Annotated in this window: 119 protein-coding genes, 10 pseudogenes and 3 riboswitches (1 of these 132 running past the window's edge); of the genes and pseudogenes, 35 read left to right on the forward strand and 94 right to left on the reverse strand. The window is 44.7% G+C overall.

Translation table 11 applies throughout. From position 1 onward, the window contains the following. Positions 1 to 52 precede the first annotated feature (52 nt). Both BV455_RS00955 and BV455_RS00960 read left to right on the forward strand, forming a co-directional pair. Positions 53 to 1159: a sensor histidine kinase gene (locus BV455_RS00955; protein ID WP_017437351.1), complete on the forward strand. Its 1107-nt coding sequence runs from the start codon at positions 53 to 55 to the stop codon at positions 1157 to 1159. 45 nt (positions 1160 to 1204) lie between these two features. Beyond that, positions 1205 to 1567: a hypothetical protein gene (locus BV455_RS00960; protein ID WP_017437350.1), complete on the forward strand. Its 363-nt coding sequence runs from the start codon at positions 1205 to 1207 to the stop codon at positions 1565 to 1567. Positions 1568 to 1589: 22 nt separating this feature from the next. Here BV455_RS00960 and BV455_RS00965 read toward each other — a convergent pair whose 3' ends face one another. Both BV455_RS00965 and BV455_RS00970 read right to left on the reverse strand, forming a co-directional pair. Continuing rightward, entirely contained in the window at positions 1590 to 1730 is a 141-nt protein-coding gene (locus tag BV455_RS00965; protein WP_218687624.1) for a hypothetical protein, read from the reverse strand. A 72-nt stretch (positions 1731 to 1802) separates the two neighbouring features. Continuing rightward, complete coding sequence (locus BV455_RS00970; RefSeq protein ID WP_026078653.1) at positions 1803 to 3740, reverse strand: hypothetical protein; 1938 nt, start codon at positions 3738 to 3740, stop codon at positions 1803 to 1805. 606 nt (positions 3741 to 4346) lie between these two features. On the opposite strand from BV455_RS00970, the gene BV455_RS00975 reads away from it, so the two are divergent. The 3 genes from BV455_RS00975 to BV455_RS00985 all read left to right on the forward strand — a co-directional run bounded on the left by BV455_RS00975 (position 4347) and on the right by BV455_RS00985 (position 7384). Continuing rightward, on the forward strand, positions 4347 to 5735 hold the full coding sequence (locus tag BV455_RS00975; RefSeq protein ID WP_081162559.1) for a peptide MFS transporter: 1389 nt from the start codon (positions 4347 to 4349) through the stop codon (positions 5733 to 5735). Between the two features lie 50 nt (positions 5736 to 5785). Further along, positions 5786 to 5929, forward strand: a complete 144-nt coding sequence (locus BV455_RS00980) for a hypothetical protein (RefSeq protein WP_223845284.1) — start codon at positions 5786 to 5788, stop codon at positions 5927 to 5929. Positions 5930 to 6025: 96 nt separating this feature from the next. Further along, a complete protein-coding gene (locus BV455_RS00985) occupies positions 6026 to 7384 on the forward strand; it encodes a S8 family peptidase (protein ID WP_081162556.1) in 1359 nt (452 codons plus the stop codon). 18 nt (positions 7385 to 7402) lie between these two features. Here the strand turns inward: BV455_RS00985 and BV455_RS00990 are convergent. Next, a pseudogene (locus BV455_RS00990) lies at positions 7403 to 7986 on the reverse strand (YitT family protein). Positions 7987 to 8168: 182 nt separating this feature from the next. Next, a riboswitch (Lysine riboswitch) is annotated at positions 8169 to 8358 on the forward strand. A gap of 149 nt (positions 8359 to 8507) precedes the next feature. Between BV455_RS00990 and BV455_RS00995 the strand changes: the two are divergent. Next, positions 8508 to 9980, forward strand: coding sequence for an amino acid permease (locus tag BV455_RS00995; protein WP_218688003.1), 1473 nt, complete (start codon positions 8508 to 8510; stop codon positions 9978 to 9980). A gap of 25 nt (positions 9981 to 10005) precedes the next feature. Here BV455_RS00995 and BV455_RS01000 read toward each other — a convergent pair whose 3' ends face one another. The 3 genes from BV455_RS01000 to BV455_RS01010 all read right to left on the reverse strand — a co-directional run bounded on the left by BV455_RS01000 (position 10006) and on the right by BV455_RS01010 (position 10626). Then, positions 10006 to 10173 carry a twin-arginine translocase TatA/TatE family subunit gene (locus BV455_RS01000; protein WP_017437465.1) on the reverse strand — a complete coding sequence of 56 codons (168 nt, stop codon included), beginning with the start codon at positions 10171 to 10173 and terminating at the stop codon, positions 10006 to 10008. Between the two features lie 82 nt (positions 10174 to 10255). Next, positions 10256 to 10435 (reverse strand): H-type small acid-soluble spore protein, encoded by a 180-nt coding sequence (locus tag BV455_RS01005; RefSeq protein WP_042409601.1) that lies wholly within the window; start codon positions 10433 to 10435, stop codon positions 10256 to 10258. Continuing rightward, positions 10435 to 10626 carry a hypothetical protein gene (locus tag BV455_RS01010; RefSeq protein WP_218687625.1) on the reverse strand — a complete coding sequence of 64 codons (192 nt, stop codon included), beginning with the start codon at positions 10624 to 10626 and terminating at the stop codon, positions 10435 to 10437. Before BV455_RS01010 ends, BV455_RS01005 begins: the two co-directional genes overlap by 1 nt. Before the next feature lie 100 nt (positions 10627 to 10726). Here BV455_RS01010 and BV455_RS01015 point away from each other — a divergent pair, with 100 nt between their 5' ends. Next, positions 10727 to 11722, forward strand: coding sequence for an acyltransferase family protein (locus tag BV455_RS01015; protein WP_017437468.1), 996 nt, complete (start codon positions 10727 to 10729; stop codon positions 11720 to 11722). A 19-nt stretch (positions 11723 to 11741) separates the two neighbouring features. Here the strand turns inward: BV455_RS01015 and thiE are convergent, their stop codons facing one another. The 7 genes from thiE to BV455_RS01050 form a co-directional block, all read right to left on the reverse strand. After that, on the reverse strand, positions 11742 to 12416 hold the full coding sequence (gene thiE / locus BV455_RS01020; protein ID WP_081161130.1) for a thiamine phosphate synthase: 675 nt from the start codon (positions 12414 to 12416) through the stop codon (positions 11742 to 11744). Positions 12417 to 12418: 2 nt separating this feature from the next. After that, positions 12419 to 13231, reverse strand: a complete 813-nt coding sequence (gene thiD / locus BV455_RS01025) for a bifunctional hydroxymethylpyrimidine kinase/phosphomethylpyrimidine kinase (protein ID WP_042409609.1) — start codon at positions 13229 to 13231, stop codon at positions 12419 to 12421. A gap of 15 nt (positions 13232 to 13246) precedes the next feature. Continuing rightward, positions 13247 to 14059 carry a hydroxyethylthiazole kinase gene (gene thiM, locus BV455_RS01030; protein ID WP_061579314.1) on the reverse strand — a complete coding sequence of 271 codons (813 nt, stop codon included), beginning with the start codon at positions 14057 to 14059 and terminating at the stop codon, positions 13247 to 13249. Positions 14060 to 14118: 59 nt separating this feature from the next. Continuing rightward, a riboswitch (TPP riboswitch) is annotated at positions 14119 to 14232 on the reverse strand. Between the two features lie 52 nt (positions 14233 to 14284). Beyond that, positions 14285 to 15319, reverse strand: coding sequence for a glycosyltransferase family 2 protein (locus BV455_RS01035; RefSeq protein WP_017437472.1), 1035 nt, complete (start codon positions 15317 to 15319; stop codon positions 14285 to 14287). Between the two features lie 13 nt (positions 15320 to 15332). Continuing rightward, positions 15333 to 17000: a DUF6044 family protein gene (locus BV455_RS01040; protein WP_081161115.1), complete on the reverse strand. Its 1668-nt coding sequence runs from the start codon at positions 16998 to 17000 to the stop codon at positions 15333 to 15335. A gap of 144 nt (positions 17001 to 17144) precedes the next feature. Next, complete coding sequence (locus tag BV455_RS01045) at positions 17145 to 18125, reverse strand: phosphotriesterase family protein (RefSeq protein ID WP_017437474.1); 981 nt, start codon at positions 18123 to 18125, stop codon at positions 17145 to 17147. Next, positions 18122 to 19804: a long-chain fatty acid--CoA ligase gene (locus tag BV455_RS01050; RefSeq protein ID WP_017437475.1), complete on the reverse strand. Its 1683-nt coding sequence runs from the start codon at positions 19802 to 19804 to the stop codon at positions 18122 to 18124. Before BV455_RS01050 ends, BV455_RS01045 begins: the two co-directional genes overlap by 4 nt. Before the next feature lie 272 nt (positions 19805 to 20076). On the opposite strand from BV455_RS01050, the gene BV455_RS01055 reads away from it, so the two are divergent. After that, a complete protein-coding gene (locus tag BV455_RS01055; protein ID WP_218687626.1) occupies positions 20077 to 20235 on the forward strand; it encodes a hypothetical protein in 159 nt (52 codons plus the stop codon). A 101-nt stretch (positions 20236 to 20336) separates the two neighbouring features. Here BV455_RS01055 and BV455_RS01060 read toward each other — a convergent pair whose 3' ends face one another. From BV455_RS01060 to BV455_RS01140, 17 genes are all read right to left on the reverse strand, one after another. Next, the gene (locus BV455_RS01060) at positions 20337 to 21173 is read right to left on the reverse strand and encodes an HAD family hydrolase (RefSeq protein ID WP_218687627.1); all 837 of its coding nucleotides are present in this window, start codon (positions 21171 to 21173) and stop codon (positions 20337 to 20339) included. A 641-nt stretch (positions 21174 to 21814) separates the two neighbouring features. Next, complete coding sequence (locus BV455_RS01065) at positions 21815 to 23707, reverse strand: XylR N-terminal domain-containing protein (protein WP_218687628.1); 1893 nt, start codon at positions 23705 to 23707, stop codon at positions 21815 to 21817. Positions 23708 to 23718: 11 nt separating this feature from the next. After that, positions 23719 to 23991: a 2Fe-2S iron-sulfur cluster-binding protein gene (locus BV455_RS01070; protein ID WP_218687629.1), complete on the reverse strand. Its 273-nt coding sequence runs from the start codon at positions 23989 to 23991 to the stop codon at positions 23719 to 23721. A gap of 208 nt (positions 23992 to 24199) precedes the next feature. Continuing rightward, positions 24200 to 25678 carry an aldehyde dehydrogenase gene (locus BV455_RS01075; protein WP_218687630.1) on the reverse strand — a complete coding sequence of 493 codons (1479 nt, stop codon included), beginning with the start codon at positions 25676 to 25678 and terminating at the stop codon, positions 24200 to 24202. 8 nt (positions 25679 to 25686) lie between these two features. After that, positions 25687 to 25890 (reverse strand): 4-oxalocrotonate tautomerase, encoded by a 204-nt coding sequence (locus tag BV455_RS01080; protein WP_218687631.1) that lies wholly within the window; start codon positions 25888 to 25890, stop codon positions 25687 to 25689. A 2-nt stretch (positions 25891 to 25892) separates the two neighbouring features. Then, the gene (locus BV455_RS01085; protein WP_218687632.1) at positions 25893 to 26699 is read right to left on the reverse strand and encodes a 2-keto-4-pentenoate hydratase; all 807 of its coding nucleotides are present in this window, start codon (positions 26697 to 26699) and stop codon (positions 25893 to 25895) included. Between the two features lie 12 nt (positions 26700 to 26711). Continuing rightward, positions 26712 to 27740 carry a 4-hydroxy-2-oxovalerate aldolase gene (dmpG, locus tag BV455_RS01090; RefSeq protein ID WP_218687633.1) on the reverse strand — a complete coding sequence of 343 codons (1029 nt, stop codon included), beginning with the start codon at positions 27738 to 27740 and terminating at the stop codon, positions 26712 to 26714. A 22-nt stretch (positions 27741 to 27762) separates the two neighbouring features. Next, on the reverse strand, positions 27763 to 28638 hold the full coding sequence (locus BV455_RS01095) for an acetaldehyde dehydrogenase (acetylating) (RefSeq protein WP_218687634.1): 876 nt from the start codon (positions 28636 to 28638) through the stop codon (positions 27763 to 27765). A 70-nt stretch (positions 28639 to 28708) separates the two neighbouring features. Further along, entirely contained in the window at positions 28709 to 29482 is a 774-nt protein-coding gene (locus BV455_RS01100) for a 2-keto-4-pentenoate hydratase (RefSeq protein WP_218687635.1), read from the reverse strand. A gap of 138 nt (positions 29483 to 29620) precedes the next feature. Continuing rightward, a complete protein-coding gene (locus BV455_RS01105) occupies positions 29621 to 30469 on the reverse strand; it encodes an alpha/beta fold hydrolase (RefSeq protein WP_245005348.1) in 849 nt (282 codons plus the stop codon). A gap of 168 nt (positions 30470 to 30637) precedes the next feature. Continuing rightward, positions 30638 to 31552: a catechol 2,3-dioxygenase gene (locus tag BV455_RS01110; protein ID WP_218687637.1), complete on the reverse strand. Its 915-nt coding sequence runs from the start codon at positions 31550 to 31552 to the stop codon at positions 30638 to 30640. A gap of 64 nt (positions 31553 to 31616) precedes the next feature. Further along, positions 31617 to 32042: a GlcG/HbpS family heme-binding protein gene (locus tag BV455_RS01115; protein WP_218687638.1), complete on the reverse strand. Its 426-nt coding sequence runs from the start codon at positions 32040 to 32042 to the stop codon at positions 31617 to 31619. A 27-nt stretch (positions 32043 to 32069) separates the two neighbouring features. Continuing rightward, entirely contained in the window at positions 32070 to 32930 is an 861-nt protein-coding gene (locus BV455_RS01120; protein ID WP_017437489.1) for an FAD synthetase family protein, read from the reverse strand. Positions 32931 to 32947: 17 nt separating this feature from the next. Further along, the gene (locus tag BV455_RS01125; protein WP_017437490.1) at positions 32948 to 33433 is read right to left on the reverse strand and encodes a flavin reductase family protein; all 486 of its coding nucleotides are present in this window, start codon (positions 33431 to 33433) and stop codon (positions 32948 to 32950) included. A 20-nt stretch (positions 33434 to 33453) separates the two neighbouring features. Next, positions 33454 to 34959 (reverse strand): 4-hydroxyphenylacetate 3-hydroxylase family protein, encoded by a 1506-nt coding sequence (locus tag BV455_RS01130; RefSeq protein WP_026078666.1) that lies wholly within the window; start codon positions 34957 to 34959, stop codon positions 33454 to 33456. Between the two features lie 260 nt (positions 34960 to 35219). Further along, positions 35220 to 35915, reverse strand: a complete 696-nt coding sequence (locus tag BV455_RS01135; RefSeq protein WP_218687639.1) for an HAD-IA family hydrolase — start codon at positions 35913 to 35915, stop codon at positions 35220 to 35222. After that, positions 35912 to 36766 (reverse strand): GNAT family N-acetyltransferase, encoded by an 855-nt coding sequence (locus BV455_RS01140; protein ID WP_017437493.1) that lies wholly within the window; start codon positions 36764 to 36766, stop codon positions 35912 to 35914. Before BV455_RS01140 ends, BV455_RS01135 begins: the two co-directional genes overlap by 4 nt. A 224-nt stretch (positions 36767 to 36990) precedes the next feature. Here BV455_RS01140 and BV455_RS01145 point away from each other — a divergent pair, with 224 nt between their 5' ends. After that, positions 36991 to 37269 (forward strand): phosphotransferase family protein, encoded by a 279-nt coding sequence (locus BV455_RS01145; protein ID WP_017437494.1) that lies wholly within the window; start codon positions 36991 to 36993, stop codon positions 37267 to 37269. 16 nt (positions 37270 to 37285) lie between these two features. Continuing rightward, positions 37286 to 37423 (forward strand): hypothetical protein, encoded by a 138-nt coding sequence (locus tag BV455_RS01150; RefSeq protein ID WP_017437495.1) that lies wholly within the window; start codon positions 37286 to 37288, stop codon positions 37421 to 37423. Positions 37424 to 37570: 147 nt separating this feature from the next. Here the strand turns inward: BV455_RS01150 and BV455_RS01155 are convergent, their stop codons facing one another. The 5 genes from BV455_RS01155 to BV455_RS01175 all read right to left on the reverse strand — a co-directional run bounded on the left by BV455_RS01155 (position 37571) and on the right by BV455_RS01175 (position 41380). After that, on the reverse strand, positions 37571 to 38326 hold the full coding sequence (locus tag BV455_RS01155; RefSeq protein ID WP_017437496.1) for a LamB/YcsF family protein: 756 nt from the start codon (positions 38324 to 38326) through the stop codon (positions 37571 to 37573). Then, positions 38316 to 39296: a 5-oxoprolinase subunit C family protein gene (locus BV455_RS01160; protein WP_017437497.1), complete on the reverse strand. Its 981-nt coding sequence runs from the start codon at positions 39294 to 39296 to the stop codon at positions 38316 to 38318. Before BV455_RS01160 ends, BV455_RS01155 begins: the two co-directional genes overlap by 11 nt. Further along, positions 39289 to 39978, reverse strand: coding sequence for a 5-oxoprolinase subunit PxpB (gene pxpB / locus BV455_RS01165; RefSeq protein ID WP_017437498.1), 690 nt, complete (start codon positions 39976 to 39978; stop codon positions 39289 to 39291). Before pxpB ends, BV455_RS01160 begins: the two co-directional genes overlap by 8 nt. A 2-nt stretch (positions 39979 to 39980) precedes the next feature. Further along, a complete protein-coding gene (locus BV455_RS01170) occupies positions 39981 to 40730 on the reverse strand; it encodes an IclR family transcriptional regulator (protein ID WP_042409634.1) in 750 nt (249 codons plus the stop codon). Between the two features lie 101 nt (positions 40731 to 40831). Beyond that, on the reverse strand, positions 40832 to 41380 hold the full coding sequence (locus BV455_RS01175) for a pyridoxamine 5'-phosphate oxidase family protein (RefSeq protein ID WP_218687640.1): 549 nt from the start codon (positions 41378 to 41380) through the stop codon (positions 40832 to 40834). A gap of 106 nt (positions 41381 to 41486) precedes the next feature. On the opposite strand from BV455_RS01175, the gene pdxR reads away from it, so the two are divergent. Next, positions 41487 to 42881: a MocR-like pyridoxine biosynthesis transcription factor PdxR gene (gene pdxR / locus BV455_RS01180; protein WP_218687641.1), complete on the forward strand. Its 1395-nt coding sequence runs from the start codon at positions 41487 to 41489 to the stop codon at positions 42879 to 42881. A 43-nt stretch (positions 42882 to 42924) separates the two neighbouring features. On the opposite strand, the gene BV455_RS01185 is transcribed toward pdxR, so the two are convergent. Further along, complete coding sequence (locus tag BV455_RS01185; RefSeq protein ID WP_017437502.1) at positions 42925 to 43119, reverse strand: hypothetical protein; 195 nt, start codon at positions 43117 to 43119, stop codon at positions 42925 to 42927. 41 nt (positions 43120 to 43160) lie between these two features. Then, positions 43161 to 44702, reverse strand: coding sequence for an NAD(P)H-hydrate dehydratase (locus tag BV455_RS01190; RefSeq protein WP_218687642.1), 1542 nt, complete (start codon positions 44700 to 44702; stop codon positions 43161 to 43163). Positions 44703 to 44903: 201 nt separating this feature from the next. Beyond that, a riboswitch (SAM riboswitch) is annotated at positions 44904 to 45011 on the forward strand. Between the two features lie 150 nt (positions 45012 to 45161). Between BV455_RS01190 and BV455_RS01195 the strand changes: the two genes are divergently transcribed. The 5 genes from BV455_RS01195 to BV455_RS01215 all read left to right on the forward strand — a co-directional run bounded on the left by BV455_RS01195 (position 45162) and on the right by BV455_RS01215 (position 49237). Beyond that, positions 45162 to 46175, forward strand: a complete 1014-nt coding sequence (locus tag BV455_RS01195) for a methionine ABC transporter ATP-binding protein (protein ID WP_218687643.1) — start codon at positions 45162 to 45164, stop codon at positions 46173 to 46175. Next, positions 46165 to 46830, forward strand: a complete 666-nt coding sequence (locus BV455_RS01200) for a methionine ABC transporter permease (protein WP_061579303.1) — start codon at positions 46165 to 46167, stop codon at positions 46828 to 46830. Before BV455_RS01195 ends, BV455_RS01200 begins: the two co-directional genes overlap by 11 nt. A 37-nt stretch (positions 46831 to 46867) precedes the next feature. Then, positions 46868 to 47701: a MetQ/NlpA family ABC transporter substrate-binding protein gene (locus BV455_RS01205; protein WP_218687644.1), complete on the forward strand. Its 834-nt coding sequence runs from the start codon at positions 46868 to 46870 to the stop codon at positions 47699 to 47701. Positions 47702 to 47840: 139 nt separating this feature from the next. Next, positions 47841 to 49022: an MFS transporter gene (locus BV455_RS01210; RefSeq protein ID WP_017437504.1), complete on the forward strand. Its 1182-nt coding sequence runs from the start codon at positions 47841 to 47843 to the stop codon at positions 49020 to 49022. Between the two features lie 35 nt (positions 49023 to 49057). Then, positions 49058 to 49237, forward strand: a complete 180-nt coding sequence (locus BV455_RS01215) for a tetraspanin family protein (protein WP_218687645.1) — start codon at positions 49058 to 49060, stop codon at positions 49235 to 49237. Between the two features lie 225 nt (positions 49238 to 49462). Here the strand turns inward: BV455_RS01215 and BV455_RS01220 are convergent. From BV455_RS01220 to BV455_RS20180, 16 genes and pseudogenes are all read right to left on the reverse strand, one after another. Next, positions 49463 to 49994: pseudogene (locus BV455_RS01220) on the reverse strand (GrpB family protein). 109 nt (positions 49995 to 50103) lie between these two features. Further along, on the reverse strand, positions 50104 to 50418 hold the full coding sequence (locus tag BV455_RS01225; protein WP_245005318.1) for a hypothetical protein: 315 nt from the start codon (positions 50416 to 50418) through the stop codon (positions 50104 to 50106). A 31-nt stretch (positions 50419 to 50449) separates the two neighbouring features. Further along, positions 50450 to 50848: a thiol-disulfide oxidoreductase DCC family protein gene (locus BV455_RS01230; protein ID WP_218687646.1), complete on the reverse strand. Its 399-nt coding sequence runs from the start codon at positions 50846 to 50848 to the stop codon at positions 50450 to 50452. Positions 50849 to 50861: 13 nt separating this feature from the next. Then, positions 50862 to 51530 (reverse strand): SOS response-associated peptidase, encoded by a 669-nt coding sequence (locus BV455_RS01235; RefSeq protein WP_218687647.1) that lies wholly within the window; start codon positions 51528 to 51530, stop codon positions 50862 to 50864. Between the two features lie 413 nt (positions 51531 to 51943). Beyond that, positions 51944 to 52125, reverse strand: a pseudogene (locus tag BV455_RS20175) (hypothetical protein); the annotation flags it as partial. A 106-nt stretch (positions 52126 to 52231) separates the two neighbouring features. Then, the gene (locus tag BV455_RS01240) at positions 52232 to 52930 is read right to left on the reverse strand and encodes a hypothetical protein (RefSeq protein WP_218687648.1); all 699 of its coding nucleotides are present in this window, start codon (positions 52928 to 52930) and stop codon (positions 52232 to 52234) included. 90 nt (positions 52931 to 53020) lie between these two features. Then, positions 53021 to 54424 carry an alkaline phosphatase gene (locus tag BV455_RS01245; protein WP_280638364.1) on the reverse strand — a complete coding sequence of 468 codons (1404 nt, stop codon included), beginning with the start codon at positions 54422 to 54424 and terminating at the stop codon, positions 53021 to 53023. 374 nt (positions 54425 to 54798) lie between these two features. After that, complete coding sequence (locus tag BV455_RS01250) at positions 54799 to 56034, reverse strand: IS256 family transposase (protein WP_218687240.1); 1236 nt, start codon at positions 56032 to 56034, stop codon at positions 54799 to 54801. An 807-nt stretch (positions 56035 to 56841) separates the two neighbouring features. After that, complete coding sequence (locus BV455_RS01255; protein ID WP_218687649.1) at positions 56842 to 57090, reverse strand: hypothetical protein; 249 nt, start codon at positions 57088 to 57090, stop codon at positions 56842 to 56844. 60 nt (positions 57091 to 57150) lie between these two features. Next, positions 57151 to 57330, reverse strand: a complete 180-nt coding sequence (locus tag BV455_RS20875) for a hypothetical protein (RefSeq protein ID WP_409993886.1) — start codon at positions 57328 to 57330, stop codon at positions 57151 to 57153. A gap of 596 nt (positions 57331 to 57926) precedes the next feature. After that, positions 57927 to 58133, reverse strand: coding sequence for a hypothetical protein (locus tag BV455_RS01265; protein ID WP_017437513.1), 207 nt, complete (start codon positions 58131 to 58133; stop codon positions 57927 to 57929). Between the two features lie 433 nt (positions 58134 to 58566). Next, a pseudogene (locus tag BV455_RS01270) lies at positions 58567 to 58755 on the reverse strand (ATP-binding protein); the annotation flags it as partial. Continuing rightward, on the reverse strand, positions 58667 to 58981 hold the full coding sequence (locus tag BV455_RS20880) for a LytS/YhcK type 5TM receptor domain-containing protein (protein WP_409991349.1): 315 nt from the start codon (positions 58979 to 58981) through the stop codon (positions 58667 to 58669). The gene BV455_RS20880 and the pseudogene BV455_RS01270, both read right to left, overlap by 89 nt. A 452-nt stretch (positions 58982 to 59433) precedes the next feature. Then, positions 59434 to 59598, reverse strand: coding sequence for a YolD-like family protein (locus BV455_RS20605; RefSeq protein ID WP_082791606.1), 165 nt, complete (start codon positions 59596 to 59598; stop codon positions 59434 to 59436). After that, positions 59595 to 59726, reverse strand: coding sequence for a hypothetical protein (locus BV455_RS20610; RefSeq protein WP_255212280.1), 132 nt, complete (start codon positions 59724 to 59726; stop codon positions 59595 to 59597). The genes BV455_RS20605 and BV455_RS20610 overlap by 4 nt, the downstream gene beginning before the upstream one ends. An 80-nt stretch (positions 59727 to 59806) precedes the next feature. Continuing rightward, positions 59807 to 59988, reverse strand: a pseudogene (locus tag BV455_RS20180) (DinB/UmuC family translesion DNA polymerase); the annotation flags it as partial. Positions 59989 to 60126: 138 nt separating this feature from the next. Between BV455_RS20180 and BV455_RS01295 the strand changes: the two are divergent. The 7 genes from BV455_RS01295 (at position 60127) to BV455_RS01325 (ending at position 68173) form a co-directional block, all read left to right on the forward strand. Next, entirely contained in the window at positions 60127 to 60795 is a 669-nt protein-coding gene (locus BV455_RS01295; RefSeq protein WP_017437516.1) for a response regulator transcription factor, read from the forward strand. Next, positions 60792 to 62132, forward strand: a complete 1341-nt coding sequence (locus BV455_RS01300) for a sensor histidine kinase (protein WP_218687650.1) — start codon at positions 60792 to 60794, stop codon at positions 62130 to 62132. Before BV455_RS01295 ends, BV455_RS01300 begins: the two co-directional genes overlap by 4 nt. 115 nt (positions 62133 to 62247) lie before the next feature. After that, positions 62248 to 63159: an ABC transporter ATP-binding protein gene (locus tag BV455_RS01305; protein WP_017437518.1), complete on the forward strand. Its 912-nt coding sequence runs from the start codon at positions 62248 to 62250 to the stop codon at positions 63157 to 63159. Continuing rightward, positions 63156 to 63875: an ABC transporter permease gene (locus tag BV455_RS01310; protein ID WP_017437519.1), complete on the forward strand. Its 720-nt coding sequence runs from the start codon at positions 63156 to 63158 to the stop codon at positions 63873 to 63875. The genes BV455_RS01305 and BV455_RS01310 overlap by 4 nt, the downstream gene beginning before the upstream one ends. Then, a complete protein-coding gene (locus BV455_RS01315; protein WP_218687651.1) occupies positions 63876 to 64619 on the forward strand; it encodes an ABC transporter permease in 744 nt (247 codons plus the stop codon). It abuts the gene before it with no gap. A 772-nt stretch (positions 64620 to 65391) separates the two neighbouring features. Continuing rightward, positions 65392 to 66558: an IS256 family transposase gene (locus tag BV455_RS01320; protein ID WP_218687363.1), complete on the forward strand. Its 1167-nt coding sequence runs from the start codon at positions 65392 to 65394 to the stop codon at positions 66556 to 66558. A gap of 352 nt (positions 66559 to 66910) precedes the next feature. Beyond that, positions 66911 to 68173, forward strand: a complete 1263-nt coding sequence (locus BV455_RS01325; protein ID WP_218687652.1) for an MFS transporter — start codon at positions 66911 to 66913, stop codon at positions 68171 to 68173. 503 nt (positions 68174 to 68676) lie between these two features. Here the strand turns inward: BV455_RS01325 and BV455_RS01330 are convergent. Next, a pseudogene (locus BV455_RS01330) lies at positions 68677 to 68985 on the reverse strand (tyrosine-type recombinase/integrase); the annotation flags it as partial. Between the two features lie 126 nt (positions 68986 to 69111). Between BV455_RS01330 and BV455_RS01335 the strand changes: the two are divergent. Beyond that, on the forward strand, positions 69112 to 69282 hold the full coding sequence (locus tag BV455_RS01335) for a hypothetical protein (protein ID WP_155835564.1): 171 nt from the start codon (positions 69112 to 69114) through the stop codon (positions 69280 to 69282). A gap of 339 nt (positions 69283 to 69621) precedes the next feature. On the opposite strand, the gene BV455_RS01340 is transcribed toward BV455_RS01335, so the two are convergent. Continuing rightward, a complete protein-coding gene (locus BV455_RS01340; protein ID WP_003247648.1) occupies positions 69622 to 70101 on the reverse strand; it encodes a flavin reductase family protein in 480 nt (159 codons plus the stop codon). A gap of 211 nt (positions 70102 to 70312) precedes the next feature. Next, a pseudogene (locus BV455_RS01345) lies at positions 70313 to 70948 on the reverse strand (tyrosine-type recombinase/integrase); the annotation flags it as partial. A 51-nt stretch (positions 70949 to 70999) separates the two neighbouring features. On the opposite strand from BV455_RS01345, the gene BV455_RS01350 reads away from it, so the two are divergent. From BV455_RS01350 to BV455_RS01370, 5 genes and pseudogenes are all read left to right on the forward strand, one after another. Further along, a complete protein-coding gene (locus tag BV455_RS01350) occupies positions 71000 to 71101 on the forward strand; it encodes a hypothetical protein (protein WP_321164458.1) in 102 nt (33 codons plus the stop codon). A 66-nt stretch (positions 71102 to 71167) separates the two neighbouring features. Beyond that, complete coding sequence (locus tag BV455_RS01355; protein WP_161939255.1) at positions 71168 to 71308, forward strand: hypothetical protein; 141 nt, start codon at positions 71168 to 71170, stop codon at positions 71306 to 71308. Positions 71309 to 71411: 103 nt separating this feature from the next. Then, positions 71412 to 71660, forward strand: a pseudogene (locus BV455_RS01360) (prolyl oligopeptidase family serine peptidase); the annotation flags it as partial. A 124-nt stretch (positions 71661 to 71784) separates the two neighbouring features. Then, positions 71785 to 72255, forward strand: a complete 471-nt coding sequence (locus BV455_RS01365; RefSeq protein ID WP_218687653.1) for a GNAT family N-acetyltransferase — start codon at positions 71785 to 71787, stop codon at positions 72253 to 72255. A 470-nt stretch (positions 72256 to 72725) separates the two neighbouring features. Continuing rightward, positions 72726 to 73271: a hypothetical protein gene (locus BV455_RS01370; RefSeq protein ID WP_042409674.1), complete on the forward strand. Its 546-nt coding sequence runs from the start codon at positions 72726 to 72728 to the stop codon at positions 73269 to 73271. Between the two features lie 1091 nt (positions 73272 to 74362). Here BV455_RS01370 and BV455_RS01375 read toward each other — a convergent pair. The 13 genes from BV455_RS01375 to BV455_RS01435 form a co-directional block, all read right to left on the reverse strand. After that, positions 74363 to 76198 carry a monovalent cation:proton antiporter family protein gene (locus BV455_RS01375; RefSeq protein ID WP_017437528.1) on the reverse strand — a complete coding sequence of 612 codons (1836 nt, stop codon included), beginning with the start codon at positions 76196 to 76198 and terminating at the stop codon, positions 74363 to 74365. 113 nt (positions 76199 to 76311) lie between these two features. Next, positions 76312 to 76791 (reverse strand): DUF5680 domain-containing protein, encoded by a 480-nt coding sequence (locus tag BV455_RS01380; protein ID WP_017437529.1) that lies wholly within the window; start codon positions 76789 to 76791, stop codon positions 76312 to 76314. Positions 76792 to 76916: 125 nt separating this feature from the next. Next, positions 76917 to 78590 (reverse strand): acyl-CoA dehydrogenase family protein, encoded by a 1674-nt coding sequence (locus BV455_RS01385; protein ID WP_218687654.1) that lies wholly within the window; start codon positions 78588 to 78590, stop codon positions 76917 to 76919. After that, positions 78568 to 80097 (reverse strand): class I adenylate-forming enzyme family protein, encoded by a 1530-nt coding sequence (locus tag BV455_RS01390; protein ID WP_017437531.1) that lies wholly within the window; start codon positions 80095 to 80097, stop codon positions 78568 to 78570. Before BV455_RS01390 ends, BV455_RS01385 begins: the two co-directional genes overlap by 23 nt. Further along, positions 80094 to 80483 carry a MerR family transcriptional regulator gene (locus tag BV455_RS01395; RefSeq protein WP_218687655.1) on the reverse strand — a complete coding sequence of 130 codons (390 nt, stop codon included), beginning with the start codon at positions 80481 to 80483 and terminating at the stop codon, positions 80094 to 80096. Before BV455_RS01395 ends, BV455_RS01390 begins: the two co-directional genes overlap by 4 nt. Before the next feature lie 1039 nt (positions 80484 to 81522). After that, positions 81523 to 81720 (reverse strand): hypothetical protein, encoded by a 198-nt coding sequence (locus tag BV455_RS01400; RefSeq protein WP_218687656.1) that lies wholly within the window; start codon positions 81718 to 81720, stop codon positions 81523 to 81525. 112 nt (positions 81721 to 81832) lie between these two features. After that, on the reverse strand, positions 81833 to 82189 hold the full coding sequence (locus BV455_RS01405) for a hypothetical protein (protein WP_218687657.1): 357 nt from the start codon (positions 82187 to 82189) through the stop codon (positions 81833 to 81835). Beyond that, on the reverse strand, positions 82126 to 82503 hold the full coding sequence (locus BV455_RS01410) for an RHS repeat-associated core domain-containing protein (RefSeq protein WP_218687658.1): 378 nt from the start codon (positions 82501 to 82503) through the stop codon (positions 82126 to 82128). The genes BV455_RS01405 and BV455_RS01410 overlap by 64 nt, the downstream gene beginning before the upstream one ends. A 50-nt stretch (positions 82504 to 82553) precedes the next feature. Then, positions 82554 to 82991, reverse strand: a complete 438-nt coding sequence (locus BV455_RS01415) for an RHS repeat domain-containing protein (protein ID WP_218687659.1) — start codon at positions 82989 to 82991, stop codon at positions 82554 to 82556. Between the two features lie 354 nt (positions 82992 to 83345). Further along, positions 83346 to 84014: a hypothetical protein gene (locus tag BV455_RS01420; protein ID WP_245005319.1), complete on the reverse strand. Its 669-nt coding sequence runs from the start codon at positions 84012 to 84014 to the stop codon at positions 83346 to 83348. A 319-nt stretch (positions 84015 to 84333) separates the two neighbouring features. Then, complete coding sequence (locus tag BV455_RS01425) at positions 84334 to 85122, reverse strand: ABC transporter permease (protein ID WP_081161869.1); 789 nt, start codon at positions 85120 to 85122, stop codon at positions 84334 to 84336. A gap of 2 nt (positions 85123 to 85124) precedes the next feature. Next, positions 85125 to 85898 (reverse strand): ABC transporter permease, encoded by a 774-nt coding sequence (locus tag BV455_RS01430; protein WP_061579730.1) that lies wholly within the window; start codon positions 85896 to 85898, stop codon positions 85125 to 85127. Next, positions 85888 to 86865 (reverse strand): ABC transporter ATP-binding protein, encoded by a 978-nt coding sequence (locus BV455_RS01435; RefSeq protein WP_061579731.1) that lies wholly within the window; start codon positions 86863 to 86865, stop codon positions 85888 to 85890. Before BV455_RS01435 ends, BV455_RS01430 begins: the two co-directional genes overlap by 11 nt. 337 nt (positions 86866 to 87202) lie before the next feature. On the opposite strand from BV455_RS01435, the gene BV455_RS01440 reads away from it, so the two are divergent. Beyond that, positions 87203 to 87811: a transglutaminase-like domain-containing protein gene (locus BV455_RS01440; protein WP_017437539.1), complete on the forward strand. Its 609-nt coding sequence runs from the start codon at positions 87203 to 87205 to the stop codon at positions 87809 to 87811. Between the two features lie 164 nt (positions 87812 to 87975). On the opposite strand, the gene BV455_RS01445 is transcribed toward BV455_RS01440, so the two are convergent. From BV455_RS01445 to BV455_RS01465, 5 genes are all read right to left on the reverse strand, one after another. Next, positions 87976 to 88971, reverse strand: a complete 996-nt coding sequence (locus tag BV455_RS01445; RefSeq protein WP_218687660.1) for a FecCD family ABC transporter permease — start codon at positions 88969 to 88971, stop codon at positions 87976 to 87978. Beyond that, positions 88968 to 90005 (reverse strand): FecCD family ABC transporter permease, encoded by a 1038-nt coding sequence (locus BV455_RS01450; RefSeq protein ID WP_061579734.1) that lies wholly within the window; start codon positions 90003 to 90005, stop codon positions 88968 to 88970. Before BV455_RS01450 ends, BV455_RS01445 begins: the two co-directional genes overlap by 4 nt. 27 nt (positions 90006 to 90032) lie before the next feature. Further along, a complete protein-coding gene (locus BV455_RS01455) occupies positions 90033 to 91004 on the reverse strand; it encodes an iron-hydroxamate ABC transporter substrate-binding protein (RefSeq protein WP_061579735.1) in 972 nt (323 codons plus the stop codon). Between the two features lie 121 nt (positions 91005 to 91125). Further along, positions 91126 to 91665 carry a hypothetical protein gene (locus tag BV455_RS01460; RefSeq protein ID WP_061579736.1) on the reverse strand — a complete coding sequence of 180 codons (540 nt, stop codon included), beginning with the start codon at positions 91663 to 91665 and terminating at the stop codon, positions 91126 to 91128. Between the two features lie 124 nt (positions 91666 to 91789). After that, on the reverse strand, positions 91790 to 93778 hold the full coding sequence (locus tag BV455_RS01465) for an acetoacetate--CoA ligase (protein WP_061579737.1): 1989 nt from the start codon (positions 93776 to 93778) through the stop codon (positions 91790 to 91792). Positions 93779 to 94059: 281 nt separating this feature from the next. Here BV455_RS01465 and BV455_RS01470 point away from each other — a divergent pair, with 281 nt between their 5' ends. From BV455_RS01470 to BV455_RS01480, 3 genes are read left to right on the forward strand one after another with little or no spacing between them, the layout of a single operon-like run. Further along, a complete protein-coding gene (locus BV455_RS01470; protein ID WP_061579738.1) occupies positions 94060 to 94320 on the forward strand; it encodes a FeoA family protein in 261 nt (86 codons plus the stop codon). Further along, entirely contained in the window at positions 94307 to 95041 is a 735-nt protein-coding gene (locus BV455_RS01475; RefSeq protein WP_218688005.1) for a FeoB small GTPase domain-containing protein, read from the forward strand. Before BV455_RS01470 ends, BV455_RS01475 begins: the two co-directional genes overlap by 14 nt. Next, positions 95010 to 96404: a nucleoside recognition domain-containing protein gene (locus BV455_RS01480; protein ID WP_218687661.1), complete on the forward strand. Its 1395-nt coding sequence runs from the start codon at positions 95010 to 95012 to the stop codon at positions 96402 to 96404. Before BV455_RS01475 ends, BV455_RS01480 begins: the two co-directional genes overlap by 32 nt. On the opposite strand, the gene BV455_RS01485 is transcribed toward BV455_RS01480, so the two are convergent. From BV455_RS01485 to BV455_RS01550, 14 genes and pseudogenes are all read right to left on the reverse strand, one after another. After that, the gene (locus tag BV455_RS01485) at positions 96379 to 97182 is read right to left on the reverse strand and encodes a LytR/AlgR family response regulator transcription factor (RefSeq protein ID WP_218687662.1); all 804 of its coding nucleotides are present in this window, start codon (positions 97180 to 97182) and stop codon (positions 96379 to 96381) included. The two genes, BV455_RS01480 and BV455_RS01485, sit on opposite strands and share 26 nt — an antisense overlap. Positions 97183 to 97385: 203 nt before the next feature. After that, complete coding sequence (locus BV455_RS01490; RefSeq protein ID WP_218687663.1) at positions 97386 to 97949, reverse strand: hypothetical protein; 564 nt, start codon at positions 97947 to 97949, stop codon at positions 97386 to 97388. A 174-nt stretch (positions 97950 to 98123) separates the two neighbouring features. Then, on the reverse strand, positions 98124 to 98747 hold the full coding sequence (locus tag BV455_RS01495) for an EAL domain-containing protein (protein ID WP_245005320.1): 624 nt from the start codon (positions 98745 to 98747) through the stop codon (positions 98124 to 98126). 268 nt (positions 98748 to 99015) lie between these two features. Beyond that, the gene (locus tag BV455_RS01500; protein WP_245005321.1) at positions 99016 to 99348 is read right to left on the reverse strand and encodes a sensor histidine kinase; all 333 of its coding nucleotides are present in this window, start codon (positions 99346 to 99348) and stop codon (positions 99016 to 99018) included. Positions 99349 to 99922: 574 nt separating this feature from the next. After that, positions 99923 to 100546, reverse strand: coding sequence for a histidine phosphatase family protein (locus BV455_RS01505; protein WP_218687664.1), 624 nt, complete (start codon positions 100544 to 100546; stop codon positions 99923 to 99925). Positions 100547 to 100746: 200 nt separating this feature from the next. Then, positions 100747 to 100842, reverse strand: a pseudogene (locus BV455_RS01510) (peptidase E); the annotation flags it as partial. A 1-nt stretch (position 100843) separates the two neighbouring features. After that, entirely contained in the window at positions 100844 to 101323 is a 480-nt protein-coding gene (locus BV455_RS01515; RefSeq protein WP_245005350.1) for a GNAT family N-acetyltransferase, read from the reverse strand. A 99-nt stretch (positions 101324 to 101422) separates the two neighbouring features. Next, the gene (locus tag BV455_RS01520) at positions 101423 to 101728 is read right to left on the reverse strand and encodes a DUF5634 family protein (protein ID WP_017437605.1); all 306 of its coding nucleotides are present in this window, start codon (positions 101726 to 101728) and stop codon (positions 101423 to 101425) included. 15 nt (positions 101729 to 101743) lie between these two features. Continuing rightward, positions 101744 to 102355: a sporulation-specific diadenylate cyclase CdaS gene (gene cdaS / locus BV455_RS01525; RefSeq protein WP_017437606.1), complete on the reverse strand. Its 612-nt coding sequence runs from the start codon at positions 102353 to 102355 to the stop codon at positions 101744 to 101746. Between the two features lie 94 nt (positions 102356 to 102449). Continuing rightward, a pseudogene (locus tag BV455_RS01530) lies at positions 102450 to 104496 on the reverse strand (putative bifunctional diguanylate cyclase/phosphodiesterase). 107 nt (positions 104497 to 104603) lie between these two features. Continuing rightward, the gene (locus BV455_RS01535; RefSeq protein ID WP_042410471.1) at positions 104604 to 105350 is read right to left on the reverse strand and encodes an IucA/IucC family C-terminal-domain containing protein; all 747 of its coding nucleotides are present in this window, start codon (positions 105348 to 105350) and stop codon (positions 104604 to 104606) included. Beyond that, positions 105347 to 106162, reverse strand: a complete 816-nt coding sequence (locus tag BV455_RS01540; RefSeq protein WP_042410469.1) for an ABC transporter ATP-binding protein — start codon at positions 106160 to 106162, stop codon at positions 105347 to 105349. Before BV455_RS01540 ends, BV455_RS01535 begins: the two co-directional genes overlap by 4 nt. Before the next feature lie 15 nt (positions 106163 to 106177). Continuing rightward, positions 106178 to 107230: a FecCD family ABC transporter permease gene (locus BV455_RS01545; protein ID WP_218687665.1), complete on the reverse strand. Its 1053-nt coding sequence runs from the start codon at positions 107228 to 107230 to the stop codon at positions 106178 to 106180. Continuing rightward, entirely contained in the window at positions 107227 to 108228 is a 1002-nt protein-coding gene (locus tag BV455_RS01550) for a FecCD family ABC transporter permease (RefSeq protein ID WP_017437611.1), read from the reverse strand. Before BV455_RS01550 ends, BV455_RS01545 begins: the two co-directional genes overlap by 4 nt. Positions 108229 to 108419: 191 nt before the next feature. On the opposite strand from BV455_RS01550, the gene BV455_RS01555 reads away from it, so the two are divergent. Then, a complete protein-coding gene (locus tag BV455_RS01555; RefSeq protein WP_017437612.1) occupies positions 108420 to 109391 on the forward strand; it encodes an ABC transporter substrate-binding protein in 972 nt (323 codons plus the stop codon). Positions 109392 to 109537: 146 nt separating this feature from the next. Further along, positions 109538 to 110032 (forward strand): PCYCGC domain-containing protein, encoded by a 495-nt coding sequence (locus BV455_RS01560; RefSeq protein ID WP_218687666.1) that lies wholly within the window; start codon positions 109538 to 109540, stop codon positions 110030 to 110032. A gap of 37 nt (positions 110033 to 110069) precedes the next feature. Here BV455_RS01560 and BV455_RS01565 read toward each other — a convergent pair whose 3' ends face one another. From BV455_RS01565 to BV455_RS01590, 6 genes are all read right to left on the reverse strand, one after another. Continuing rightward, positions 110070 to 110798, reverse strand: coding sequence for an exonuclease domain-containing protein (locus tag BV455_RS01565; RefSeq protein ID WP_081161315.1), 729 nt, complete (start codon positions 110796 to 110798; stop codon positions 110070 to 110072). Then, the gene (locus BV455_RS01570; RefSeq protein ID WP_081161312.1) at positions 110795 to 111841 is read right to left on the reverse strand and encodes a DUF294 nucleotidyltransferase-like domain-containing protein; all 1047 of its coding nucleotides are present in this window, start codon (positions 111839 to 111841) and stop codon (positions 110795 to 110797) included. The genes BV455_RS01565 and BV455_RS01570 overlap by 4 nt, the downstream gene beginning before the upstream one ends. 21 nt (positions 111842 to 111862) lie before the next feature. Continuing rightward, positions 111863 to 113164: an ammonium transporter gene (locus BV455_RS01575; protein ID WP_017437617.1), complete on the reverse strand. Its 1302-nt coding sequence runs from the start codon at positions 113162 to 113164 to the stop codon at positions 111863 to 111865. A gap of 187 nt (positions 113165 to 113351) precedes the next feature. After that, positions 113352 to 113759 carry a VWA-like domain-containing protein gene (locus BV455_RS01580; RefSeq protein WP_026078681.1) on the reverse strand — a complete coding sequence of 136 codons (408 nt, stop codon included), beginning with the start codon at positions 113757 to 113759 and terminating at the stop codon, positions 113352 to 113354. A 94-nt stretch (positions 113760 to 113853) separates the two neighbouring features. Next, positions 113854 to 114687 carry a DMT family transporter gene (locus BV455_RS01585; protein ID WP_061579276.1) on the reverse strand — a complete coding sequence of 278 codons (834 nt, stop codon included), beginning with the start codon at positions 114685 to 114687 and terminating at the stop codon, positions 113854 to 113856. Positions 114688 to 114785: 98 nt separating this feature from the next. After that, positions 114786 to 114954, reverse strand: the 3' portion of a protein-coding gene (locus tag BV455_RS01590; protein WP_017437620.1) for a YozQ family protein. It continues 29 nt past the right edge of the window; 169 of the gene's 198 nt are visible here — the last part of the coding sequence; its start codon lies off the right edge, out of view; the stop codon is at positions 114786 to 114788.

A 114954-nucleotide genomic window follows, 5' to 3' on the forward strand; every position in this document is an offset into this window, starting at 1 on the left:
TACATTCCCCTTTATAATAAAAAGTAAATTAATAAAAACGGGGTGACATCGTTTGACGTCCGCGGCGCAAAAATTAGTCGCGCATTTAGATGCGCACTTTTCCGACTTTCTTTCTTACTGGCAAAGTCATATGTATATCGCTGATAACGATAAATATATCGATCACGTCATGCATAACGGAATAGCCGTGTTTCAGCTCGTCAAAGACACACTGCTTCACTCCGCATCCAATCGGGAAAACATCGAGCAGCTTGCCTACAAAATCGCGAAAGAACGAGCAGAAACAAATATGAGCATCGGCGAATTTGTTTACAATACCAATCTCGGACGAAGATTAGTGATAAAGTATGCACTTCAGTCAACATTGTCGATCGAAGAATTGCTCCCGCTGATCGATGAAATCAATTGCGTGTTTGATCAATTTTTATTTTACGCCGTTACGAAATACAGCGAGCTAAAAGAAGCGGAATTGCGGGAAAAAAACTTGTTTATCACCCAATCCCATAAGGATCGCTTAACCTTGCTTGGGCAAATGTCATCGAGCTTCGTGCACGAATTTCGCAATCCGCTGACAGCTATTATCGGATTTATTCAATTATTAAAATTTGAACACCCGGGTTTGCCGTATCTTGATATTATTGACCATGAACTGCAGCAGCTTAAATTTCGCATTTCCCAATTTCTTCATGCTTCTAGAAAAGAAATAGTCGAAAGCGAAAAAGAAATCTTTTCCCTTTTGCAGCTATTCGAGGAAATTATTGAATTTCTATATGCAAGCATTGTCGACGGAGATGTGAAAATTTCGGTGTCCATTGACCCATCGATACATATATTTGCCTATAAAGATCAGCTTCGCCAAGTGTTCATCAACATTTTGTTAAATTCCATTGAAGCGGTGAAAGAAAAAGCCAAGCCCCGCTGCATCTATATCGACGCCTGCCGTCAGGACAAGTCCGTTTATATTAAAATCACCAACAACGGCCCGCCAATTCCGGAAGAATTGGTCCAAACGATTTTCGAACCGTTTTTTACAACGAAAAAATTAGGAACAGGGATTGGCCTTTACATTTGCAAAAAAATCATTGAAGATCACGGCGGGCAAATTACATGTACCTCTAATGAACAAATGACTTCTTTTTCCATCAGGCTGCCCGCATAAACAAGTTAGGAGCAGGGGCATACTTGAATAAAAAAGGTGAGAGCAATGTTCGAGTCATGGAAAAACTGGATGAAACAGACGACAAATGCGCTAATAGACCGGCTGCAGTGGGAGAAACATTCCTTTTCCGATATCGCCCAGCTGATCCGGGAGCATCCCGATACTTCGGTATCCGAAAAAACATGGCTTGGTCTAACGTATCGATTTTACTCCCTTCGTTTGGACAATGCCGTCTTAACAATGGAAACAAAGAAGACGAAAGGAAACGATGAACATATTTTATTTATATCTGTTTCTTCGTCTAACTCCGCTCCCATCGTTTACCGTTCTTACGACGAAAAAAGCGATCTTCACGAGACGATCGCAACTCCGCCGCTTACCAAAAAAACCGCACCCGTATCGCCGTAAGGTGCGGTTTTATTTTTTTATCCTATCCTTTTATACCGTGAAGCCACTCCTCGTAACATTCCGGACATAACGCTTCTTCACGTTCTTCGTCTGAAACACAAAACGATACATAATAAACTTGGTCATCGCATTCACATTGGCAATAAAAACACGTTTTGTCCATGCAGCTCCCTCCTCTATCCATTAGTGTGGACCGAGGAGGATATGTTTTTGCGAGTGAACTGCTCCCAATCGATTACGGATAGGTAAGGGAAAGTAAATAATTGATCACTGCTTCTTGTTCTTCTTTCGTAAATCCCGACTGTTGGTCAATCCAATAACGATGTCCATCACCGCTTACATGCACAGCACGGAGGTGTGGATCAGAAGCGTTCGCACGAATCACTTGTTGCCGCAGCGTTCGGTCCATCAACGCGCGAAGACTATTGCGCGCATCGGGCACAATCCCTTTTCCCAGCGTTTCGGCTAAACCGAGCTCCCCGTTTGGTCCGACCGCAACACCCCCATCATGGAGATAAGGAGCGCTCCAAGAAAGGCCGATTAAGCTAGGCACTTTATACCCCCCTGGAGAATCGCCATGTGCAAATGCTAAACGTATTTGTTCTTTATCTAGCTGTTCTGTCGGTACTTTTAATACTTTAGCGTTTTTTGGAATTGGAACAGGTGTATCCGGAGCATAGAAAACCGCTTCACCAAATACTTTTTCTGTTTTCTTTAATGCTTGTGCCCGCGATGGCTCGGTTCCGACAACCTTCGCCGAAACAACACGATGATTGGTTAAATATGCCCCCGCATGGCAGCGTATACATCCAGCTCTAACAAATACGCCACGCCCCCTTTCTATTTGCACTGCATCTATTTTTGCGCTTAGGGATGGCGGATTAATCGTGTTTTGCCAAGCAGCTACAGCATTATTTTGTTCATTAAATCGATATCCAGGTTCACTAACAACTAGCCCGTCCGGTGCAACGAGCGATACTTTCGGAAATTGCGGTGGAGCAACGAGTTTGTTGACACCGACAACACCAGGGGTCGGATCTACCTTTGCAAAAAACTCCGATGGTTTTTCGTTCACATTCGGCTTATAACGAAATTTTGGGCTAGCGGCATTTTGCAGTATCGTTCCAATATACACTTCTTTATCCACTCCAAATAACGCTTCGCTAATTTCCGATTGCGCAAGAGAATCAGCGTTTTGTGCGTGAACGTTATTGCTAAACGTAGAAAGCCCACGGAACGGTCCAGCTGCTGCGAACCCGCTCCATCCATATGGATGATCTCCTAATGTAAATGAATCCGGTATTTGCGACGGATTTGCTTTCATATCGATAGTAGAATCGAAATTCCCCCGCGGCCAGCTTGCGAAAATACGGTCTACCTCTTTTTCAAGCAATTGCGGATCAGGAAGCGATGATTTCCGCCCTTTTGAATCCACCACTACCCGATCAACAGAACGAATATAGTTTTTCAGTGATTTTATGTCCGCATGTGTAAAATAAGCGGCTGAATTGGTTGCTAATGCCATGAGCAATCCAGCATTTAAATCATTGTTAGGTGCTCCTTCCACCACTTTTTTCGTTTTCGGATCAACCGTCGCGTGACAAGCAGCGCAACTAATGCCAATGCGAAGTTTACCGTGATCCCAAACAACCGGCATCCCTAACGGCAACAAGGATCCTTTAGGGACATCAATGCCTGTGTCAATTTTTTCTCCTTTTTTATACGTCCGGTTACCAATGGTAATATCTTTTGCCAGCTCAACTTGTAAATTTGTCGTTCCCTTTCCTTTTAAAGCAATAATCGCCTTAGCGATATTCGTCATGGTTAACGGTCCATTCACAATACCCATAATATCCGTCAAAAACACCTCATTGCCAAATGTTTCTTTATAAAACACTTCGCGTCCTAATTGAAGGAGCTGTTTATCAACAGCAATAGCACCTTGTTTAGCAGAGACAGGCGTTTCTGTACCATCTGATAATTTTTTCACTTTTCCTGTTTCCGCGCTAATCCATTTTCCCCAAATATCTGTCCCCGTTTGATTATTCGCTTCATACTTCACTACATCGTCTTTCTCAGGTAAGAATGCATATTCGAAATTGGTATTGAGAAAAAATTCCCCACTAATTAACAACAAAAGGAAAATGATCATGATGATATATGTTTTGCGCATTCCTTTTTTCTCACCGTCCATCAAGAATATGCAACAGGCATAGTGTACCCCTTCCCATGAAAATTAACCATTTTACTACAAATGAAGCTCTCACCTACATTAGAGGCGGGAGTTTCTTACCCTCTCCATCGAAAAAGCTTCCGCGTAGAAGAAGGCGGTCTCCTTTCATTCGATGAATTCATCAGCAATCTTCCAGCAACATCGGCACAAAACCGATGGAGCAGTCCAATCCTTCTACTACTTCTTGCTTACGCAATATGTAGATATGTTCGTTTTTGGGAATCAAAAACCTTCCAATTCATCTCCCGCCTTTGCTCTGTATAGAGGAGGAAGACTTCTCGGAAAAATGTTAAAAACTTATAACATATTAAATTTTTAAAATTTTATTAAAATACCATAAAAAATTATTTAAAAAAAATATTTAATTTAATTTTTATGCCTATAATAGCGGATTTAATTTTGTTAAAAATTTAGAATTATATATTTATATATAATTTTGTTGACATATAAATATTTTGTAAATTAAAATAGACATAAAAAGACACGAAAAGACATAAAAAGACATTAAAGCCGGTAGTGTCATTATATCAGCAAGGAGGAAATATAATGAGTGTAGTACCAGAAACACAGACGTTGCAAAATCAGCCTAAAAAAATGAAACACCCACCCGGGCTTTATTTGCTATTCTTTACAGAGCTTTGGGAACGATTTAGCTACTATGGAATGAGAGCGATCCTTGTTCTTTATTTAACAACAGAACTTGTTAGCGGCGGATTAGGAATCAAACCAAGCGTCGCAATGACGATTTATGGATTTTTTACTGGTGCAGTTTATTTCACTCCGCTTGTTGGCGGTTATTTGTCTGACCGAGTTTTAGGAAGAAGATTGGCGATTACAATTGGCGGTATTACGATGGCGCTTGGTAACATCGTCCTGTTTGCCATCAACAATCAAACAGGGCTATACATCGGATTGCTTTTGTTAATTATTGGTAATGGTTTCTTTAAACCGAATATTTCCACGCTTGTCGGGGAACTTTATGCTCCAAACGATAAACGAAAAGACGCAGCGTTCACCATTTTCTATATGGGAATTAACTTAGGGGCATTATTTTCGCCACTCGTATGCGGATTTTTAGCGGAAGAATATTTCGCAACGAACATTAATGGCGTCATCCATTACGGATTTAAATACGGATTTTTAGCTGCTGCGATCGGTATGATCATTGGACAATTAATTTTCAATTTATTTGGAAATCGTTATTTAGGAGATATTGGTAAAAAACCTGTCGGCGCACCAGAGAAAACAAACAAGGAAACAAAAACAAAAGCTCCTTTAACAAAACAAGAAAAACAAAACGTTGCTGTTATTTTTATTTTAACGTGCTTCGTTATTTTCTTCTGGGCTGGATTTGAACAAGCTGGAAGTTCTTTAACACTATATACAGACAAATTTGTAGATAAATCGATCGGCGGCTGGACGATGCCTACTTCTTGGTTCCAATCACTAAACCCATTCTTTATCATCGTGTTGGCACCGATTGTTTCACAAATCTGGATTAAGCTTTCGAATTCAAAACGCGGTGACTTGCCAATTCCAGCAAAAATGGGTCTTGGTATGATTTTGCTTGGTCTTGGATTTGCCGTACTAATTCCAGCTGTATTGCAAACAGGAAGCGATGAGCAACATATCGTCGAAAAAGCGAATTTATTATTCATCATTTTCACTTATTTCCTTCACACGCTCGGTGAGCTTTGCTTATCGCCAGTCGGATTGTCGATGGTAAGTAAACTTGCTCCTGTTCGCTTAGCATCGCTTCTCATGGGGGTATGGCTAGCAGGAACTGGTGTCGCACAATTGTTGGCTGGTCAATTAGCGGCATTTACCCAATCTCTAGGTTATTTAGAAATTTTCAGCTTAATTAGCGGCGTAACCATCGGACTAGGGCTGATTTTGCTATTGTTTACGAAAAAACTTGTGCGAATGATGAACTAAAAAAGCTGGATCCCGTTAATGGGACCAGCTTTTTTTACAATATTTCACATTTGAACGACGCCATTCAGCTTTACGAACAAATTAGCCAATATATGATTAACAAAGGGTATTACCATCTGGCAAACGTCCAAGAACAATTACGCGTTGATATGCAGGCAGCGCAGCAGGCGCTACAAACAAGTAACGTACGCTAACTGCTTTCAATGGGATTCAACCGTCAAGGTAAGAATCCCATTTTTTCATATTTTTTTTCTGTTGGTTCACCCTATAACTAGTGAGGTGACACACAGATGAGTAAACGTGCTCTTTTTGCTATCGCCGCTGGAATGATCATCGTCTTTGCAATGATCATAGCAATGGTGACAACATATCGTCCGACAGTCCATCATGAAGAAACGAATCAGCTAAAGCCGAAACCAGCCCCTTATCAGGCAACCACTCCTCGTTCTCATCCGACTGTCGTAACATTGGACAGTTTTGCAATGGGGGAAAAAATCAAAAATCAGTTGAACCGTCATCCGAAAATTATAAAAATCGATCATAACGGCCGCGACAAAAGCCATTATTTTAACCATGAAATCACGGTTCGGTTTCGAAAACTTCCTGCAGTACAAGAGATCAAACGAATAGAACGGGCAATCGACGGAAAATTGATCAATCAGTTTGATCACTTTTTCATCTTTCGATCTAACAGCAAAACATATCTTGAATTACATCAATATTTTGAATCCATCCCAACTGTTTCTTATAGCGAGCCAAACTATATTTATTTACAAAACGAAATTCCAAATGATTTATTATATTCGCGTTATCAATGGAATTTGCCGGCGATCGACACCGAAGCTGGCTGGATGTTATCACGCGGAAAAAAAGGCGTTACCATTGCCGTTATCGACAGCGGGGTCGATTTGGATCATCCAGATCTTGCCCGTCGCCTGCAAACGGGCTATAACGTTTTTACCGAGAACAATATTCCGGAAGATGAAAACGGCCACGGCACACACGTGGCAGGCATTATTGCGTCGCAGCCAAACAACCATGAAGGCGTTGCCGGCATCACGTGGTTCAATCCGATTATGCCTATTAAAGCGTTAAATGCAGATGGTTATGGCACCAGTTTTGACGTAGCAAAAGGAATCCGCTGGGCAGTCGATCATGGGGCAAAAGTGATCAATTTGAGCCTCGGCAATTATCAGCCTTCTACCGTATTGGAAGAAGCGATTCGTTATGCCTATGACCGCGATGTCGTGCTTGTTGCCGCTTCAGGAAACGACAGTACTTCTCAGCCAAGCTTTCCCGCCGCCTATCCAGAAGTGATCAGCGTCGGCGCAGTAAATCCAGATCTTTCCTTCGCCTCTTATTCCAATTACGGTAATTATTTGGATGTAGTCGCACCAGGGACCAATATTGCCAGCACGTTCTCGCATCATCGATACGCGGCGCTGTCTGGAACATCGATGGCCGCCCCCCACGTCACGGCATTAGCCGGTCTCATCCGTTCTTTAAATCCCCGCTTGTCGAACGATGAGGTGAAGCAAATTATTATCGACACCGCTACTGATCTTGGGAACAACGGCAAAGATCCGTATTACGGATATGGTTTGATCAACGTCTATCGTGCGCTGGAATTAGCCAGCCGCTCGAGCTAGCCAGCTGGATGGAGATGGTTACATCACGTAATGTCTCCATCCTTTCGACTGTGTCAGCATCGTAGTCACCACCCCTACTACGGTGACGACAATGAGCGAATAAAGAAATGAAGTCGAATCAATGATAAAGCTGCCAATCGTAATAATCAGCGCATCCATCAGAAAAATAATAATTCCCACATTCCAATTGGTCATTCTCGCAATAAACTGCGCTAATAAATCCGTTCCCCCGTACTTGTCTCTTCCCGCAACATCATACCGATTCCAAAGCCGACTAAAACGCCGCCAATGATAGAGCTAAGAATCGGATCGAGCACAATAGCGCCGCGGAGCACAGAAAATACATCAATCATCAACGAAGAAAACAATAAACCATGCAGGCTGTTATAAAAAAACGGACGATAGTAAAACCAAGCTATAATATAAAGGGGAATGCTTAATAAAATGATGGTCAGCCCCGCTTTTACATGCCAAATGTATTTCACGATTAAACCGATTCCAATAATGCCCCCATCGAGTAAATGATGGGGAACTAAAAATACATTGATGCCGATAGCCAGAAAAATGCTGCCAATAATAGTGGTCATTATTTTTCTTAACATCGGAGATCACCCTATCGTTTTTCGGCTTGCTTACCAACAAACCGGCGCGCTAGAAAAACTTCGATACCGCTATTATATGGCAGCATCTATCAATACTTGTCTCTTATTTCTATTTTTTTGTTGCAATAATTGCCATAATATATTAATATATTAACATAATAGAATAAAACCGCTCATTCGACCATCGAAGTAGAGGTCGCAGCTTTTATGAGTACGGTAAACGAGACGCAGAGCACGTCAAAGACTTTGCCGGAAAGGAAAAGCTGCCGAAGCCTGAACATTGCTCTGAATGTTTGGGCTGGGGTTGTCGCCGAATAGGGGCAACACTGTCATGCGCGCACGAATGTGCACGCATGGAGCGCTATCTTCGTGGGAGAATTTGATGGATGCAGTTGCCAAACCATACTGCCGTCGAATCTCCTTCGACGGCTTTTTTATTTATAGGATCCAGATTTTATTTTATAAGTAAAAGTTATGCATTCTCAGTTTATTAGCCTAATCCAAAAAGGAGTGGTTCAATGATGGCAACACCAGCAAAAACAACGGCTGGCTCTTTAACTGTTTCGCATTCGGAAAGCGGGCTAAGACGAAAATTAAAAACACGCCATTTAACAATGATCTCCCTTGGAGGCACCATCGGCACGGGACTATTTTTAGCCAGCGGCGGAGCAGTGCATGCCGCGGGACCGGGCGGAGCGCTTGCCGCCTATATCGCGATCGGCATTATGGTGTACTTTTTAATGACAAGCCTTGCCGAAATGGCTGCCTATATGCCCGTTTCCGGATCGTTCAGCACCTATGCGACGAAATTCGTCGACCCTGCGTTAGGATTTGCGTTGGGCTGGAATTATTGGTATAACTGGGCGATTACAATTGCGGCGGAGCTTTCCGCGGTGACGATGATTATGAAATTTTGGTTTCCGAACAGCCCATCGCTTTTATGGAGCGCGCTTTGTTTAGCGATTATGTTCTTATTAAATTATTTATCCGTTAAAGGGTTTGGCGAAGCGGAATATTGGTTTTCCATTATTAAAGTGGCAACGGTAATCATCTTTTTGATTGTCAGCTTTCTGATGATCTTTGGCATCATGGGCGGCGAAGCGGTCGGCTTTAAAAACTTTACCATCAAAGATGCACCGTTTCACGGCGGCTTTATGGCGATGCTAGGAATCTTTATGGCAGCGGGATTTTCCTTCCAAGGAACAGAATTGTTAGGCGTCGCCGCCGGAGAAACAGAAAATCCGAAAGAAAGCATTCCCCGTGCCATTCGCCGGGTGTTTTGGCGCATTTTGCTGTTTTACGTGCTGGCGATTTTGGCCATCGGTTTGTTAATCCCTTATACAGATCCTAAGCTGGCTAATGACGACGTGTCGGTAAGTCCATTTACGCTTGTGTTTGACAAAGCAGGAATTGCCTTTGCCGCGTCCGTCATGTATGCAGTCATTTTAACCGCCGTATTATCCGCAGGCAACTCCGGCATGTACGCATCGACCCGCATGCTTTGGGACTTGGCCCGCGAAGGAAAGGCGCCGAAATTTTTAGCGAAATTGGATAAGCGCGGCGTGCCCGTCAATGCACTCATCGTTACTTCTTCTTTAGGAACGCTTGCCTTTTTGGCCTCACTCTTTGGCGATGGAGTGGTATATACATGGTTGCTGAACGCTTCCGGCATGTCGGGATTTATCGCCTGGCTTGGCATCGCCATCAGCCATTACCGCTTCCGCAAAGCGTATGTGGCGCAAGGGAAAAGTCTTGATGATTTACCGTATAAAGCGAAATGGTTTCCGTTCGGTCCGATCTTTGCCTTTGTTCTTTGCTCCATCGTCATTTTAGGGCAAAACTACCCAGCGTTCATAGGCGGGACGATCGACTGGTACGGAGTGCTTGTTTCCTATATCGGGTTGCCTCTTTTCCTTATCGTCTGGCTTGGCTATAAGTTCGTGAAAAAAACAAAAGTCATTCCATTGCATGAGTGCGATTTGGAACAAAAATAAGGACTTGGCATGCAGCACCAAGTCCTTATTTTTGTATTTTTTGTTCCTCGTCGTCAATGATTCCTTTTGTCGCGTTTTTAAATTCCCGCAACGTTTTTCCCGCCGCTTGTCCCAATTCCGGCAATTTTTTCGGTCCAAAAATCAACAACGCGAAGAAAACGATAAGGGCAATTTCGCCAAACCCGATGTTCATTTGATTCACTCCATATGTTGAGTTATTTTTTTTCATTATATCATACAAACAAGAAACGTGCCATCCGCATGTACGACTACGACTATCCTTCTTGCAAAAGGCGAACCGGTACTTCCATTTCTTCCTCCGGTTTGTTCTTGAGATAAATACGCGCCATTTTCCGTTCTTCATCCACGTGTTGAATCATTACTTGCTGGCCTTCGTATGTGACTGGTACGATTTTTCCTGACTCCGCGATTTGTTTTGCACGCACCATTTCCATTACAAATGTTCCCTCCCTTCCTCATCTGTTTTGTCGCTATCTTCCGCTAACGCGCGCAAACTTTTCCAGAATAACTCGTCGTTGCATACGGGATGGACAATTTGTTCTATCTCCCCTTCGTCCCCTTTCGCGTTGATGACTTGTAAAAGCTGGGTCATATCAGTAGTTTCCCGTTCTTCCCTATCGATCATGCGCTTGCCACACCTTTCCAAATGAATAATCAACTATTGACCCCTTAAAAAAGAAGGAGTATGATTCGAATTGGTGTAAATAAGAAGGGAGGAAGACACTATGAGTGAGCGGGATTATTATTTTGACAACGCGAAATGCATATTAATGCTCCTCGTTGTGTTCGGTCACTTTCTCCGCCCATATATCGACAATGTGCTATGGGTGCATAGCTTATACGTTTGGATTTTCTTTTTCCATATGCCAGCGTTCATCTTTATTTCCGGCTATTTCGCAAAAAAGTTTCATCAACAAGGATATTTTAAAAAAATTACGAAAAAGCTGCTTGTTCCCTATCTTATTTTTCAACTGCTCTACTCTATTTATTATTTCTTCTTATATGAAGAAGATTCGCTCGAATTTGATTTGTTAACTCCTCATTGGGGTTTATGGTTTTTGATCAGTTTGTTCAGCTGGAACGTGCTGTTATGGGTATTTGCCAAAATGCCAAAATCGATATCGCTGTCACTTGCCCTTCTTTTAGGGGTCGGAGCCGGAATGCTTGATGCGGAAAAATGGCTGAGCCTATCGCGTACATTTACGTTTTTCCCGTTCTTTTTGCTAGGATTTTTTCTTGAAAAAAGCGAGATTGAGCGCTTATTTACATGGCGCATTCGCTTATTTTCCATTGTTGCACTCATCACCATGTTCGTTCTGATTCATTTTGGTTTTCCGGATTTGCCACAGGAATGGCTGTACGGCTCTAAATCATATGATACACTTGGCGTTCCCGAAAAGGTTGGCGTTGCCGGACGTCTCATGATTTATGGGGCAAGCACACTGATGATGATCAGTTTTCTCGCTCTGATCCCAAACCAGCGTTATTCGTTTTCCGTGTTCGGGCAAAGAACGTTTTATATTTATATATTGCACGGGTTTATTTTAAAATATTTGCACGAGACAAAGTTTCCGAATTTTATCATGAGCGTTCACGGCTATCCGCTGCTGTTAGGATTGTCGTTTCTCGTTGTGTTCCTTCTTGGAAGCAAACCGATCGTACAAATCACACAACCGCTTTTAGAGCTGCGTTTGCCGAAAAGAAAACAAGCCGTTTCTTAGGCAAGCAAAAAAAGTGCCCTTACTTTTGGGCACCCTTTTTGCTTAAATGCACTGCTTGGGCCAGCTGTCTGGCAGCCACCGCCGGAGATGGGGCAGAAGCGATGGCGCTGATCACGGAAACACCGTCCGCCCCTGCCGCGATGACCTCGCCGACATTGTCCGCCGTAATGCCCCCAATAGCAACCAGCGGAATGGCGATGCCATGGCGGCGCAGCAAACGGATGATCCCCGGTCCTTGCGCTTTTTTCGCATCTTCCTTCGATTTCGTCGGATAGATGGGACCGACGCCGATATAATCGGCGCCAGCGGCGACTGCCGCTTGTGCTTCTTGCAAATTATGCGCGGAAACGCCAAGAATTTTATCACCAATTTTTTCACGGACGATGCGCGCGTCTCCATCCTCCTGCCCGATATGCACTCCATCTGCGTCGAGAGCGAGGGCTAGTTCGACATCGTCATTGACGATAAACGGAATGCCATGCTCTTGGCAAATGTGCTGCAATTGCTTGGCGAGCTCATATTTTTGTTCGCCAACTAGCGCACCGCTTCCTTTTTCTCGGAATTGAAAAAGCGTAATGCCGCCTGCAATCGCTTCCGCTAATATTTCTGCCGGCGGTTTGGCACAGTTTACGCTTCCCATGATAAAATATACTTCCAATTGTTCCCTCATTGCCTCACTTGCTATTCGCGCCACCTTTACTCACCTACCGCACCGTTTTTTTCCCGGTACGCCCAATGGTTCGTCGGACCGTGACCATGGCCGATGCCTAACGTATGGCTAATAGCGGCTTGAATGAACGATTTCGCCGTCTGCACCGCTTCCTGCACCGTTTTTCCTTTGGCAAGCTCGGCCGTGATCGCCGCGGCAAACGTGCAGCCTGTTCCATGCGTATGCTTCGTCTCAATCCGTTTGCCCGTAAAATAGGAAAACTCGCGGCCATTGTATAACAAATCGACCGTTTCCTCTCCATCATCGTCGTGGCCGCCTTTGATCACCACATATCGGACTCCCATTTCATAAAGGCGGCGCGCCGCTTCCCTACGGTCATCCATCGTGCGGATCATAAGACCGGTTAATGCTTCTGCTTCCGGAATATTTGGCGTGACGACCATCGCAAGCGGCAACAAATAGGTTTTCAGCGCATTTACCGCCTCTTCTTGCAGCAATGGTGCGCCGCCTTTGGCGATCATAACCGGGTCGACAACGAGGCGATCCCAGTCAAACTGTTTCACTTTCGCAGCGACCACTTCAATAATTTCAGCGCTAAAAAGCATTCCTGTTTTCACTGCGTCTGCTCCTAAATCCGTCGCGACCGATTCGATTTGCTTTGCGACCGCTTCCGGCGACAGCGGGTATACTCCCTGCACGCCAAGCGTATTTTGCGCCGTTACCGCAGTGAGGGCGGACATGCCAAATACGCCTAATTCTTGAAATGTTTTTAAATCGGCCTGAATCCCGGCGCCGCCGCCGCTGTCAGAACCAGCAATTGTCAATGCTTTATATACCATGATTTTCTCCCCTCTTTACCCTTTTTGTTCGATGCGGCCGTATCGGTCAATCTCCTCCGCTCCGATGCGAGAAAGCGCATTTAAAAAGGCGATTTGGAAGCTGCCAAATCCCTGTTCTCCCGCTTCGCCCGCCGCGACTTCGGCGGCGACGCCATAGCTGACAAGCGCGGCCGCCGCTGCTTTCAGCACATCTTGTTCCACCGCGGCAAAAGCGCCGATCACAGAGGTCAATAAACAGCCCGTTCCTGTTACTTTCGTGAGCAGCGGATGTCCGTTATGGATAACGTACGTTGTCTTGCCGTCTGTGACAACATCGTCTTTTCCAGTGATCGCAACAACCGTTTGCAGCTGCGCCGCCGCTTTTTCCGCCAAAGCGACGACATCGCCGCTTCCTTCTCCGGCGTCGACCCCTTTAATCTTCCACGTTTCCCCAATGACATTGGCGATTTCCGCGGCATTGCCGCGAATAACGGACAGTTTGACCGCAGCGGCAATGTTGCGCGCCGTCTCCGTGCGGTATGGCGTCGCCCCAGCGCCGACCGGATCGAAAACAACCGGAACGCCGGCTTCATTCGCCGCTTTTCCGGCAATCAACATCGCTTCCACTTCTTCTGGATGCAGCGTTCCGATATTTAAGACAAGCGCCCCGGCTATTTTGGCCATATCGGCCACTTCCTCTTTGGCGTATGCCATCACCGGTGAGGCGCCAAGCGCCAGCAAGCCGTTGGCGGTAAAATTCGTGACGACAACATTGGTGATGTTATGTACAAGTGGATTAGCTTGTCTCACCTTTTGCAGCACGCTTGCCGCTTCCTGACTATTCACCATTCCCATCCTCTCCTTTTTGTGAAAATAAAAAACACTTTGCGCGCAAGCAAAGTGTATAAGCGGCCCCATCCTCACTTTCCCTGCGCTGGCATTACCCAAACAGGTTCAAACGGTCAACGGCGGAATATAGCCGTACTCTCAGCCTGCTTCCGCAAGCTCCCGCATTGCTATATCGTTGTTCATCAAACAGTCTACTCTTTCTTTTTCGATATTGCAAGCAAAATATTAGGATGGGCGATGAGGCGGAATTTCCTGCACTCCTACCCCTTCAGGCAGGGAAGAAGACTGGTGCCAACAATGCGGCATTGGCAGATTAAATAAGTCTAAATCGACGATATAGCGGGGCCGCCGTTTCGTTTCTTTGTAAATTTTCCCAATATATTCGCCAATCAGTCCAAAGGCGATGAGCTGCAGACCGCCAAGCAGCCAAATCGAGGTGATCAGCGACGTCCATCCTGTTTGCGTATGGCCGGTAAATTTTAAAATAAGAAAATAGACGCCGAATAGTAAGCTGACGAAAAAAGAAACAAAGCCGATAAGAGAAATCATGCGGATTGGCGTAATGCTGAACGATGTAATTCCGTCGAGGGCAAACGCGATCATTTTCTTCAGTGGATACTTCGTCGTTCCGGCAACCCGTTCCTTGCGGTCATAGTACACCGTTGCCGAACGGAAGCCAAGCAAAGGAACAATGCCGCGTAAAAACATGTTCACCTCTTCAAACCGCTCGAGCGCCTCGACCGCACGCCGGCTCATTAAACGATAATCAGCATGATTATAAACGAGGTCGACCCCCATCGCTTTCATTAATTTATAAAAACCTTGCGCCGTATGTCGTTTAAAAAACGTATCGGCATCGCGCCGCTTGCGCACCCCATACACAATTTCATAGCCTTCTTGGAATTTTTGGACAAAATCGCGAATGACCGTAATATCATCCTGCAAGTCGGCATCAATCGAAACGATGCAGTCCGAACGCGTTTTTGCGGCAAACATTCCCGCCAGCAGCGCATTTTGATGACCAGCATTGCGCGCCAGTTTCAGCCCCTTTACTTCCGGATAACGCAAACTTGTCTTGTAAATGATGTCCCATGTCGCATCGCGGCTCCCATCATCAACAAAAAGGAGCGTGCTGTCAGCCGAAATCAGCTTTTCCGCAATGAGCGCTTCCCGCAGCGCGCGGAGCTGGCGGATCGTTTCCGGCAACACTTCCTCTTCATTATAACAAGGCACGACAATCGTAAGCATCGGCTCACCCATTGGATCTCCCTCCTTATGGCATCACTTTGTACAAATAAATCCTCCATGCCGACTCTTTCGAGTGAAACACTTTTTCGAGCGCCAACTTATTTTGTCTGGCGTTTTTAATCGGCAGTGCCGAAAAAATGTAGCGGCCGCCCATTTGATAGAACACATCGGTGTTGAGATCTAAATGTTTAATCGTTCGTTTCGAATTCTTTTTAAACATATAATGTTTTCCCAGTTCATCGACAAAAATATAGCAGCGTCCGCCCCACTCATCGAAGTACTCGCGCAACTTTTTGTTTTTCGCGAGTTCGTTGGCGATGATTTGGCGGAACTGATGCTTATAGGAAAGCGGATAAAAATTGTTATACGTATCGAGCGTATAAAACCCGTTATATTGCGCAATCGCCGGATGAATGCCAATGCTGGCGACGCGGTATGTATGAACAGGACGGCCAATATACTCTTTTATTTCTTGAAACTGCTTTTCCGCATAAAACTCACGAAACGACGGCTTATGGCGATGGGCAATTTCTTCATTAAATGCAGTGAGCACCACCAACTGAGCGGCGATGGCGGCAAAACATAGCCTTTTCCACGCTTGTCCTTGCTGCCACAAAATTTTTAATGAGACAGCAAACAACACGTAAATAACCATCGGCCGCAAAAAGTGATAGCGGGCGAAATTAAATTTATCCAACAAGTCGAAGCGTTCTGTCAGTGGAGCCCAGCCTTTGTAAAACCAAAACGCATACCAGGTGGACAGCGCGAAATTGAGCACGTGCAAAAAGATAAATAATTTTTCCCGCTGCCATATTTTTTTCTTCCAGACGATATATAACGCAACTAGCGTCACCGGCAGAATGACAAGACCATGCATCGTCATCACATGCGTGTGGCCGAGAATATAGTTTTTGAAAATTAAGCGGATCACCCGCCAAAGCGGCAAACGGGCATGGAAGTATTCATCACGGCTCGTCGGTTCATCGGAAAATAACAGCGAATGAACGAGACGGTAATCAATCGCCAAATAAAGCAGCGTCATATAGACGATTGCCAAGAAAAAGCGCCAGTTCCAACCTCTTCCGCGGAGAACATCGACAAGCCACCATATGCCTAGCGCGCTTAAGAAAAAGAAAAAGCCAAGCACAAAGCTCGAATAAAACGGCAATAACGTAAGCACGGCATAATTTATCCATGAGCGCTCGCCGTTGCGGATATTGAGAAACGCCCATAGCGCGAGCGGCATGCCAAGTGTACTCAGCATCCCCGACGGCCAAAACGGCGTCAGCGCAAACGCAAGCGATGCTCCAACGCGGACCCATCCCCACTTTTCTCCAGGCATCACATGCTTTCTCAGCAACAAATACATGCCGATAAACGCAAAGACGCGGGTAATCGCCTGGCTTAAGCCATAGGCGTAAATCGAGGGAAACAGCGCATGAAGCCAAACGATCCCGCTAAACTCTGTACCGAACGCGTTGCGCGGCAGACCGTTAATGATTTGCGGGATGACCGCATGGACCGAGCCAAACAGTTCCCCGCTCCTAGTGACAACTTTGTACCAGGCAATGTTCGAATCTAAATTATCGTGGACTCGCATATGCGCATCCTCGCCAAGCAAAAAATACGGCGATACAAACAAAGCAATCGCAAGGAATGAGAAGAATAGGAGTCGCTTTTCTATTGCCGGCACCTCTTCCCCTCCTTTGTCTATCAGTATCTTCCTTATATTTTCTAACGAAAGTGGAAAAATATTCATCTTTTTTGTGCAACAAAAAAAGACCATCCCAAAAAGCAACGGATCGTTGCTTTCTGGAAACGGCCTTTTCATCGGCGCTTACGCAAACAAAGCGGCAGGATTTTTCAAAAACATTTGCTCTAGCTGTTCCTCTGTCACTCCTTCTTTCGTTAAAATTGGAATAATATGTTCAAATACATGTTCGACATGCCAGTTTTTCGTCATCGTCGCAAATGGCTCTGGCAGCTGCAGCGGACGGCCGAGCCAAATATTGACGGTATCATGAGCGAGCATAATCTTATCAGCAAAGCCTTCGCGAAGCAGAACAAGCAACGTGCGGATCCGTTCTTCATCCGTTGGGGCACCGACCATACCTTGAAGGCCAAAGCGGTCAAAAGCGATGTACACTCCGTATTGCAGCGTCTTTTTATGGTATTCCGGATCGGTGTTTCCGCACATATGGCCGATGACAATCTTTTGCGGAACGGCACCGTGCTCGAGCAAGTATGCCGCCTGTTCCGGCCCCATCGTTCCTTCCTGCGTATGGGTGATAATCACGATTCCTGTTTCTTTTTGCACGCGGGCCGCGGCGCGGAAAAACATTTTTTCATATTCGGTGATCCGGTTTTTGCTTGACGCCAGTTTGATGACGCCTGGTTTAATGCCGGTGCCGGCAATGCCGTTTGTAATTTCCGCCATAAACATGTCATATATTTCTTCTTCCGCCGTACCGAGCAGCCGGCGAAACTTAAAATACGGCGTTGCCCCTTCGCCTTCGTAATAATATCCAGTTGCACAGATAATGTTCAGCCCGGTCGCTTCGGAAATGCGGCGGAGCAGCTCCGGATTGCGGCCGCAGTCATTCGGCGTCGGATCGACAACGGTTTGGATGCCATGGGCCATCATTTTTTGCGCGACGGCAATTCCCGCCTCGAGCGCTTCCTCAAAGCGGAGCGGTCCGAGCGTCACATCGCCTTGAAACCCGGGATACCCAAAGACAAAATGCTCATGGATCAGCGTTTTGCCAAGCTCGCTCGCCGGCACAGGGCCGCAGACGGTCTCCACCATTCCTTTTTTCATGCTTTCGCCCCTTTTTCTAATTTTTGATACTCTTCCTCTTGCAATTTCCGCCACAGCAATTTTCCGCTTGATGTCATCGGCAAAGACGAGCGAAACTCGACAAGGCGCGGATACTTATAGGCGGCCATTTGCGTTTTTGCCCATTCAATAATTTCCTCCTCTGTGATTTTGCCGACGTATTCGTCCTGGAGCACAATAAACGCCTTCACCGTCTCGCCGCGGCGCGGATCAGGGACGCCGACAACGCACGCTTGCTGGACGGCCGGATGTTTATACAGAAGCGATTCAACTTCCGTCGGCCATACTTTATATCCGGACGCGTTGATCATCCGTTTGACACGGTCGACAATGAAGAAATATCCTTCCTCATCCATGCGGCCGATATCGCCAGTGCGGAAAAACCGCTTTCCGTCAAGTTCAATAAACGCTTCTTCCGTTTCTTTTTCGCGGCGGTAATAGCCTTTAAACACTTGCGGACCGTGCACGACGATTTCCCCGACTTCCCCGACGCCAAGCTCTTTTCCGGTCGCCGGGTCAATGATGCGCGCATCGACATCAAAGGACGGCACCCCTAAGCATTGCAGCTTCGGGCGGTCCGGCGGGTTGAAGTGCGTATGGGAAATCGTTTCCGAAAGCCCATATCCTTCGAAATATCGCACCCCTGTCACCTGAAATAATTTTTCGCCAACAGCTTCCGGAAGCGGCGCGCCCCCGCCAGAGATGCTCGTCAAAGAAGAAATGTCATATTTTGATAAGGAAGGATTGGATAGAAAATCAATCAGCATCGTGCTGATATTGACCCAGTGGCTGCACCCGTACAATTCGATTAAGCGCGCGGCGCTGTCGCGATTCCAGCGCGTCATCACCACCATGGCCGATCCCGCAAAAATCGGAAGATGCATGCTGTGAACCATTCCCGTCACATGAAAGAGCGGCAAGGTGACAAGGCAAACGGCATCGCTTGTTACGTTCGCCCAATGATAGGCGCTAATAATGCTGGCGTTGACCGTCCGGTGCGGATGAATGCATCCTTTTGGCACTCCCGTTGTTCCCGATGTATATGGAAGCACGGCAATATCGTCAACATGCCCTTGATATGGGTTTGGCGCAAGATTTGCTTCTAAACAATCGGCCCAATAGTAAACATGTTCATGGTCATACGCTTGCCGCGGCAATGCGACTTCATCCGGAAGCGCGACCGGCGAAGATTCGGAAATATAGTCCGAATAAGCGGCGACGATGATATGCTCGAGCGGGGTTGTAGATAATAGCGGCTCCGCTTTGGCAAACAGCTCCTGCCCGACAATGCCGACTTTCGTTTCGCAATCTTTGACGTAAAACGAAAGTTCTTCGGACGTGTTCATCGGGTTAATCGGAACAACAATCGCTTCGGCACGCAAAATCGCATAGTAGGAAATGATAAACTGCGGGGAATTTTGCATGTATAAAAGCACTCGGTCTCCTGGCTGAACGGAAAGCTTTTGCTGCAGATAGCCGGCGAGCGTGTTGACTTGCTCCCATAATTGCTTGTAAGAATAAGAGGCGCCGTAATAATGGATAGCGGTTTTCTGAGGGTAGCGCTTCGCTGTCGTTTCTAAATGATCGACGATCGTCGTTTCCGGAATGGTCAGCGTTTTGCTCAACCGTTTCGGCCAATACGGAAAGTGGCGTTTATTCATGGAATCCCCTCTCCTCCATCTATAAAATTTCAATAGAAAGCGGTTACAATCCCATGCATTAGTAAAACAATATGTCGCCTTTTAATCTATTGCCTCTATCATTTGTACCACTTATTAACTAACCGGTCAGTATGCCATGTGTATGCATTTTCTTTCATGATACCGTATCTTTTCAGTAATATCAATAATATTTTGAATATTCCTTTTATACAAACACTTTGTCATCCATAACCATGAAAGGCGCCAAGAGCAGAGAACAAGCGGTACGGGAGATGTGGCGCGTTTTGCGTCCGAACGGAAGGCTGGTGACCAATATGCAGCGAGTATCGGAATACACCAAGATACTCACTCCTTTAGCCAATCGCATCGAAACGAGAAAAGTGTTGTACACGTTTCCGTTTTCAGAAATCGTGGTGGCATATAAAAAATAGCACGACTAAAAAGGACCAAATCAATTTCCCGCCGACTGTTCCCCGTAAAAGCCCATTCGCTAACTGGAGCGCCAAAATAAAAAGCCGGCGCAATGCCGGCGTTATAGGAGGCGGCGCAAGACAGGGACGCATTCCGACATCGAAGCGACGATGACATCGGCGTCGCCTTGCTTAGCCCGTCCATACGCATCGATAAAAATAGTGCGGCAGCCAAGCCGGCGTGCCGGGAGGATGTCATTTTCCAAATTGTCGCCGATGCTGATCATCTCTTTATACTGGATATGATAACGATCCCGAATCGTTTGCAGATGGCTTGCTGTTTTGATTGGCTTGCCCGCTTGAAAAATCTTATGATGAAAAACATCAGCCAGTTTTAGTTTGTGCAAAATCGCTTCGCTGTCCGGTTCCGGGCTGTTTGTCATTAAAATGAGCACGGTACGGTTTTTCAGCTGCTCTAGCGTCTCGGCCAGCCCGGGAACTCCGTTCATCGCAAAATCCGGCCCCATCATCCATTCTCTCGTTTCTAAAAACGCTGCATATGTATCTTCATTCGTTAAACCGTAATGACGGCCAATCGAGCTTGGCACCCACCAAAAATCGCCGATGCTAAACAAGCGGTCAAGATCAATCGTCACCCGCTCCTGATATATTTTTTGCACTTCCTCCTCGTCCAGCTTTTCCCCATTCCAGCGGTATGCCTCGCTAACAATCCCGTTTTGCAAAAACAGAATAAGATCTTCTCCCGCGTCGTACACACTGCCGATGCGAAGCGGATGGCGGCCGGAAAGAACCGCGCGGTAATCTTCCCAAAAACGTTGTTGGTCTTCTTCGCGCAGCCGCTTGGCGACCTGTTCCGCATAATATTCAAAGTGATGGGGTTCTTCATACAATGTTCCGTCCAAATCAAAGACAATTGCTTTTACGTTTGTCCCGTCCATGCAACTTCTCCTTTCTACGTCGTTCGATCGCTTGTTCATGGGTGGCGCGGATAATTGTTTTCATCCCTAGGTGCGAAAAAATGATGCTGACATACATTTTCGCTGCGGCATTCGCTCCGAGTACATTAGTTTTTATTGACAAAGACCGAGTGATCCATCTTAGGAACTCCATAGGCAACAGCTACACCCGTTCGGTGTCGAAAGCTTCCCCATGTATTCGCTGTTGCCACACAAATGCGAACCGCGAATTTCCATGCGATGTCATGATAACCAATGAATTCTGCGATCTCTTGTATTTCTCTGTCACAGTTTTTTGTGGCAAATTCGAGAGTATGGCATGCTTACTCCAAGAGAGCACCTCTTTGGTTTTGTTTGGTCCTACTTACATTCTACAGGAGAGTTACTTTCTTTTCTATGCTCAAATATTTATCTTTCTACTATGTAGTGCAAAAACGTTTAAAGCAGATAGCACGCATGTCAACGCCAGCAAGCGAAAGCTCGGTCGACTTCGACAGAAAAACCATTAATTAGTTCTTATTGGAGAAATCCACACTCCTGAACTTTTATTATTAATTGCGAAAAAACGATGAGAACCATCTTCTACACATATGCTGGAAAGTCAATCCGCTTCTATAGCACTCTTATTTAAGATCGATATCTATCTCTCCTATTATCATTAATGCCTGAATGGATAAAAGGAGTTGATAATGAATCATAGGATTTCGCAGTTCTTGTTGAAGAATGCTTTCAATTTTGCTCACTCTGTATCGTAATCCGCTGATGGACAGCGCTAAGTCTGCGGCTGTCTTTTCTAAGTTGCCGCCGTTGATCAAAAAGATATATAATGTTCGAATGAGCTCTATGTTTTTTGGGTCGTCCAAGTTTAAGTTTCCAAGGCAGGCTTTGGCCATTTTTTTCACTTCTTGTTCATTATTTTCATTAATAAGCACGCCGACGACTCCTAAAGATTCAAATGAAATGATTTGTTGATGTTTCGATGCGACTCTGACGGATGTAAGCGCTTCTTTATAAGCGTCCTCAGCATGCGACACATTGTTTACTTTGGAGCTGATTCCTCCGTAAAATGTAACAGAAGAAAATTGAGAAGATAGCAACTCAGCGATTTTTGCTAGCCATGTTTGCACCCCTTCTTTTTCGACTTGATCTTCTGTAATTAACAGAATAAGATGTTTTGCACGCTGGCCAATCAGCATGTTTTGTTTTTGATCATTTCCATAGGCGGTGAGAAAACTTAAAATTTCTTTTTGCATTTCCAACTCTTTTGATAAATCATTTTCTTGAAACCGGCAATCAAGCACACAGACATAAAAAGGCTTGGATAAATCCACTCCCATTAAACTAGCCTTCATCATTAAGTCGTGATGGTCGCTTTGTTGTCTCGTATTAATGATTTCCTCTAAAAAGAATCCTTTTATCCGTTCATACGATTCGAGTTTCGTTTTTTCATTTAGCAAACATACCGAACTGACAGAAGCCAACCGTTCTAAAATCATAGAAGAAATCGAGGCGTTGAATTGATTCAAATCGTGATAAATAAACGAACAATATCCTACTATTTTGTTTTGCAAAAAAACTGGTGTCATTAGGCGATAATGATGACGCAGATGAAGAAGATGGGTCGAAGTTACAATGGCTTGGGGCTGGCAAAAAGGATTTTTTCCTAAATAGTCAACGAGTTCATCTTTATATTGTTTTAACTGATTTGAAGAAATCCCTGCGTAGGCCATCGGATGAAGATGTAAGTTCTCAACCAAAACTGGGATATTCGTCGATTGAAACATTTGACGAACCACGGAATCTAAATTGTTTCCTTTGATGACTTCCTCGGTGAGCTTCTTATGAATAGCCATCACAAACGACAAATTATTCCGTTCTTCCAAAAGTTTTTCATATGTTGTAGCTAGTTCTTCTACGATTGGGGACTCGTCAAGATAGCGCAGCTCTTGTTCCGCTTCTTTTCCCCATTGTTCCACCGTTTTGCCGATCCAATGGCATTCTTCTTTCCCCATTCCCTCACATGTCATTTCTTTGAAAATGACTTTTTCTCCGATAATTTCTGAAACGAAACCGCTCGCATATCCGGAGAGGGTAAAGCAAATCGGAATGGATGATATTCCAAAGTAACGCACATGCACTTCCGCTTCATAGGAATGGGACCAATCCCCTTCCATTGTTACATGCCATTTTCCGTTTTTGTTTTTGACTTCCAAAAAAGTACATCTTGCCTTCACATGACCTTTCATCGTGTGCAGCTTTGGTCCATATTGAATGTACTCCTCCACCGAGCAGTTTGCATGATTCAACAGTTCTTTTGCATCTTGTTTTCCCAGATTCCATCCATACCGAAACAAAAAGCCTTTCATTCGCTCAAAACCCATGTCGCGAATTAAGTCTCTGCGCAATAATCCGAGCGCATCTGCCGCCACAATAATCGAGCGGGACTCCCCAATATAAATGTAACCGTTATCAATTTTCAATTCAAATTGATTCAATACCGATTTTTGTTTGTTCATACGTTCTCACCTTAATATTCAACAAGTTCACCAATTAAGTGGCTGAGCGGATACGTTTTACAGGCTAAGACATATCCTTGTTGCCGTTCCTCATCGGAGAGAGCTCCTTTGGAACATAATCCAATTTTGTATTCTCCCTCTTTAATTTTGACTTTGCACATCCCACATCCTCCATTTGCACACCCGTAAGGAATTTTTACTTGCTGAGATTTCGCAGCCTTTAATAAATCCATATTCTCTCCGCAAGAAAATACTTCCCCACCTATATTAATTTGATACATCATTGGCTGTTCCTCCCTTCATTATATTTTTTCATATAATTCAAGCATGCGCTGCGGAAGCACGTTGTGCACCATTCTTTTTTAATGATCTATAGGGCTTCGAAGGAGAACTTGCTTTTATTGGCAGATGAAATGAAACACTCGAAAAAGTGAAAAAGAAACCGCCGGATTGTATCGTTGATGAGCATAACGCCATCCGGCGGCATAGGAATTATTTCAAAGCAATACAAATATTTTTTGCTTCTGTGAAAAATTCTAAGCTATGTTTTCCTCCTTCACGGCCAATGCCGCTTTTCTTGAAACCGCCGAATGGGGCCCTCAAGTCACGCACGAACCAGCAGTTCACCCAAATGGTTCCGGAACGTACTTGATGGGAAACACGGTGGGCGCGCTGCAAATTCTCAGTCCAAATCACTCCGTTTAATCCATATTGCGTGTTATTGGCGATTTGCACAGCTTCTTCTTCTGTATCAAAAGGAATCAGCGTAACAACAGGGCCGAATATTTCTTCTTGGCAAATACGCGCTTCTGGATTTTCCTGTACATAAATCGTCGGCTCCAAATAGTATCCATTTTTCAAATGGTCCGGCAGGTTGGCAGGACGCTTTCCGCCTGTAATCAAAGTCGCATTTTCTTGTTTAGCAATTTCTAAATAGCTTGTCACTTTTTTATAATGCTCTTCGCTGACAAGAGGGCCCATATTTGTCCGCGGATCTTGCGGGTCTCCTACGATTAATTCTTCAGCTGCTTTTTTGAAACGGGCGACAAACTCATCAAAAATCGAGCGTTGAACGAGAATACGGGAACCAGCAAGGCAAACTTGCCCTGAATTTAAGAATGCCGCTTGAATGGACACAGGAATCGCTTTGTTAAGATCTGCGTCTTCAAAAATAATATTTGCCGCTTTTCCACCCAGTTCAAACGACACTCTTTTTAATGTATCGGCACCTGTTTTCATAATCGCTTTTCCCGTTGTCGTTTCCCCCGTAAACGAAATTAAGTCTACTTCCGGATGAGCCGTCAAAAACTCTCCCGTTGAGTTAGGACCGAACCCATGTACGACATTGACCACTCCATCTGGAATGCCAGCTTCTTTCGCAATTTCACCGAGAAGTGAAACCGTTAATGGAGTGGCTTCCGCCGGTTTAATGACTGCCGTATTTCCCGCGGCCAAGCATGGTCCCAGTTTCCATGTCGTAAGCATAAACGGAAGGTTCCATGGAGTGATTAAAGCTGCTACACCGACAGGCTCGTAACGGGTATAGTTCAAGTATTCTTCTTCCATCGGATATACTTCTCCGCCTAATTGTTCGACAAAATCTGCGAAAAACTTCAAATTATGAGCCGATCTTGGAATTTCTTTTTCAAATGCTACAGAATACGGCTTTCCGACATCTGTTGCCTCGAGACGTGCGAGTTCTTCTCTTCTTTCCATTATAATTTCTGCCATTCTTCGAATTTTTTCGCACCGCTCTTTGACGGTCATCGCCCGCCATGGTCCTTCTTCAAATGCTCTCCTTGCCGCTTTACACGCCCGATCGACATCTTCTTTTGTCGCTTCATGCACTTTCGCAATGACTTCCTGTGTTGCAGGGTTTTTCACTTCAAATAACGAATTGCTGCTTGAAGTTACATATTCCCCATCAATAAATAACTTAATTTCTCGTACTTTTGTACCTACCGATTTCATGGCATCATTCACTCCCTTTCATGTTCTCTTCGTTTTTTCACGGATTCTCCAGCAATCCCCCAATGTTCCAAAGGCATTTCTTGAATCATTACCCGGACATTCTCTTTAGGCGCATCCAACACTTTGCACACTGTCTCTGTAAGTTCGTAGATGAGCGCCTCCTTTTTTTCCGGAGAACGACCTTCCAATAAATGAACTTGAATAAAAGGCATATCTATTTGCTCCCCTTTCCAAAGGTAAAAGAGGCTTCAACCGAACCAAAGCGATCCAAGCTCATGGAGAATACGTCTCCTTCTTTTATTTCCATCGCGCCGGTTAACGCCCCGCTTAGAACCACTTCTCCCGGTTTCACCGATTGATCATAACGGGAAAGTTTGTTCACCATCCAGGCAATGGCCCTTGCCGGATGTCCCATCACGCTTGCACCGGCACTCGTAGAAACAATGGACCCATTCTTTTTAAAAACCATACCGATTAGACTTAAATCTTCCCCATCATATTTCGTGAAACGTTCTCCTAAAATGAAGCGGGAAGAAGAAGAATTATCAGCAATAACATCCGCTAAGGTGAAAGAAAAATTTTGATAGCGACTGTCAATAATTTCAAGAGCCGGCGCGATGTAAGCCGTCTTTTGCAAAACTTCCGCCACAGTGACGCCCGGTCCTTTTAGTTCCTCCTTAAAAATAAAGGCAATCTCCGGTTCAATTTTTGGATGTATTAATGTTTTCAAGGAAATGGAGCCATCGCTTTTCAGCTGCATATTTTCCAGCAAAACTCCGTAGGTCGGCTCGTGGACCCCCATCATTTCCTGTTTGGCTTTGCTTGTCAATCCTAATTTCCAACCGACAATTTTCGTCCCTTCATCCCGGCATTTTCGTTCAATCAATCGGTTTTGTACTTCGTAAGCAAGTTGGACATCCAATTCGGGATAACGATCCACCAGTTTAGGAATCGCCTTTCCGCGCTTTTCAGCAAGGAACAATTCATCCACGATGGAATTGACAACTTCCGTTTTTAACATCTAATCACCTCCTTATCTAATCATTTCTGCAGTTTTTTTCTTTGCCAGTTGGGCGGCGATATCGTAAATAAAATCTTCTTGTCCCCCGACAGCCTTTCTCTTGCCTAGTTCCACTAAAATATCCCGTTCATCAACGCCGAATTTCTTGGCTGCATCTTGCGTGTGGAGAAGAAAGCTGGAATAAACCCCCGAATATCCCATAATCAAACTTGAACCAGTGATTTCTTGAGGCCGTGGCATAAATTTGGCCACCACTTCATTGGCTACATCCATAATCGGATATAACTTTACACCTGTCTCATATCCGAGACGTTCAAACACAGCAACCATCACTTCTGTTTGTGTATTGCCGCTTCCTGCTCCTAAACAGCGCAGACTGCCGTCAATATAAGTGGCTCCTGCTTCCACCGCGGCAATAGAGTTCGCCATCGCCAGAGATAAGTTGTTATGGCCATGGAAGCCGATCTCGCATGATAACGCCTCCCTTAGTGCGGACACTCGTTCCTTTACTTCATGTGGAAGCAGCGTTCCTGCTGAATCCGTCACATACACAATTTCCGCTCCGTAGCTTTCAAACAATTTTGCTTGTTCGACTAGCTTTTCCACCGGAGCCATATGCGCCATCATTAAAAACCCTACTGTTTTTAATCCCAGCTTTCTTCCAAGCTCGATGTGTTGTTTCGCAACGTCCGCTTCCGTTACATGGGTTGCCACCCGCACCATTTTCGCTCCCGCTTTGACCGCTTCTTCCAAATCTTCCTTTACACCGATTCCCGGAAGAAGAAGAACGGAAACTTTAGCGTTTTTGCAGACTTCAGCAGCCGCTGCAATCAGTTCCATCTCATTCACTTTGGAAAAACCATATTGCAATGAAGAGCCGCCTAATCCATCGCCATGGGAGACTTCCAAATATTCAATTCCTGCTTTGTCCAATCCTTTTGCCACTTCTTTTACTTGTTCGACAGTGAAAGCATGTTTCATCGCATGACTTCCATCCCGCAACGTTACATCGACTAAATGGATTTTGGATGGTGTCGCCATAATCCCGCTCCTTTCATTTCGGCTACGAAACTACCGAATTTTTCATTTTTGCCAATTCTTCCCCTACTTTTACTGCGGACGCGGTCATAATATCGAGATTTCCAGAATACGGCGGAAAATAATCACCCGCTCCTTCTACTTCGAGAAATACCGATATTCTTTTTCCGTCAAACATCGGTTCGCTCCGTAAACGGTAACCGGGTACATACGTTTGAACTTCCTTGATCATCGATTCAACGGAACGGACAATTTCTTCTTCTTTTCCCGTTTCTTCCACAAGCGCATGAATCGTGTTCCTCATAATAATCGGCGGTTCAGCAGGATTTAAAATGATAATCGCCTTTCCTTTCTTGGCTCCTCCTACTTTCTCAATGGCCTTTGCCGTCGTCCGGGTGAATTCATCGATGTTTGCTCTTGTACCTGGACCAGCGCTTTTGCTTGCAACCGTTGCTACGATTTCCGCATATTCCACTGGCACAACCCGATGAATCGCGTGAACAATAGGAATCGTTGCCTGGCCGCCGCAAGTGACCATATTGACATCGGGAGCATCCAGTTCCTCTTTTAAGTTGACCGGCGGCACGACAAACGGACCGACGGCGGCAGGGGTTAAATCAACAATTTTTTTATTTAACTTTGCTAACACTTCATGATGCTTATAATGAGCTTTGGCTGTTGTTGCATCAAAAAGAATATCCGCTAGGTCAGAATTTTTTAAAAACCCCTCTATTCCGTTATCAATCACCGTAATTCCCCGCTCTTTTGCTCTTTTTAATCCGTCCGAATGTGGATCAATCCCAATCATGACACTCATTTCTAAATATTTACTTCTTTCAATTTTGTACATTAAATCCGTGCCGATATTGCCGGATCCAATAATCCCTGCTTTCAATTTCATGTTCATTTCCCCCCTTTTTAATGTTTGAACCCATCTTTTGAGCGGCATTCCCGCTGTGTGCAGCGAACTTTTATATGAAGGAAACAGATACTTCTCCCATATGAGCAAATTTTACGGTAAATGTATCCCCGCGAGAGACAGGCACAGCGGCGGTCAATGCTCCTGATAAAATGATTTCCCCTTTATGTAAAGAAATGTGATAACGGCTAAGAGCATTGACGAGCCAGATGACTGCATGGATCGGATTTCCCATAACAGCCGCTCCGGCAGCGGTATCGATCAATTGACCATTTCGATAAGCAGCCATACCGATATGAGAAAGATCGATGTTTTCGATTGGTGTCGGTTTTCCCCCGATAATGGCTCTGGCTGAAGAACCGTTATCGGCAACCGTATCTTCAAAACGAATCTTCCAATCTCTAATTCTACTGTCGATAATTTCAATGGCTGGGGCCACATACTCCGTCGCATCGATCACATCCATCATCGTGACATTAGGGCCCTTTAAGTCTTTCTTCAAAATGAAGGCGATCTCAAATTCTACTTTTGGCTGGATGAACGCATCAAGAGAAACATTTTCTCCATCCAACACAATCATATCGTCAAGAAGATGGCCATAATCCGGTTCCGATACTTGAAGCAAATTTTGCATTGCCTTGCTTGTTAAACCGATTTTTTTGCCAACGATGGTTCGTCCGCTTTCCAACCTATGTTCCACTTGCTTCAATTGGATTTGATAAGCCTCATCTGCCGTCAAATGAGGAAAAAGGTTGGTAAGCGGGTCAATAGGTCTTTTCTTCTCTTCCGCTTCCAATAATAAAGCGGCGATTTCTGTAATGTTCATTATTTCCCTCCTCAAGAAACGGAACTGTCGCCTTGTACTTGGTACATTCGCGATGCGACTCAGCATTGCAAGCGCCAGCAGCGCAGCCAAAGAATGAATCGTAACTCCTGTTTTATTAGCACAAATGTAAAAATATTCTTAAATTATATCTTTGAAAAAGCTCAAAAGCAAAGAATGAAAGCTATCTCTGTACTCTACTTGCGTCCAATGGCTGCACTGTCCGTAAATCATCATTTTTACCCGCGGAAGATGTTGGGCAAGATAATAACTTGTTTCGACAGGAACGATCGGATCATTCAGCCCGTGAATGAGTAAAACTTGTTGTTGAATGCGGCGCAGCGTGGCGCTTGGCAGAACGAGATCATCCACAATCTGCTGGCGAGGCTGAGGAAACATTGCTTCATATGAACGCCGCACCGCGGGATTCATTGCAGCCTCAAAGCGCATTTTGCTAATGTTGTCAAGCTGGCCCTCGATAAAACTTTCATCATAAGCAAACCAGCGAATCATTTGCGCCATTCCCTCTGCAGAAGGATCCTCATAAAATCCCCAAATGCGGTCAAGCTCTGGAGGCAATCGAAACGGAGCACCCGCCGGGCCCATCAACACAACGCGATCAATTCGTTCAGGCGCTTCGGCCAATAAGTGTAGAACAATGGCCCCTCCTAAAGAATTTCCTACCAAATGGGTGCGTTTAATCTCCAATGTATCCAGAAGAAGTTTTATTTGGTCCACCCATAGCCTCATCCAAGACCGTATACCTTTCGGAAGCGAAGACGGATGTTCCGACATTCCAAAACCGATTAAGTCTGGCGCTATACAATCAAACCCTTTTTCGCTGAAAAAAGGGAGCGCATATTGCCAATTAGACCAAGCGGTTGCTCCTGGACCGGATCCATGGATAAAAAGAATCGCTTCACTGTTCCCGATACCGGCACGGTAAAAATATGTCTCATAGGCACCGGTTTTGACACGGGTACTCGTCACTTCTCGCAAACAAAACTACCTCCCCTCGAACGCTGATAGCAAATTTTTTAAACCGCTTTGTTATCATTCGGAGATAGCGACGGTCATTCCCATTCCTTCCTGAGTATTGTTAGTTCAAAAAGGGGCCAGCGGACAGAAGCCCCTTTATCACATCGCATCTTCTCTTTTTTACGTTAATGCTTTAGAGAATGACTCAACCATTTCTCTGCGATGATAGAAGATACCTGCGGCAATCTTATCTTCCGTCCACGTAATGGTCGGGAAGTCAGCATAGCTTATATAACCGCTTGCGAATGCCTCGTTTCTATTTCCAGATGGGTCAAAGAAGTAAACGGTTTGACCGCGTGTGATTCCATGTCGGGTCGGCGTAATTTCGACTTGAACATCATTTTTTGTTAAAATATCCGCTGCTTTTAATACTTCATACCAGTTATCAACATAAAATCCTGCGTGGTGGAATTTCCCATCCGGTCCTTTCACGAAAGCAACGTCATGGGCTTTATTGGTCGCTGACAAAAAGCTGCCGACTAACTCTTCCCCATCTACAGTGACGATTCTTTCCGTTTGTTTAAAACCGAGCACTTCCGTAAAGAAGCGGGTTGCCGTCTTCAAATCATCGCCCGTTAAAAGAGCGTGATCCAATCGATGTGGAGCAATTCCTTTTAGCCCATCCGGCCATGGATGAGGGTTGAGAGTCCCTGTCTTTGTCCCCACTTGTTCGATGTCAGTATATAATTCCATGTAATGCCCTGTAGGAATCTGAAAACGAATCGCTTCTCCTTCTGCTAATCTAGCACCTTTAGAAATCCGGGAAATTGTGCATCCAAATTGCTCAATTTTATATTCTAATTTTTCCAACTCGTAAATATCTTTTACCTTAAATGCCATATGATCCATTCCAGCCGTATCGGCTTTTTGCAAAATGATGCTGTGATGGTCGTATTCGTCCCAGGCTTTTAAATATACTCGATTTTCCTCTCTCCCTGTAACTTCAAGCCCAATGACATCTGTATAGTATTTAACAGATTCATCCAAATCTAACACACGGAGTTCCAATCGACCTAGTCTTAAAATTGCACCCATTTGAATCCTCCCTTTCATTGAAAGATTTTATTTATGAATGAACTCGATGTACGAACGCTTTCTATTAAACCGTTTCCAATAAGGATAACGCCGCTTCGCAACACATCCGGTCTTCTTCTTCTGAGCCGCCGCTTATCCCAATTCCTCCGGCTAAATCTTTTCCGTCATAAATCGGGTAACCGCCTCCGAAAATGACAAGCTTTTCTGTATGGACGATCCCAAGGCGTAAACTCGGCTCATCCTTGATCATGTCATACCATTGATGGGTCGGAATCCCGAAAGCTGCTGCCGTATAGGCTTTATTTTGCGCAATTTGTATGCTTAAAAGAGGAGCACCGTCCATCCGGCAAAAGGCTTTCAAGTTTCCTCCTTGGTCCACAATGGCGATGTTCACTTTAATTCCAATTTCCATAGCCTTTTTTACCGCTTTATCAATCATTTTTTGCGCCAAGTCACTGCTGATGCTTTTTTGCTTCAGGAACGACAACATTCCGTCCTCCTTCCATACCAACATCCACTATCCTTGCATGGATACTAGATTTTTCTCTTGCATTTCTGCTGTTTCTGAGATGAAACGCATGTTTCTAGAAATCCATTTCACTTTCACTCGAAATATACTCCATGCAGAAGGGATGGATGGGCCAAGCCAATAGATTTTTTTCTGCGCTGTTACAAGCACATGTCCCTTGAACCATCCCTTTCCGTTACCAATCGCCACATCGTAACATCCTACTGGCGGAATCATATAGTACCGATCCAAAATCAACTCGTCTTTTCTTTCTGTACATATCATTTTTCCTTTTGTTTCGTAAAATTCTCCCAAGTAATCAGGAAGTTCTTCCATCAATCCCAATTGAATCTTGTTTCTAATGAGCGTGGAGCTAATTTTTTCATTGTTTCGTTCCACATTTTCTATTTTTGTGACAGTGATCGTATATCCGCTGTCTTCTTCCATCGTGTCTAAACTTCCTTTTCCTTTTCGACCGTACGTAAAGTCATATCCGGCCACTGCATGCTTGATTTGCAACGGAACTAAATATTTCCATACAAATTCTTTCGGTTCAAGTCTTGCAAATTCCGGTGTAAATCGTATTAAATAAAAGTAGTCAACCCCTAAACGGGAAAACTTTTTCGCTTTTTCGGCAGGCGGGAGCAAATAATGGACACGTTCTCCCGTTTTGCCGATAATTTCTTTTGGATGCGGAAAAAAGCTAATTACCGCTGTTTTTAATCCCTTTTTGTCCGCTAATTTTTTCGCGGTCTGAATGACTTTTTGATGCCCTAGATGAACGCCGTCAAAAAACCCTAATGCAGCTACGGCAGGGCAAGAGGCAATAAGATTTAGATCATCTTTATGATCAATGGTGATTGTTTTCAATAGAATGCCTCCTCTTTTTAGCTCGACGCCTCCACTTTTTCATTTTGGGCAAGCTGATGGTATTTTCCGCTGAAAAACAGAAGCGGATCTTTCTCTGTAATGTTTATATCGGTCACTTCCCCAATGAAAAGGGTATGATCACCTGCTTGAACTTCGTTAACAACTTGGCAGGAAATTTGTGCAAGAGCGTCTTTAATGACCGGCAGTCCCCCCAGTCTCTCAAATTGCACATCTACTGTTTTTTCCAGCTGTCCGGCAAAATTCATCGAAAGCACTTTTTGATCCTGTGACAAAATGTTAACGGCATATTTTTTCGATTGTTGAATTTTTTCCAGCATTTTCGCTTTTTCTCCAATGGAAACCAATACAAGTTTCGGATTTAAGGAAACGGACATAAAGGCATTTGCCGTCATTCCATGGACATTTCCGTCAAGTTCCGTCGTAATTACCGTAACTCCTGTAGCAAATTTCCCCATCGCATTGCGAAACAAGCGATCGTCCATGTTTACAACCTCCTTTCCTATTATTTCTGAATAAGTTCTTTTTGCGGAGACACCCAAGTGTCGTTGACCCAACCATGAAGGTCATAATCATCCAAAGCGGAATCGACAAATGCTTTGAATCGTTCGGAATCTCCAGTTACATCGGCAATTTTTAACGTCTCCAGACGGATGTTTTCATGGTTGCCCGCATAGTTGATTTCATAAAGCTCATGACGTCCGCCAAATTCCGTTCCTATCGCATCCCAAATCATTTTCATCAATTTCACCCGTTCTTCTGCACCAATGCCTGAACCGCGATAATAACGATCCAAATATGGACGTAATTCCGGATTTAAGAAATCGTTGGCGCTTGAAGGCAATTGAATGAGCCCACCGGCTACGACTTGTTCAAAAATTTGTTTGACGCGCGGCCATACCATAGGAGCAAGCACGCGGTAAGCAGCACCGTACTGAAGATTCGGAAGTGCAACACTATTTCTTATTTCGCAATTGGCAGCCATTGCCGTAGAAAGTGCCCAGAACATATTGCGGAAGGCTACAACCTCACCGATGTTTGCCTGAACACCCCGAAATTGTTTCGTACCTGCTGCCTCCGTCGCTTTCATTAATAAGCCAACCATAAAGTCAAGCTTGACGGCAAAACGCGTACACCCCTGGAATGTAAAGCGGTTAACGAATCCTGTTTCGACAAAAAATCCGTTTACTACTTTTACATTTTTATAAGCAAAAACGTTTTCCCAAGGAATAAATACATTGTCTAATACAATTACTGCATCGTTTTCATCAAAACGGCTGGAAAGCGGATAATCAAATGGAGAACCTAACGTTTTTGCAATTTGTTCATACGATTGGCGGCTAATCATTTTTACGCCAGGCGCATTCATCGGTACAAAGAAGATGAGCGCATGGCTTTGATCACCGTCTCCTAAATCTTGGGCTCCATAGTTGGAAACGAAGTTGTAATGAGTTAGCGCTGCTGCCGTTCCCACCATTTTGGCACCGCTTACAATGATGCCGTCATCCCGCTCTTTTACAGCGCGGACATATACATCTTTATTTTCATGAAGTGGCTTGGAACGGTCGACTTGGGGATTAATAATCGTATGGTTAATAAACGGAATTTCTTTTGTCGTTTTTTTGTACCAATTTCGCGCATTGTCCTCAAAGCCTTCGTAATAATCAGCAAACGCTTTCAAATGTGCTGTGAAAGAGGCTTTATAATCAGGGGTGCGCCCCATAAAGCCATAGCTCAGCTTGGCCCATTGTGCAATCGCATCTCTTGCTTCTAAAAGGTCTTGAGCATTTTTAGGTTCTTTGAAAAATTTGTGAGTTCGATAACCTTCTTCAGTAGTAGTCGTTAAAATTTTTCCCATCTGTTCATCATGAAGAGCATCATACATTCTAGCAATGGAGCGAGCAGCATTTTCGTAGGCAGGGTGTGTTGTTACGTCATCAATCTTTTCTCCATTTAAATAAACAACCCTGCCATCTCTTAGACTTTCTAAATATTCCTTGCCATTCATCATATCTTCCATCACCTTCCTAAATGAATGAAAATATAATTAACTACTATTTTCACTACGCTTATATGATATACTTGGTTTTAATTTTCATACAATGACAGCATTTGTCCAAAAATTCTATAAAAACAAACAAATGCTGTTGAAAACCATAACAAAAGACTGTCCCTCGTCAAACGCCAGCGCTACGTACACATCCAAGAACTGGCTATTTAAGCGCGAGACAGTCTTTCCTTCGTCATATATAAAGCTATCCTTAATTTTATTTAACGCATCGTTTTGAACTTCTGTGGTTTGTTCTTTATTTCCATCCATGCCGAACCAATCTCTGAAAACTGATGTATGATCACATCTGCCTCACGCAGCTCTTCATCGTTGGCAAATCCAAACCGACATCCAATCGTCCAAAGTCCATTATCCTTCGCCGCCTCGATATCGGAACGCCGGTCCCCTACCATCACCGCTCTTTCAATCTCGTAATCATTCAACAATTGCTTGACTAACGCGGATTTCGACGGCAGGGAAAACCGATCGAGGCTGTAAAAGTCGATAAAATAGCGCTCGAGCTGGAAGGCGATCCGAATCGCGTCGAGATAACGGGAACGCCCGTTGCTTGCGACAAAAAGCGGAATCCCTTGATCGGCAAGAGCCGCAAGCGTCGGGAGTACGTCTGGGTATAATCGCCCGTTTCCTTGCTCGATTTCATCAATAATATCATCCAAAAACCATGCTGCTGCTCGGCCGCGCACCGCTTCGCGCGCTTCCGGCATCAACCGGCGCCATACTTCTAAAACCGGAACGCCAAGAATGCGCAAATATTCCTCGACTGGCGTGTCCCCTTGCCACAGCCCTTCGCGGCGCAGACGGTCAAACGTCTTATGCAGGGCAGGAACAAGAACGGTTTCCGTTTGAAACAGCGTGCCGTCCATATCGAAAATAACGGCAAATGGAATTTCCCTCATGTTGTTTCCTCCTTCACAAACAGCAGCAGCATCGAATCCATCACCGGCTCATAGCCGATTTCCATATAAATTTTATTCGAAGTCGGGTTGTCTAAATCGGTATAAAGGGAAGCGGTTTTATATCCCGAATCTAATAACTGCTGCGTCAGTGCCGCCACACAATCGGACGCATATCCGTGTTTTCGTTTTTCCGGCGGCGTATACACCCAGCCGATCGTTACATTTGTTTTCGTTGGGCGGGCCCAGCGCGCCATCGAAACCGGCTCCCCATCGATCGTCCATACGTATATTTGCTGATTGGCGATCGCTTCTTGCACCGCCTGCTCCGCTTCCTCTGTTGATGCTGGCAGCCTAACGTCCGCACAAAACCGGACAAACCATTGGCACAGCATTTCCATATCGCTCCTTTGCGCCGGACGCAGCACACCTCGTTGGGAGGCAGGCCTTTTCACTCGTTTCAGCACATAAATCCGCTGTTTCATCTGAACATGGACACGGCGGCGCTGAAGCTTGGCGATCTTTTCCGCGAGCGCCGTAACCAGCCATTTTTCGCCGATCACCCCCGGGATATTCGGGTAGCTTTCGTAGAGCTTTTTCGCGACTTCCTCTATTTCTTCCGGCACAAACGGCAACGATTTTGACAAAATAAGCTGGCTCGGATGGGTTTGCAACAGGACAAGCGCCAGCCCGCCATCTTTGTTCACTGTTCCCATATACAACGGCTTCTGTTCCGGCTTCCTATTCATAATTACACCTAGCGGCAAATTGTTTTCCCCTTCATGCTGTTCTAAAAATGGCAATACATCCTGTTTGAACAAGGAGAAGTCGGTGTACTGGCGGAATTCGATCATTTTTACCGCTCCTTCTGTGTATCTAATTTGAATTTTCATAACCGTTTTGCAATTTTTGTAGTATCATTATAACATGGAAACAAACGGATGCACTGTTTTTTCTGTGCAAAAGAGGACTTTTCCAGTCACTATGGAAATAACCGATAATGAAACAGGAGAAGAAGCATGCAGCCCATTCCAATTCATGAGATCCCCGAAGACATTCATGACGATGTAGGAACCATATGAAAAAGCGGCCAGCGCCGTGTCCGCCCACACTTATTCACGGGGATTTTACGATTGATAACGTTCTTGTTCGCGACAGAAATATTGTCGGTGTCATCGATTGGAGCGGCGGCGCTTTCGGAGATCCAAGGTACGATGCGGCATTGGCCATCCGTCCGAAGCGAAGCGCGTTTCAACATGAAGCGGACGTCATCGTGTTTTTTGAAGGATACGGGCAAAAACCGATCACCAAAGATGAATATGAATACTTCGCAAACGGATTATACGAATTTTTCTAAAGAAAGGAGCATGAGAATGATCATCCGTCCATTATCAAGCAACGAATCGCCTCCAATGCCGCTGCTGTTAGTGGCTGATCCATCGAAACAACTCGTTCTTGATTACATACGCAAAATGTATTTGTCTTTCAGCAAGGAACGATTGCCAGATTGATAGAAAAAAACGCTGATGACGCGCATCCATCAACTTTCCGCTCTCATTATATGGGCGGTGGCAGCGCATCTGATCGTAAATTGATGAAAAAATTAATCTCTCCCCACTTGCATTTTGTTGAAGTGGGGCCTCCTTTGCTTTCTTCCTCTAGTTTATCGAACAGACGCCCACACCTTCTTGTCGCAGCGCTTCATATAACCGCTTCGCAAACAGCACCGCTTTCTTGCCGTCGCCGTGAATGCATACCGTTTCTGCTTCGATCGGAACGTCGATGCCTTGCAAAGAGCGGACGCGTTTTTCTTTCACCATCGTCAGCACTTGCTGGACCGCTTCCTGTTCATCGACAATCAACGCGCGCGGATCGCTACGCGGTGTAAGCGATCCATCGTTCTGATACGTTCGGTCGGCGAACACCTCGTTTGCCGTGCGCAAGCCAAATTTCTTTCCAGCGCGAATCAGTTCGCTTCCGGCAAGTCCGTATAAGATTAAGGCCGGATCGACATCGTACACCGCTTTGGCGATCGCCTCGGCCAACGCCGCGTCCTTAGCCGCCATGTTGTAAAGCGCGCCGTGCGGCTTAACGTGCGACATCGTTCCTCCTTCCGCTTTTACAAATGCGGCGAGCGCCCCGATTTGATAAACGACATACGCATACGCTTCCTCTGGAGTGACTGCTATATTGCGCCGGCCAAATCCGAGCAAGTCCGGAAACCCCGGGTGAGCGCCGATCGCCACTTTCCGTTCCAACGCCATCTGCACCGTTTTTCGCATCACAAGCGGATCGCCGGCATGAAAGCCGCAAGCGACATTGACCGAAGTGACGTATTGCAAAATCTCTTTTTCTTCGCCAAGACGATAAATGCCGAAACTTTCGCCGAAATCGCAATTTAAATCAATGCGCATAACCCATTTCCCTCCATTTTTGCTGAATGATGATTTTCCATCTTTTTAGTTGCCGCTCCCGTTCAACATATAACCGCTGTGCTTCTTGCCAAGATACTTTTTGAAATTGAATGAGATCACCTGGCCGCGCCTGCGCTAAAATCGGCAAATCCGCCGCAATGACTTGGGCAATCCGCGGATACCCGCCTGTCGTTTGGCAATCGGCCATCAATACAATCGGCTGGCCGAATGCGGGCACTTGCACCGTTCCAAACGCAACCGCTTCCGAAATCATCTCGGTATTATCTTTTCGCCTAAGCACTTGTCCTTGCAGACGGTAGCCCATGCGGTCCGACTGGGGCGTTACTTCATAAGCGAGAGAAAAAAATTGTGCGCGGCTTTCGGCAGTAAACGTGCTGTACTCCGGTCCTGCTGCGGCACGAATTACTTTCTTCTTTCCATCTATGTAATTTCTGGCGGAAAAGGCGATGCCCCAACGGATTGGAATGTTTGGCACAGCCATCGCCCGCGAACGCAGCGATAATATATCGCCTTTTTGCAACGGTTTTCCATGTAAGCCACCAATTGCTGCTTGCACATATGTCGAACGGCTGTTCATCACGAGCGGAAGGTCCAATCCGCCGGCAAACGCGATATAGCCGCGATATCCCTTTTGACACGCTCCGATGGCCAGCACATCGCCGCGCCGCACGGTGAGCGGCCTCCACATCGATACAGGCCGTTCGTTTAACGTACAGAAAAATTCCCCTCCGCAAATGGCGATGACGGCGTCTGTTGCAAAACGCAGCGTTGGGCCGTTCATCGTCATTTCCAACACCGCTTCGTTCTCATCATTGCCAACGAGAAGATTGGCAAGGCGGCTGGCCAGCGAATCCATCGCTCCGCCGGCCGGCACCCCGGCTTTGCGGTAGCCGACGCGTCCTTGATCTTGCACGGTTGTAAAAAATCCGCTATGGATGATTTCAATCATGCTGATCGCTCCACATTCGATATTCGTCTTCGGTAATCGGACGGAATTGCACTATATCCCCCGCTCTAAGCAGACTCGGCTCGTCATGCTCCGGGCGGAATAAAGCAAGCGGCGTTCTCCCGATGATTTGCCATCCGCCCGGCGTCGCCAACGGATACACCCCGGTCTGGCTGCCGGCAATCCCGACAGACCCGGCAGGAACGCGTGTCCTTGGTGTGGCGCGGCGCGGTGTCGCAATTTTAGGCGACAGTCCGCCTAAATAGGCAAAACCGGGAGAAAAGCCAATCATATAAACGCGATAGCGCCCTTGCGCATGAATGGCAATGACTTCTTCTTCCGTCATCCCGTGAAAGCGGGCGACTTCTTCTAAATCAGGACCAAACTCTCCACCGTAACAAACAGGAATGACAACGGTTCGTGATGGCGGCGCTTCCACCTGTTCGACACGCTCGAGCTCTGTTCGAAGCCACTCGCACATTTCCTCGTAGTTTCCAACGACAAGCGGATCGTAATACACCGTCACTGAGGAAAATGTTGGGACAATATCAAAAATCCCATCCTTTTTCTGTTGTTCTAAAAAAACGGCGACACGATGAACGTAGTCATTCACTGCTTCATCTACTTTCGTGGAAAAACGAATCGTCACCGCATATTCACTTAACGGAAACATCATATAATCCATTGTCATCCCTTCCTTGAAAAACCGAGCTGGGTGGAAATTTGCTGGGCAGCCTGCTTTAGCATTGGAACCATTCGTTCGATCGCTTCCGGTGAAAACCGATGTTCCGGGCCAGCGACACTTAATCCTGCTGCCGCTTTTCCTTCATGATTGAAAATCGGCACCGCAATCGCGGCTGAATAATCTTCTAATTCCGAATAACTGACCGTATATTGCCGCTTTCGGTCTTGTTCAATCCTATCCCGCAATGTGTCCCGCTGGACAATTGTATTTTTTGCAATCTTCACCAACTGAACACGGTCGATGTAGCGCTGTTGTTCATCTCGTTCCATAAACGTAAGCAAGATGCGAGGACACGCCCCGGCGTATAACGGAGCACGCCGCCCGACTTTCGTATACACGCGCACCGGTTCCGATGTATCGACTTTCTCAATATAAATTGCTTCATCGCCGTCACGAATGACTAAATTGACTGCTTCCTTCGTGTCTTCTTTCAGCTGCTGCATAATCGGAAGCGCGATTTGCCGGAGATCTAGCCGTTCCGCAACGAGCATGCCAAACGACAACAATGTTAAACCGAGCTGATAATAATCATTAGTTTTGTGTAAAAAACCGAGCTCTACTAACGATTGCGCCATCCGATAGACCGACGTTTTTGGCATTTGCAATAATTCGACCATTTCCTGCAGCGTAAGCCGCTCATGGTCAATGAACAGTTTTAATATTTCCATCGTTTTAACGACTGTTTTATTCATCTTGCTCTCCTTTTGTTCCATATAATGAAACATATATTCCATAAAATGAATGGTATATTCATTATAATAAAAATAAACAAAATTTTCTATCTATCATTTCATCAAAAAATCCTGCCGGCATCGTCCCGCACGGTTCTTCCTTTATAAAACCAGCGATCTTCCTCTAACGGTTTTTCTTTCGCTGTAATAAGGTTAGGAATGATTTTGATGACAACGGCGGCGCTGCCCATGGATGAACGGTATGACGCCACATGTTGCTGTGACAACGGACGGTGAAAATAGCCGGGCACATATTTGCCAAGCAGCTGCCTAAGCGCATCGGTCGCTTCGTCTAAATCGGAAACAATCTCGGCTTTGCCAAACAACATAACACTCATATAAGCGGTGCTTGTTTTGGCTGGCACTGGATGCACCATTGTCCCTATATGTTCACTAACGGTAAAGCAAACGCGCGGATTGCGCTGGATGATATCGATTTTTCTCCCTTCTTCCGCTCCATGGACATATACACAACCGTTCCACCATACGAAATTCAGCGGCACGACATACGGCTCACCACCATCTGCCAGACCTAAAAAGCCGGTCAACGCTTCCTGTAAAAACCGGTTGATTTTTTGCTCGTCTTTGCACCCCAACATGTCTCTTCTCATCCATTTCTCCTCCTTCATGGTGATATAATTGAATCATAGAGAAAAACTGACCTGATGAACAGGGACAGAATGCAAGAAAAAAGAAGGGTCAGAGGAGGAAAATGTAGTGGAATTGCAGCCCATTCTCGATCCAACAAACCGTACACCGCTTTACATGCAGGTGTATACGTATATAAAAGAGGAAATTGCAAACGGCCATCTCCAAAAAGGAAGCAAACTCCCATCGATTCGCGCGCTTTCCCAACATTTAGCCATCAGCAAAAATACCGTCGAAGCCGCATACCAGCAGCTTCTTGCCGAAGGATATATCGAAAGCAAACCGCGCGTAGGGTTTATTGTCAAAGAACTGGAAGAGCCTCTCCAATCATTTGTTTTCCAACCAGATGTACTCGTGAAGGCTCCGAAAAGCAAGCAAATTCGCTATAACTTTCGCTACGGTCATATTGACCTTGCCCATTTTCCAATGAAAACATGGCGGAAATGTCTTCTTGCAGCGATGGATTCGGAGCAAAGTGAATTACTATGGTATGGCGATCGTCAAGGAGATATCGGCTTGCGCGAGGAAATTCAACACTATTTGTACTACACACGCGGCATTCGCTGTTCGGCTGAGCAAATCGTTATTGGCTCTGGCACGCCACAACTGATTGGCGTCTTATGCCAGCTGTTCGATTTTCGTCACGATGCGGTCGCTTTAGAAAATCCTTGTTATGATGTCATTCGCACCGTGTTTCAAAATCACCATTTTTCTATTCTCCCAATTGAACTGGAAGAAGATGGGCTAAACATCGACCAGCTGCAAACAACAAACGCCAAACTTGTCTATGTCACCCCCTCCCACCAATTGCCGCTTGGGATGGTGCTGCCGATCGGCAAGCGGCAAAAGCTGCTGAAATGGACGCAACAGTCTAACGGATTGATAATCGAAGACGATTACGATAGCGAATTCCGCTACGGGAGCAAACCAGTCCCTGCGTTAAAAGCGCTCGATACGGAAGATCGCGTCATTTACGTCGGCACGTTTTCGAAAGTGTTTACTCCTGCCATCCGCACAAGCTTTGTGGTGTTGCCGCAAAGTTTGCTGGCGCGGTTTCATGAACGCTGTGCCAACTATCATCAAACCGTCCCTATTATCATTCAAAAAGCGCTCGCCCGATTTATGCGTGAAGGCCATTTTGAACGCCATATCCGCCGCATGCGCACCATCTACGCAAAAAAACGGCAAGCGCTCATCGAAGCGATTCGCGAATACTTCGGTGATCAAGCAACGATCATCGGTGACAAAGCGGGACTCCATCTTCTTGTAAAAATAAAAGACAAAAACGCCAACGAACTGGTGCAAAAAGCAGAAAAAGCGGGCATTTTCGTCTATTCGGCAGCGAAATATTGGTTTGGAAACGATGGAACACCGCCTTCTTATATTTTGCTAGGCTTTGGAGGGATGAGCGAGGAGGGCATCCGCGCCGGAATTCGCGAACTAAAACGGGTATGGGAGATTTGAGCTACTCCCTACGATAAAAAGAAAAGCGATGCGCTTCTATACTCTAGCGCATCGCTTCTTTACGCAGAAACCATATCCCAATGGCGAATAAAATTGCCCCTGCCGAGCGATACATACGAATCGCTTCGGATAAGATAATATGATAAGTATCCGCGTCCGCATGTCCCCCGCTTTCGCGAAGCCAATGATTGGCGTATGCTTCGCCAAGGTCAACACTCCCCCCAAAGCAAAAAAGCACCGATTCCCATCATTACATGTCCCACCACCATCTCCCATTTTTCACCCCATATCCCCCCTTTGTTTCTCCTGCACATACGAAAGCACTGCCGGAATTGCTTCGATCAAATCGCCAGCGAGCACATCCCATTGTGAATGGCTGCGTGCTACAAGCATATCGGCGGTTTTTCCATGAACCCAGACAGCATTGCTAATGGCTTCTTGTACAGAATGATGCTGCATAAGAAACGCGGAAACCATACCCGTCAGCACATCGCCGCTTCCGCCTTTCGCCAAGGCTGGATTTCCGGTCGTGTTGACGTATTGCGAACCGTCTGGCGTTGTCACAATCGTATAAGGTCCTTTCAACACGACGTAGATACCGTACTCCATCGCTAGACGCTTCGATGTGCCAAACCGATCACCTTCGATGTCACGGATCGATAGATTGAGCATGCGCGCCATTTCTCCGGGATGCGGGGTGACCACCGTTGCTGCTTTTCGTTCATGGATCAGCGCGGCGTACTCGTTCCAGAAAAACAGCGCATCCGCGTCAATAACAAGCGGCACTGGCTTCTGCACGATGTTGGAAACAAGTTCGCGGACACCATCCGTACGGCCAAGCCCCGGACCGATGGCGATCGCATCGATATCAAGCGCCGATACATCCATGGCGCCGGAAAACGCCCCGTCCCGCGCCGGGCAAGGATAGTACATCGCTTCCGGAACACGGTTGGCGACAACGGAATAAATGTCATCCGGCACCGCCATCGTCAATAATCCCGCTCCGCTTCGCAGCGCCGCTTTGGCTGTTAACGTAATCGCTCCTGTCATCGCGCGAGAACCGCCAACAACCAACAATTTTCCATGTGTTCCTTTATGAGACGATCGTTTTCGTTTTGGCAGCGTCCGCACGACGTCGTCCTCTTTCCATACAAAGCGGGGCGCGGCATTCCGCTTGACGGCAAGCGGCGGAATGCCGATATCGATAAGGAGCAGTTCACCGTAATAATCTGCTGTCGGAAAAGTATACGCCCCTAATTTCGGGCATTGAATCGTGATCGTGACATCGGCGCGAACCGCTGTTTCTGCCTCTCCCCCATCCGCTGGCGTTCCGCTTGGGATATCGATCGCATAGACAATAGCGCGGGAGCGGTTGACAAGCTCAATGATCTCTTTATACGGCGGACGCACCTCCCCTTTGATGCCAATGCCAAGCAAGGCGTCAATGATGACATCGTATTGTAAAATGTGCGTGGCAAACGCTTGTTCATTTCCCGCATATGGTTTCCAGTCATATCCGGAACGCTCATACACCTCAAGCGCCGTTTTCGCCGCCCCTTTTATCTTTTCTTTCGGCGGAATAAGCCATAAATCAGCATCATATCCGTAGCTTTTCAACATTCTTGCGACGACAAATCCGTCACCGCCGTTATTCCCTGTTCCCGCTAGCACCGCTACCCGGGCCGAACGGGGAATGCGTTCGCGCAGCACATGAAACAGCGACTGCCCGGCGTTTTCCATTAAGGAATCGGCGCTGATGCCGATTTGTTCAATTGTGTCGCGGTCGATTTCGTACATTTCTGCGGCTGTAACGATATGCATTCTGCTCACCTCACCTATTAAATATGTATTTTGTCCCGTTTCATTAATTTGTTCTCCACGAAAGAGGAAAACACCTGCGAAAAAATTTTTTTGCGGTATAACAATGATGTAAGCGTTGTCTTATCCCGTCATCGCCAAAACCAATATTGACAACCGGCTTTTTTGGAATTATGATGAATGTAAAAATTGCATACAACGAACCGCTTATCAAGAGTGACCGAGGGAACAGGCCCAATGACGTCCGGCAACCTCCCTTTTAGGGAACGGTGCCAATTCCTGCAGAATGGCTTTCATTCTGAAAGATAAGTCGGGTAATTTACATACCGATGCCTCTTTCTGAATGAAAGGGGCGTTTTTGTTTTTTCAGCTCCAGGAAAAACAAAGAAGCAACACTTCTTAATATACAATAGTTTTTCAGAATTACTAAAACTCCGCAAATAGATCGGGAGGGAAGAAGTGATGATTGAAATAAAAAATGTAACAAAAATCTATTCCACGAAAAAAAAGCAAGTTGTCGGCGTCGACAACGTATCCTTAACCATTCAAGACGGGGAGATCTTTGGAATTATCGGCTATAGCGGCGCCGGCAAAAGCTCGTTGCTGCGCTGCTTAAATCTTTTGGAACGCCCAACATCTGGCCAAGTCATCATCGATGGTGTCGATTTAACGACATTGAACAACAAACAGCTGCGGCAAGCCCGTTTAAAAATCGGCATGATTTTTCAGCACTTTTATCTTGTCAGCTCCAAAACAGTGTTTGAAAATGTCGCCTTTGCCTTAAAAGCGGCAAAAAAGCCAAAAGAAGAAATTGAAAAAAGAGTCAATGAATTGCTTGAAATGGTCGGGCTTTCCGATAAACGGGACGCGTATCCTTTCCAGCTAAGCGGCGGGCAAAAGCAGCGGGTTGGCATCGCGCGGGCGCTTGCCAACGACCCGACCGTCCTCTTGTGCGACGAAGCAACATCGGCACTCGACCCAAGTACAACGAAATCGATTTTGGCGCTGTTGAAAAAAATCAACCGTGAACTTGGCATTACGATTGTGCTGATTACGCATGAAATGGAAGTGGTCAAGGATATATGCGACCGCGTCGCCGTCATGCAAAACGGGAAAATCATCGAATTAGGAACCGTATATGACATTTTTACAAATCCGAAAGAAGAACTAACGAAGTCCTTTATCAACAGTGTATTGCGGTTTGAACTCCCTGATCATCTGCTGCAGAAGCGGACAGGAACGATTGTCAAGATCCAATTCAAAGGGAAGACCGCCGAGGAAGCGATTGTTTCTGATATGCTGCAATCCTTTAAAGTAAAAGGCAATATTTTGCATGGAAAAATCGAGTATATCCAAGAGATGCCGCTTGGAATTTTTGTCATGGAGCTGACCGGCGAACCGGAAGAAATCGAGCGGGCCATTCACTACATTTCGCAAAGAACGAACGGATTGGAAGTGATTGCACATGCTGCTTGATGCGCTGATCGACTTAATTCCCGAACTGAACAAAGCGTTTTTAGAGACGATTTATATGGTGGCGATTTCCCTTTTCGTCGCGGTCCTTGCCGGTTTGCCGCTGGGAATTCTCCTATTCGTCACCGACCGCGGTCTGTTTTTGGAGAACACAGTGGTCAAATCCGTCCTTGGCTTTATCGTCAATATGATTCGCTCGATACCGTTTGTCATCCTGCTCGTCGGGCTGCTGCCGCTTACGAAACTGATTACCGGAACAACGATCGGACCTACCGCCGCGTCCGTATCCTTGTCGGTCGCTGCCGTTCCGTTTTTTGCAAGAATTGTAGAAACATCGTTGCGGGAAATCGAAAAAGGGGTGATTGAAGCGGCGGTTGCCGTCGGGGCGACACCGTGGATGATTATCAAAGATGTGCTGCTGCCTGAGGCACGCCCTGGCATTGTGCATGGAATTACCATTACAACGATTAGTTTAGTTGGATATTCGGCCATGGCTGGCATTGTCGGCGGCGGCGGCATCGGCGACCTTGCCATTCGCTTCGGATATTACCGCTACGACAATACCGTTATGATTACAACGATCGTCATTTTAATTTGTCTTGTCCAAATCATTCAGTTTGTCGGCGACCGCATTGCCCGCTTGGTCGATAAGCGGTGAGGTCGTTAAAATATAAACTACTAAGGGGGACTTTATCATGAAAAAACTATCGATCTTTCTCGTTTTCTTGCTTTCCATTGGGCTTCTTGCCGCATGCGCGGGCAAGGAAACAGCTTCCGGCACTCCAGAGAAAAAAGAGCTAACGATCGGAGCGACTTCCGGCCCTTACAGCGACATGGTCAATAAAGCGATTAAACCGATATTGGAAAAGAAAGGATACAAAGTAAAAGTAGTCGAATTCAGCGACTATATTCAGCCAAACTTGGCGCTAGCCAACGGCGATCTAGACGCTAATTTATTCCAGCATAAAATTTACATGGAAAACTTCGCAAAAGAGCATCACCTCGATCTTTCCGAAGTGATTATCGTTCCAACGGCACCAATGGGAATTTACTCGAAGAAATTTAAATCGCTCGATGAAATTAAAGATGGAAGTGAAATTGCGATTCCAAACGATCCAACCAACTTGGCAAGAGCGCTTTTAATCTTGCAAGACAAAAAATTAATTAAGCTCGATCCATCAGTCAATCCGCTCACCGTTTCGGAAAAAGATATAAAAGAAAATGTAAAACACCTTAAATTTAAGCCGATTGAAGCTGGCCAATTGCCGCGTACCGTGGAAAGCGTCGATTTGGCCGCTGTTCCGGGCAACTTTGCCTTAGCCGCAAAAATGAATTTAATGGATGCCCTTGCACTAGAAAACATGCCTGATGACTATCGCAACCGCATCGTTGTCAACACAAAAGATTTAAATAAACCATTTGTCAAAGATATGAAAGAAGCTGTCGAATCGAAAGAGTTCGAAGAAGTGATTGACAAAGAATTTAAAGGATTCGGAAAACCAAAATGGATGCTGGAACGAAAACAGTAACAATGATGCAAACACGCCGTCTGATTGCGGCGTGTTTGTTTTCATGATTTTCGATGGCATTTCAGGACATGGACGTCTTCCGTCTAAAAGAGTTATAGTAAGAATATAACAATAAACGAAATAAAAGAGGCGAGAAACATTGACGTACATCGAAAAAGGCAGCACCGAATACATAAAAGCAAGTTTGGCCCTATTTTTCGGCGGGTTTGTCACCTTTGCGATTTTATACACGACACAGCCGCTGTTGCCGATTTTCGCGAAAGAATTTCACGTTTCCGCCGCGTCCGCCAGCTTAACGGTGTCCGCGTCTACCGGAACGTTAGCGGTAATGATGCTCATAGCGGCTAGTTTATCCGACCGCATCGGCAAAAAGAATGTGATGATGATGTCCATGCTGCTGACATCGATACTGGCGATGGCCATGGCGTTTAGCCCGAACTTTATTTCCCTTGTCATTGCACGCACGTTCCTTGGCATGACAGCCGCGGGCATCCCGTCTCTGGCGATGGCCTACGTCGCCGAGGAATTTCATCCGGCCGGAATCGGAAAAGTAATGGGCCTCTATATTAGCGGAACGAGCATCGGCGGCATGGCTGGACGGATTTTAACAGGCCTGTTAACCGACTTGTTTTCGTGGCGGACAGCGTTATTTGCCATTGGGGCCATTTCTCTTCTATTAAGCATGATTTTTGCACTTACTCTTCCGGCGCCGCGCCATTCGATGAAAAAACCGCTCAATGGCAAAACCGCGCTGCGGGCGTATGCTGTTCATTTGCGAAACAAATCGTTAATGGCTCTCATTGTGCTTGGCTTTTTATTTATGGGCGGATTTGTGACGCTGTATAACTATATCGGCTTTTTATTAAGCGAACCGCCGTATTCATTCAGCCAGTCCGTTCTCGGGTTCCTTTTTATCGTATACATATTCGGCAGCTTTAGCTCGGTTTATATGGGAAAAAAAGCCGATTTACACGGTCATGCGCTGGTATTAAGCATTTCCGTGTCATTGACCGCGCTTGGCGCGGGGGTTACGCTCGTTCCATCTGTCGTTGTCAAAATCATCGGGCTTTCATTATTTACCTTTGGCTTTTTCGGCTGCCATTCCATCGCAAGCGCCTGGATTGGCGAACGTACAAAGATGAATAAAGCGCAAGCGTCTTCTCTTTACCTCTTATTCTATTATTTAGGTTCCAGCCTTGCCGGCACAGCCGGCGGCTATTTTTGGACCCACTTTCATTGGCTTGGCGTCATCGCATTTATCGTGACTTTATTGCTATTAAGCTATCCGCTGATCGGCTATGCTCATAAGCGGCTTGAGTAGTTTCCACGGTTCCCGCAATATTAGATGGAAAAGCTGTGGTAAGTGTCACTGTATCGAAAATCGGTGAGGATATGAATGATGTTAAAGAGCCTCACATTTCTTATGGACAAGAAAACGCAGCAGAACTTCAAACATTTGTTGATGCTATTCAGAAAGCAAAAAAGGTAAATGGTATTGTCGATATAGTAAAACCAGATTTTCTTCTTAAATATTAATATTACATTTCGAAAACAAAACAACTGCTAATTATTACTTATGGTTACGTTCAGATAGTGGCTCAATTATGAACGAAAAAGACACACATACAATCTACAATTTACCATCTAACATTATTGAAGACTTAAATAAATATAAAACACTCGGCAGATAGTCTTTTATTTATATCTTTGATGCCAAAAACTTTCTCTGTAATGCCAAGTCGCTAGGCAGAAGTTCCAGTTTTATTGTTTCTGTTTGTACCAGGCTAACGCTTTCTTCTCGATTTCTCTTACAAATTCGTCTTTCCCTTTTATATATGCTTCGATATCGGCAGGAAACTGTTTGGCAAGCCCTTCTTTCAGGCGGCTGTATGCCCTGGCCTCCTCGGGATGGGCGATCATATTATTCCTTAAATGCTATATGTCTCGCAATATGCTCGCTTCCCGTCGGAAACACATGGACATGGTGGGTGCGCTCATCCCCGCCTTTTTGGAAAAAGCGGCGCTTCGGAATGCCGTTTTCCCCCATCGCCTGATAGCCAAGCACTGCCATCGCATCGTTATAACTATCGACATGGTCAATATCATGGACTTCTATCATGATATCAACGATAGGCTTGGCACTCATTTCCGGGATGGCCGTGCTGCCGATATGATAGATGCGCAAACACTCTTTCCCAAATACCCGTTTCAGCTTTTCCGCTTCCTCGGCAAACATCGTTGCCCATTGTTTACAAAATGGGACGACTTCTACTTTCCGCGCGATGATCATCACGTCCTTTTCATCTTCTATCGCTGTAAAACAATTATTTTTGACTTTCGATAACCTGTAGCCCAAATTGCAAACAGTCTTCGTAAATCGACGCAAACGGCCCTCTGGCAAGCTACGCTTTCTGTTGTAAACAAAAGGAGCATCGTTCGTTCGTATTTTCTTGAGCCGTTGAGAACGTATCGTCTATTTCCGCCACGTTCAGCATTTTCATGTTCTCGTACACATGATGGATAAATTCTTCATCAATATATTCAAACTCCCCTTTGAGTTTCATAGCTGCGAGCTTGCTAGCGACTGCCATTCCTTCATAAAATCGCTGTTTCTCTTTATCTTCGCCATTTTCCACTGCCGCCATCATATCTTCGGAAAACTGTTCCAACGCTTCCGCCGTCAAGCTGTCCAGCCATGTTTTTTGGCCACCGTTCATGAAATCATCTCCTCCTATTCCAGTTACTTACTTATTGTCGCTCATCAAGAAACCGCGCGCGGATGTCGGGGGTAGGCATCAGGCAATGATCGCGCTTTCCGAACCATTCATACCGATGCTTAGCGACAAAACCATATACATAATCGCGCAGCGGCTTCGGAACAATCCAAAATATATAAAACAGCTTCCATGCGCCGGCAAGCCGCCGGCAAATGCGGAGGGCGGCGCTCAATTTTGTGTAATAACGGCCGTCTTCGAGCAGCACGAGGCTGTCCACCTCCGGAACGCCAAACTTCTGCCGCAGCGCCTCTCCCGCTTCACTTTGCAAAGAGGCAAAGCGAAACACGGCATGCGGGTCACGCGCGATAATAAATTGCACGCTGGCGCTGCAAAGCGAACAAACGCCGTCAAACAAGATAATTGTATTCATCTTTCTCCTCCGTTTACTCGCTATTGACTGGTTCAATGCATTCCATTACATCGTTTTTCGGCGAATTGACAATCGTTGACACTTCGTACATTTTCATCTCTTCGGCAGGATACGGCTGCAACAGCGATTTCACATAATCGCTATCCTCGAGCCGCGGATCCATCCATGCCTCCTGCCGCTCTGGCGGCAAAATGACAGGCATCCGCTCATGAATCGTACTTACCAATTCGTTTGCCGTTGTGGTGATAATCGTGCACGTATATAGCGGTTCGCCCTGTTTGTCCCATCTCTCCCACAGCCCGGCAAACGCAAATGGTTCCCCGTTTCGCAGTGTAAAACGGTACGGAATTTTTTTCGCCCCTTCCTTTTTCCATTCATAAAAGCCGTCAGCCAAAATCAAACAGCGCCGCCGCTTGAGAGCATGGCGGAAGCTCGCTTTTTCATCGACCGTTTCCGCCCTGGCGTTGATCATCTTCCAGCCGATTTTCGGATCGTTCGCCCAAGATGGCACGAGCCCCCACTTCATCATCTTCCCAATCCGTATCCCATTCTCCTGCACAACGGTCAACACCTCTTGACTTGGGGCGATATTGAAGCGGGGAGGGAACGTTCCAGTATAGACAAAACGGAACAATGCTTGCAGCTGCACAATATCAACCGTTAACGAAAAGCGTCCACACATAGGATTTCCTCCTATCTATAATAAACGGATAAAAAAGGAATTTGTTTCATATATGTAGAAGTATAATACAAAAAAAGGGGCTGTATGCGTAAAACCCGTTGCGCTTTGCCATTGATAAGTCATCCGAATATTTGTACCCTTCTCTGGAGAATGGAAGGCTCTTGAAGGAGTAGCAAGTTTATTAAAAACATATGTTCTATTTACGAATATATGTTTTTATATTTTGTTAAAAAAGTCAAGATGTCATTAGAAAAATAAGGAATTATGATAAAGACCGGATATATCTGGTTTGATGCTTATAGTTTTTGTTGGGAATTGCTTGTTGCGTATAGTCCATCGTTTAATACAAACACATTGATTAAAGGATATCTTATTATAAGTTTTCTTTTGAAGATGTAAATTAAATTTGGAAAGTTTTCGGAGAAACGTTTAAACACCCAGTCAAAGGCATGTCTCACGTCCTCAGGTTCTAAGATTTTCATGCACGCCTCGATGTCGACGCGACTGACGCCGTCAAAATTGCGATCTTCTGGAGCAAGTTATGTTCCTTCAGCGGTTTATCAAGATACATTACTTGTTCGATCGGTGCGTTAAACCTCATCCGCATCAAGGTTGTCTTCGGCACGGAAATCCTGAAAAAGATATCATTATGACTATAAGTAGCACGTCATTATCGTCGTAGCTGATAGAGCGGAATTCATTTAAAATTCCAATCTTATTTCTTTTGCTTTACTAATGATTTTCTTGTTTGGGCCAACGACGTCACTCGTAGTCATTTTCACCCATTGTACATCTTCCCCGTTCGGCTCTTTTAGAATAAACCCTAGATTACCTTGTTTCTTGCCGTTTCCTTCAATTTCCCCATGTAAGTTTTCAAGATAAATATCTTTTTCCCAATCAAATTTCTCACCTGTGCTTGATTCCAGTAAAGCTATCGGCGCGAAATTTACTTTCTGTGAAGATGTATTTTTCATCTCTACGAATACTTTGATAAAGTCGAACTGTTCCTCATGTGTTAAGGCGTGAAAATAATCAATCAGGCTGTAATCAGGAACTAAATGGATCACTTTCACATCTTTGACTGTAAGTTCAATTGGCCCAATATGGTATGTCTTGTTTACGATTTTTATTTTCTTTAAAGTAGCTTCTCCCTTTTCATCTACATAATAATCACCTGGCTTTTGTAAATTCTGGTCATCTGTTACTTGCGGGTTTGAAACATATTGGTTTGTCTTTTTTGTCAGCCTATCTTGCTTTGCATCTTTGACCGACTTATCCATTAGTTCGTTTTTTGTTTGCTGTTGAGTGTCTGAATTAAAAGCCTTGTTTCCGTTATCTATATGTTGGCCGCATCCGACAAGCAAAGTTATCAGACTTGTAAGCAAAAATAGTTTTTTCATCGTTTAAACCTCCATATGCAATATCAAAAAAGTTCCCGTTGCTTGAGCGAGCAACGGGATGTGTGTTCTTTTTCCATGCTTTTTTGATCACTACTTATCTTCAATGACAATTTTTTGTTTTCCTTTTCCTAAAATATCAAAGATGATTTTGGCATGATCCGTGTTCTCTATTTGTCCAGCGAAACGTTCACTTCCCGGACCATATGCATAAACAGGAACGTCTTCCCCGGTATGGGCGCTTGTTGTCCAGCCAGTATGTGAACGCTTGTCAAAAATATGTTCGATCGCATCATCCACTCTTTTTACACCTTTATCCTTGTCCGCTTTCCCTCGTTCAGCGGCATCTTTTACAGATTGTATTTCTTCAGCCGTCAATTCCAAATCGATATACTTTTTCAATGTCTCTTCAACATCGGCGCCATTGGCAATCTCTTCTGCCATAAAGTCAGGCGTGCGCTTTGCCGCTTTAATTGGCGCACCAAACCAATTATAAATGCCGTCTGCTCCAATGGAGTAACCACCAGTGGAGTGGTCAGCTGTAGCGACAACAAGCGTATGCTTGTCCTTTTTGGCAAACTCTATAGCCGCTTTGAATGCTTTTTCAAAATCCTCCATTTCACTCATCGCAGAAACAATATCATTGTCGTGTCCCGCCCAGTCAATCTGGCTTCCTTCCACCATCAAGAAGAACCCATCTTTATCTTTGCTTAAACGCTCAATTGCCGATTTTGTCATTTCTTCAAGGGAAGGAATGTCTTCAGTTCGGTCGATCATTTTCGGAAGTCCTCTTGGGGCAAACAAACCAAGAACTTGTTCGTTTTGATCTTTTAATAATTCGTTGCGATTCGTCACATAGCTGTATCCGTCTTTTTTGAATTCTTCCACAAGGTTGCGATCCTTACGGACAAATAGATCGGTTCCTCCCCCCAGCAAAACATCGACTTTATGCTCGCTATTGATTAATTCATCATAGTAGTCATTGGCAATAGCGTTCATATTTTGACGGTTTTCATCATGAGCACCGAATGATGCAGGAGTTGCGTGTGTAATTTCAGAAGTGGCGACAAGACCAGTTGCTTTACCTGCTGCTTTTGCAGCTTCGAGTACAGTTTTTACTTCTGAACCATCATTATCCACAGAAATGGCTGCATTATATGTTTTAATTCCAGCTGCCATCGCTGTCGCAGCGGAAGCAGAATCAGTGATATTTTCTTTAGGGTCTTCAGGATAAGTCATCTGTTGACCGACAAGATATTTGTCAAACTCAGTTTGCTCAACAAATTTTGTGTTTGGGTTGTCTTTTAAGTAACGATATGCGGAAGTATAAGATACACCCATTCCGTCACCAATCATAAAAATGATATTTTTTACTTTTCCATGGTCATGACCTTTCTTTTCTTTTGCATCTGTTTCTGTGATGCTTCCCATTCCTAATAAACTTCCTAAAGCTATGGTAGAAACAACTGTCAAGGGTAAGATTTTTTTTCTGAACAATTTTAACCCTCCCTCAAAAATTTTCCAGAACCATTGTATTGGGAAAATGTTAAACCCAGTTTAATTGAGTTTAATAATTGTGTAAAAAAGAATAATAGGAATAAAAGATTTCTTTTGCTTGAATGAACCCTTTCATAATAAAACATCGTAGACTCCTGTTTCCGGTCAAGTCCAAATTATTGTGTAAATTCCCCTTTGATAGACAACATGGACCTGATGACTTGACGTATAGTAGGTAAGTCCGGCAAGTCTCCCTGCCAGTCGCCTTCCGGACAAAACATCATGTTGTCAAGGAACAGGCGTGTCAAGGAGCTTTCGCGGCATATCCTCGCTTCGCTCCGGTATTCCACGTTCTCCTTGACACGGCGTAGAGGTTATCCCACTCTCTTGATCGCCGGAGCCTCCTGATTCACCGATCGAGCTTCTTGCTCTTTCGTTTTCCGCCACTGCCAATATTCGGACATATCTAAGTATTTACGTCCCGACATCCATTTTTCATCGATTTCGATCAACACGGCACCAACGAGGCGATACACCGATTCCCGGTTCGGAAAGATGCGGATGACCCGTTCTCTGCGGCGAATTTCTTCGTTCAGCCGTTCCACTCCGTTTGTCGTACGCAGACGCCGACGATAACGGTCCGGATAGTCCAATACGGCGGTGGCGTCTTCGAATCCCTCTTCGAGGATTTGCATGGCTTTTGGGGCTTTTTCTTCCCATTTGGCCAGCACTTGTTCCAATAACAGCCGGGCCGTTTGCTTATTTGGAGCATGAAGAATCCCACGAATCTCCTCGAGCAAGGCATCCTGCATATACTTTGGTGCGGCATCGAGGATATTGCGAATAAAATGTGTCTGGCATCGTTGCCATGTAGCGCCTTGGAAATGCTTTTCAATGGCTTGCACCAGCCCACCGTGCTGATCCGAGATGATCAAGTCCACTCCCCGGAGTCCTCGGTCTTTCAGCCATCCGAAGAACTCGCTCCAGCTGGACTCCGATTCACTGTTTCCGATTTGCAGGCCAAGAATTTCCCGATATCCTTCCTCATTCACTCCTGTAGCGATCAACACGGCTCTGGAGCGTACTCGTCCATCCTCCCGGACTTTCGTATAAATAGCATCTACTAGCACAAACGGATACACGTGTTCATGAAGGGAACGGTAATTCCAGTCTTGGACAATCGGATCCAGTCCCTTGCACAGCGAGGAGACCGTGGACTTGGAAAACGAAGTGCCGCATAATTCCTCCGTGATTTGAGTGATTTTTCGGGTAGACACCCCGTTTACCACCATTTCCATTAGTGCCAGTACCAGTGCTTGTTCGCTCCGTTGATACCGTTGGAACAGTTCCGTAGAGAACTCCCCATCTCTTGTCCGTGGAACGCGCAAGGTCAACCGTCCCACCCGGGTCGTCAGCTGGCGTGGATACGAACCGTTTCGATAGCCTTTTCGTTCTTCCGTTCGTTCATAACGGCGAGCTCCCAGCTGTTCTTCTACTTGTGCCTCGAGGATTTGATTGAGGACTTGTTCCAATAGCTTAGCTAATCCTTCATCTCTGGTGAATAACCCGTGCAAAAGTTCATCATTTAGGGTAATATGATATTGAGCCATGGTTGCATTCCCCCTTATGTTTGGTGTTTTTGGTCCACTGTTTATTCTACCAAAGGGGAAGCAACATGGCTCTTTTTCTATTTCCCTTTTTACACAATTATATGGACTTAACTCCTGTTTCCTTCTCTTATGTTTAAACATCATTCTATTATTTTCTATATTTTTAATAAAATTTTAACAAATTTCACTATTTATGATAAGTATAAAAATGTATTCATCACCATTTTTTATAAAAAAAGAAAACTTTCACGATACCGTCAAGAAGATAGATAGAGTATCTCTGAAATGGATTTAGAATAGAGGAGGGGATTCCTCCGCACAGTCTATTGTTTGGAAAGGGGGAATTCTCTTTTTTGTTGTTCATGCTTTCGGGGAAACGTTTAAACGACCGGTCAAAGGTGTGCCTCACCTCTTCCGGTTTTAACACTTTTTCATACACGCCTTGATGTCGTCCTGATTGACGCTGTCAAAAAAGCGTATGGCAACACGATGTCGCGACTGCAGTCGCGGTATTTCAGACTGGATCGACGTCAGCTCTCCCTGGGTGTCCGCCGGGGTAAAAATGGCTAATGCCTGCTTAAGGAATGTGGGCACGCCGTCGTAGTCAACGATGAGGCCGTATATTTTCTTGGCATAGGTTCGGTTCGTTCTTGTGACTTCTAGAGCAAGTGATGTTCTTCAGCGGTTTACTGAGGTACATGACTACCTGATCGGCGCGTCACCCCCTGTCCGCAGCATGTCGCACACGATGGTGAACGCCAGCTTTTCCTCATGCAACGGCTTTTTGAAGCATTCGATGTAGTGTCTTTAGGTGGCATTTTTCAAGCAGTCGCTGTTGTTAGAGGAGATGATGGCGACCAGCTCCGGACCGTTGAGTTCATCGGGAATTTCTTTATACAGAACCGCGATCTCACGGTCGATCGCGACATTTGCGCTTTGAAGCCGCTTGGTGCGATATATTCCCCATAATGTTCGGTGATGTCGAGGCAGATCCGGCGGATGCGCTGCGGCGCCCCCATAATGTCCTCCTCTGTCTCGTGTCTCTTCTTGATTCATTCCCTGTCCTCTTCGAATTCTTGAAAGACGCGGTTAAAAGCCTCGTTCAGCGACTCGCCCTCAAACCGTAATCCGGAAGGGGGCTTTCGGGACTGTCTCGCCATTGCCGACGGCCTGTCGGATAGAGTATGGTCTATTGTGTTCCAAACGTTTGGACAGTGTTGCGGTCTTGTTTGTTAATGGTGTCTTGGGGAATGCCATATATACTGCGTTTGGCAACGACAGCCGCATGTTCATCACCAAGTCTCCCGTAATCGTTTGGTGCGACTCATCAATGAGGGCAAGGATGCCGTCCGCTTCATTTCAGAACAGATCATCCCTGTCGTCAACGTAGTCCTGAAACTTTTGGCTGGTTGTCATGATGGTCACGCTTGTCGCCGTCCGCAGCAATTCACGCAAATCCCGGATACCTTGGCACGCCGTGGGGTCGAGAATCCTCATATTTGTTCGTCCAAGTCGGTGTGGTCCGTCATGATGACAATGGAAGGATTGCGCAGTTCCTTAGGGCTTCGCAGTTCCAAGCCCAAGCAGGTGGGAATAGAGAGGTAAAAAAAGGAAGGAATATTTTTATTTAAATTTTTTGTGCTTTTGTCTTTCATCATTTATTGAATCACATCATACATTAAGGATGTGACGGATAATTGCTAAAAATTTTTGTCCACAATAATTAATATTTTATAAAGAGATTAGTAGTATAAAATCATAGCTTTTGCTAATATTTATTTTAAAGAGAGAATAATAGAATAATAGATAAAAAAAGAGCTACTCTGTTATCGAGTAGCTAAAAGTAAAAAGTTGAATTTCACAGGTTTCAAAAGTTACAGAGAACAAAGGTATTACAGTTTCACCAATGTGTACATTACAACAATTAGGCTGATAATAATGCACCCTTTCAGTACTCTTGTTTGTGGCAGAGAAAGAGCATTTTTAATGGGTGTATCGGGATGCTGGACTAAGTGTTTAATCACATCATACAAGGCACTTCCAGCTATCCCCATTATTAGCCCAAAAAGTAATGTAACGAGTGTAGTATCATTCATCATTTCTCCCCCCCTTCATTATTATATTTATATGAATGATTTTCACGAAACATAAAAAAATTGTCTAAAATATTGGTTATTTTTCCCTAAATTAGGTATATCTACCTATCTGCACCATGTCATGTTGACTATAAAAAACAATATATAGTATGGTTATTTGGTAAGAAATTACTGTATATTGTATTTTTTTGATTTAACCAATTAAAAAGGTTAAGTAAATAAAAATGTTATTTTTGTAAGAAAAACATTAAAAAATAAAGAAAGTTTCTATACCTAAAAGGATCAATGATTCTGATTTTTATTTATTAAGTAGAACATAGTTTTAAAATATATATAAACGTCGAAAATCGATGGCATTACATTTTATTTGTTGATCTTTACAGAAATTTCCGTTCATTGGTTTCATCAATCCTATTGAATATAAAAATGGTCTCGTTTAGTTCCGTTCATTTTTTAAAGGAAAATATATGGAAAAACAAGATCCTTTCCCTTGCTCACTTTTAATATCGATTTTACCATTCATGGATTTTATAATATTAAACACAACCATCATACCTAATCCGGTTCCCTTTTCTTTTGTGGAGTAATAAGGCATTCCTAATCGATGAATTTGTTCTGGTGTCATACAATAGATAGCGGTAGGCAAGGATACCAAGATATAACCATATGTCTAACCTATACCCTCCATACAAACTTCCCAAAATCAAAGGAATTTGTCGCAAGTCAAAATTAAAACCTGTTGAGAAGGTAATGGGAAAACTCATGCACAGTAGAATGGATGATAAGATACATAATGTTCCTACTATTTGGCTCGACTTTGTGCTAGTTTTACCTTTATCTATCCAAAACATTTGATAAAGAAAAAGAGGAAAAATAATGAAAAACACATTTAACAATAACTCTTTCACTTCTTCGCTCAAATCAAGCACCCACTTCGCTGAAAATATGTTTGTCTTATCCAGTTATGTAATTCCGTGAATGGAAAAAGGGGACAAGACTGCCGAAATTTATAATAAACAAAAATGAATAATTGTGATGTTAAGCTTGTCACACCATTATTTAATTACTCTATTTTCTGCGTTTTGTTAGTACTACCCCTTGAGGATGAAAAACAAATAAGCCCCCTTTCAAGGCGAGAAAGGGGCTATTTTTATTTCCTTAATCGATGAAACGTGGATATAATGGATTTTCCCGCTGTCTTTCTCTTTGAATCGCAATGTTTGGTTTAACTGATCGTAGTAATGGACACGACCGGTGACGCAACATAAACGGTGATGCAACATAAACGATAATGATGTATGTATTACATCGCCTTGAAAATGATCCGATTCCATTCTTCATATTGTTGCTCGTCGTGATGGGAGGGATGGATTCGCTCTTCTTTTTCACGAAGCTCCTTTAGCATGTTGCAGTGTTCTAGCATTAAAAAGGGTGCGTATTTGATGATTCCTCGATCGTGATGGTTCATGCCTGATGCCCTCCTATATAGCCGTTGCGGATGCGTGCGATGCTTTCAGGTGTATAGCTGACAGCGCGCAAAAGGGCGTTTGGACCGAATTTGTCGCGAATCGCATCCATTGCTTTGGCAAGGCGCATTCTTTGGTTCTGTCTTCGAAAAGGGACAGCTGCAAACTTTCCTCATCCATTAAATTTTCAAGGGACACATGAATGACGCGAACGCTTCTTCCGTCATAAAACTTATGAAAAATCCGCTTGCAAACGCGGTAGATATCCATCGTTAAGTTTGTGCGGTATCAAGGGTGACGGACTGATGGAATCCCCCTTCATTATGCGAATAGCGCACGCTGAACGAAACGGTGCGCCCTACTTTCCCGATTTCACGAGTCCGTTTCGCCACTTCCTCACAAAGTTCCAGCGCAACCGTTAAAATTTCGTTTTCCCGCCAGTAATCGCGCAGTACATAAAGGGATTGACCAAGTCAAACAAGTATTGGTTAATATAGAGTTAAGATTATGAGAAGAAATGAGGGAGAACGTTGGCACGAGTTTTATACATAGAAGATGAACAGGAAATCGGCCGTTGGGTGACCATGAACCTTACGGAACGTGGGCATCATGTAACTTGGCTCCGGTCCGGAGAAGAGGTCGAAGAGCACCTTGCCCATTGCGACCTTGTCATTTTGGATGTGATGCTGCCGGGTCTGGACGGCTTTTCCATCGGCAAACGGATTAAAAAGGAGCATCCAGATCTGCCGATTTTGATGCTTTCAGCGCGGACTGCCATCGAGGACAAAGTGGAAGGATTGAGTTTCGCCGATGATTATCTGACCAAGCCGTTCCACCCCGATGAGTTGGCCGCCCGCGTGGAGGTTTTGCTCCGGCGCTTCAACAAAAATGATGAAATCCTGAAACTGAAGCATTTGACCATCCATACAAAGGATATGCGCATCGTCAATCATGAAACGGGGGAAGAAATCCTGTTGACAGGAAAACAATATCAAATTTTTCAATACTTCCTTCGTCATCTCAATCAAATTTTGACAAAGGAGCAGTTATATGAGGGCGTTTGGGGTGAACCTTATATTGAAGGGGATAAAACATTGATGGTGCACATCCGTTATCTTCGCGAAAAACTGGAAAAAGATCCAAAAAATCCAGAAATCATTGAAACGATCCGGGGAATCGGTTATCGGGTGAGAAAATGAAAAGAGTAAAAAGATTGCGGTCGCTTACGGCAAAATATATGGCCATTATTTTAACCGCCCTGTTTTTCATCAACCTCCTTGTCATCGGAACTAGCCTTTTGGTCTTCAATGTCTATGACCATAAAGACTCGGAAACGTTGCAGATCGAAAAAGCCTGGCACGAGGATGCCCGTAGTCTCAAAAACCCCGGAAGCGAAGACATCAACCGGATGTTTGAAGAATGGCAAAACCGTTATCCGAAAGCGCGCTTGTTTTGGGTGGACAGCAAAGGCCGGCTCGCCGCCGGAAGGAACCTTGCTGCGGATATTCCGAAACATTGGAATGCCGCCTATACCGCCAACTTCATCAAGGCGCGTTATGACAACGACCCCTTTACGGTCATTGCCTTTCCAAAAAATGATGCATCCTATGGATTCGTCGTTTTTGAAATCGAGAGGAAGCTGCTTCAACCCGCATTTACCGAAGTGAATACCGATTTTATGTATTTCATCGTTCCCGCGGGAATCGTGTTATTTGTGACCGTATCGTATTTGTTTTTCTTGGGGATCCGCAAACGTCTCCTTTATTTGCAACATGCCATGGAGATACGGGACGTGGACGGATTGCCAGTATCCATCACGGTGAGAAAACAGGATGAAATCGGCCAACTGGAGATGGCCTTCAATCAAATGGTGGATGAGCTCCGAGAAAGCCGGAAACGGGAAGAAGCGGAGGAACAGCTGCGGAAAGAACTGATCGCCAATCTGTCCCATGATTTGCGTACGCCGCTTACCAAAATCCGGGCGCATGCCTATACGTTGGGGAAAGAGGCTTTGACTCCAGTGGCAAGACAAGCTGTGAACACGATCGAACAGTCGGTTTCGAAAATGGACCGGTTGATCGAGAATTTGATATCGTATACGCTTTTAAACGCCAAAAAATTGAAATATGAACCGGCTCCGACGGATGTGGTCCGGCTTGCCCGTTCCTTCATCGCCGCCTGGTATCCAGTTTTTGAAAAAGAAGGTTTTTCTATAGATGTCCAGCTGGATGATTTGGAACAAAAGCATTGGAACGTCGATCCGCTTTGGATGGAACGGATTTTTGACAATTTGTTTCAAAATGTCATCCGCCACGCCAAGGACGGAAAATATATCGGGCTGAAAACGAAAAAAACCGATTCTTATGACGCGTTGGTCGTGCTTGACCGTGGCAAAGGATTCCGGCACAAAAGCTCCGAAAAAGGGGCGGGAGTCGGGCTTGCCATCGTGGATTTGATGGTGAAGAAGATGGGGCTGGACTGGAAAATCGAATCATCGGAAACTGGGACAATCATAAAAATCATTCATTATCGATAATGCTAGGAAAGGAATCCATTTCCTTTCCTTTTTTGTTTTTAAACAAATTTTAAACTGTCTCGACACCTCATTTTAACCTTCTATTCCTATGATGGTGTTGCGAGGTGATGGAAGGATGGAATATATCGTCGAAACTCATAATCTGACGAAACGATTTGGAAAGGAGATCGCCGTAAGCGCCCTGAACCTGAAAATTCCCAAAGGGGAAGTATACGGGTTTTTGGGTCCGAACGGAGCGGGGAAATCGACAACTCTCCGGATGCTTCTAGGCCTCATGAGACCGACGGCTGGATCGGTCCGGATTTTTGGCAGAGACTTGAAAAAAGATCGGATTTCGATTCTTCGGAATGTTGGGTCATTGGTGGAAAGCCCGTCTTATTACTCCCACTTGACCTCCTATGAAAATTTGGAAGCCATGCGGAAAATCTTGGGCTCTCCCAAGGAAAAAATTGATGAAGTTCTGGAACTTGTCCACCTGAGTAAAGCAGCCGATAAAAAGGTAAAAGGCTTTTCTCTTGGGATGAAACAACGGTTGGGGATTGCGATGGCATTGTTGAACGATCCAAAATTGCTGATTCTGGATGAGCCGACAAACGGCCTCGACCCTTCAGGAATCATTGAGATGCGGAATTTAATCAAGCGTTTACCGAAAGAAAAAGACATGACCGTGCTGATTTCAAGCCACTTGCTTTCTGAAATCGATCAAGTCGCGACCTATGTCGGTGTCATTTCGAAGGGGAAGCTGATTTTCCAAGATTCCATTAAAGCAATGCGCAAAAAAGCCCAACTGAAAATCCGATTAAAGGTGAGCGACGCCAACAATGCATACCGTTCTTTGCTGGCAAAAGGAATAAAAACGGACTATCAGGATAACATCATTTATTTGTATGAACAGTCGGATGAAGCGGTCGCCGCAGTGGTCGAAATCCTCGTGGATGAAGGATACTCGGTTTACCGGGTGGAAGAAGAACATCAATCGCTGGAAGACATTTTCCTGAAGATGACCGCAGGTGGTGACGACAGATGATCGCGAAACTGCTTGCGACCGATTTTTTGAAAATCAAACGGAAAGGATTATGGTTTTTGACCGTCCTAGGTCCATTTGGTGTCGTCCTGCTGCAGTGGTTCAATTACGAGCTCGTCCCCGGCAGGAGAGAATGGCTCCTTCAAAGAAGCGATGATGACTGGCTGTTTTATTTGCAGAATGTCAACAGCTTCACGCCGCTTGCACTGGTACTCGGGATCACCATTTTGACATCCCTTGCAGCCAGTATCGAAAATGAAACGAATGCCTGGAAACAACTTGTCGCCTTGCCGGTATCGAAAATGGGGGTGTTTTTGTCCAAATTCACGGTATTGGCGTTCTTGTTGGCTGTCGCTTCGGTTCTATTATTCTTTTTCACATGGCTTCTAGGTATTTATTTGGATCTCGGTTCTGTCATACCGTACGCGGAAATCGCCAAATTCAGCTTCTACCCATATTTTGCATCGCTTCCTTTGTTGGCTTTGCACCTTTGGGTAGCAACCGTAAGCAATAACCAGGGGATTCCGATCTCCCTCGGAGTGGTTGGATTTTTGTTTACCTCCTACAGTTTTAAGTTGCCGGATTGGCTGCCATGGAAGTGGCCATCGTTGCAAAACCAATGGGATGAACCGCTCGTCAATGTCGTTTTGGGCATTTGTGTCGGTGTCATCCTTTATATCACCGGGATGCTGGATTTTGCACGAAGGGATGTGAAATGAATGATTTCTCTTTTGCAGTCGGAGTGGTTTAAGTTAAGAAAATCCAAATTCGTCTTCACCGCCATTTTGCTTGGTCCACTCATTACGTTTTTCTATGCACTGACGCTCCAGCCGGACAAATTCGGATTCGAAAAAATATTTTTGTGGGAATTTTTGATCGCGTTTACCACGCTTCTTTACGCCTTGCATTTTTTGCCACTCACGACCGGCATCTTGGCTGGCCTCATCTGCCGGTATGAACATCAAAACGGAGGGTGGAAGCAACTGTTGGCCATGCCGGTGACAAGGAACCAGGTATTTCTCGCCAAATATACGATCCTCATCCTCATCGCCTTGACCATTCAATTGCTCTATTTGCTTGCTATTTGGACTTCTGGAGTGCTGAAGGAGGCGGAGGAGCCGTTTCCTATGATGCTCCTTTGGAAAAGCATTTTTGGCGGCTGGATCGCGACGTTCCCTCTTCTTGCTTTGCAATTGTGGATGTCGATGCTTTTTAAAAGTTTCGCCGCGCCCTTTGCCGTGAACGTCGTTTTCACTTTGCCAGCCATTTTGGCAGTAAACTCGGAAAAATTCGGACCATTATACCCTTGGGCACAGCCATTTTTGATGATGTATGTATCCGGGGAGGCGGAAAATGATATATTCTTTGTCCCATGGGAACAAGTCTTAACAGTGGTCGGCGGCAGCTTTCTCATTTTCTTCTTTGGCGGTCTGTTGTATTTCCGGCGAAAAGAAAATATCTAAAAACAGCTAGTTTCCTTAATATTTTGGTGGCTCTTGTCCATAGTGAGAAAGCAAAAAGAAAATAATAAAGTAGATGAGTACATAAGTTCAAAATAGATCGCTTTGTTTCTAGGACATTCATGTTTTCCATTATATTATTATTGGTTATCTTACTAATATCGAACTTTTTCTACCTATATGCCATTCGTGTGGATATATTAGTTTTTTATGTTGTGGCGACTATTTTTATTGCCTTTACTGGTGCAGGAAATATTATAAAGAAAAGCCAATGAAGAAGACCGGAGGTGTAAAAACCTTCGGTCTTCTTTGTTGCTTTCTATACTAAAGCACAAATTGCCTTTGCTCCAAAATAGCAACCAACAGATACTTCATACAACCAACTGGTATTAAAACGGTCTTACATGTTATAATTAAACTGTAATATTTTTTTATAATTAGGAATAACATCCAAAATTCTTTTAAGAAATTAGGTGGATTAAATGAAAAATATTTACTCAATAATTTCTTTTGTTTTTTTAGTACTCAGTATTCTACCTTTTCTATTATTAAACATAAAATATGAATACACTCCTTTAGCAACGTTTGGTCAAAAAGGACCTATAGGATTATTCATACCTATTTTTTATAGTTTTATTAGTTTAATTTTTGCACTGTTATCAAAACGTGGATGATGTATAAAATTTTGTGTAAAGCATTTTACTAGATCAAAATAAAAAAGGTAGGGTATTCTCTGATTGAACCCAAACATTCCAGAGAAAGGAGAACCCTACCTATGTCTAAAAGTATACCGAATGTCGACTGGGCAAATCAACTGGAAAGTGTCATTCGTCAGTTTGTAAAGGAAAAATTAGAACTGATCATGCGGGAAGAAATCAAGAATTTCCTCGAAATAGAACAGGCCGGAACATCAAATATGAGAAACGGCTACTATCAACGAAATCTAGATACGCAATATGGCCGGATTGAAGGTCTTTTGGTCCCTAGAGACCGAAACGGAGAATTTCAAACCCAATTGTTCGCTCCTTACCAACGCCACACCGGCTGGCTGGAGGAAGCCATCATCAGGATGTATCAAAGTGGCATGAGTACGCGTGAAATTGGCAAGTTTATTGAACGAATTTTAGGCAATGCCTATTCTCCTGCAACGATCAGCCGTATTACCGATGTAGTGAAGGAAGACATCGAGAAATGGCACACTCGTCCACTGCACAAGCGTTATTCCGTCTTATATTTGGATGGTTTATACGTAAAACTTCGTCGCGAAACCGTGGAGAAAGAAGTCATTTATGTGGTGTTAGGGGTGAACGAAGAAGGATATCGCGAAATTCTTGATTTTTTTGTGGGAGGACAAGAAAGCGCCTATGTATGGCAGGAAATTCTTCAACACCTCTACCAAAGAGGCGCCAAGGAAGTGCTTCTGGGCGTATTCGATGGACTACCAGGGTTGGAGGAAGCCTTTAAGGCGGTTTATCCGAAAGCCGATGTGCAGCGTTGTGTCGTTCACAAAGTCCGTAACACGCTCCATCGTGTTCGGAAAAAAGACCAATTTGAAGTGGCCGAGGATCTCAAGCTGATTTATCGCGCGCCGAATAAGGAGATGGCGTTACAGATGTTTCAACAGTTTGAGTCGAAATGGTCAAGCAAGTATCCGAGAGAAGTCCAATCTTGGGCCAATGAGTTGGATGTCCTCCTTACATTTATGGATTATCCAAGCAGTATTCGAAGTGTGATTTATACGACCAATGCCATCGAACGAACGATCAAGGAGATTCGGAAACGTCTAAAGCCGATGAACAGTTTGAATAGTTTAGAAGCCGCTGAAAAAGTCGTATATTTGACCATTCAAGATTTTAATGAGAAATGGGCAGGACGAAAGTTACGAGGATTTGCCGAAGCACAGGAAGCCCTCGAGCGAATGTTTGAAGAACGTTATCATTAACCAAATACTGTAAATAAACAAAATAGGGGGATTCTCCCTTTCCACACAGGAGACTGAATATTCAGTCTCCTGTGTGGAGGAAACTAGTTCCCTATTCATTCCAAATCCATTTCAGAGAAACCCTACCCCCATTATATTACACAAAATTCTTGACGGTACCAAAACGTGGGATTTTACTTATTTTTAGTTTGATTTTCTTATTATTAAATATTGGTTTGCTTTTAATTGGTGCGTTCGGTTTCAAAAATCCTTAAAGGTAATAACAGTATTTTAACTATAAATATTTAACTCCATTAGTAGAATCCTTAAACAAATTGGTTAATTTTACTGTTCAAAAAGCGAGTGAATAAAATTGTCGAAAAGATTAGGACGCAATTTCTATCATTTACTTATAGCTGTATCCTTTTCCACTTTTGGTGATGGACTGACGTTACTGGCTATGCCTTGGTTAGCATCTATGATTACATCTAATACATTTTTCGTTTCGCTGGTTTCTGCCTCGATGACTTTACCTTGGTTATTATTCAGTTTATACATAGGAGCCCTCATTGATTATTATCCAAAAAAGAAATTAATGATTTTAGCAGCCATTATTAGAATAATAGTGTTGATTGTACTAAATGTAAGTATTTTGTTCAAAATAATAAGCATCCCTCTGTTAATTCTCGCAGCATTTCTCATCGGAATAACAAAAGTAGTATTTGACAGTACGGCTCAAACATTAGTTCCCTCTATAGTTTCAAAAGATATTTTAGAGAAAGCTAACGGTTATATAATGACTTCAAGACTAACTATGAGTGATGTGGTAGGACGGTCCATAGGCGGAATCCTGATTAGTTTTGGAATATTTATCCCCTTTGCTCTCGATATCATTTCACTTCTAGCCACTATCCCTTTTTTATTTTTATTAAAGACAACAGCTAGTTTGAAAAGTCATGCTTTAAATAAAAAGAGTAAGTTAGATATTCTTGAAGGAGTAAAATTTGTTTGGAAAAACCAATTATTGTTGACTTTGGCTTTAATGGGGATTGGAATTACTCTCATGTTCACCTCTACGTTGGCCATACAAGTTTTTTATGTGAAAGAGATATTAAAGCTAGACTCCTCTGGCTTTGGACTGTTAATAGCCGTTGGCACTATTGGAAGCATTATTGGTAGCCAAAGTATATCGTTATTGAAAAATAAATTCGGTTTTAACGCCACCATTTTAATGTCGCTATTAATGATGGGATTTACACTTGGAAGTGTTGGATTAACAAGCAATCCGTTTATTGTTGGAATTCTTTATTTTATTGCCAGCTTTTTTATTGTAACTTTCAATATTTGTAACTTATCATTGCGCCAGAGAATAATCCCTGATAATAAATTAGGTAGGGTAAGTGGAGTCTTTCAATTACTATCTTGGGGAATGAGTCCATTAGGCATGTTGCTTGGAGGAGGAATTGTAAATCTGGCGGAAAAATATGTGAGTAGAGATATCGCTTTAAGAATTCCTAACATCTCCTTAGGAATTGTTTATTCTGTGTTATTTGTAGTCTTATTCATTGCTTTAAAGAAATTTAACAAAGAACTTCTAATGAATAATTTCAGAAACAAGCAAGCTAAGCCGAATTAAAATGAAAGTCCGCCTTGACCACCGTCGTTCTGTTATGAAGCGCATCTCCTACAAGTATCTTTTGATGTACGAACGATGAAAAAAGAACTACAATATTATGTAGTTATATACGCTAATTTCTGTTAGAGTGGTAGCGTGTGCAAATAGGTCGCATTCTAGCGATTGGGTAAAATCCCCTCTCCGTTCAGTAAACTTAGCCAATCGGAAAATAAAGTTTCTTTTTACTCAATTTCCGGGATGCAATTGTACAAATATCCGATATGAATTACGATGGATATAAGAGAATCCATGTAATTTTTTAACTCTCTATCCATTCATTTTAAAAACTCATGTTAATTAAGCAGAGGGAGATTGGGCCGTCTTTGACTTAAGGAAGCGCTGGTTAAATGGGATAAGAAAACACCAAAGGCCATGGCAATCCTCGAAGAATGATTGCCATGGCCGTACCGGACTATCCCAATCGTTATCGGTACACCTACGACACCTACGCACAACAAACTTTGTTAAAATTTCGGCAGCGCCTCCACAGCATCCGCCAAATCGCTATAACTGTCTTTTAAGTATCGAGATGTCGTGGCGATGTTACTGTGACCGGCGAGCCTCCGCACTTTCTCGATGTCATTGTTCGTTGCTTTTAACATCCACTTACAAAACGTATGCCGGAACATATGAGGGGTTAGCTTTTTGTTCGGCAGACTGTAGCTTTCAATCATTCCCTGAATGCCTCGAACAGAAAACTTTAAGGAGCGCTGGCTGTAAAAGACTTATGGCGATGCGGCCACATGTGGTTTCTTTTTTGCCATTTCCGCGCGAGACTAAATAATCTCGCGATCCCGTCGGTATTTATGCGTGGGATATTGTGGAATAAATCCAGTAAAAAAGTGGATAACTGACTTGTATAATAGGGGTATCACTTGATATTTTTGGGAACATGTTTTATGCCTACCTTTCAGTTTGGGACGACAGTGATTGAGTATACATTGCAGCAAGTGAAAGGGAAAGAGGATATTTCGATTGTGGTAGAGTGGATGGAGGGAGTGACGGTGACATCTCCCGGCCATTTGGGTCAAGAGGAGATCGATCACATTTTACGGAAAAAAGCTCCGTAGATTTTAGATAAATGGAGTTCACTGAATGAAATTAAGCAGCCGCCTTCTCCATTAGAATTTGTCAGCGGAGAAAAATTGCCGTATTTAGGGCGTCATTATCGCATCAAGGTGAAACAACGTCAGAACATCGATCAGGTGAAGATCATTTTTCATCAAGGAAAGTTTTATATTGAAACGCCTACGTCTTCTAATCAGCCAGAGCACGCGCTGATGATTCGAGAGGCATTAAAAGGATGAAGCAGGCGGAAAAAGCCTGCTTCATATCATACATGCAGTGGTTTTCATATCCGTTCCCTTCGCAACTGCTTATAACAGGCTTGTACGTTGGGAGTCCCCAAATTACCCCCCGTAATAAAATCCGGTTTCCTTCAGTGTCAGCGGATCGCCTTCCCGATGCACACCCGCATTGATTACTTCGCCCACATAAATATAGTGATCGCCTTTTTCTACTTTTTCGACGACTTTGCACTCAAAGAAACTGAGCGCATCTTTAAAAATCGGGCATCCTGTTTCTTCGGTATAGAATTCGTACCCTGCCAGCTTATTTCCTTCCGGTTCTAAAGATTTAAAGAAAGCGGTGACCATATCCTTTTGGCCCGTTTCTAAAATATTGACGCTAAATACGCCACTTTTGGCAATTTGCTCTTGGGAACGAGTGCCTACTTTCACTGCAACCGCTACCAATGGAGGATTAAAAGACGTTTGTGTCAGCCAGTTTCCCGCAAAAGCATTGGCAGCACCATTTTCATCTTTTGTGCCGACAATGTATAAACCGTATGTAATTCCGCGTAAAGCCGTTTTTTTCGCCTTGGCATCCATGTATGGAACTCCTCCTTCCGTAAAAATCGCGTTTTTCAGTTGTGTAGATGTTCTATTTCCATTTTATCCAAGCTAATAATATATGTCCATCTTTTCATTTTTAGGAGACAAAGGAGATTTCACAACTTAGAATACAGCGGCCAAACTTTTCTATATAGTCTCTAAATGTACTTGGACAGCTCCGATGCTAAAACTGTCATCCATCTTGATGTTAAAATTTCGGCAACGCCTCCACCGCATCCGCCAGATCGCTATAGCTGTCTTTTAAGTATCGGGACGTTGTGGCGATATTGCTGTGGCCGGCGAGCCTCCGTACTTTCTCGATGTCATTGTTCGTCGCCTTTAGCATCCACTTACAAAACGTATGCCGGAACATATGAGGGGTTAGCTTTTTGTTCGGCAGGCTGTAGCTTTCAATCATTCGCTGGATGCCCCGGACAGAAAATTTCGGCGAGCGCTGGCTGTAAAAGACGTATGGTGACTCGGCGACATGCGGCTTCTTTTTCGTCATTTCCGCGCGAAACTTGAGCCAATCCTCGAGTTCTGCCAACAAGATATTCGAGATCGGCACCGTTCTTACCTTCATCCCTTTTCCCACGATCCGAATTCGCTTCATCTCTAAATCTAAGTCCGTTAATTTCAAATTTGATAACTCTTCTACCCGCAATCCCGCATAGGTAAGCAAGTACACCACCGGGCGGTCGCGGCGATATTTCTCTTCGGGATCCACTCCTCTGCTGCGAACCGGTTTTTTCCGCATCCGATGCAATAAGTCCTCGAATTCTTCTTCTGTGAGCCACATGATTTTTTCGTTGTCTTCATCGGCCGATTTTAAATCCTGGATGTCGCCATTACCCCAGATGGAACTCGTGCTTATGTTGCCAATGTAGGTAATACTGTGTCAGTCATTAACACCTCAACCAACACAGTCATCGGAGCACCTATACCGGTTGGATCCCCCACTCCTTTTGGTATTGCGATTACGCCGAGTGGTATTTAAACACATTTCCAGTACTAAATCTAAAATTATTTTCAAAAGCTTTATAAATAATAGGAGTGAATTAAATTGAAAAAAGAAGAAATTCAAACCATTATTGAAAAAGAATTAGAACAAAATCCAGAAATAACAAGCATTGATATTGCCAAAAAACATCGAATTCCCTTAGTCATTGTTGAACTATTGAAAAGAAAAATAAAAAATCAATGAAACAGTTTCTCATATTTTAAGATTCCTAGCTTTAACTTCTAAAAACAATTTCCGCCCTCTAACATACTATTTTGGTGTATAGAACTTTCGATAACGCTGATTATATTGCATTCCAAACTGCTCAATGAATCAGCACCGTTTGATCGAAGCTGGAGCAAAAAATGTTCATTTATCCTTATTTGATGATGTGCATGACACTACAGGCTTGTACAAAAATGCAGATGGTACACCATATCAATACAATGGACATTGGTCATGGATTTATGTATATAACAACGAATGTGTAACAACAATTAATGGCAAAACAACAACAATTATGGAATGGTTGGCTGCCCAGTCATTAAATAAATAGATTCATCACAAACTGGTGATACAGCATAAGCTTATTTTATCTGCTCCATAAATTATATGAAGAACTTTATTCTAAATAGTAAGGAAAACGTCAAACTAATGTTGTAGGGATGGGGGAATTACAGATGTATGAAACACGCTGGGCTACTAAAAACGAGCTTCCGTTAATAGCAGAATTTTGGTTTAGAATGGCATGTGAAATGGGTGAAATAGATGGCATACCTTTGCCTGACTCACAAAAGGTTAATGAAGTTGAACGTTTATTTTTTAAGGAAAGTGAAAATGGAAACCTCATGTTTAGAGTAGCAGAAAGTGAAAAAAAAGAGATTGTAGCTTGTGCGGGTGGTCTTTTAAGAAAAGAGTATTTCTTTCCTTTAAGTGAAGAGCAAACTCCTTTTGGTTGGATAATAGCCGTTTATACTCTACCGCAACATAGAGGTAACGGATTAGCTTATCAACTGGTAGATGAAGTTTGTTCATGGTTAAAAGATAATGGGGCAAAGCGAGCTAGATTATGGTCTAGTTCTAGAGCGAGAAAATTATATGAAAGTCTAGGCTTTAAATCAATGTTAGATATGGAGAAACCGTTAGGTTAATTAGAAGGACAATATAAATGTCAATTTCAAAAAGTCCCAAGTTACCTCTAACACAAGAGGAGAAAAGCCTGCTTAGAAGATTGAAAAAGTTGGTCTTAGCGCATTTTTAGGCCTTTGCATTAAAAAAGTGCAACAGGCCAAAAATGCGTTTTATTTTTTTACCTCTTTCCCAAGTACGCTCCTTCCTTTGCCTCACCCCATTGTAATTTTTGCTTGTTAGGCGCGTAAAGGGGCTGCGCTGCTTGATACTTCGTATGCTTCACTTCGTTCCGCACCCTTCTACCCACCTTCGCGCAAAAATTCCCCCGTCGCCAAACAAAGAAAGGAGTATTCCACTGTGGAAAAAACTACGAAATCCAACGCATTAAACAAGTCATTCAGGAGGATGAGGACAAAGGAAACATGCATAAACCAGGAAAGATTGTTAAACAATAATAACGCTCACCAAAGATATATGATGAGGTGATTGAATGAAAGTATGGTCTAAGTTTTTAATCTGTATATGTTTGCTGTTTACGTTTCATTTACCTGTTCAGGCGCATAATATTACCATTCCAAAACAAGCAGTAAATATCAAGCGTGTCGCAAACTTAAAGGATTTAGTAAGAGGCTCAACATTAATTGCTTATGGTTGGTTCGATACTTCTTTTCAGAAACAGCCGTTAAATAAGTCTGTACAAGGTGGGCAGCTCGTCAATTTTGTACAAAGCTTTCATGTCGACAAATATTTAAAGGGAACCGGCGGAAAAATCATCAACGTGTTATCAACCGGTATTGAACCCCTTCCTGATCCTTTACATCCTCTCAACAAAGTTTATCCAGGACCGATGGCTGAGGGTCGATATGTTTGCTTTCTAAAACCTGTTCCAGGAACAAAATTGTATACCATTGTCGGGGGATGGCAAGGAGTCTACCCTGTTTACGAAGGAAAAACCATTTCCTTGAAAGAAGAAGGTTTTCCAGAGTTAAATCAATTAACGCTTAGACAATTTGAAGCAAAAATCAAGTCCCGCTAAATACTGGACACAGAAAAGATAGGCGGCAGACCTATCTTTTCACAATAGATGCAGCAAACTTCCTTCATACATAATAAAACAGAAAATAAATAAAAAGATGATTGTAAAACCTATTCATTTTCCATTTACATCATTCATCTGATAACATTTTTTCGCCCATCCTTATTTTCTCACGTCTCGATGAACTACAACATCTTTTATATATGCTCTAAAGTGACTGTTCTAGCAAATCCTACAAGACAATCTCAGCCATACTCCAACAGCAATATTTGAATTCAGTATTTTTGCAATATCTTTCTCGCTGTACTCAGGCCACCATCCGGCGTTGTTAAAAAGCTCTTTTACAGCACGAGGAGGAATAGGTTGGTCTTTATGTAACCTTGTCTGTTTACTCCTTAATAGTTATGTGAACACGAAAATGTTAGTGGTTTCATTCTTGGACGACCCCGTTTAGAGGAAATGGTTTTTCCTCTACGTTCTTTTAGTCCTTCTTCCCTATACTGTTGATAGTTCCTTACCCAAATGCGTACCTTTTTAGAATTTTTTATCTCCATTCTCCTGGCCACTTTTCGCTACCCTAATTGTTCATTCAAATACATCGCGACTGCACGTAATTTAATTCAAAACTATAGCTTATGTATTTTGCATCTGATTTATCCAAAAAAATCCCTCCTGTATAGCAGTGTGTCCTTTTTCTACACTGTCCACACAAGAGGGATAATATCAGCTCTCCCCTCTTTTTCTTATTTCGAAAGGAGTGATACGATGGCAGCGACAACGGTAAAAAACAACCGATAAAGCCAACGGCTGTGGCTACACCAAAGCCAGCGCCATGACAGTGACAAGCACAGCAAAACCAACCGCAACACCGATCAATCCGAATAAACAACCGACACCTACGTTCCGTCTGTTCATGGAACACCAACTATTAAGCCGATACCAATACCAATAATACCGATAGGTCAATCACCAAGAATCACACTAAAAAATAAGGTCCATGAAAAAACAGAGCCGTGATGAAAAACGACTCTGTTTGAAGCGTTCATTTTGGCAATAAACTATGCGCCGTTATATCTTATATCTTGTCTCAGTTACTCCAGCAATTCCCGAAGTTCATTGACATACTCGCCCGAGCCAGTGACAATCAAGCGATCCTCCTTTTGCAGCTTTGTGTCCCCGTGCGGAACGATCGATTCATTTTCGCGGAAAATGCGGACGATAATGCAATCTCCCATAAACGGAAAGCGGCGGAGCGGGATTCCATCATATTCATTGTTATTCATCGTAATTTCATGCAATGTCGCATCCTTGTTTATAAACATCCGCGCCACTCGCGGCGATTCAATCGACGCCTTCAGCATCGATGTCGACGACAGCAAGACGGACATGGTTTCGATGCCTTCCTCCTTTAGCCGTTCGACTTGTGTCGGTGTTTCCGCCAGCGCAAGCACCCGCTCGACTCCCCGCTCTTTGGCCGCCAATGCGACGGCAGCGTTCACCTTTTCATTTCCCGTCCAAGCAACAACGATATCGGCGGCAAACGCTTTATGTTTCTCCAATGTTGGCAGCGAATAGTCCTCGATATCCACAATCGGGAACACGTGATCGGAAAGCGGCAGCTCCATTTTTTCTTGCTGGATATGATACAGCGTCGCTTCATAGCGTTGTTCGTCTAATTCCTTTGCCGCCGATAACGTAAATTGGTTCGTGCCAATAAACGAAATGGCAATCTTTTTGTCTTCCTCTTTCGGCTTCACAAATAATTTTTTAAATAAAATCGGTGAAATGATGCTGGAGATGACCGCCACCAAAATAAGCGCGCCCTTCATATTTTCATCAATGACGCCGATGCGTTCGGCAATCGTAGCCGCTGCAATAACGAGCGACAAAGTCGAAACAAGCAAAAACGCCGCGGCGAGCGTTGTTTTTGTGTCATACCAGATTTTTAATAGGGAGACAGGAATAATTTTCGAAATCGCCAGCGCAGCCACCAACAGCGGAATCATCATTAAAATCTTCGGTTCAGTGACCAGCGCCCGCAAATCTAAATCGACTCCAACCATGACAAAAAAGATCGGGATGAAAAATCCGTAGCCAAAGGAATCTAATTGATGCATCAATTCTTTATTCGGCGACAGCAAAGAAACGAGCACCCCTGCTAAAAACGCCCCTAAAATATTTTCGGCACCAAATGTCTCCGATAGGGCGACCAAGACGATAATCAGCGTAAATACAGCACGCGTGCCGATCTGTACTGTTCCTTTTGCCATTGTTTCCACAAAGGAACGTTTTTTAAAATATTTACCAACAAAATAAAAGACGACACCTGCGGCAAACAAGCCAAGAAGTAGCCAAACGCTTTTATGTCCTGGTTCATAGATCGAAACGAAAACCGCCAGTAAAATCATTGTCGCCAAATCGGCAATAACCGCAACAAGCAAAATCGTCTGCCCGATCGTCGTTTTCATGAGATTGGTGTCTTTTAACGTAGGAACGACGACACCAAGCGAAATAGTAGAAATAATTAATGTCATTAAAAACGCATTATCAATATAACCTGCTAATACAAATAAATAGGAAAGCCCGTAAGACAACACGAAAATGGCCAAAAAGATAATCGAAGCGACGACAAATGGATTCGGTTCCTTTTGTTTCTTGTTTGCTTTCGGTTTATTCGCAAACGCGGAAAAATCAATTTCTAATCCACTTAAAAACATTAAAAACAAAAAGCCTAATGTCGATAACGTTTCAATCCACATGTCCGGTTTGACAAGGTTAAATCCGGTCTTCCCGATCATAATGCCGGCGATAATTTCCGCCACGACAACAGGAATGACCTGCAGGCGCAAACGATTCAATAATATGGGCGTCAAAAAAGCAACGACAACGACAATCAACAACGAAGTAATCGACGACTGTTCCGCCATGCCATTCTCCTTTCCAAACATTTTCTAGACTTTAGATATTATCCCATAGAAACAAATTTGGCAACAAAACGGTTTCAAAAATAATGGATCGCTCACTAAATTCAGCTCTCGAATCACGGTATGATTAGACCGCCGCTGTAGCGCAACTCATACACTTTTTCTCCCGCGATGAAAATGCGCTCTTCCCCACAAAAGCGTTCCCATGTACCTTCATAATCATTCTGATATGTATACGAGCCATCTCGCCATTGACGCGGGCCGCGATATGGCGCTTGCACATCAACTAATCGGAGCGCTTTGCGTAAAAACGCATAAACAGAAGCTACTTGTGCCCGCGGCAAGCTGGGAATAACGACACCTCCTGAATATACCATTGACCATACTGGCCTCTCTTTTTCTTCCACTACTTCTTGTCCGGCGAAAAAAACGGAGCCGAAATAAATATCACGGTACAAATAGTCATCCTTCTGATATTCCAGCTGCTTTGCCCCGTTCCATAAAGGACGGACCGACGCATCATTCGTCTCGGAAGCGTATGTCTGTTTTTTTGCTTCCACTAGAAAATCAATAAAATTTGCCGTATCTCTTTCCATCGATGTTTCCCTCTCCTTCCTCCAACGAGCTAATATATTGTTGATTATATCGAATTGTACCCAATTCATTCATCAATAAAACAGAGCCGTCATAAAAGCGGCTCTGTATCATTTCATTATGTCCATTATGAAGGAGATAGCTGTTTCTGTTCATGAATAATCATTTCAAAATGGCGAACAGAAAGCATCTGTTCATCCACTAGATGACGATTCCAAACGTGCTGCAAAAAGAGCTGGGCAATCAAGCGATTCCGTTCATTTTCTTGCGCGCGCTCGAGGGCGACGACGCTTAAATAAATGTCGCACAGGCGGTTGGCGATTTTTTTCGCGTGGAATGTTTGCACCTCTTCCGGTTGGCCGTCAAGCCGCTTCAACGCTTCCGCAAGTTCGTGCAATCCTTGCTTCACCGGGGCGGCGAGTGGCTCTACATCGGCGGAAAAGGTAGAGAGCGCCTTCGTCATTTTGGCAATAAACTGCTCATGAACGCGGTATTTGCGCATTAACCGCAATACTTCCAGTCCTAAAATATTGGCCGTCCCTTCCCATACCGTCAGCACTTGCGCATCGCGAAGCAAGCGCGGCGTCACAAAATCTTCGATATAGCCGTTGCCGCCGTGCATTTCGATCGCTTCATGGGCAAAGGCAATCGCTTCTTCAGCGGTGCGCATCTTGAGCAAAGCGATGAGTAGACGGTTCCACGCTTTTTCGTCCTCCGTCGCTTCATCCGGCGCAGTCATGACGCGGTCGAACACGGAAATCATTTCAAAGCAGGCGCTCGTCTGCACTTCTTGCCTTGCCGTTAAATTGGCGAGCGTTTCCCTTACCATCGGATAGTCGGTCAGTTTATGACCGAAGGCAGTGCGGTTAGCGGCATACTGCTTCGCTTCCTCTAACGCCCGCTTCATAATGCCGATCGACCCGACCGCATTGCAGACACGCGACAAGTTTAACGCTTCCATCATATAATAGAAGCCTTTTTTCGGATCGCCGATAACATACGCTTTCGCTCCGTCAAAGACCACCTCTGCGGATGGAACTGCGCGCACTCCGAGCTTATCTTTCAAGCGGCGGATTTGAATGCCGTTTAGCGTGCCGTTTTCGTTGCGCCATGGGACAAGAAATAAGCTCAGCCCTTTTGTTCCCGGCTCGCTCCCGTCAATGCGCGCCAAAACGGTGGCGACACCGCAGCGGCCGGCGTTGCTGGCAAAATATTTTTCTCCATACAACTTGTAATGATCGCCGCACGGAACGGCGCGCACCGCATTGGCGCCAACGTCAGAGCCGCCCTGGCGCTCCGTTAAAAACGTGGCGCCTTCATAAAGCTCGACTTCCCCAGTAGAAATGACATGCGGCAAATATTTCTTCTTCAATTCCTCATCGGCAAAATGCTCTAGCAAATAGGCGGTGGCCATTGTCAGCGTCACCGGGCAGTAAAAACCTGTCTCCACCTGCGACAACAGGTAGCCTTGCGCGTACGAATAAATGTAATTCCCTTTCCGTCCCAGCTCCGGAATCGGCTTATGGACATAGCCGACGATTCCCGTTTCATACGTTTGTTTCGCCGTCTGCTCGTAGCCTTCATTGACCCATACTTCGGAAATATCGTTGCCAAAGCGATCGTATTTGATCAGGCGCGGTTGTCCTTCGCGGTCGGTGTGCACGGCGCGGCGGTCAATATCGGTCATGCAAAGCTGATAGAATTGTTCCAGCTTTTCTTCGGCATAGGCATACAGCTCGTCATCTAAATACTTTTTCAAGTTGGCAAGTAAATTCGGATCAACGTCGCGCAGCCGTCTCATCGTGCTTCCCCCTCAACACTTGTTTTAACACTTTTCCTGTCGCATTGCGCGGCAGTTCCTCGATCTGCTCATATAAGCGCGGAATTTTATAGTTGGCAATCTTCCCTTCCAGAAAACGTTTACAATCTTCCGCGAGATTTTCCAGCGTTTTAGCGGCAACGACAAACGCTTTTGCCGTTTCTCCCCATTCCGGATGCGGAACGCCGACGATCGCGACATCGACAATGTCTGGATGCGTGCGCAGCACATCTTCCACTTCTTTCGGATAAATGTTGACGCCGCCGGAAATAATGATGTCTTTTTTGCGATCGATTACCCAAATATAGCCGTCTTCATCGCGGCGGGCCAAATCGCCGGTATAGAGCCAACCGTCTTTGATCGTTTCTTTCGTCTTTTCTTCATCTTTATAGTAGCCTTTCATCACGCTTTCCCCGCGCAGCACAACCTCGCCGATTTCCCCTGGCGGCACTTCCTTCCCTTGGTCATCGACAATTTTCACCTCGCAATGAAGGGCAGCGTATTTGCCGACGCTGCCGGCTTTTGTGGCGTGCTCTTCCGGCGACAAATACGTTCCATTCGGCCCCGCTTCGGTAAGGCCGTACAAACACATGAGGCGGTCGGTGCGAAACTGGCTGGCGATAAACAGCACTTCGTTTCGCGACAGCGGCGCCCCGCCGTACGTCCAGTAGCGGACGGAAGAAAGATCGTATTCATGTAGACGTGGATGCTTGGCAGTCAGCAAGTAGGCAACAGGCGCGCCAAAAAAGTGGGTGATTTCGTGCTGTTCGACAAGCTGGAGCAATGCTTCTGGAGAAAACACTGGTGCCAGTACATGGGTGGCGCCGACATAGGTGCCGCCGACAAAAAACAAATGAAGCGGTGCGGAATGGCTGAGAGGCATCATATGCAAAAGGCGGCTGTGGCGGTCCATTTTCGTCTCAATGACCATCATCGTCGCGACGGCAAAAATGTTGCGGTTCGTAAACAATACTCCCTTCGGCTTCCCTGTTGTTCCCGATGTATACAAAATCGTTGCCTCATCCTCTTCCTTCAGCGGGCAAACGATTGGATCGGGCGCCCCTTCCGCTATCAAATCAGCCATGGATAACCATCCATCGGCTGCTTCTCCCGTTTTGACCCAAATGGCATTCCCTTGCCCTATCAGCGGGGCAAGCTGCCCGCAAATCCATTCATGGGCGATCACCGCTTTGGCTTCACTATGATGAAGAATATATTGCACCTCGGAAGCAGTGAGGCGCGCGTTGACCGGAACGACAATGGCGCCGAGGCGAAGCACGGCAAAATACGCAAACACAAATTCTTTCGTATTCGGCATATATAAAATGACTTTATCGCCTTGGCGAATGCCAAGCCGGGAAAGCGACGAAGCCAAGCGGTTGACCGTCCGGTCGACCGCTACGTATGAAAGCTCTATGTCCCCATCAATGATCGCAGTCTTATCCGGAAATTTTCTCGCATTGCGGGCGAACAGCTCTGAAATGTTCATCCATCCGATCCCTCCAATTCGCGCAATCGCTTTTCCAAATCCACTAGCATCGCTTCCATCTCCTCTTTCAGCTGCATGAGATCGTCAATCCGATCACTCACCTCCTTTATTTTCTGCCTTCCGTATTCGATCGTTTTTTCCAGCTGTTTCCGTCCGGTGCGGTCTTGATCAAAAAGCGAAATCATTTCGTGGATTTCCTCAAGTGAAAAGCCAAAGCGCTTGCCGCGCAAAATCAGCTTTAATTTCGCGCGCTCCTTTTTTGTGTACAGCCGCTGCCCCGATTCCGTGCGAATCGGCGCAATCAAGCCGCGCTCTTCATAATAGCGGATCGTCCGTGTGCTAATATCAAATTCCTGTGCTAACTGGGAGATCGTTAAGTAATGCATGGTGTTCCCTTCTATCTTTTTAATTTTCCGAATTTTATTTTAATTTACGTTTACGTTAAAGTCAACTAAGTTTTTATCTCTGTTATCGCTTGTTGTTGATTTTCGACCAAAAGAAAAACCACCTTCTTTAAGGTGGCTCCTCTCATTGACTGTAAGTGGGGAATTTTATTCCGGCTATATATCATCGGCTTTAACACTGTGGAGTGAACCTTCGAAAGTAGACATGTATAAAGGTACCCATACAGAAAATAAAAAGGAGCCGATACATGTATACGAAAAGAAGAACCTATTAAAGTTACTCACCAGAATGGAAAATTGGAGCAGTCTAAAGAGCCTCGACAGGAGAAAGTGTAAAGGTGATTGTACACCACCTTGATATTACTGATCCTGACTATATTTATAAGTAGATTGAGCAATCTGGAACGTATGGGAAGTAGGCTTAAAAAGAAAAGTCGGGAATCATCTCCAAGATAATTTATTGATTTATATCAAATTATTCTTATGTTTATTAATCATTGATTTGGTACCGTCAAGAATTTTGTGTGATGATTATTAAGATATATAGGGTATCTCTGAAATAATTTGGATAGATGGGAGGATTTGTCCTCTCTTATTTTGTTAATTGTAACGTTCTTCAAATATTCGTTGGAGGGCTTCATAAGCTTCAGCAATCCTCCGTAACTTTCGCCCTGTACATTTCTCATTAAAGTCTTGGTCTGTAATTATAATAGGACAGTACATAAGAAGGTCGGAGTCTTACTCCGCCTTCTTTTTTATCCACTTATTTGCATAGCACCTCATATTTAACACCATACTCCCTGCACCAAGTCTCCAGCTTTTCTTTTAGTTCCGGTGAAACAATTAGCCGGATATGAATATGTAATAAATTAAGACGGAGTGGGAACTACGACTTTTATCACATTGCTTTTGCGATTTCGACCAATAAATTCATTAGCAATGCCATCATTTGAACGAGAATATAACTAATAGCCGCGTTTTGAATCATCGAATAACCTTTTTCTTTACATTATTACCTTATTTATTTTTTTTTCACCATTTTCGTTTTCACAATATATTGACCAATAATCCATGACAAAGCAGAAGCAGAAGAGATAACTAACGCCCGAACTATTCCATCAATATCCATTTCATAAGGTTTAGATATTCCCCCAAAAATCATTATAAGAATAAAAAAACCTAGAAAATAAATAAAAAATCTTCCTATTGTTTGTTTCAAATTATCCCTCCTTCCAGAGGAACCTATTGCCATAAAATCAATCTAGGCTCTTATGGCAATGGGTTGTAAAGAAGTTTCTACTTTATTGATTCTTTGCTACACATTTTACAAGTTAAGGTAATCCGTTATTCGGTACATGATCCTTTGAATCTATACGGGCAAAAATTTTGCTACCTGGATCCGTTGCCCACATTAACACGTTAAATAGAACATTAGCAGCATTTGCTACATAACTAGCAATTCGGGCAGATATACCTTTAGCAAGAAGTTTCTTTTTTAGTTCATTTGCAAACATGATTGCAGCTCTGTCAGCAAGATATTTCTTTGATAGGTTTCTTAGATAAAGAGAAAGTCCACCAATTCCCCCACCAACAAGTGCAGTTATTCCCCAATTAATAGCATTACTTACAAACCATTTTGAATTCCACCAGTGATTTCCCCAATAGTACCCATCTGGATCGACATGCATACAGGATTATTCGCAGCATATGCAAACATATTTTCCAATAATGTGAAATCACCTTTATGCATTGCAGGTTCTGTTATGGCGAGGTCAGTAATACCCTTTACAACCATTGCATTATCTGCATTAATGAACCTACCCACTTCAGGATTGTAATACCTACTCATCAAATAGTATAACCCAGTTTCCTCATCATAATAATAACCCGCATAACGGTATGGGTTGGCTGATGCCATGGCGCCGGTTTTGGAAAGAATATTCCCCCACGCATCGTATTGATATTCCGCAGCGACATTTCCGCTCGCATCCGTTAATGCCATTACATCTCCTGGGCCGTTAAGGTGATAATAGTAAGTGACTCCACCTTTGGTCATCGTACGTCTGCGTCCCACGTATACTCCGCCACAATGTTATTGTTGGCATCTGTTTCATATAGCACTTGGTTCGAGTCGCCATCGTAGTGATAATAAATGGTTCCGTTTGATGTGGTTTTGCTGATCCGTCTTCCAAGCTGGTCATACGTGAATGACGCGATGGTGGCGCCAGATGCATTTTTCACTTCAATGAGACGGTTGTCATCATCGTACACAAATGTCTTATTGCCATTGTTCGTTAAATTGCCATTGGCATCGTACGTGTACGCTTGTCCGTTGACGGCCGTTAATTGGTCGGCGGCGTCATACGTGTACGTTGTTGTAGTAGTCGTCGTTCCATCATTTACGATTTTCTTCGTGCGGTTCCTGACAGCATTGTATTCGTATGTGTTCGGATGTTTTCTTCGTTTCGTGTATATCAAAGCTCTCTTCATTTGGTCACTTCGATAATAAAAAAACAACCTCAGCGAGTGTCCAAATTCATTAGGGGGCTAATGAGCAATTTCGTTACCAAAATTCACAAAACAGGAATATTTTGGTGAATCGTTGGTTACATGAAAAATGCAATAAGAAGTAACCCGAGACCTGTAAGAAATCCAGCAATTAAACTAGCGTTCTCCATCAGAAAATCTAATCTACATTTATACGTAGGTTTGTATGAGTAAAATCTTTTTATTGACCATAATCCAAAAATAATAACAAAAAGTAGTCCAAACAAAACTAACATCGAAGTGTCTTTCTTAATTGTTATAATTTCCATTTTTACCTCCTCTAGTAATTACTCAATATTAACGATTGGAACCAAGTATAATTTTAATTCTTTTTACTTGTTGACCATCTAGTTTTAATTCAAAAGAAAATGTGTTGGTACTAGGCTTACTGTTCAGAATGATATCTTCCTTTACCGCATCTCCTTGGATACGATATCGTACATCTGTTTGTTCAAATAACCTTTTATAAGTGATTTCATTATTTTTCACAACACCTTGTACATTTTTTCCTTGTACAGGGGTGAGGGAAAGGCTTTTATCATTTTCTTCGACAGAAACAAGTTCAGCTTGATTAGATTGTTCTGCAAACTTTGCTTTAAATGCATTTGCTGTGTTTTCAAACTGATTTGCCTCGCACGGCTTTAAGTCATTGTTGATTTTTTTCCACTTCTTATCATTAGGATCTTGATAAAATTGAGGCTGTAAGTAAATCTCTTCCGTAAAGCTTCCATCTGGATTTAAGTAGCGTGTCGAATACTTTGTCCGTTTACTTTCTAATTCCAGTTTTGATTTTGGAAGTTTCCTAGGTAGCTCACCAATATCAGCTTCAATGTTTTGTTGTACTGCCCGTTCCGATTTACCAGGAGCAGCTTGTGCAAATGGGGGAGCAAGGAAACTAAAAATTAAACAAAATGAAAGAATAACAGCGATTAGGCGATGGTGATTAGGCAGCGGCTTCTCTATCACTTTATTTTTCTTCCTTTCGTAATTCTCTGATCATCCGGATGACAGTCAAATTATAGCAATATGGTAGATATGTTGGTAATAATCCAATTATTGTAAAATGACAACCGATAGCTTTCATGCTTACAAAATGGCGGAATTTCCCCATTTTCCGCCGTTCCCGCTTGATTAATGATAAGAGATAAAAAATAACCATTATTGTCCAAAAAATGGTAAATTCACCTTTAAAGACGAATTTCAGACTGTAGACAAAAAGGGTTACAGACGAATGTCTGTAACCCTTTTTAGCTTGCTGGCAATCTGAGCAGAGGGCTTTCCCTCCTTAACTGCTCGCGCTCGTATAAAAGCGAAGCGCAAAGCGCCAAAAGCGGCGCGCCAGCCATAAAAAGACCAAAGCCAGCAAAACAGCGATGAGCGCGGTCGCAATATTCCACTTTCCTAACAGGGACAACGCCGGCATGTTCGTGATCACCGCAGCGGGCAGTACATATGTCAGCACGACGCGCACCCAGCCGCGGTACATGCCGACCGGAAACCGCGCTGTTTCAAAAAACGAATCAAAAATAAAGGACAAGTCGTCAATGCGGATGACCCAAAACGACGTCGTCATCAGCATCATCCACAACGAATAAATCAACACGAATGACGCCGCAATGGTGATGAGAAAAATAAGCACATCGAATAACGACGGAATATAACGCTTGACCATCAAGCCGTAGCCGATGACGCCAAGGCCAAGCAAAACGTCAATCAAACGCCAAAATACTAAATGGCGGAAGCTGACGTAAAACATGCTATCGACCGGTTTCGTCAAAATATAATCGAGCGTGCCGCGGCGGACATGTTCGAGCAGGCGCGGCATATTTGGGCGTAGCGCAAAATCAATCATCCCTCTAAGCGTATTAAAGACGCCAAGCAATACCAGCACATCGGCATACGCCCATCCTCCCAATTGATCGGTCTGATAGAAAAAGATGTTGACCGTCAAAATCGCAATTCCAATGCCAAAAAAGCTGGAAACGAGATTGCCAAGAAACTCGCTGCGATATTCCAATTCTTCCACGAAACAGGCGCGGAAAAACTCGCGGAAAATCCGCACATATCTTCGCACGCTTAACCACCTACCGCCTGATTTTTCTTTAATCCCGCTATCCATATCCACCGCAGGGCGATAATGAACACCGCGACCCAAATCGACGCGATGGCAAAACCTTGCAGCATATCATGGCCGTTGGCCGCTCCGGTAACGATGTCAATCGGAAACCCGATCATATAGCGAAACGGCAAGAAGACGCTCCATTGCTGCAGCATCGGCGGAAGCATGGACAGCGGCGCAATCCGCCCCGATAAAAATAAGGAAATTACTTCTAGCACGCCATAGACCGCCGTGACTTTGGTAATCCAAAAGCCGAGCAGCCCGCAAATGTAACTGAGCAAAAAGCGAAGCGCAGCGCCAAGCAGCACCGCCGCCAAAAACAGAAGCGCCTGTCCACCTGTCATGTCAAAGCGAAGCGCGGGCACAAACAGCGCCGCTATCGCCCATATCGGCGCCAAGATAGCTACAAACAATACTTTATACACCACATTTTCCGCAATCGCCCAGTGAATCGGATGGAGCGGGCGAATAATATAGTTGGAAAACGTCCCTTCGCGAATTTCGCGATCGAGCTCCCAAACGTCCCAAGCGCTCGTCATCCGTTCGACAAAAATGACCGCCATAAAGTAAAAAAGGAAAGCATCGCTTTGGGACGGATCAATGTTCATCCATACGGCCATGGTAATGAGAGGCTGGGTGACGGCGCCTGTCATCCAGACGAGTGTGGCCAGGCGATAGGCAAGCATTTCGATATATTTCATGCGCAGAAGGGCGATGTATTTACGAATCATGCAACCCCTCCTGAAACGCGCGCGTAATCACTTCTTCCATCGGCGGGTCTTGAATGTTGATGTCATGGACGTGGAAATGCTGCAAAAAATGCGCCGACACTTCTGCCACTTTCTCCCGCGCCACCCGCAATGCCACATTGCCGTCTTCGATTTCCACAACCTCTCCGTAATCTTCCCAGCGCACATCAGGCACCTTTGCAAAGCGAACTTCGAGCCGCTTGTATGGGGCGAGTTTCTCCGTCAGCACCGTCAACTCCCCGTCATAAATCAGCTTTCCATAATTGATAATCATGACGCGGTCGCACAGCGCCGTCACATCGCCCATATAATGCGACGTCAGCAAAATGGTCGTTTCATGCTCTCGATTGTAATCGACGATAAAGCGGCGCACTTTTTCCTGTGTATGGACATCAAGCCCGATCGTCGGTTCGTCTAAAAACAATACTTGCGGACGGTGCAACAGCGCCGCCGCCAACTCGCAGCGCATCCGCTGCCCGAGCGACAAACTGCGCGTCGGTTTGTCTAGCAGCGGTGCTAACTCAAGCAATTCGACCAATTCGTCCAACGTTTCGCGAAACGTCCGATCATCGATCTCATAGATTGCTTTGTTGACCAAAAATGTTTCCATCGGCGAGATATCCCAAATAAGCTGGCTTTTTTGCCCCATCACCAAACTCATCATTTTTTTAAATTCGGCCTTTTGTTCAAACGGAACAAAGCCGCCGACCGTAATTTCTCCCGAAGTCGGATGCAACAGCCCAGCCAGCATCTTCATCGTCGTCGTTTTGCCGGCGCCGTTCGGGCCTAAAAACCCGACAATTTCCCCTTTTTCAATCGTAAACGAAATATCTTTGACTGCTTCCACCACCCGATATTCGCGCCTCCACAAACTGCGCACGGCCTCCAGCCAGCCCGCTTGGCGGACATGAACGCGAAATGACTTATGTAAATGCTTCACATGAATCATCGTTTTCTTCCTCCAGCTGATGACAAGAAAGTTTTGTTCGTACATTATTTTTATATGATTGGCGAGCAGCATGCAAACAAAAAGCAGACTTCCGAAATTAACTGTACTTTAAAGAGGAGGACATAGCCCACAGCGGGAAGTGCAGCGAATCCTTTAGATTCCAGGAAAGCTCTCCCCTATCAAAAGATCGATGAAGCCATTAAAAAGCTTATACAAGCCAATATGAACTTTCAATTAACAGACAGTATAGCTTCAGTAACCCAAGTCAATTATGATTGTATTTTTATTTAAATATTTTTATAATTATGTAAAATGTATTCGATTAGGGGGAACTAAAATGGAACTAATTCCCGAGGCCGCTAATTTAATGGACTATCTAGAAGAATTAGATGTGGTCGATTTTTCCCATCCTTTCATTCAGAAAAAAACAAATGAATTGTTTCATGAAGAGCAGTCAGAAATCGAAAAAGCCAAAATAGCGTTTGAATTTGTAAGAGATGAGATTTCTCACTCGTGGGATATACAAAGCACAAGAGTTACATGTAAAGCTTCTGAGGTTCTTTTCTATAAAGAAGGAATTTGTTATGCCAAAGCTAACCTGTTAGCAGCTTTATTAAGGTCTCAAGGAATCCCGACAGGTTTTTGTTATCAACGGCTAATGCTATTCGATACACCTGACAAGGGTTATTCCCTTCATGCACTGAATGGCGTTTTTCTTAAATCATTAAATCGTTGGATTCGTTTAGATGCCCGTGGAAACAAACCAGGAGTACAGGCGGAATTTTCTATAGATAAAGAAATATTAGCTTTTCCAGTCCAAGAAGAGTTTGACGAAAAAGATTTTCCAATCATTTATACTAAACCGAACCCAAAAACCATTTCCGTTTTAAAGGAACACATAGATGCATTAGAAATGTATAAATATTATTTGCCTGACAATTTATAAAGATTCATCTCTTTCATAGTATATTACTTTTTTCATTAATCATCGCATTAGTACGTGAGAAATGAAAAAAAGGTAAGCAAACATATTATACATGCCTAATTGTGCTTACCTTTATTTTTTAAGGATTTTTAGATTTTAGATCTTGATATAATAAAAACCTGCCTTTAGCGGGCGGAACGCGCCAGTACGTATAAAAAGTACGGCGCGCCGACAATAGCAACGACAATGCCGGCGTGAATTTCCGATGGCTGCAGCACCGCGCGGCCAACCGTATCTGCCCCTAATAACAAACACGCCCCAAGTAATGCCGACGCCGGCACGACATGCGCATGATGCGCGCCAACAAGCCGCCGCGCCAGATGAGGGGCGATGAGTCCGACAAACCCGATCCCGCCGCTTACCGATACAGAAGAAGCAGCTAGGGCAACGGCGGCCGCCAGCAACTGCAGCTGCTCTTTTGCCACCGCCACCCCAAGTCCCGTGGCGATCGTTTCGCCAAACGATAGCGCGTCCAGCACACGGGCTTTGTAAGATACGAAAAGAAACAGCCCCATCACCCACGGCAACAGCGCCCACACATAGTCCCACGTCGTTCCCCAAATGCTTCCCGTCAGCCAAACCGCCGCAAATTGATACAGCTCTCTGCTCAACCGCAGCGACAGCACCGTCATGAGCGCGCTTAACCCCGCGGCGACCGCCACACCTGTCAAAACGATGCGCCCGGGAAGCAGTCCTTGCTGTCGCTCGTACGACAACGCAAACACGAGAGAGGCCGCCAGCGCGCCGCCGATAAACGCAAGAAACGGGAGAAAGAGCGCAGGCGCGTCCGCACCGGCCGGGAACAAGGAAAGATACAGCACCACCATCACTCCCGCGCCGGTAGAAATTCCTAACAGGCCTGGGTCGGCAAGCGGGTTGCGCGATATCGTTTGAATGATGCATCCGGACAGCGCCAGCCCGGCGCCTGCGAATATCGCAATCAACATGCGCGGAAGGCGAAACTCAAATAAAATAAGCTCCTGCTTTGCCGTCCCCATGCCAACGAGCGTTTTTACCACTTCCATCGGATTCATGCGGCTCGCTCCTGTATTAAGGCTGATGGCAACGATCACAAGCAGACAAAAGAAAAGAAGCGAAATCATCATACGACGGCGGCTCATGCAAATTCCCCCTTCCGCTTGCGGGAAACATACAAGAAAAACGGCACTCCGATTAACGCAAACAGCACGCCGATCGGTGTTTCATACGGCGGGTTGATCATCCGCGCGCCAATGTCCGCCCAAATCATCAATAACCCGCCAAGCACCGCGGAACACGGAATGACATAGCGATAATCGACCCCGACCAAAAAACGTGCCAAATGCGGAACAATAAGGCCGACAAAGCCGATCGGGCCGACCGCCGACACCGCTCCGCCGGCAAGCACCAGCACCACAATCGCTCCCGCTAACTTCACCATTTTCGTTTTTTGCCCTAATCCGACCGCTACTTCCTCTCCAAAACTGAGAAGCGTTATCGACCTCCCCAATAATAAGGCGAAAACTAAAGCGGAAACAAGCCATGGCGCTAGCAGTTTCAGTTGGCTCCATTTCACTCCTGCCACACCGCCGGCAAACCAAAACGCCAATTCCTGGCTTAGCTGAAAATGGATCGCGATTCCTTCGCTAAGCGAGGTAAACAAGGCGCTGACCGCGGCTCCCGCCAGCACAAGGCGAGTCGGCGTCATCCCGCCTCTAGAAAGCAAGCTGATTCCATACACGAACGCCGCGGCAACCGCGGCGCCGCAAAACGACCAAAGGATAAGCGCTTGATACGAAAAACCGGAAAAAAACGCAAAACAGACCGCCACCGCTAATGTCGAACCCGCATTGAGCCCAAGCAGCCCGGCATCAGCAAGCGGATTTCGCGTCATTCCTTGCATGATCGCGCCCGCAACGGCAAAACCCGCACCGACAAGCACATCGGCAAGGGAACGGGGCAGGCGCAAATCGCGGATCACGGCATGGGCGGTTTGCTGCGCATCGTAATGGAAAAGCGCATCCCACACTGTCGCCAAACCGATATCCGCCGCGCCGACCGATATCGCTGCGGCGATGCTAAAAAGAATGGCGCTCAGTCCAACGACTAGCACCAGCACCGCCGCCCACGGGCGCGACGGCGATTTTCGTTTTTTTTCCCGTATTCCCGTTTCCATTTTCTCTCTCCTTGCTAGCAGCGCATCCTATTTTTGTTTAGCGGAAAGAAGCGTATCGACGACAAGATCGAGCTGATGTTCAAGCGAAATTGCATCCGAAAACCAAATGTCTTCGATCTTCATTTCATAAACATGATGGTTTTTAACCGCATTTAAGTTTTTCCAAATCGCGCTGTTTTTCAGCTCTTTTTCCGCCTGTTCAGTTCCGTCCATTTTATATACCGTCCAAAACATATGATCAGCGGCATAGTCAGGCAACGCTTCTAGCGAAATCAATTTCCATTGCGGGCCTTGAATCACTTCTCGTTTAATTTTCTCCGGCGGTGTCAGCTGCAAAGCGTTATAAATAATTTGACCGGCGTGGCCAAAATTGTCGCCGATGGCATAAAAATCTTTTCCTTGCAGTTTATAAATGCCAACAGTTTCATTTTCGCCGATGATGCCTTTAATTTTTTCACGGGCGGCTGCCGCTTTCTTTTCAAATTGTTGAATCCATTGCTCCGCTTCCTTTTGCTTGCCGAAAAGCTCGCCAAATACCCGCATTTCTTCTTGAATGCCTTTATAATGGCCAAAAGGAATTAAAACAGTCGGAGCAATTTTCGATAGCTGTTTGTATTGGTCTTCCAAATATACAATAATTAAATCCGGATTTAATTCAACGACTTTTTCTAGGGAAATCGGGTTTCCGACGTTTTCAATACCTTTCGCTCGTTCTTTTATGTACGGGTTTTCCATGACCGCTTGCGTGACGCCGACTGGTTTGACGCCAAGCGCCAGCGCGTTTCCTAAAAATTCATACGGCATCACCACCCGCTTTGGATGAGCGGGAATTTCGACTTTTTTGCCGTTCGCCATCGTAAACGTCTTCGTTGCTTTCTCTTCTGTTTTTGCCTGCTTTTCCGAGTCCGTATTATTTTTCTCATTTCCGCAGGCGGCTGTGAATACAAGAATAAGAACCACCATTATCATCCATGCTATATTTCTTTTTTTCTTCCACATCTTCTTGATCCCCCTCTAAACGATAATGAAAACCACAACTAATAGAAATGATAATCATTTTCATTAAATTTGTCAATAAAAAAATGGGGAAGCTAACCCTTATAGGAACTAGCTTCCCCATCTAATTAAAATGGATATGTTCTCTTCTTTGTTTGATTTCTTTTTTCCTGGCCACCGTAATCGCAAGGGCGACATCTTCGCCAAAATCGTCAAAAAGCTGCTTTGCCTCAGCGAGCAAAGATACATGGCGTTGAAAACCAATCATGCAAATGCCGTATTCGCTTTCCTCATCTTTAATTGGGACACTAAACCATGTCGTGATATCATTCCTTCTTAATAAACCAATTAATGGGCACGTGTCGTTGCCTTCCATCTCCTGAAACGTTACACTTCCTTCAAACAATCGGGGCGAGCAGCTGGCAATCTCAATAGGAGGATATGTCGTTCCGTATAGAAAGTCGCCCTGATACAATGTAGGGACTACATCATTTCCTTCTTTTAATACAATGGCAATTAAATCGCATTCGAGCTCCGCCCGAAACGAATTGACCAAGTATTGCAACGCTTCTCCTTCCGTATCAAACTTCACTAATTTTCTCGCCGTCGTCCGCAAATGGCTTTCAATTTTTTTCATTAGCTTTTGCCGCTTGCTTGGCTCCATGCCCCGTTTCTCCTTTATTTGTAATCAAATCTCATCGTTAACATGCATTGAGGTTGTTATTAAGCGGCAGCACTTAATAACAACCTCTCGTTTATCCTTCCCATGAAGGAGGAAATCCGATCCGTTAGCTCGTATGCGCCTTCGTTTCGATCGTCTTTGCCAGCTCAATGAAGAAGTCAAGCGCCTCCGGATTCGCCATCGATCCTGGATTGACCGCTTTTTCAAGCGGGAAGCCGAGAAGCAGTTTGCGGATTGGGATTTCCATTTTCTTTCCGTTTAACGTTTTTGGAATTTGCTTCACTTCGTAAATTTCATCCGGGACAAAGCGCGGCGACACGTTTTGCCGGATGGCTTGCTTGATTTTCTCTTTTAACGCTTCATCGAGCACCGCACCCGGCCTCAATACGACAAAAAGCGGCATAAACGAGGTTCTTCCCATCATTTCCAAATCGATGATCAGGCTTTCGAGCACTTCGTCGACTGCTTCCACGGCGCGGTAAATCTCGCTCGTGCCCATGCGGACGCCAGCGCGGTTAATGGTGGAATCAGAGCGTCCGTAAATGACGCAGCCGCCTTCCTCATCGATTTTAATCCAGTCGCCATGCTTCCAAACTCCTGGATACGTATCGAAATAGCTGCTAATATAGCGCTCATGATTGCTGTCGTTCCAGAAAAACAACGGCATCGACGGCATCGGTTCGGTAATCACAAGCTCCCCGACTTCATTAATTAATGGCTTGCCATTTTCATCAAATGCCTGTACATTTGCTCCTAACGCTCGGCAGGAAATGACGCCGGCGCGAACCGGCAAAATCGGCGAGCCGCCGACAAAAGCCGTGCATACATCCGTCCCCCCGCTGCACGAGGCTAAATTAATATCTTCCTTGACGTTTTCGTATACCCAGGCAAATCCTTCGACAGTGAGTGGAGACCCGGTAGAAAGAACCGTTTGCAAATGGGACAAGTCGTACGATTCTTTCGGCTTCAGTCCAAGTTTCATGCATACGTTGATAAACGCTGCGCTCGTGCCAAAATGGGTAATCTTCGCTTTTTCGGCCAGATCCCATAATACGTTTCCGTCCGGATAGGTTGGGCTGCCGTCATAAAGCACCACTGTTGTCCCGGCCAGCAAGCCGCCGATGAGAAAATTCCACATCATCCATCCCGTTGTCGTAAACCAGAAAAATGTGCTCTCCTTTGTCATATTTTCCGCAATCATGCACACCTTTAAATGCTCCAGCAAAATGCCGCCGTGCCCTTGGACAATTGGCTTTGGCAGTCCGGTTGTCCCGGAGGAATACAAAATCCAGAGCGGATGGTCAAACGGCACATATTCGTAGGAAAGCTCTCCTTTTTCCTGAATAATATCCTCCCATAATAACACGGAATCATCCGGCGCTTGCACCTGTTCGCGCCAATACGGAAGCAAAATCGTCTTTTTTAACGTTGGCAGTTTTTCGCGCAATTCATGGACAATCGGCATCTTATCAAATTCTTTGCCGTTATATTGGCAGCCGTCGATCGCAAACAGCACGGTCGGTTCGATTTGCAAGAAGCGGTCAATGACGCTGCCCGCGCCAAAATCCGGTGAACAGCACGACCAAACCGCGCCAATGCTGGCGCACGCCAAAAAGGCGATCACCGTTTCCGGAATGTTCGGCATATACCCAACAACACGGTCTCCCGGCTTGACGCCGATTTTTTTGAGAGCGGTTGCCACAGCTGCCGTTTTTTCCTTTAATTCTTGCCAAGATACTTCCCGATACGGGATGCGCTCCGAACGGAAAATAAGCGCCGGGCGGTCATCGCGTACATGGCGGAATACGTGCTCCGCATAATTTAACATTGCCCCCGGGAACCATTTTGCGCCAGGCATTTTGCGTTCTTCCAGCACACATTGATATGGAGTCGCTGATTTGACGCCGCAATATTCCCACACCGTTTCCCAAAAGTCTTCTAGCTGCTCGACTGACCATGTCCATAATTGCCGGTATGTTTCAAAAGAAAGCCCTTTTTTTTCTTTGAGCCAGTCCATATAACGTTGAATGTTGGATTTCTCTATTTGCTCTTTTGTCGGTTTCCAAAGCACTGTTCCTTCCGTAATCGCTTTCATGATGATCTGCGTTTCAAAACGCAGACGTCACCACCTTTCCTTAGACTTTTGGTGTTTATGATACAGAATTGTTAGACTATTTATATAATACCATCTCTTCTTATTATTGAGAATATATTTATGAATGATAAGAAACTTACCTACCTACATAGGGAAATTCGTCATAAAACGGCGAAACAAAATGATTGACAAAAATTCAAGGCGGGAATAAGATAAAATAAAAGTTGGTCTAGGTAAAAAAAATAATACAAAGGAAACTTATTAACAGGAGGGAAATTATTGTGGTACGAGCAAAAATTTCGCGCTTATCCGACTCTGAACCGGGAGAACGTTTCCGCATTGCGAAATTGGAAATAAATGATGACATCATGAAGCGAAGATTGCTAGATTTAGGGTTTGTGCCCGGCTGTGAAGTCATGGTGCTGCAAAAAAGCCCGCTGGGAGACCCGACCGCCTATCGTGTGTGCAATACAACGATTGCGTTACGAAAAGAAGAAAGTGACCATATTTATGGGGAGAGGATATATGATGACAATGAATGAATATACCATTGCGCTTGCCGGAAATCCAAACACCGGTAAAAGCACATTGTTTAATGTTCTGACCGGATTGCGCCAGCATACCGGAAATTGGCCAGGAAAAACGGTCATTCATGCGGAAGGCTTTTTTACGTACAATAACAACCGCTACAGAATGATCGATTTGCCCGGAACTTATTCGCTTTATTCGAATTCAGCGGATGAAGAAGTGGCGCGGGATTTTATTATTTTTGAAAAACCCGATATTACGATAGTAGTACTCGATGCCACTGCTTTGGAACGGAATTTAAATCTCGCCTTGCAAGTGTTGGAGATGACAAGCAACGTCATCGTCTGTGTGAACTTAATGGACGAAGCCAAAAAGAAAGGGATTCGCATCAATACTAAGAAACTAGCGGCAACATTAGGAGTGCCGGTCATCCCGATTTCCGCGCGCAATAAAGAAGGAATCGACACGTTATTAAAGACAATCGATTCCATGGTGCGCGGAAAAATCAAAACAAACCCGATTACCGTCCGGTACAGTCCAGAAATTGAACAATGTATTGAAAAGCTCATTCCACGCGTGAAAGAAGTCATTGGCGATGCGTACCCTGCCCGCTGGGTCGCGCTTCGATTGCTTGACGGAGATATGTCTTTGCTTCGCGCTTTCCAGCAGCAACCACTTCCATCTGTAAAGGAGGTGTCTATATATGCATGCCACGGTCCCGCAAAATCGATTTGAAGAGCTGATGAACGAAGCGCGAGCGCTAACGCCTGCGGATACGCGCGAACAAATCGTAGCGGCGATTTTTCGCACCTCCCAAGCAATCTGCAATGAAACGGTTACCTATACAAATCAAGCAAAACAATATGAAACGGAGAAGTTAGACCGCATTTTTACTTCAAAATTATGGGGATTTCCGATCATGCTCGTGATGCTGGCCGTCGTCATCTATATCACCGTTGCCGGCGCGAATATTCCGTCGAGTATGTTAGCAAGCTTTTTCGGTTGGGTGGAAGGCTATTTAACGCTGTTCTTTCAAGCGATCCATGCGCCTGACTGGCTATACGGACTGCTTGTATTAGGCTTATACCGGGGCACAGCCTGGGTGGTGAGTGTCATGCTGCCGCCGATGGCGATCTTCTTTCCAATTTTCGCGCTGCTTGAAAATTACGGCTATCTGCCGCGTGTCGCTTTCAATATGGACCGCTTGTTTAAAAAGGCAGGCGCACATGGAAAACAATCGCTCACGATGGCAATGGGATTCGGCTGCAACGCCGCTGCCGTTATGTCGACTCGCATCATCGAATCGCCGCGCGAGCGAATGCTGGCGATTTTAACGAACAATTTCGTCCCTTGCAACGGACGCTGGCCGACATTGATCCTACTATCTTCTCTATTTATGGCGGCAAGCTACACAGGCGGATGGAAAACATTCGTCACCGCTAGTGTTGTCGTCGCAATGGTGCTGTTTGGCATCGTCGTTACGCTGACGGTTTCATGGGTGCTGTCAAAAACGGCATTGCGCGGCATCCCGACCCATTACACATTAGAACTGCCGCCGTACCGGCGCCCGAAAATATGGGATACCATTCTTCGTGCTACATTGGACAAATCGATTTATGTGCTAAAACGAGCTATTGTGGTTGCCGCTCCGGCTGGGGTCATCACATGGGTGCTCGGAAATATTCATATCGGCGACACGACGATTCTCGCTTATTTGGCAAACTGGCTCGATCCTTTTGCCAAAGCGCTTGGACTTGATGGCTATATTTTAATGGCGTTTATTTTAGGGCTGCCTGCGAATGAAATCGTCCTGCCGATTTTATTAATGGGCTATTTATCCACCGGTTCCTTGACGGAAGTCGATGGCCTCCGCTCGCTCAAACAAATTTTCGTCGACCACGGCTGGACGTGGCTGACCGCGCTCAATATGATGCTGTTTTCCTTGCTTCATTATCCGTGCGGCACCACGCTCGTTAATATTTATAAAGAGACCAAAAGCAAAAAATGGACGTTTGTCGCATTTGCTCTGCCAACCGCTATAGCGATTACCGTCACGTTTTTGACGGCGCATATCACACGCTGGTTTGGACTAGTTTAATCATATTCCCCCGCCCTTTTTGGAACAAGGGACGGGGGATATTAAATATCATGAATATTAAAGATTTTTTTTGCACCTCATTTATTTTTAATTTAGAAATATAGGCAATCTTATGGCTGTCTAGAAAGTGGGCTAAATACGTTTCCCCTGCTGATTCAATTTTTACTATTTTTTTTAAATTGACTATGTACGAACGGTGAGTTTTGAAAAAATAATCGTCTAATTTACTCTCGATTTCGCTTAGTGTTTCTGTCGTTTCATACCGCTCGTTTGAGGTATGAATGACAGTTTTTCTGCTTTCCTTTTCGATAAATAAAATATCCTTCAAAGGAAGGAACAGAATGGAACTTTGTGATTTGATGCCAAGTCTTTTGTCTTTGTTTTTTAATAAATAGTTCTGTCTGGATAATTCGATTAGTTTGCGGGCTTTCTCCAAGGCGTGGAAAAGACGAGTCCGCTCAATTGGTTTGACAATATAATCCGTCGCAGAAATCTCAAAAGCCTCGACGGCAAATTCATCATAGCCAGTAATAAAAATAATCTGCAAATCAGGAACGAGCTGTTTGCATATTTTTACCGCTTCCATCCCATTTAAGTTAGGCATGTCTATATCTACTAATGCAATATCTGGTTTTTCCTCTAGTACAAGCCGTACCAACTCTTCCCCGTTTTTCGCTTCCCCGACAATTTTATATTGCGGCAAAAAATGAATGAAGTGGCGTAAAAGGGCTCTCGATGTCACATTGTCATCCGCAATAATAATTTTTAAGAAATCCATTATTGTATCCCCTTTCCTATCATTTCCCCCCTCACGCACAAAACATCATTTTACTTTACCTAACCGCAGGTCGTGTATCAAAACTGATCACCTGTTTATTTTCTATCTATTAATAAAAGAAACTTATTTCTACGTGAAATCCGTCCTCACATTTAATCTTTTTCAAGTAAATAGTTGCAATCTGTTTATTTTCCGGCTCTCATTTATAAAAAAACAATTTGTTGCTTCTCATTCAAAGCAGCTTCAACGTAGCTCCGTTCTTTTTGGAAAGTGTATTTTACTTTGCCAATTTGAATCACTGTTCCTTCCTTAGCAAGTTCAATTTTAATCGTTTGATCAGATGGAACAACAATACGCGTCGGAACTCCTAATTCTGAGCCTGATTCTTTAATGACCGCCCCTCGCTCGGCATAAACTTCTCCTCCGCGCATTACCCCGTTTATTTGCAAATAACCGCCAGCGTGAATTTTGCAATTATAACATCCTTGTCCGAGAACCGCCACATTGCCGCTGCAATATATTGTGCTATTTAATGCGTACATCAACTCTACATAGCCATTTTGGCACTCCGCCATTCGATGCCTATTCATTGCCTCTCTTATATCGACAAGCAATATAGTAAGCTGTTCTAAAGAATGCCATTCATTTGGAACATGGGAAAAGAAACAAAGCCGGAATCGCTTGGCGAGATCCATCCAGCTGCGATCTAATACATCTTTTCCCCTTTCGCTAACCTCCATATATTGTTTTGTTGTTGCAGCTAACAAACGAAATTTATCGCTTAACAGCAGCTTAAGAAAGGAAACAAACTATTTTGCGCTTTAAACGCAGAAAAAGCCGTTAATTGTTTAATGTCTGAGGCTTTCCTAAAAGATAGCCTTGCGCCGCTGGTACTCTTAATAATTTTGCCTGCGCTAAATCAACTTCTTTTTCAATCCCTTCTAGTACAAGGACCATTTTATTGCGGCAATAACTGCCAGCAAAGCAACTATTTGCTGTTTTTCTTTATTGGCCGCCAAATCTTTCGCAAAATACCGGTCTAATTTAATGTAGCTCGGCTGGAACTCAATGATTTTTTGCAGCGTCGAAGCCCCTCTTCCAACATCATCGATCGCAATGTGAAATCCGTAATTTTTTATCATTTGTATTCTCTCTTTTAATTCAGCATTTCCCCAAATTTCTTCCTCTTCCTTTGCCTCGTTTAACTCAAATACAATTCGCCCGCTTACCGCAGGAATTTGATTAAACAAATCATCCAAAAAACATGTAAAACGATCATGAAGAATCGTCGAAGGATAAATATTTAAAAATAGTAATTTTTTATTCAGCTCTGAAAAAGGAAAATGGGATACCGCATTTTTGATGGAGGCTGTATCGAATTCATATAAATATCCGTCTTCCCGAGCCTTTTGAAACAAATGCTCTACATTTTGTATATTGCTATTCACTACACGAATTAATGCCTCGTACCCAAATATGCTCCAATTTTCTAAATTCCAAAGCGATTGATAAACATGTTCAAATGTTTTTCCCTCTGTTTCCCATTTCTTTATGTAAAAATTCATGGTTTTCCCTCAATTCGCTGTTTTATTAGTGAATTTTATTGATGAAATTAATGTAAATTTTTTCTTCTTCATTTGTCTAATGATCTACATGCATATGAGACGATAATATTCTCTTATCAGGAACAAAATGGGACATATCAGATCGATTTTTCGACTTTTAACGACATCTTTCTACAAAGTTAATAAAAAAAGAATGATCCCTGCTAAACGAAGGATCGATTCTCTTTTTCATTCTTGTGTAAATACTTTCTAAAAAATAGCTCTACTTCTAACGGCTTTGTCGTATATTCCCTAAAACTAACCGATCGCTAGAATAATCTCCTTTTATGGCGGGAAGACTAAACCAAAAATCGCTTCCTTCTCCTAATTGACTTTTCACGCCAATGGTTCCTCCCATTAATTGAATAAGCTGCTTTACAAAAGCCAGTCCAATACCGGTACCGTCAACTCCAGTTCCTTTTATTCGATAAAACGGTTCAAAAATTTTTTCGTACTCATCTTCAGGAATACCAATCCCGCTATCTCTTATATGTATATATATCATTCCCCCTTCCGTTCTCCCCGTAATTGTCACTATGCCATTGTCGCGATTATACTTCACAGCGTTATCTAACAAATTTAATAAAATTTGTCTAAATCTTGTCGAATCAATATATGGATAAATATATCCCCTTTTCTAACAAACTTAAAAATCAAGCCTTGTTGTTTAAACATCATTTGATATTTTGAACGATGATGAACAAAAAAACGCAAGAAATAAAGATAGACAAGAGAAAACAACCACAATAACAATAAAAAGAGCAATTGTTAGATCATGGCATCCTGTAACGCTCATAGTTACCTCCTTTATAATTTATTTAAATCAAGGACACCATAATCATAGTAAAATTTATAAAAGGAAACAATTACATATTTAAGACAAACATGCCAATTCGCTGTGGAGGAAGGCAACAACCACAGACAAAATATTTACAAATTATTTCTAACAGAAATCTATAAGTGAAGAAAAAATATTATTGATGAAAATTGGTCTAGGACAGGATTACGTGTAACGGGAGGTAGCTAGGCAGATGACTATTATCGATCGAATTGGTTTGTGGACAAATATCTTTTGTATAGCGCTATTAAACCATATCCCGCTCCTTTGTTTTCGAAAAGGAGCGGGATATGGTCCATTATACTTCCCTTACTTCTTCCAAATGCGACACATCGCCTTCTGAAAGCAGTTCAAACTTCCCATCGTTCACCCGCACGATCGTCACGCTGGTGCCATACATATACGGAGGAGCCCAAAGCTCTTGTAACGGCGTGTTTTTAAAACGAGCGATGACCGTTTTTAACACCACTCCATGGGTGACAATTAAAATATTTCCTTCGGAGTGACGTTCGACGATTCGCTCAATGGCGGCAAACGCCCGATTTTGGACATCGATAAACCGTTCGCCGCGCCGCGGTGCGTATAAATGCGGATGATTCCAAAAGTGGTCAAACGCAATAGGATCCATTTCTTTGATTTCCTCATGGGTCTTTCCTTCCCAGTCGCCGAGGTGAATCTCCCGCAGCTGTTTCTCTGTATAAATCGGAATCAACCGCCCGCCCCGAATCAGCTGGGCGGTTTCGAGCGCGCGTCCGCTCGTGCTGGTGTAAATCGCGGTCAAATCGACCGCTTCTAGCCGTTTTCCAAGCCACATCGCGTCTTGCCGCCCCTTTTCCGTGAGCGGCGAGTCTTGCCACCCTTGCATCCGCTTTTCAACGTTCCACTCGGTTTCTCCGTGTCTTGTTAAATATAACGTTACCATTCTCATTCCCCCGTTCCTGTTGTTTCCTATTGTTCCACCGCTGGCTCCAGTTTTTGTTTTTTCACTATCAAATACTCACTCATACTAGTTCTCCTTCTCCTAAATACATCGTTCCCATTCGATTTCTTCCACTCCTTGTTCGTTTTGTGCACGCGGTACGCTTTCGCATTGGTTCGAGAGCTGGCAGCTACATTGTTTGGCTTTCTTTTTTCTTGTCTCAAAATATACCAATCTAACAGCGGATTTTCCGGCTTCATGGAAAATCCGCCGCCTCCAAGCGCGATGATTTTCCTCATATCAGCTCAGCCACTTTACGAGCTTGGTCATCCAAATCCCTTCTGGCATCCTTATTTGTTCGATTTCGCGGAAACCGTGGCGTTCATATAGGCGAAACGCCGGCATATTCGTACTTCCTGTCATCACGATGATTTCGTTCGCATCTTGTTCTTTATCGCATACAAATTCGATCAAGGCGCTTGCGATCCCTTGCCGAAAAAAGTCGGGATCCACCATCAAGCGGCAAATGTGCACGGTCTCTTTTGTCCGCTCATAGGAAATCGCTCCTGCCAGTTGTCCCTGCTTCATATATCCAAAAAACCGTTCCCCGCACCGCTGTAACGTTGCGGCTGTATCTTGCAATGGCGGAAGGTCCGCAAATCCGATCAGCCGCGCCTCGACAGCGTAAGAGCGCAATTGAAGGCGCAGCACTGCTTCCGCCCATTCTCTTGCCGCTATGTCTATCTCCTGAATCATGCGTTTCTTTCCTTTCTGTTTCATCATGCGCTATCCATTTTTACTTCTCGATGATCGTTTCGTTTTCCTTTTTTCTTCACAAGAAAAGAAGACGATCTCGCCGGGAAGCATAAACCGTCTTCTTTATCGTCTATTCGTAATTTCGTCCATCGCTTCTTGCAGAAATTGATACCCTTTTTGTTCCCGCCCATCTTTCCGAATCGTCCATTCTTGTTTTTCCAGTGCCAGCTCACCGCGTTCATTTTTGACAAATGGCATATGAAGAACAATCATTTCATCATCTTTATTGATTGTATAGCCGATGTAATACTTGTTCCCTTCGCCTTCTTCTTCGAAAATTCCGACTTGGTCCAAGTGATAAACATCCATCAACGGCTGCAGCGTGTCAATAAACTCATTGATAATCACGCTTCTTGGCGCAAATTCCATTTTTCTCCCTCCTCTTCATGGACGCAATACGTGTAATTGTCCGTTAATGGCAAACGAAATGGTACCGGTTTCTTCGGAGACGACGATCACCAGCGCATCACTTCGCTCCGTTAATCCAATCGCTGCGCGATGGCGGGTGCCTAATTTTTTCTTCGTCGTCACACGCTCCGCAAGCGGTAAAATATTGCCTGCGGAGACAATTTCGTCGTAACGGATGAGCGTCCCTCCGTCATGCAGCGGATTGCCTGGATAAAAAATCGTTTCTAGCAGCATATGGGACACTTTCGCGCCGACCGGAATGCCGTGATGCAATAAACCATCGAGCGGGTCGTTCCGCTCAATGACAATAAGCGCGCCATGACGGCGTTCCGCTAAATGCTTCGCGGCAAGAGATAAGTCAGTATAATGCGGTGTATATGCAGATAGATATGATTTCAAATAAAACGAAGCCGCCGTCGTTTGCACATCTAAAATACGTTTTTGCAACGCTTCTAACCGCGACAATATGCAACAGTCTTCCGTTGCTAACGTGTGGCGGATCGCCTCGACCTCTGCCGTGATCTCATATAAAGAGCGAAGAATTTGCTCCTTCATCGGTTGGTCAAGCGGTAATGACTCCTGAAACATGAAATTCCCCATCACTATTGGTTACTTATTAGTGTGTGGCATTTCCGGAAAAAAACAAATGGAAATAAAAAGAAATCCCTTCTAATAGTAGGCATTAGAAGGGATCATCACGTTCACACACCGATCGGTTGTATTCTTCGAGCCATTGTTGCAGTTTTTCTGCCTCCAATGACTTGCTAAAGTAAAACCCTTGCGCAAAATCGCAGTGCATTTGCTCTAACAACGCTACTTGCGGATAAGTTTCCACTCCTTCCGCCAACACCTGAATGTCTAGGCTTTTGGCCAAATGGATAATCGTATCGACAATCGTCGCGTCTTTCGAGTTTTCTGCGATTCCTTGAATAAAGCTGCGGTCAATTTTTAGCAATGACACTGGCAGGTTGCGAATATATGCTAGTGAAGAAAAGCCGGTACCAAAATCATCGATAGCGACTTGAATCCCTATCTTTTCTAATTCTGTTAAAATATTCTTACCTGTTTCAATATTTTCCATTAAACCGCTCTCGGTTACTTCCAAAATTAAATGTTCCGAGGCAAAATTTGTCGCATGTAAAATATGTTTCACATGATGAATCAATTCCGGCCGATTTAACAAAAACGGTGATAAGTTGACCGCCAGCTTCAATCCTGGACATTTCATCTGCCATTCTTTTACTTGCCGGCAGGCATGCTCTAGCACCCATAACGTAATTTCAAAAATAAACCCGCTCGCTTCCGCCAGCGGAATAAACTCCAGCGGCGGAATCTCACCAAGAGACGGGTGGCGCCAGCGCAGCAGTGTTTCCACTCCCATTGCCGCGCCGCTGCCAAGCTTGATCTTCGGCTGGTAACATAAATAAAATTGCTCGCACATAATCGCAAACGGCAAATCTTGCTCAATCACCGCCTTCCGATTTTCGGTCGGGCGATAAAATGCATAACCATTTCTTCCCTGCTCTTTGACGTTGTACAGCGCCTGGTCCGCATATTTCATCACTTGTTCGATGCGATCGCTGTCTTTTGGGAAAAACGCGATTCCCATCGACAGCGTCGACTGAATGAGCTGTTTTTCGTAGTAAAATGGCTGATGAAACGCGGTCACCAGTTTATCAGCAAGTTTGGCCATTTCCTCTTTTGTCACATTAGGAAGCAACAAGACAAATTCGTCCCCGCCAATGCGGGCAAAAAAGTCTTCGGCTCTGAGCACGCTTTGCACGCGCTTTACCGCTTCTTGCAAAAAGTAATCGCCCGCCTGGTGGGAAAAATGATCATTGATCCATTTAAACTTGTCAAAATCCAAATAGCACAAGGCAAATGCGGTTTGGCTTTCGACCAGCTGTTTTATGTACCGTTCAAAATGGCTGCGGTTCGCAATTCCCGTCAATGAATCAAAATAAGCGAGCTGGCGCAGTTTTTCTTCGTATCGCTTCCGTTCGCCGATATTTTTGATCGTTACAATGACATAATCAAGCTCATTTTGTTCATTCACAATCGCTTTCCCATGAGCTTCCATCCATATCCAATTTCCTCTCCGGTCGCGCTTGCGAAACTCGGCGATTTGCGCCTTATATGTATGATACAGCTCATCGAACTTTTGCCTAATGATCGGCAAATCATCAGGATGGATAAACGGAAAAATATCTTCATATGAACAAGGATAACTTGCCATTTCTTCTTTCTTCCATAAAGAAGGTATGTATATGAGCTCACGCTGATTAGAAAAAATGAGAATATAATCGGTAGAATGCTCCACAACTAGTTGCAGGCGTTGCTGCGTTTCTTCCAACATCTGTTTGAGTTTCTTTTCTTTCGTCACATCGCGGCATACACATAAAAACGCATCGACTTCCCCTGTTCGTTGACAATGGGCGAAAATGAAGCGCGAACTAGGATTATATCGTCAGCAGAGGTTCTGATCGTCCATTCAATATGATCAATTGATTCGCCGTTTTTGACTGCTTGCAGCAACGGTATTTCCGCCATCAATGCCAGTGCTTGATCATCATATTCATTGGCGCTAAACAGCGCCTGAAACACAGGGTTCCTATATAACATATCCCCTTCAGTGCTAAAAATGGCCACTGCTTCGGCAAAATGGTGGAAATAAGCAGCATACTTACTGGTCATACAACAATTACCTCGCCATAATCATTTTTCAGCAAAGCTGCCTTCTATACTTTCATTTTCACGAAAATATCGATAAAAATCAACAAATTTCGCGAAAAATTTTGGTAAAAAAAAGAAACGGCACCGTAAAATAGGTGCTGTTTCAACTCGTTTTCGGATAACGCTCGCGGAGGATGCACGGGCATGTCTGGCAGTGCATTCCTTCTTCTGTTTGGTAGTAAAGGCAGCATGTGGTCCGCTGCTTCACACCCGCATTTCCTTTCCAAAACCGTTTTAACGGATTTTGTCGAAAAGTGCCGAATAACGCTCCATCAGCGTCGTGAACAAGGAAATGAAAGTCGTTGTAAAGTTGTTCGCGAATGTAGGCAAGCGAATCATCTTTGCCTAACGTCTCATACAACCAATAAATATAAATAGCAATATTTTCCCATAATATATGGACAGATATTTTCGTTATGCTTCGTAGCTTTTCTATTAATGGAGAGAAATGTCCAGCAAATAACTGGCGTACCGTCTCTTCTCGCCATTGGTCGCGGCAGCCTGTGCATATTTCTGCCTTGAGCTCTTCAAAGCGAAAAGTCGGCAGCCACATATCATCATTATCATCCGTTTCCATCCAAATCCGCTCTGGTGACAGCACAAGCCGTTTATTCCAAACGGACATCGCATATAACGACATCGCTGCAAGAAAGCTATAGCGTTTGATCAACATGGATGCCGCCACCACTTTATTGGCGGCACCTAGCTTTTGACGAACTTTTTCTAAATAATCGACAAGAACATTCTCCTTATGCAACTGATCAATGCGAATCGATAGCGGCGAGTTTATCCGCACCACTGAAAGCCGATACGTTTCTAATACCTTTATTTCCTCCGTGGAAAGAATCATGATGAAACGCCTTCTTTCTGCAAAATACATCTTCCTTTTCCATACGGAATGCAAAGCGGAGTGCCAAATAATGGATCATATGTCACTTGACAATCCATTTGAAATACGTCTTTCACCAGTTGGCAGGAAATGATTTCTTCCGGTTTTCCTTGCGCATATATTTTTTTATCGCGAATCGCAACAATATGATGCGCATAGCGGCACGCCAAGTTGAGGTCATGAAGCACCATGACAATCGTGCGCTTTTCTTTCTCGTTTAGTTCAAACAATAAATCAAGAATTTCAATCTGGTGCGTCATATCCAAGTAGGTTGTCGGTTCGTCCAATAAAATAATGTCCGTATCTTGCGCTAATGTCATCGCGATCCAAGCGCGCTGCCGCTGTCCTCCTGAGAGCGAATCGACCGGACGCTCCGCCAATTCTGTCATTCTCGTCGCCTCGAGCGCACGCCGCACCGCTTGCTCGTCTTCGTCACTCCATTGCTTCAGCCATGTCTGATACGGATACCGCCCCTGTTTAACAAGCTGCAGTACCGTCAATCCTTCCGGTGCCGTCGGCGATTGCGGTAAAATCGCCAGTTTTTTCGCCACCTCTTTTGTCGGCAATTTTGCGATTTCTTTTCCTTCTAGTAAAACCAAACCGCCTTTCGGCTTCAAAAGCCGCGCCAAAGCGCGAAGCAGCGTCGATTTCCCGCAGCCGTTCCCCCCGATAAATACGGTAATTTCTCCTTTTGGAATCATTAAATCCAGCTCATCAATAATAATCGTATTTCCATATGATAATGTTAGCTCTTTTGCTTGTAAGGCGTTCATATTCTTCCACCCCTTTTATGCATATCGGCTTTTATATAATAGGTAAATAAAATACGGCGCCCCAACTGCCGCTGTAAATACCCCGGCTGGAATTTCCATTGGGGCAAACAGCATGCGTCCGGCAAGGTCAGCCGCCATCACGAAAATAGCTCCTAATAACGCGGATGCAGGAAGAAGTGCGCCAAACGAAGAACCGACAAGCCTTCTTGCCATATGCGGCGCCATCAACCCGACAAAGCCAATGCCTCCCGCAAAAGCGACCGCTCCTCCGGTTAAGGCAGTGCTTAATAAAAGAAGGAAAAAACGTTGCTTTTGCAAGGAAACTCCCGCTCCGATTGCCAATTCATCGCCTAATTCTTGAATGTTCATCTTCCGTGCTGATAGCCAGCTAGCCGCAAGCAAAATCAAAGCCCATGGCGCAAGCAGTGTGACATGCTTCCACGAAGCGCCGTAGACGCTTCCAGTAATCCAAACGTTCGCCTGGCTCGCCCGGTAAATCGGGCCGGTAATCATTAATAACGTTGTGAGCGCCTGCATCAGTGCGGATATTGCAATCCCTATTAATACAAGCCTCAGCGGTGCCATGCCGTTTTTCCAAGCCAGCATATACACGAGCAAGGCAGTTACCGTCGCACCGACAAACGCGCCGAGCGGCAGCCAATGGATGCTGATGGTTAAGGAATTATTTTTGTCGCTAAACAACGTCAAAAACGTGACGACCGCTGCAGCGGCCCCGCCCGTAATGCCGAGCACGTCCGGCGAGGCGAGCGGATTGCGGATCATTCCTTGCAAAATCGCCCCTGCTACGGCAAACGACATCCCCGCTAACAATGCGACAAGAATGCGCGGCAAGCGAAACGTATAAATCACGATTTCGTTCATGTCCGAACCATTTCCAAACAGCGTTTTCGCCACTTCCAACGGGGAAATATACATTTCGCCGCTGCCCGCACTGACAAGAAATATGACCACGCTAACAGCTAATAAAATCAAACTAATGGTTATTGCTTTTTTATCGACCAAAAACGAGATCGATTTCCCGACTCGCAACGATGCATACTTCTTCATTTTGCTAAAATCCCCCTACGGGCAATATAAATAAAAAACGGAACACCAAGAAACGCTGTCACAATTCCGACCGGAACTTCGCGCGGCATTAAAATATAGCGCGCCCCAATATCAGCCGCAATCAATAAAATCGCTCCGATCAAAGCACAATACGGCAAGACCCAGCGATGGTCCACGCCAACTAGCGCACGCGCAATATGTGGAACGATGATGCCGATAAATCCAATCGGTCCGGCAACGGCGACCGAACTGCCGGCAAGTAATACGACAAGAAGCGCTACTCCTACTTTCACCGCATTCGTGCGCTGCCCTAAACCTTTCGCCACATCATCACCCATCATTAAAATGTTCACTTTTTGCGCGAGCAGCAGTGATCCAATCCAGCCAACGATAAAGTATGGAAGAACGGCTGTTAACATTTCCAGCTTCCGTCCGGCTATCGAACCGGCTAGCCAAAATAACACTTCTTCCAGCGCCTTTTCATTTGCGGCTAACATTCCTTGTGTTAACGAAGCAAACAAGGCGGCGACCGCCGTGCCGGCAAGCGTTAATTTCAAGGGGGTTGCTCCGTCTTTTCCGACTGCGCTAATGATAAACACGATTGCCGCTGCCAGCGCAGCACCGCTAAAAGCTAGCCATGTAAATATTTGCAGCGAATGTACTTGGAAAAAGGTCACAAATAGAACAATAAAAAAGCCAGCCCCCGCATTAATGCCAAAAATCCCCGGAGAAGCAAGCGGGTTTTTCGTCAACGCCTGCATGAGCGCCCCCGCCATCGCTAAACTTGCCCCCACCGCTGCGGCAATCAACGCCCGCGGCAGGCGGACCGTTTCAATAATGATATGGGCATTCGAACCGTTATTGTTCGTGAACGCCTCTATCGCATTTTTCCAATTTGTATCGGTATAGCCGTAAATGATGCTCATCCAAATGGTTGTCATGAACAACAAGCATAGGATAAACAAACCAATCGATCTCTTCCGGTTTGTAGCTAACATCGTAAATCTCCCTTATATATCTATCTCTATCGATAAGTCTATTTGATAATGACTCTCAATGTCAATGGTTTTTTATTTTATTTTCAACCATTTCTCATCATTTTTTCATTTTCTATTGACAATGATTATCGTCTTCATTTATCATTTCTCTTGTAAATGAAAATCATTATCAAAATTAAGGGGGATACATAATGTTTAAATCTAAATTCTCTTTTCTCCTCGCCGCTGCTCTCTCTCTTCTTGTCATTCTCGCTGGCTGCAGTAAAAACGAGGAGGCAGAGCCAAAAAACAATGGAAATGAAAAACAAAAAGAAATAAGCTATACCGTTGAACACGCCATGGGCACCACAGAAATAAAAGGAACTCCAAAACGCGTCGTCATTTTAACGAATGAAGGAACGGAAGCGCTATTAGCGTTAGGTGTTAAACCGGTCGGCGCCGTCAAATCATGGACGGGTGACCCTTGGTACGATCACATTAAAGATAAAATGAAGGGCGTCAAGGAGCTGGGAACGGAAGCAGAACCAAGCCTAGAAGCGATCGCCGCATTAAAACCGGATCTAATTATCGGCAATAAACTGCGCCATGAAAAAATTTACGAGCAGCTATCCAAAATCGCTCCTACTGTTTTTTCGGAAACGCTCCGTGGCAACTGGAAAGACAATTTTATGCTCTATGCCAAAGCAGTAAATAAAGAAGAAAAAGGAAAAGAAGTCATCGCCGAATATGACAAGCGTATTGAAGAATTAAAAGCAAAATTAGGCGACAAATTGAAGATGAAAGTATCCATCGTTCGCTTTATGCCAGGAGATGTCCGCATTTATCATAAAGACTCGTTCTCCGGCGTCATTTTAGACCAGCTAGGATTTGCCCGTCCGGAATCGCAAAATGTCAATGACTTTGCGGAAACGGGTGTAACGAAAGAACGCATCCCAGCGATGGACGGCGATATCCTCTTCTACTTCACCTATGAAACAGGAGACGGAGAAGCAAACAAACTAGAAAAAGAATGGATTAACGACCCGCTCTTTAAAAGCTTAAACGTTGCAAAACAAGGAAAAGTATACAAAGTAAGCGACACGATTTGGAACACGGCGGGCGGTGTGCTCGCTGCCCATTTAATGCTTGATGACATCGAAAAATATTTCGTGCAACAACCATAAACGGAAAAAAGCTGCCCTCTTCTGCAGGGCAGCTTTTTTATGCAGGCACCTGCAATCGATAGCGCTGTCGATGGAAAAAAGTTGTCGCTTCTACGATACTATGTTAAATTCAAAGTACAAACCTATATGGAAAGGATGACGATGGCATGAAGCGAACCGCCATCATGGCAGCATGTCTGCTTTCATTTGGCATCATCATGGGCGCTTGTTCCGATGACAAAACAAGCGAAGCGAAGCATGACCATTCCATGACATATACAACCAATTCCGGCGATATCCGCGAAACGACGAAATCGATCGACCATCTTCCAACCTTTCTAAGCAATTTTGAAGAAGATATGGCCGTCCTGTATCAGCAAGCCGCCAAGCATAAAGACTTGCTCGAACATATTCCTTGCTACTGCGGCTGCGGTGAAGCGGCCGGACATAAAAATAACTACGATTGTTTCGTTTATGAGACGAGAAAAAACGGCTCCGTTGTTTGGGATGACCATGCGACCAAATGCGGCGTCTGCCTCGATATTGCCGCTGAATCCATCGCCGCCTATGAACAAGGAAAATCCATCAAGGAAATTCGCCAAATGATTGATGAAAAATATAAAGAAGGCTACGCGGAACCGACACCAACGAAATCATTATAATGGAAAGGCTATCTCCCTCTTGCCGGAGATAGCCTTTTTACCGCATACTTAACGCCGCATACAAATCACGCAACGTTTCAATGTTGCGTTGCTTTAATTCCTCCAATAACACCTTCCATAGCTTTGCCATCGCCTCAACATCGCCGTCAGCCGTATGCCGCTTTTGGCATAAAATTTCGTAATATTGCAGCGCTTCATCGAACGTAGGGCACGAACAGCGCAAAATCATTTCCACCATCGGCTGCATATCGAAAAAGTGCGCGGCCCATTTGGTCCGATAATACTTCCAGAGAAAGTGGCGGAGAAACGATAAATCATGGCCAATGTGATAGCCGATCATTACTCCGCCATGAATAAACGATAAAAATGAACGGAGCGCCTCCCGCAGGCGCGGGGCATGCAGGACGTCTTTCGCCTGAATTCCCGTCAATGCGGAAATATGCGGCGGAATCGCTTTTTCCGGACAAACGAGCGTAAAATATCTCTCTTTTACGATTCCGTTTAACGTTTTCGCCGCCGCCATCGCCAAAATTTCGTCGCCCTGCTGCGGAGAAAACCCCGTCGTTTCCATGTCAATAATTACAAAGGGCACTTCCGCTAAAGGAGTAGTTATATCGATTTGCTGCTTTTCTTTCCGCAGCGATCGCAGCCACATTTCCTGATGCAGCGAATGCTCCCCGTCTAGGAAGGCAGACAATGCTTCGCGCGGTATTTCCAGCGACAGCAAGCGAAGCGCCCGCTGCCAAAAACGATGTCGCTCCCTCACCTAATACCACCTGCCCGCCGCAGGACAAGCCGCTGCAGCTTTTTTGCGGTCTTCATCGCTTTTTTCAGCCGTGTTCGTTCGTTTGTTTCCAGTGCGCGCCATAATACATAGTCCCGCTCGTTTGCCGCTTCCGTTGCATACTTTATCCGAATATAGTAATACGTCAAGAGCGCATCCCTCACTTCCTCCGCCAACGGCAGCGGAAGCAGCTTCTTGTTTGTGATCTCGCGCCACCGTTCCCATGTCGTCGCCGCGGAAATATTGGCAGCACACGCCAGCCACTTTAGCGCGTTGACGATTTGCACATACCCGCTATGTTTCATATGAATCGCTCCACTGTGGGGTCCCCACCGTTCCATTTGCACGTTGCCTATCCAGCCTAAAGGGACGCTAGGAAACATCACATGCTCCCCCATTTGCCGCAATAGCTGCGCCTTCTCGTTCGTCGAACGAAACAGCGTCCGCCTGCTGTCGGCAACCAGCTCGCTATCCCCATAAATCGGCCGCATATCCATGGCGATAAACAAAAAGCGGATATCATTAGGAAGACAGCCGCTTATATACATCTTGATCTGTTGCTTCCAATCGCAAAGCGACTGCCCCCACCGTTTGTTTGTCGCCATTACGTAGCCGGAACAATACGGGTAGCCAATTTCGTGCAAATAATTCGTTCCTACAGCGGCCATATGGCGGATGAATTCATAACATTGTTGCTCTTCCTGCTCCGCGCAGGCAAACAAAATACCATGATCTTGGTCCGTCCATACCGTCGGCTCCCGCCTCCCGATGCTTCCCATCGCATACCAGCACCAGCTGCGCGGACGGACGCCGGCTATCGCGCGCAATGTTTCCTGTTCGGCCAAGCAAAACACCCGCCTCATCATCGCATCATGCGCATCAGCGACGATTTCAGAAATCACCTCAAGTTCCTCCCAGCGCAGCTGATAACGCAACCGTCTGGCGAGCTCATCATGATACAGTCGGAGCTCCCCGATCGTTTGCGCCTCTTCCAATTGCTTCACCCATTCATATAACGATTCCATGATCGTTCACCTTAAACAAGATTACTGCTGCACCATCGGCTTTGGCTGGTAGGCAGGATCCAACTGCTCCGGATAACCGTATGAACCGTGTTCGCTAATATCCAATCCGGAAATTTCCTGTTCTGCCGTCACGCGCAATCCAATCGTTTTCTTTAATACAAACAAGACGACAAAGGAGACGATCGCTACATAAACCGATGCGCCGAGCACGCCGGCCGTCTGCACGATCAATTGATGAAATCCGCCGCCATACACAAGGCCCGCTTTGCCGATCCCGGTTATTTCGACTAATCGCGGCGAAGCGAAAAATCCAGTCGAAATCGTACCGATGATGCCGGCAATGCCGTGCACGGAAAACGCGTAAATCGGGTCATCGATCCCTTTTCGCTCAAAATAAATCGACGTCCAAAATGTCAATGAGCCGGCAGCCGCGCCGATTACTACCGCCGCCCATGGCTCCACGAAAGCGCACGCCGCTGTAATCGCTACAAGCGCGGCAAGCACCCCGTTGACCATCGCTGGAATATCCGCTTTTCCAACCATGATTTTCGCCGTGACAAGCGCGGCAACCGCTCCCGCCGCAGCCGCTAAATTCGTCGTTAACGCCACATAACCGAAAAAGCCATCGCCTACCGCCATCGTGCTCCCCGCATTAAACCCAAACCAGCCGATCCATAAAATCAATCCGCCGATGACGGTATACACTTGGTTGTGTCCCGGAATGACGTTCGGCGTTTTATCTTTATTGAACTTGCCGATGCGCGGTCCAAGCAAAACCGTCGCGACCAACGCGGCGATCGCCCCTTGCAAATGAACGACCGTAGAGCCGGCAAAATCTTGCATGCCTATTTCGCCAAGCCATCCGCCGCCCCATACCCAATGGCCAATGACCGGATATATGGCGATCGTAAAAATCGTTCCAAACAGAAAATAGACCGATAACTTGGCGCGCTCGGCAAATCCTCCCCAGGCAATCGCGAGCGACACCCCGGCAAAACCGAGCTGAAACAAAAATTTCAACGCTAGCGGAACATTCGCCCATGACAACGAAGCAAACGTCTTTTCATCCCCTTTTAAAAACCATCCATCCGTTCCCATTAGGCGATTTCCCTCTCCAAACGCAATCGCGAAGCCAAATGCCCAAAACGCCAGCGAGGCGATCGCAAAGCTGAGAATCTGTTTTCCGGCGACATGCCCCGAATTTTTCATTCTCGTCGACCCCGCTTCTAAAAGCGCGAACCCAGCCTGCATTCCGATTACCAGCACCGCGCTCACCATTACCCATAATGCGTCAAGACCCGCAGCTAGCATTTTGCCATCCATTCACTTCTCCCCCTTAATGTAATTTTTTATAACTTTATATGTAATAATATATAACAAATAAAAACCAAATTTCAATATTAACTTCTTTTTGTAACCGGTTACTTAATAGATTTTGTTATGTTTTATAACATTGATTTTATCAAAATCGCAAAGAAAAAACGGAATGCCTTAAGGCATTCCGTACATTTTACGCGACGCGAATCGGCTTTCCGAACGGCACGCGTGGCATATAGTCGTCCGGTACAAGCCAAAATACTTCATAGTCGACTTGCAATTCTTCATAAAAATAGCCAGTGACATCGGTGATGTAAAAAAGCGTATCGATTTTTTGCTCCGCTGCCCATTCCAACACTTCTGTATATGATGATTTTCCATGTTTAAAATACTTAATGGTGGCAACACCGACCGGAGATACGTCGCGAATTTTAAAATCCGCTTGCACGAGCAGCGTATCCGGCCGTACTTTTTCAAACAGCTTGACAATGTTTTGAATGAGCACGGGACGTGATGGGCGGGTGGACGTATCAATCGCCAAGGCAATGGAATGATCTTTTCGTTCTTTTAGTAATGCCAAAATTGCTCGTTGCCATTTCACAATCATCAGCCCCCCTAATATAGTATGGCAATGTACAGTACTAGTATGAACGGGAAGGAAGCTGAGTACGAACTGTTTTTCTTTCCTCTTTCTCCTACAATTTTGTCAAAATTAATCCGCATAAGGCAGTCGCAATGCCGATAAGCTGGTACGCTTTTAGTCTTTCCTTGAATAAGTAACAACCTAAAAAAACGACAATGAGGCAGTTTAAGCTGACAACAGGAAAAACGATGGATGCAACGCCTGTCGTAAGCGCATAAAAATAGCAGCTAAAGCCGATGACGCTGAAAAAAGCCACCGTCGCGCCCACCCGAAACTCCCGTTTATGGACAATCGTTTTGCGGCAGCTCCAATATAAATACAGCCCGCCGCCGCCATACATCGCCGTCAGCAAGTCGAGCGAACCGATGCCGATGACCGAACACCACTTCATTAAAATTCCTACTATTCCAAACGAAACGATCGCCATGGCGATATGAAACAGCCAAGGTATGTATTCATGATTTCCTTTCTCCACTTTCGGAGTATATTGAATGATCGCAGCGGAACATAACATACATAAAATGCCGATCCAGTGTAAAAGCGGAATATGTTCGCCAAAAACAACCCCCGCTGCCAGCACCGGAAAAATCGCATTTACTGCCACCAGCGGAGCCGTCAAACTGGCCGGCCCTTTCTCAAACGCCCCCGACATTTGCATGTTTCCCGTCGCATTGCAAATCCCGATCAACGCTCCGAGCATCATCGATGTCGCGCTTGGATGGAGCGATTTTGTCATCCATCCATACAGCGCCATAATGCCAAACGCCACCATATAAAAATAAAACTGGATATGTTGTTTCGACATCGAATGGCGCGTGCTCCATTTAAACAGCGTATTGTTAATGCCGAAACAAACCGCGGTCATCACAGCAGCAGCCAACCACACGTCTGTCCCTCTCCCTGTTGAATAAATTGTACAATCTCTATTATAAATCGAAAAAACGTAAAAACGTCAAGGCTTTTTCCCGCCTTGACGCTCCGCTGTTACTGTTTTCGTTCTCGGGAAAGAGGGATGTCTTTTCCCTCCACGTTATCGATGACGGCTTCCACTGTCCCTTCCGCATATACATCGCTTACCTGCTCATGCGTTTGTGCCAACGCGGAAGCGGAAAAAGACGACGCTTCCTCATCGGATGGCTCGTACTGTCTTCCC

It is taken from the genome of Parageobacillus caldoxylosilyticus (genome assembly GCF_019272935.1).
In the GTDB taxonomy this organism is placed as follows: domain Bacteria; phylum Bacillota; class Bacilli; order Bacillales; family Anoxybacillaceae; genus Saccharococcus; species Saccharococcus caldoxylosilyticus.

What these genes read in the sequence shown, in the direction of transcription:
- BV455_RS01175 (WP_218687640.1), bottom strand. Translation starts at nt 41,380, where the DNA reads ATGAGAAGAGACATGTTGGGGTGCAAAGACGAGCAAAAAATCAACCGG.
- BV455_RS01465 (WP_061579737.1), bottom strand. Translation starts at nt 93,778, where the DNA reads ATGAAAGCGATTACGGAAGGAACAGTGCTTTGGAAACCGACAAAAGAG.
- BV455_RS01150 (WP_017437495.1), top strand. Translation starts at nt 37,286, where the DNA reads ATGATCATCCGTCCATTATCAAGCAACGAATCGCCTCCAATGCCGCTG.
- BV455_RS01445 (WP_218687660.1), bottom strand. Translation starts at nt 88,971, where the DNA reads ATGAGCCGCCGTCGTATGATGATTTCGCTTCTTTTCTTTTGTCTGCTT.
- BV455_RS01005 (WP_042409601.1), bottom strand. Translation starts at nt 10,435, where the DNA reads ATGGAAATGGTGCGTGCAAAACAAATCGCGGAGTCAGGAAAAATCGTA.
- BV455_RS01070 (WP_218687629.1), bottom strand. Translation starts at nt 23,991, where the DNA reads ATGATGTATCAAATTAATATAGGTGGGGAAGTATTTTCTTGCGGAGAG.
- BV455_RS01100 (WP_218687635.1), bottom strand. Translation starts at nt 29,482, where the DNA reads ATGAACATTACAGAAATCGCCGCTTTATTATTGGAAGCGGAAGAGAAG.
- BV455_RS01495 (WP_245005320.1), bottom strand. Translation starts at nt 98,747, where the DNA reads ATGAATTTTTACATAAAGAAATGGGAAACAGAGGGAAAAACATTTGAA.
- BV455_RS01560 (WP_218687666.1), top strand. Translation starts at nt 109,538, where the DNA reads ATGAAGCGAACCGCCATCATGGCAGCATGTCTGCTTTCATTTGGCATC.
- BV455_RS01410 (WP_218687658.1), bottom strand. Translation starts at nt 82,503, where the DNA reads ATGGCATTAACGGATGCGAGCGGAAATGTCGCTGCGGAATATCAATAC.
- BV455_RS20610 (WP_255212280.1), bottom strand. Translation starts at nt 59,726, where the DNA reads ATGCGCCTTGCCAAAGCAATGGATGCGATTCGCGACAAATTCGGTCCA.
- BV455_RS01135 (WP_218687639.1), bottom strand. Translation starts at nt 35,915, where the DNA reads ATGAGGGAAATTCCATTTGCCGTTATTTTCGATATGGACGGCACGCTG.
- BV455_RS01375 (WP_017437528.1), bottom strand. Translation starts at nt 76,198, where the DNA reads ATGGCGGAACAGTCGTCGATTACTTCGTTGTTGATTGTCGTTGTCGTT.
- BV455_RS01195 (WP_218687643.1), top strand. Translation starts at nt 45,162, where the DNA reads ATGATTGAAATAAAAAATGTAACAAAAATCTATTCCACGAAAAAAAAG.
- BV455_RS01450 (WP_061579734.1), bottom strand. Translation starts at nt 90,005, where the DNA reads ATGGAAACGGGAATACGGGAAAAAAAACGAAAATCGCCGTCGCGCCCG.
- BV455_RS01115 (WP_218687638.1), bottom strand. Translation starts at nt 32,042, where the DNA reads ATGTTGTCGTTCCTGAAGCAAAAAAGCATCAGCAGTGACTTGGCGCAA.
- BV455_RS01035 (WP_017437472.1), bottom strand. Translation starts at nt 15,319, where the DNA reads ATGGGTGAGCCGATGCTTACGATTGTCGTGCCTTGTTATAATGAAGAG.
- BV455_RS01385 (WP_218687654.1), bottom strand. Translation starts at nt 78,590, where the DNA reads ATGAGACGGCTGCGCGACGTTGATCCGAATTTACTTGCCAACTTGAAA.
- BV455_RS01045 (WP_017437474.1), bottom strand. Translation starts at nt 18,125, where the DNA reads ATGAAAAAAGGAATGGTGGAGACCGTCTGCGGCCCTGTGCCGGCGAGC.
- thiD (WP_042409609.1), bottom strand. Translation starts at nt 13,231, where the DNA reads ATGGTATATAAAGCATTGACAATTGCTGGTTCTGACAGCGGCGGCGGC.
- BV455_RS01380 (WP_017437529.1), bottom strand. Translation starts at nt 76,791, where the DNA reads ATGGAAAGAGATACGGCAAATTTTATTGATTTTCTAGTGGAAGCAAAA.
- BV455_RS01240 (WP_218687648.1), bottom strand. Translation starts at nt 52,930, where the DNA reads ATGAAAAAACTATTTTTGCTTACAAGTCTGATAACTTTGCTTGTCGGA.
- BV455_RS01015 (WP_017437468.1), top strand. Translation starts at nt 10,727, where the DNA reads ATGAGTGAGCGGGATTATTATTTTGACAACGCGAAATGCATATTAATG.
- BV455_RS01265 (WP_017437513.1), bottom strand. Translation starts at nt 58,133, where the DNA reads ATGATGAATGATACTACACTCGTTACATTACTTTTTGGGCTAATAATG.
- BV455_RS01370 (WP_042409674.1), top strand. Translation starts at nt 72,726, where the DNA reads ATGAAAGTATGGTCTAAGTTTTTAATCTGTATATGTTTGCTGTTTACG.
- BV455_RS01365 (WP_218687653.1), top strand. Translation starts at nt 71,785, where the DNA reads ATGTATGAAACACGCTGGGCTACTAAAAACGAGCTTCCGTTAATAGCA.
- BV455_RS01440 (WP_017437539.1), top strand. Translation starts at nt 87,203, where the DNA reads ATGGAACTAATTCCCGAGGCCGCTAATTTAATGGACTATCTAGAAGAA.
- BV455_RS01170 (WP_042409634.1), bottom strand. Translation starts at nt 40,730, where the DNA reads ATGAATAAAACAGTCGTTAAAACGATGGAAATATTAAAACTGTTCATT.
- BV455_RS01575 (WP_017437617.1), bottom strand. Translation starts at nt 113,164, where the DNA reads ATGGATGGCAAAATGCTAGCTGCGGGTCTTGACGCATTATGGGTAATG.
- BV455_RS00970 (WP_026078653.1), bottom strand. Translation starts at nt 3,740, where the DNA reads ATGCGCAAAACATATATCATCATGATCATTTTCCTTTTGTTGTTAATT.
- BV455_RS00965 (WP_218687624.1), bottom strand. Translation starts at nt 1,730, where the DNA reads ATGGACAAAACGTGTTTTTATTGCCAATGTGAATGCGATGACCAAGTT.
- BV455_RS01415 (WP_218687659.1), bottom strand. Translation starts at nt 82,991, where the DNA reads ATGAAGAGAGCTTTGATATACACGAAACGAAGAAAACATCCGAACACA.
- BV455_RS01305 (WP_017437518.1), top strand. Translation starts at nt 62,248, where the DNA reads ATGGAATATATCGTCGAAACTCATAATCTGACGAAACGATTTGGAAAG.
- BV455_RS01110 (WP_218687637.1), bottom strand. Translation starts at nt 31,552, where the DNA reads ATGGGTGCAATTTTAAGACTAGGTCGATTGGAACTCCGTGTGTTAGAT.
- BV455_RS20605 (WP_082791606.1), bottom strand. Translation starts at nt 59,598, where the DNA reads ATGAACCATCACGATCGAGGAATCATCAAATACGCACCCTTTTTAATG.
- BV455_RS01315 (WP_218687651.1), top strand. Translation starts at nt 63,876, where the DNA reads ATGATTTCTCTTTTGCAGTCGGAGTGGTTTAAGTTAAGAAAATCCAAA.
- BV455_RS01550 (WP_017437611.1), bottom strand. Translation starts at nt 108,228, where the DNA reads ATGTTAGCTACAAACCGGAAGAGATCGATTGGTTTGTTTATCCTATGC.
- BV455_RS01225 (WP_245005318.1), bottom strand. Translation starts at nt 50,418, where the DNA reads ATGAACGGTGGCCAAAAAACATGGCTGGACAGCTTGACGGCGGAAGCG.
- BV455_RS01255 (WP_218687649.1), bottom strand. Translation starts at nt 57,090, where the DNA reads ATGAATCAAGAAGAGACACGAGACAGAGGAGGACATTATGGGGGCGCC.
- BV455_RS01335 (WP_155835564.1), top strand. Translation starts at nt 69,112, where the DNA reads ATGCCTACCTTTCAGTTTGGGACGACAGTGATTGAGTATACATTGCAG.
- BV455_RS01075 (WP_218687630.1), bottom strand. Translation starts at nt 25,678, where the DNA reads ATGAAATCGGTAGGTACAAAAGTACGAGAAATTAAGTTATTTATTGAT.
- BV455_RS01080 (WP_218687631.1), bottom strand. Translation starts at nt 25,890, where the DNA reads ATGCCTTTTATTCAAGTTCATTTATTGGAAGGTCGTTCTCCGGAAAAA.
- BV455_RS01310 (WP_017437519.1), top strand. Translation starts at nt 63,156, where the DNA reads ATGATCGCGAAACTGCTTGCGACCGATTTTTTGAAAATCAAACGGAAA.
- BV455_RS01250 (WP_218687240.1), bottom strand. Translation starts at nt 56,034, where the DNA reads ATGGCTCAATATCATATTACCCTAAATGATGAACTTTTGCACGGGTTA.
- BV455_RS01540 (WP_042410469.1), bottom strand. Translation starts at nt 106,162, where the DNA reads ATGAACGCCTTACAAGCAAAAGAGCTAACATTATCATATGGAAATACG.
- cdaS (WP_017437606.1), bottom strand. Translation starts at nt 102,355, where the DNA reads ATGTTTCAGGAGTCATTACCGCTTGACCAACCGATGAAGGAGCAAATT.
- BV455_RS01235 (WP_218687647.1), bottom strand. Translation starts at nt 51,530, where the DNA reads ATGTGTGGACGCTTTTCGTTAACGGTTGATATTGTGCAGCTGCAAGCA.
- BV455_RS01505 (WP_218687664.1), bottom strand. Translation starts at nt 100,546, where the DNA reads ATGGTAACGTTATATTTAACAAGACACGGAGAAACCGAGTGGAACGTT.
- pxpB (WP_017437498.1), bottom strand. Translation starts at nt 39,978, where the DNA reads ATGGATTATATGATGTTTCCGTTAAGTGAATATGCGGTGACGATTCGT.
- BV455_RS01435 (WP_061579731.1), bottom strand. Translation starts at nt 86,865, where the DNA reads ATGATTCATGTGAAGCATTTACATAAGTCATTTCGCGTTCATGTCCGC.
- BV455_RS20880 (WP_409991349.1), bottom strand. Translation starts at nt 58,981, where the DNA reads ATGTTTTGGATAGATAAAGGTAAAACTAGCACAAAGTCGAGCCAAATA.
- BV455_RS01060 (WP_218687627.1), bottom strand. Translation starts at nt 21,173, where the DNA reads ATGGACGGGACAAACGTAAAAGCAATTGTCTTTGATTTGGACGGAACA.
- BV455_RS01460 (WP_061579736.1), bottom strand. Translation starts at nt 91,665, where the DNA reads ATGGAGCCAAGCAAGCGGCAAAAGCTAATGAAAAAAATTGAAAGCCAT.
- BV455_RS01000 (WP_017437465.1), bottom strand. Translation starts at nt 10,173, where the DNA reads ATGAACATCGGGTTTGGCGAAATTGCCCTTATCGTTTTCTTCGCGTTG.
- BV455_RS01555 (WP_017437612.1), top strand. Translation starts at nt 108,420, where the DNA reads ATGTTTAAATCTAAATTCTCTTTTCTCCTCGCCGCTGCTCTCTCTCTT.
- thiM (WP_061579314.1), bottom strand. Translation starts at nt 14,059, where the DNA reads ATGGTGAATAGTCAGGAAGCGGCAAGCGTGCTGCAAAAGGTGAGACAA.
- BV455_RS01535 (WP_042410471.1), bottom strand. Translation starts at nt 105,350, where the DNA reads ATGATTCTTTCCACGGAGGAAATAAAGGTATTAGAAACGTATCGGCTT.
- BV455_RS01395 (WP_218687655.1), bottom strand. Translation starts at nt 80,483, where the DNA reads ATGCATTACTTAACGATCTCCCAGTTAGCACAGGAATTTGATATTAGC.
- BV455_RS01085 (WP_218687632.1), bottom strand. Translation starts at nt 26,699, where the DNA reads ATGTTAAAAACGGAAGTTGTCAATTCCATCGTGGATGAATTGTTCCTT.
- BV455_RS01010 (WP_218687625.1), bottom strand. Translation starts at nt 10,626, where the DNA reads ATGATCGATAGGGAAGAACGGGAAACTACTGATATGACCCAGCTTTTA.
- BV455_RS01475 (WP_218688005.1), top strand. Translation starts at nt 94,307, where the DNA reads ATGACAATGAATGAATATACCATTGCGCTTGCCGGAAATCCAAACACC.
- BV455_RS01545 (WP_218687665.1), bottom strand. Translation starts at nt 107,230, where the DNA reads ATGAAGAAGTATGCATCGTTGCGAGTCGGGAAATCGATCTCGTTTTTG.
- BV455_RS01145 (WP_017437494.1), top strand. Translation starts at nt 36,991, where the DNA reads ATGAAAAAGCGGCCAGCGCCGTGTCCGCCCACACTTATTCACGGGGAT.
- BV455_RS01055 (WP_218687626.1), top strand. Translation starts at nt 20,077, where the DNA reads ATGTGGCGCGTTTTGCGTCCGAACGGAAGGCTGGTGACCAATATGCAG.
- BV455_RS01300 (WP_218687650.1), top strand. Translation starts at nt 60,792, where the DNA reads ATGAAAAGAGTAAAAAGATTGCGGTCGCTTACGGCAAAATATATGGCC.
- BV455_RS01320 (WP_218687363.1), top strand. Translation starts at nt 65,392, where the DNA reads ATGTCTAAAAGTATACCGAATGTCGACTGGGCAAATCAACTGGAAAGT.
- BV455_RS01065 (WP_218687628.1), bottom strand. Translation starts at nt 23,707, where the DNA reads ATGAACAAACAAAAATCGGTATTGAATCAATTTGAATTGAAAATTGAT.
- BV455_RS01190 (WP_218687642.1), bottom strand. Translation starts at nt 44,702, where the DNA reads ATGCATATCGTTACAGCCGCAGAAATGTACGAAATCGACCGCGACACA.
- dmpG (WP_218687633.1), bottom strand. Translation starts at nt 27,740, where the DNA reads ATGGCGACACCATCCAAAATCCATTTAGTCGATGTAACGTTGCGGGAT.
- BV455_RS01480 (WP_218687661.1), top strand. Translation starts at nt 95,010, where the DNA reads ATGCATGCCACGGTCCCGCAAAATCGATTTGAAGAGCTGATGAACGAA.
- BV455_RS01430 (WP_061579730.1), bottom strand. Translation starts at nt 85,898, where the DNA reads ATGATTCGTAAATACATCGCCCTTCTGCGCATGAAATATATCGAAATG.
- BV455_RS00960 (WP_017437350.1), top strand. Translation starts at nt 1,205, where the DNA reads ATGTTCGAGTCATGGAAAAACTGGATGAAACAGACGACAAATGCGCTA.
- BV455_RS01050 (WP_017437475.1), bottom strand. Translation starts at nt 19,804, where the DNA reads ATGAATAAACGCCACTTTCCGTATTGGCCGAAACGGTTGAGCAAAACG.
- BV455_RS01455 (WP_061579735.1), bottom strand. Translation starts at nt 91,004, where the DNA reads ATGTGGAAGAAAAAAAGAAATATAGCATGGATGATAATGGTGGTTCTT.
- BV455_RS00995 (WP_218688003.1), top strand. Translation starts at nt 8,508, where the DNA reads ATGGCAACACCAGCAAAAACAACGGCTGGCTCTTTAACTGTTTCGCAT.
- BV455_RS01485 (WP_218687662.1), bottom strand. Translation starts at nt 97,182, where the DNA reads ATGGATTTCTTAAAAATTATTATTGCGGATGACAATGTGACATCGAGA.
- BV455_RS01155 (WP_017437496.1), bottom strand. Translation starts at nt 38,326, where the DNA reads ATGCGCATTGATTTAAATTGCGATTTCGGCGAAAGTTTCGGCATTTAT.
- BV455_RS01200 (WP_061579303.1), top strand. Translation starts at nt 46,165, where the DNA reads ATGCTGCTTGATGCGCTGATCGACTTAATTCCCGAACTGAACAAAGCG.
- BV455_RS01515 (WP_245005350.1), bottom strand. Translation starts at nt 101,323, where the DNA reads ATGAAACAGAAAGGAAAGAAACGCATGATTCAGGAGATAGACATAGCG.
- BV455_RS00975 (WP_081162559.1), top strand. Translation starts at nt 4,347, where the DNA reads ATGAGTGTAGTACCAGAAACACAGACGTTGCAAAATCAGCCTAAAAAA.
- BV455_RS01390 (WP_017437531.1), bottom strand. Translation starts at nt 80,097, where the DNA reads ATGAACATTTCAGAGCTGTTCGCCCGCAATGCGAGAAAATTTCCGGAT.
- BV455_RS01125 (WP_017437490.1), bottom strand. Translation starts at nt 33,433, where the DNA reads ATGGACGATCGCTTGTTTCGCAATGCGATGGGGAAATTTGCTACAGGA.
- BV455_RS01340 (WP_003247648.1), bottom strand. Translation starts at nt 70,101, where the DNA reads ATGGATGCCAAGGCGAAAAAAACGGCTTTACGCGGAATTACATACGGT.
- BV455_RS00985 (WP_081162556.1), top strand. Translation starts at nt 6,026, where the DNA reads ATGAGTAAACGTGCTCTTTTTGCTATCGCCGCTGGAATGATCATCGTC.
- BV455_RS01230 (WP_218687646.1), bottom strand. Translation starts at nt 50,848, where the DNA reads ATGAATACAATTATCTTGTTTGACGGCGTTTGTTCGCTTTGCAGCGCC.
- BV455_RS01405 (WP_218687657.1), bottom strand. Translation starts at nt 82,189, where the DNA reads ATGCATGTCGATCCAGATGGGTACTATTGGGGAAATCACTGGTGGAAT.
- BV455_RS01095 (WP_218687634.1), bottom strand. Translation starts at nt 28,638, where the DNA reads ATGAAATTGAAAGCAGGGATTATTGGATCCGGCAATATCGGCACGGAT.
- BV455_RS01140 (WP_017437493.1), bottom strand. Translation starts at nt 36,766, where the DNA reads ATGATCGAATTCCGCCAGTACACCGACTTCTCCTTGTTCAAACAGGAT.
- BV455_RS01130 (WP_026078666.1), bottom strand. Translation starts at nt 34,959, where the DNA reads ATGATGAATGGCAAGGAATATTTAGAAAGTCTAAGAGATGGCAGGGTT.
- BV455_RS01205 (WP_218687644.1), top strand. Translation starts at nt 46,868, where the DNA reads ATGAAAAAACTATCGATCTTTCTCGTTTTCTTGCTTTCCATTGGGCTT.
- BV455_RS01570 (WP_081161312.1), bottom strand. Translation starts at nt 111,841, where the DNA reads ATGGAATCGTTATATGAATGGGTGAAGCAATTGGAAGAGGCGCAAACG.
- BV455_RS01520 (WP_017437605.1), bottom strand. Translation starts at nt 101,728, where the DNA reads ATGGAATTTGCGCCAAGAAGCGTGATTATCAATGAGTTTATTGACACG.
- BV455_RS01160 (WP_017437497.1), bottom strand. Translation starts at nt 39,296, where the DNA reads ATGATTGAAATCATCCATAGCGGATTTTTTACAACCGTGCAAGATCAA.